72 protein-coding genes, 1 other RNA gene and 1 pseudogene (1 of these 74 cut by a window edge) are annotated in these 91091 nt (G+C 69.8%); 20 read left to right on the top strand and 54 right to left on the bottom strand.

The features are described 5' to 3' along the window. The 5 genes from ACO073_RS30275 to ACO073_RS30255 all read right to left on the bottom strand — a co-directional run. Positions 1-1125: cytochrome ubiquinol oxidase subunit I (locus tag ACO073_RS30275; RefSeq protein ID WP_422003172.1), on the bottom strand; the 1125-nt coding region annotated here is incomplete at its 3' end. A gap of 218 nt (positions 1126-1343) precedes the next feature. Then, positions 1344-3140 carry a sulfatase-like hydrolase/transferase gene (locus ACO073_RS30270; RefSeq protein WP_422003171.1) on the bottom strand — a complete coding sequence of 599 codons (1797 nt, stop codon included), beginning with the start codon at positions 3138-3140 and terminating at the stop codon, positions 1344-1346. A 55-nt stretch (positions 3141-3195) separates the two neighbouring features. Next, positions 3196-4638: a DUF1254 domain-containing protein gene (locus tag ACO073_RS30265; RefSeq protein ID WP_422003169.1), complete on the bottom strand. Its 1443-nt coding sequence runs from the start codon at positions 4636-4638 to the stop codon at positions 3196-3198. Between the two features lie 91 nt (positions 4639-4729). Continuing rightward, positions 4730-5428 (bottom strand): molybdate ABC transporter substrate-binding protein, encoded by a 699-nt coding sequence (locus ACO073_RS30260; protein WP_422003168.1) that lies wholly within the window; start codon positions 5426-5428, stop codon positions 4730-4732. Between the two features lie 23 nt (positions 5429-5451). Beyond that, a complete protein-coding gene (locus ACO073_RS30255) occupies positions 5452-7011 on the bottom strand; it encodes an NAD(P)H-dependent oxidoreductase (protein ID WP_422003166.1) in 1560 nt (519 codons plus the stop codon). A gap of 133 nt (positions 7012-7144) precedes the next feature. Between ACO073_RS30255 and ACO073_RS30250 the strand changes: the two genes are divergently transcribed. Continuing rightward, positions 7145-9010: a dihydroxy-acid dehydratase gene (locus tag ACO073_RS30250; protein ID WP_422003164.1), complete on the top strand. Its 1866-nt coding sequence runs from the start codon at positions 7145-7147 to the stop codon at positions 9008-9010. 351 nt (positions 9011-9361) lie between these two features. Here the strand turns inward: ACO073_RS30250 and ACO073_RS30245 are convergent, their stop codons facing one another. Next, complete coding sequence (locus tag ACO073_RS30245) at positions 9362-10624, bottom strand: NAD(P)/FAD-dependent oxidoreductase (RefSeq protein WP_422003162.1); 1263 nt, start codon at positions 10622-10624, stop codon at positions 9362-9364. Between the two features lie 58 nt (positions 10625-10682). Continuing rightward, positions 10683-12890, bottom strand: a complete 2208-nt coding sequence (locus tag ACO073_RS30240; protein WP_422003160.1) for a molybdopterin-containing oxidoreductase family protein — start codon at positions 12888-12890, stop codon at positions 10683-10685. A 144-nt stretch (positions 12891-13034) separates the two neighbouring features. Here ACO073_RS30240 and glgX point away from each other — a divergent pair, with 144 nt between their 5' ends. After that, positions 13035-15266 carry a glycogen debranching protein GlgX gene (glgX, locus tag ACO073_RS30235; protein ID WP_422003158.1) on the top strand — a complete coding sequence of 744 codons (2232 nt, stop codon included), beginning with the start codon at positions 13035-13037 and terminating at the stop codon, positions 15264-15266. A 7-nt stretch (positions 15267-15273) separates the two neighbouring features. Here the strand turns inward: glgX and ACO073_RS30230 are convergent, their stop codons facing one another. Beyond that, positions 15274-17409, bottom strand: coding sequence for a response regulator (locus tag ACO073_RS30230; protein ID WP_422003156.1), 2136 nt, complete (start codon positions 17407-17409; stop codon positions 15274-15276). Positions 17410-17677: 268 nt separating this feature from the next. Between ACO073_RS30230 and ACO073_RS30225 the strand changes: the two genes are divergently transcribed. Beyond that, a complete protein-coding gene (locus ACO073_RS30225; protein WP_422003155.1) occupies positions 17678-17875 on the top strand; it encodes a hypothetical protein in 198 nt (65 codons plus the stop codon). A gap of 16 nt (positions 17876-17891) precedes the next feature. Here ACO073_RS30225 and ACO073_RS30220 read toward each other — a convergent pair whose 3' ends face one another. Further along, positions 17892-19277 carry an MmgE/PrpD family protein gene (locus ACO073_RS30220; RefSeq protein ID WP_422003153.1) on the bottom strand — a complete coding sequence of 462 codons (1386 nt, stop codon included), beginning with the start codon at positions 19275-19277 and terminating at the stop codon, positions 17892-17894. A gap of 103 nt (positions 19278-19380) precedes the next feature. Between ACO073_RS30220 and ACO073_RS30215 the strand changes: the two genes are divergently transcribed. Next, a complete protein-coding gene (locus ACO073_RS30215; protein WP_422003151.1) occupies positions 19381-20724 on the top strand; it encodes a sensor histidine kinase in 1344 nt (447 codons plus the stop codon). An 87-nt stretch (positions 20725-20811) separates the two neighbouring features. Further along, on the top strand, positions 20812-21963 hold the full coding sequence (locus tag ACO073_RS30210) for a sugar ABC transporter substrate-binding protein (RefSeq protein WP_422003149.1): 1152 nt from the start codon (positions 20812-20814) through the stop codon (positions 21961-21963). 12 nt (positions 21964-21975) lie between these two features. Here the strand turns inward: ACO073_RS30210 and ACO073_RS30205 are convergent, their stop codons facing one another. The 6 genes from ACO073_RS30205 to ACO073_RS30180 all read right to left on the bottom strand — a co-directional run bounded on the left by ACO073_RS30205 (position 21976) and on the right by ACO073_RS30180 (position 30588). Beyond that, positions 21976-22317: a hypothetical protein gene (locus tag ACO073_RS30205; protein WP_422003147.1), complete on the bottom strand. Its 342-nt coding sequence runs from the start codon at positions 22315-22317 to the stop codon at positions 21976-21978. 128 nt (positions 22318-22445) lie between these two features. Beyond that, a complete protein-coding gene (locus ACO073_RS30200; RefSeq protein WP_422003145.1) occupies positions 22446-22931 on the bottom strand; it encodes a hypothetical protein in 486 nt (161 codons plus the stop codon). Between the two features lie 145 nt (positions 22932-23076). Further along, positions 23077-24819, bottom strand: coding sequence for a dihydroxy-acid dehydratase (locus ACO073_RS30195; protein ID WP_422003143.1), 1743 nt, complete (start codon positions 24817-24819; stop codon positions 23077-23079). Between the two features lie 95 nt (positions 24820-24914). Beyond that, positions 24915-28493, bottom strand: a complete 3579-nt coding sequence (locus ACO073_RS30190; protein ID WP_422003141.1) for a 5'-nucleotidase C-terminal domain-containing protein — start codon at positions 28491-28493, stop codon at positions 24915-24917. A gap of 118 nt (positions 28494-28611) precedes the next feature. Further along, entirely contained in the window at positions 28612-29418 is an 807-nt protein-coding gene (locus ACO073_RS30185; RefSeq protein WP_422003139.1) for a M48 family metallopeptidase, read from the bottom strand. Positions 29419-29547: 129 nt separating this feature from the next. Next, positions 29548-30588, bottom strand: coding sequence for a hypothetical protein (locus ACO073_RS30180; protein WP_422003137.1), 1041 nt, complete (start codon positions 30586-30588; stop codon positions 29548-29550). A gap of 109 nt (positions 30589-30697) precedes the next feature. On the opposite strand from ACO073_RS30180, the gene ACO073_RS30175 reads away from it, so the two are divergent. From ACO073_RS30175 to ACO073_RS30165, 3 genes are read left to right on the top strand one after another with little or no spacing between them, the layout of a single operon-like run. Beyond that, positions 30698-33613, top strand: coding sequence for a molybdopterin oxidoreductase family protein (locus ACO073_RS30175; protein WP_422003135.1), 2916 nt, complete (start codon positions 30698-30700; stop codon positions 33611-33613). Next, a complete protein-coding gene (locus ACO073_RS30170; RefSeq protein WP_422003133.1) occupies positions 33613-34350 on the top strand; it encodes a 4Fe-4S dicluster domain-containing protein in 738 nt (245 codons plus the stop codon). Before ACO073_RS30175 ends, ACO073_RS30170 begins: the two co-directional genes overlap by 1 nt. Before the next feature lie 26 nt (positions 34351-34376). Beyond that, entirely contained in the window at positions 34377-35312 is a 936-nt protein-coding gene (locus ACO073_RS30165) for a dimethyl sulfoxide reductase anchor subunit family protein (protein WP_422003131.1), read from the top strand. Between the two features lie 16 nt (positions 35313-35328). Here the strand turns inward: ACO073_RS30165 and ACO073_RS30160 are convergent, their stop codons facing one another. Together ACO073_RS30160 and ACO073_RS30155 are read right to left on the bottom strand one after the other, a co-directional pair. Next, positions 35329-35622, bottom strand: coding sequence for an acyl carrier protein (locus ACO073_RS30160; RefSeq protein WP_422003129.1), 294 nt, complete (start codon positions 35620-35622; stop codon positions 35329-35331). Between the two features lie 203 nt (positions 35623-35825). After that, complete coding sequence (locus ACO073_RS30155) at positions 35826-36944, bottom strand: glycosyltransferase family 4 protein (RefSeq protein WP_422003127.1); 1119 nt, start codon at positions 36942-36944, stop codon at positions 35826-35828. A gap of 84 nt (positions 36945-37028) precedes the next feature. On the opposite strand from ACO073_RS30155, the gene ACO073_RS30150 reads away from it, so the two are divergent. From ACO073_RS30150 to ACO073_RS30135, 4 genes are all read left to right on the top strand, one after another. After that, a complete protein-coding gene (locus ACO073_RS30150; protein ID WP_422003125.1) occupies positions 37029-37745 on the top strand; it encodes an alpha/beta fold hydrolase in 717 nt (238 codons plus the stop codon). Continuing rightward, a complete protein-coding gene (locus ACO073_RS30145) occupies positions 37742-38113 on the top strand; it encodes a DUF4406 domain-containing protein (RefSeq protein ID WP_422003123.1) in 372 nt (123 codons plus the stop codon). Before ACO073_RS30150 ends, ACO073_RS30145 begins: the two co-directional genes overlap by 4 nt. Next, a complete protein-coding gene (locus ACO073_RS30140) occupies positions 38110-39339 on the top strand; it encodes an MFS transporter (RefSeq protein ID WP_422003121.1) in 1230 nt (409 codons plus the stop codon). The genes ACO073_RS30145 and ACO073_RS30140 overlap by 4 nt, the downstream gene beginning before the upstream one ends. An 83-nt stretch (positions 39340-39422) precedes the next feature. Then, positions 39423-40952 (top strand): ComEC/Rec2 family competence protein, encoded by a 1530-nt coding sequence (locus tag ACO073_RS30135; protein ID WP_422003119.1) that lies wholly within the window; start codon positions 39423-39425, stop codon positions 40950-40952. A gap of 22 nt (positions 40953-40974) precedes the next feature. Here ACO073_RS30135 and ACO073_RS30130 read toward each other — a convergent pair whose 3' ends face one another. Beyond that, positions 40975-41718 (bottom strand): SDR family NAD(P)-dependent oxidoreductase, encoded by a 744-nt coding sequence (locus ACO073_RS30130; RefSeq protein ID WP_422003117.1) that lies wholly within the window; start codon positions 41716-41718, stop codon positions 40975-40977. A 92-nt stretch (positions 41719-41810) separates the two neighbouring features. On the opposite strand from ACO073_RS30130, the gene ACO073_RS30125 reads away from it, so the two are divergent. Both ACO073_RS30125 and ACO073_RS30120 read left to right on the top strand, forming a co-directional pair. Further along, positions 41811-42302: a thioesterase family protein gene (locus ACO073_RS30125; RefSeq protein ID WP_422003115.1), complete on the top strand. Its 492-nt coding sequence runs from the start codon at positions 41811-41813 to the stop codon at positions 42300-42302. A 6-nt stretch (positions 42303-42308) separates the two neighbouring features. Continuing rightward, the gene (locus tag ACO073_RS30120) at positions 42309-42824 is read left to right on the top strand and encodes a thioesterase family protein (protein ID WP_422003113.1); all 516 of its coding nucleotides are present in this window, start codon (positions 42309-42311) and stop codon (positions 42822-42824) included. A 66-nt stretch (positions 42825-42890) separates the two neighbouring features. Here ACO073_RS30120 and ACO073_RS30115 read toward each other — a convergent pair whose 3' ends face one another. From ACO073_RS30115 to ACO073_RS30095, 5 genes are all read right to left on the bottom strand, one after another. Beyond that, positions 42891-43382, bottom strand: coding sequence for a GNAT family N-acetyltransferase (locus tag ACO073_RS30115; protein WP_422003111.1), 492 nt, complete (start codon positions 43380-43382; stop codon positions 42891-42893). Beyond that, positions 43379-43597: a DUF2783 domain-containing protein gene (locus ACO073_RS30110; protein WP_422003110.1), complete on the bottom strand. Its 219-nt coding sequence runs from the start codon at positions 43595-43597 to the stop codon at positions 43379-43381. The genes ACO073_RS30115 and ACO073_RS30110 overlap by 4 nt, the downstream gene beginning before the upstream one ends. Continuing rightward, complete coding sequence (locus ACO073_RS30105) at positions 43594-45192, bottom strand: FAD-dependent oxidoreductase (protein WP_422003108.1); 1599 nt, start codon at positions 45190-45192, stop codon at positions 43594-43596. The genes ACO073_RS30110 and ACO073_RS30105 overlap by 4 nt, the downstream gene beginning before the upstream one ends. Before the next feature lie 70 nt (positions 45193-45262). Beyond that, the gene (locus ACO073_RS30100; protein ID WP_422003106.1) at positions 45263-46216 is read right to left on the bottom strand and encodes an MBL fold metallo-hydrolase; all 954 of its coding nucleotides are present in this window, start codon (positions 46214-46216) and stop codon (positions 45263-45265) included. A gap of 70 nt (positions 46217-46286) precedes the next feature. After that, entirely contained in the window at positions 46287-47297 is a 1011-nt protein-coding gene (locus ACO073_RS30095) for a S1C family serine protease (protein WP_422003104.1), read from the bottom strand. 82 nt (positions 47298-47379) lie between these two features. Between ACO073_RS30095 and ACO073_RS30090 the strand changes: the two genes are divergently transcribed. Next, on the top strand, positions 47380-49701 hold the full coding sequence (locus tag ACO073_RS30090) for an ATP-dependent helicase (RefSeq protein WP_422003102.1): 2322 nt from the start codon (positions 47380-47382) through the stop codon (positions 49699-49701). Next, positions 49698-50549, top strand: a complete 852-nt coding sequence (locus ACO073_RS30085) for a 50S ribosomal protein L11 methyltransferase (protein ID WP_422003100.1) — start codon at positions 49698-49700, stop codon at positions 50547-50549. The genes ACO073_RS30090 and ACO073_RS30085 overlap by 4 nt, the downstream gene beginning before the upstream one ends. Before the next feature lie 10 nt (positions 50550-50559). Here the strand turns inward: ACO073_RS30085 and ACO073_RS30080 are convergent, their stop codons facing one another. Together ACO073_RS30080 and ACO073_RS30075 are read right to left on the bottom strand one after the other, a co-directional pair. Further along, positions 50560-51873: an NtaA/DmoA family FMN-dependent monooxygenase gene (locus tag ACO073_RS30080; RefSeq protein WP_422003098.1), complete on the bottom strand. Its 1314-nt coding sequence runs from the start codon at positions 51871-51873 to the stop codon at positions 50560-50562. Between the two features lie 171 nt (positions 51874-52044). Further along, positions 52045-52449 (bottom strand): DUF1127 domain-containing protein, encoded by a 405-nt coding sequence (locus tag ACO073_RS30075; RefSeq protein WP_422003096.1) that lies wholly within the window; start codon positions 52447-52449, stop codon positions 52045-52047. 208 nt (positions 52450-52657) lie between these two features. Between ACO073_RS30075 and ACO073_RS30070 the strand changes: the two genes are divergently transcribed. Then, positions 52658-54664, top strand: coding sequence for an aminopeptidase P family protein (locus tag ACO073_RS30070; protein WP_422003094.1), 2007 nt, complete (start codon positions 52658-52660; stop codon positions 54662-54664). A 129-nt stretch (positions 54665-54793) separates the two neighbouring features. On the opposite strand, the gene ACO073_RS30065 is transcribed toward ACO073_RS30070, so the two are convergent. After that, positions 54794-55828: a D-cysteine desulfhydrase gene (locus ACO073_RS30065; protein ID WP_422003092.1), complete on the bottom strand. Its 1035-nt coding sequence runs from the start codon at positions 55826-55828 to the stop codon at positions 54794-54796. A 416-nt stretch (positions 55829-56244) separates the two neighbouring features. Between ACO073_RS30065 and ACO073_RS30060 the strand changes: the two genes are divergently transcribed. Further along, positions 56245-57186, top strand: a complete 942-nt coding sequence (locus tag ACO073_RS30060; protein ID WP_422003090.1) for an OmpA family protein — start codon at positions 56245-56247, stop codon at positions 57184-57186. A gap of 57 nt (positions 57187-57243) precedes the next feature. Here ACO073_RS30060 and ligA read toward each other — a convergent pair whose 3' ends face one another. From ligA to ACO073_RS29945, 23 genes and pseudogenes are all read right to left on the bottom strand, one after another. Then, the gene (ligA, locus tag ACO073_RS30055) at positions 57244-59400 is read right to left on the bottom strand and encodes an NAD-dependent DNA ligase LigA (protein WP_422003088.1); all 2157 of its coding nucleotides are present in this window, start codon (positions 59398-59400) and stop codon (positions 57244-57246) included. Positions 59401-59411: 11 nt separating this feature from the next. Beyond that, positions 59412-61091 carry a DNA repair protein RecN gene (gene recN, locus ACO073_RS30050; protein ID WP_422003086.1) on the bottom strand — a complete coding sequence of 560 codons (1680 nt, stop codon included), beginning with the start codon at positions 61089-61091 and terminating at the stop codon, positions 59412-59414. Between the two features lie 7 nt (positions 61092-61098). Then, on the bottom strand, positions 61099-61926 hold the full coding sequence (locus tag ACO073_RS30045) for an outer membrane protein assembly factor BamD (RefSeq protein WP_422003085.1): 828 nt from the start codon (positions 61924-61926) through the stop codon (positions 61099-61101). A gap of 107 nt (positions 61927-62033) precedes the next feature. Then, positions 62034-63773, bottom strand: a complete 1740-nt coding sequence (gene ftsZ, locus ACO073_RS30040) for a cell division protein FtsZ (RefSeq protein ID WP_422003083.1) — start codon at positions 63771-63773, stop codon at positions 62034-62036. A gap of 140 nt (positions 63774-63913) precedes the next feature. After that, positions 63914-65149 carry a cell division protein FtsA gene (ftsA, locus tag ACO073_RS30035; RefSeq protein WP_422003082.1) on the bottom strand — a complete coding sequence of 412 codons (1236 nt, stop codon included), beginning with the start codon at positions 65147-65149 and terminating at the stop codon, positions 63914-63916. A gap of 46 nt (positions 65150-65195) precedes the next feature. Then, positions 65196-66059: a cell division protein FtsQ/DivIB gene (locus tag ACO073_RS30030; protein ID WP_422003080.1), complete on the bottom strand. Its 864-nt coding sequence runs from the start codon at positions 66057-66059 to the stop codon at positions 65196-65198. After that, complete coding sequence (locus tag ACO073_RS30025) at positions 66056-66988, bottom strand: D-alanine--D-alanine ligase (RefSeq protein ID WP_422003078.1); 933 nt, start codon at positions 66986-66988, stop codon at positions 66056-66058. Before ACO073_RS30025 ends, ACO073_RS30030 begins: the two co-directional genes overlap by 4 nt. Next, entirely contained in the window at positions 66985-67899 is a 915-nt protein-coding gene (gene murB, locus ACO073_RS30020) for a UDP-N-acetylmuramate dehydrogenase (protein WP_422003076.1), read from the bottom strand. The genes ACO073_RS30025 and murB overlap by 4 nt, the downstream gene beginning before the upstream one ends. Next, positions 67896-69377: a UDP-N-acetylmuramate--L-alanine ligase gene (murC, locus tag ACO073_RS30015; RefSeq protein ID WP_422003074.1), complete on the bottom strand. Its 1482-nt coding sequence runs from the start codon at positions 69375-69377 to the stop codon at positions 67896-67898. Before murC ends, murB begins: the two co-directional genes overlap by 4 nt. Then, the gene (gene murG / locus ACO073_RS30010) at positions 69374-70474 is read right to left on the bottom strand and encodes an undecaprenyldiphospho-muramoylpentapeptide beta-N-acetylglucosaminyltransferase (RefSeq protein WP_422003072.1); all 1101 of its coding nucleotides are present in this window, start codon (positions 70472-70474) and stop codon (positions 69374-69376) included. The genes murC and murG overlap by 4 nt, the downstream gene beginning before the upstream one ends. Next, positions 70474-71601 (bottom strand): FtsW/RodA/SpoVE family cell cycle protein, encoded by a 1128-nt coding sequence (locus ACO073_RS30005; protein ID WP_422003070.1) that lies wholly within the window; start codon positions 71599-71601, stop codon positions 70474-70476. Before ACO073_RS30005 ends, murG begins: the two co-directional genes overlap by 1 nt. Beyond that, positions 71598-72992 (bottom strand): UDP-N-acetylmuramoyl-L-alanine--D-glutamate ligase, encoded by a 1395-nt coding sequence (murD, locus tag ACO073_RS30000; protein ID WP_422003068.1) that lies wholly within the window; start codon positions 72990-72992, stop codon positions 71598-71600. The genes ACO073_RS30005 and murD overlap by 4 nt, the downstream gene beginning before the upstream one ends. A 4-nt stretch (positions 72993-72996) precedes the next feature. Continuing rightward, positions 72997-74085 (bottom strand): phospho-N-acetylmuramoyl-pentapeptide-transferase, encoded by a 1089-nt coding sequence (gene mraY, locus ACO073_RS29995; RefSeq protein WP_422003066.1) that lies wholly within the window; start codon positions 74083-74085, stop codon positions 72997-72999. Beyond that, on the bottom strand, positions 74086-75489 hold the full coding sequence (locus ACO073_RS29990; RefSeq protein ID WP_422003064.1) for a UDP-N-acetylmuramoyl-tripeptide--D-alanyl-D-alanine ligase: 1404 nt from the start codon (positions 75487-75489) through the stop codon (positions 74086-74088). Next, positions 75486-76973, bottom strand: a complete 1488-nt coding sequence (locus ACO073_RS29985) for a UDP-N-acetylmuramoyl-L-alanyl-D-glutamate--2,6-diaminopimelate ligase (protein WP_422003062.1) — start codon at positions 76971-76973, stop codon at positions 75486-75488. Before ACO073_RS29985 ends, ACO073_RS29990 begins: the two co-directional genes overlap by 4 nt. After that, positions 76960-78831 carry a peptidoglycan D,D-transpeptidase FtsI family protein gene (locus tag ACO073_RS29980; RefSeq protein WP_422003060.1) on the bottom strand — a complete coding sequence of 624 codons (1872 nt, stop codon included), beginning with the start codon at positions 78829-78831 and terminating at the stop codon, positions 76960-76962. Before ACO073_RS29980 ends, ACO073_RS29985 begins: the two co-directional genes overlap by 14 nt. Continuing rightward, positions 78828-79379: a cell division protein FtsL gene (gene ftsL / locus ACO073_RS29975; protein WP_422003058.1), complete on the bottom strand. Its 552-nt coding sequence runs from the start codon at positions 79377-79379 to the stop codon at positions 78828-78830. The genes ACO073_RS29980 and ftsL overlap by 4 nt, the downstream gene beginning before the upstream one ends. A 14-nt stretch (positions 79380-79393) precedes the next feature. Then, positions 79394-80335: pseudogene (rsmH, locus tag ACO073_RS29970) on the bottom strand (16S rRNA (cytosine(1402)-N(4))-methyltransferase RsmH); the annotation flags it as partial. Further along, on the bottom strand, positions 80332-80811 hold the full coding sequence (locus tag ACO073_RS29965) for a division/cell wall cluster transcriptional repressor MraZ (RefSeq protein WP_422003056.1): 480 nt from the start codon (positions 80809-80811) through the stop codon (positions 80332-80334). The pseudogene rsmH and the gene ACO073_RS29965, both read right to left, overlap by 4 nt. 284 nt (positions 80812-81095) lie before the next feature. Beyond that, positions 81096-81495, bottom strand: an RNA gene (gene rnpB, locus ACO073_RS29960) — RNase P RNA component class A. Positions 81496-81509: 14 nt separating this feature from the next. Next, the gene (locus ACO073_RS29955; protein ID WP_422003054.1) at positions 81510-82193 is read right to left on the bottom strand and encodes an N-acetylmuramoyl-L-alanine amidase; all 684 of its coding nucleotides are present in this window, start codon (positions 82191-82193) and stop codon (positions 81510-81512) included. Continuing rightward, a complete protein-coding gene (locus ACO073_RS29950) occupies positions 82190-82909 on the bottom strand; it encodes a TerB family tellurite resistance protein (RefSeq protein ID WP_422003052.1) in 720 nt (239 codons plus the stop codon). Before ACO073_RS29950 ends, ACO073_RS29955 begins: the two co-directional genes overlap by 4 nt. Positions 82910-82933: 24 nt before the next feature. Then, positions 82934-83623 (bottom strand): sulfite exporter TauE/SafE family protein, encoded by a 690-nt coding sequence (locus ACO073_RS29945; protein WP_422003051.1) that lies wholly within the window; start codon positions 83621-83623, stop codon positions 82934-82936. A 23-nt stretch (positions 83624-83646) separates the two neighbouring features. Here ACO073_RS29945 and uvrB point away from each other — a divergent pair, with 23 nt between their 5' ends. Continuing rightward, positions 83647-85911: an excinuclease ABC subunit UvrB gene (gene uvrB / locus ACO073_RS29940; RefSeq protein ID WP_422003049.1), complete on the top strand. Its 2265-nt coding sequence runs from the start codon at positions 83647-83649 to the stop codon at positions 85909-85911. Positions 85912-86114: 203 nt separating this feature from the next. On the opposite strand, the gene ACO073_RS29935 is transcribed toward uvrB, so the two are convergent. From ACO073_RS29935 to ACO073_RS29920, 4 genes are read right to left on the bottom strand one after another with little or no spacing between them, the layout of a single operon-like run. Next, the gene (locus tag ACO073_RS29935) at positions 86115-86849 is read right to left on the bottom strand and encodes an ABC transporter permease (RefSeq protein ID WP_422003188.1); all 735 of its coding nucleotides are present in this window, start codon (positions 86847-86849) and stop codon (positions 86115-86117) included. Between the two features lie 49 nt (positions 86850-86898). After that, positions 86899-87645, bottom strand: a complete 747-nt coding sequence (locus ACO073_RS29930) for an ABC transporter ATP-binding protein (protein ID WP_422003047.1) — start codon at positions 87643-87645, stop codon at positions 86899-86901. Positions 87646-87658: 13 nt separating this feature from the next. Continuing rightward, a complete protein-coding gene (locus ACO073_RS29925) occupies positions 87659-88528 on the bottom strand; it encodes a dioxygenase (protein WP_422003045.1) in 870 nt (289 codons plus the stop codon). Positions 88529-88585: 57 nt separating this feature from the next. Further along, entirely contained in the window at positions 88586-89194 is a 609-nt protein-coding gene (locus ACO073_RS29920) for a GNAT family N-acetyltransferase (protein WP_422003044.1), read from the bottom strand. A gap of 154 nt (positions 89195-89348) precedes the next feature. On the opposite strand from ACO073_RS29920, the gene ACO073_RS29915 reads away from it, so the two are divergent. After that, positions 89349-90152, top strand: coding sequence for an aspartyl/asparaginyl beta-hydroxylase domain-containing protein (locus tag ACO073_RS29915; RefSeq protein WP_422003042.1), 804 nt, complete (start codon positions 89349-89351; stop codon positions 90150-90152). 42 nt (positions 90153-90194) lie between these two features. On the opposite strand, the gene ACO073_RS29910 is transcribed toward ACO073_RS29915, so the two are convergent. Then, positions 90195-91091, bottom strand: partial view of a M16 family metallopeptidase gene (locus ACO073_RS29910; protein ID WP_422003040.1) — the 3' portion only. The gene runs 372 nt beyond the window's last position; 897 of the gene's 1269 nt are visible here — the last part of the coding sequence; the start codon falls outside the window, past its right edge — the gene reads right to left on this strand; the stop codon is at positions 90195-90197.

The raw sequence follows: 91091 nt of genomic DNA, 5'->3' as shown, positions 1-91091 counted from the left end.
CTCGGCGTCGCCGACCTTGGTGAGGTCGCCGCCGGGCGCGTAGCGCAGCACCAGGAAGCCGTAGCCGATATCCTTGCCGTGGGCCTTGAACTGGGCGAGAGCGGCCTCGTCGCGCGGGTTGGCGCTCAGCCGCTCCATCGCCTGGACCGCCGGGATGCCGTTGCGGATGCGCTCGCGCGCCTGGGCTTCCAGCTCGTCGATGGCGGGGACGGTGCCGTCGAGCGAATGCGTCACCAGGATCGACAGCAGCGCCGGGATGCGGATGGCGAAGTCGTTCTTCTGCTCGGCCTGGTTGGGGAACGCGATGGCGTTGAAGGCCATCGGCGCCTTCTCCGGCGTCCACAGCGCCTCCATCGCCGCGAGCTTGGTCGGCTGGACGTGGGCGCCGACATAGCCCAGCGCATCGCCGAGCGTGATGACGCCCGCCCCGCCCAGCATGCCGAACACGGCGGCGACGCGGAACGAGCGGCGGGCGATGTCGAGATGGCGGCCCTTCAGCATGTACCAGGCGCTGACGCCGCAGACGAAGATCGCCGCCGTGACGTAGCCTGCCAGCACCGTGTGCACGAACTTGGACTGGGCGTCGGGATTGAAGAACAGGGTCGAGAAGCTCTGCAGCTCCATGCGCATGGTGACGGGGTTGAATTCCGCCCCCTGCGGGTGCTGCATGAAGCTGTTGGCGACCAGGATCCACAGCGCCGAGAAGTTGGAGCCGAGCGCCACGGCATAGGTGACGAGGAGGTGCTGGGCCTTGTTCATGCGGTCCCAGCCGAACACCATCAGGCCGATGAAGGTCGATTCGAGGAAGAAGGCCATCAGGCCCTCGATGGCCAGCGGCGCGCCGAACGTGTCGCCGACGAAGCTGGAATAGAAGGACCAGTTGGTGCCGAACTGGAACTCCATGGTGAGGCCGGTGGCGACGCCCAGCGCGAAGTTGATCAGCAGCAGCTTCGTCCAGAACTGGGCCATGCGCTTGTAGATGTCGCGCGCGGTCGTGACGTAGACCGTCTCCATCACCGCGATCAGGACGGTGAGGCCGAGCGTGAGCGGCACGAACAGGAAGTGGTAGAGCGCCGTCGCGGCAAACTGGACGCGCGACAGGTCGACGACGAGATCGTTAACCATGCACCAACTCCCCCGCGTGGCGGCGCGCCCCGAACCAGGGACGCCGGGCCGAACCGCCATCACAGTAAGAAGATGGGTTATTTCCTTTCGCGGCGTCAACGGGCCAAGTCGTCGCCCCGCCGCAACGTCGCGACGTCACTCGACGCGACGCCGCGGTCCGTTCACCTCATGGCGTCGGCCGCACGGCGCCGATTGAGACGCATTCTCTCGCATGCGCCTCAGAGGTCGATGCGGTCGAGGCCCCAGGTCACGCCGGCGAGGTCCGGCAAGGCGCGGCCGTCGTCCTTGCCGATCTCGCGCTTGATCGCGGCCTCGAGCTTGCGGTTCATGGCCAGGATCAGCGCCGCGTTCGTCTTCCGGTCGACGGCGAGATTCCTCGTCTCGCCCGGATCCGCGTCGAGGTCGTAGAGCTCGACATCGTTCCAGCGGAAGAGGTCGTCCAGCGTCTGCGGGCTGTTGTGGTCGACCGGCGCGAAGTAGCGCGTGAAGCGGTAGCGGCCGTCGAAGGCCGAGCGCACGTGCCCCCGCTTCCTGAGGTCGGGTCGGAAGCCCTGCTTCTTCGCCTCCTCCCGGGGATCCTTGCCGGCGGCGACCGCCCTGGCGGCGAAGTCGAAGACGCTGCTGTCGTTGCTGGCGAGGCCGCTGTAGGTGAACAGCGTGGCGTCGCGCACGGCGTCGATGCCGCGGCTTTCCGGATTGCCGAGCAGCGAGGAGAGGTCCTCGCCCGGCAGCGCCCGTCCCGCCAGCTCACCGGCCTGGTCCAGCCGCTGGCCGGCAAAGGCGAGCAGGGTCGGCACGAAGTCGATGTGGCTGCTGAGCGCGCGGCACTGCCGGCCGCCGGTGACGTCGGGATGAACGATGTGCAGCGGCAGATGCGTGGTCTCGCGGTAGGCGAAGGGCCCCTTGCCGCGCAGCCCGTGCGCGCCGGCCATCTCACCGTGGTCGGACGTGTAGACGATGATCGTGTTCTGGGCGAGATCCAGGGCATCGAGCTCGGCCAGCAGAGTCGCCAGCGATCGGTCGACGTTGCGGATGCAGTTCAGATAGTAGTCGTTGAAGCGCCGCCACCGCGCCTCCTCGGACGGGATATGGCCGAGGACGTAGTCCCAGATGCGGTCGAACTCGCCGTGCGCCGCGGGGCGGCCGGGCTCGTCGAACGGCTGGCGAAGGCTCTCCGGCAGCGGCTGGTCCCAGGTGGCGCCGTAGAGGGCATGCCGGGGCGCCCGTGCCGCGGCGAGGCGCAGCTTCCCGGTGTCCTGCACGCGCTCGCCGGGCGCGTCCGTGTTGAAGTACATGACGTCGTGCGGATTGACGAAGCTCACGAACATGCACCAGGGCCTGCCGTCGTCGGCGAGCGGCCGGCCCTTCGTCCGCAGCCAGTTGACGGCGCTGCCCGCGATGATCTGGTCGAAGCTGTAGCCGCCCAGCGTGTGGCCGATGAGATCGCCCGGCGAGAAGTTGTCGGCAAAGCCGTACTTCTCCATGGCGGGCGTCATGAAGCGGTCGACCGACGTCGTGTCGAACTCGCGACTGAGGTGCCACTTGCCCTTGTAGGCCGTGTAGTAGCCGGCCTTGCGCAGCATCTGGCCGATCGTCGGCCGGTCGGTCGGCAGGTCGCGCATCCAGGGCACGTCGAGGTTCTCGAACATGCCGTTGTCCGGCGTCTGCAGGCCGGTGACGATCACCGACCGCGACGAGGTGCACATCGTCGCCGGGCACTGATGGTTCACGAAGCTGACGCCCGCCCGCTGCAGCCGCTCATGGCCGGGAAGCGAGAAGCCCGCCGGCCAGCGCGCGTGGTAGCGCTCCTGGTCGGTGAACACGAAGAGGATGTTGAGGCCTGACCGCCTGTCGGAGAGGCCGGCCGGCCGGGGGACCGGGGTGGCCGGGCTGGTCTGGGCTCTCGCCTCGCCGATCAGCGTGGTGCCCAGCAGCGGCAGCGACACCGCGCCCGCCGCCGCGCCGAGGAACTGCCGCCGGCCACGGCGAACACCGCCGCTCACACGGTTCGACATCGTCTTGTCTCCATCGAAGTGAAATCGTCCGGTCGGGCGCCGCCGCGCCGGGACCTCAGCCGGCCACGCGCCGGACGCCGGGCGGGCGCCACGTGCCGCCGCCCGGCGGCAGGATCGAGGGCGGCTGTTCCTTCGGCCAGTAGAGCCGCATCACCAGGTAGATCGGGCCATCGGGCGCCGGCAGCCAGTTCGACTCCCTGTCGGCGCCGGGCGATCGGTTCTGGATGTAGAGCGTCAGCGACCCGTCGGCGCCCCGCTTGAGGCCGGGCAGCATCGGCGCGTTGATCAGGTAGCGGCCGATCGGGTTCTCGATCAGAAGCTGCGTCCGGCCGTCGTACATCGTGATCGACCAGAAGGCGTTGACGGGCGGCAGTTCGCCCGGCGGGAAGGTCAGCGTGTAGTCGTGCTTGCTGCCGTCCAGCGCCTGGCCGGTTTCGTCGTCGCGGGTCAGGGGATACATGGCCTCGGCAGGGTCGTTGCCGTAGATCCCCGCCTTGGCCGCGACCGCGCGCAGCAGCCAGTCGCCGTCGTAGTGGGCCGCGTCGCCCGGCAATCCGCTGACCTGCCAGCCGTTGACCGTCGTGCCGGCGCGCGCGACGCCGTCGTCGATCTTCTTCTCCCCGCTTCTCATGCCCAGCGCGATCTCGGCCCTGCGGTCCGCCGGCAGGTCGGCAAAGCGGAACGTCCTGCCCGCCCCCACGCCGATGGTCGCCAGCTGGCGGCGGATCGGCGCCTCGTTCGGCTGCGGCGGCGCGAACTGCAGGGCGAAGTCGAGATACTCGAAGAAGTTCGTCTTCACGAGCTCCTTGTCGATCCGCGGGAAGTCGATCGCCGGCGCCGCCGGGGGCGCCGCACGACCGAGGAAGGCCGACAGCGTCCTCACCCGGTACCCCGCCTGCACGGCCTTCAGCCTGTCGAGATCGGCGGCGTCGAACAGCTGGGTGCGGAACAGGGCGAGGGTGAGCTGCGTGCTCGACCGGAACACCTTCATGATCCCAGGCGGCGTCGGGCCGGTCCAGCCCGGCCCGACGACCAGATAGTCGCCGGCCGCGCTGCCCGTGGCGCGCGTGCCGATGTAGCCGAAATTGTAGGTGTTGCCGTCGCAGAGCTGGACCGAATAGTAGCGCCCGCCCTCCACGGCCGGAACCGACACGACGATGGGCTCCGCCCGCAGGTCCAGCCAGGCCACCGAATAGGGCGTGTCGCTGTTGGGCGTGACGACCGCCGTGTCCTTGTAGGTGAAGACGTTGGCCTCGTTCTTGAGCTGGTTGAACGGCGCCTTGAACTGGCCCGAGTTCCGGTCGACGGCGAACTCGTACATGATCGCGTAGTTCATCACGAGCGGCAGGCCGAAGATGAAGCCGGCCTCGGCGATGTCCTTTGCGGTCTGCGGGCCGGCCCGGTCGCCCCCCGTCTGGGCAAGCGCCGCACCGGATCCGGCGACGCCCGCGGCGGCAGCCAGCAGGGCGGAGCGGAGGACATCGCGCTTGGTGAACATGCTGATCCTTCCCGGCAATTCGGAACGGGACGGCTTATCAACTAACAACACTCAAAATGCAATATTATACGCAGAGCGCGACACCTGGCCGCTAGGCCGGATCGAGCCCCATGGCGCGGAACGTGTCGACCGCGGGCGGCGAGCGCAGGAAATCCACCAGGACCTGTCCCGCCGCGGCATCCTCGCTCGCGGCGTCGACCGCGCCGACGAACACCGTCACCATGTGCAGGTCGCCGGGCAGCGGGCCTACGATCTCGAGGCCGGGGACCTGCAGGAGCTCGGGCTTCTGCTGGACGGCGAGGTCGGCCTCGCCGGTCGCGAGAAAGGCGCCGCACAGTCCGGCCGGCGGCGGGAACTTCGTCTTCGCATTGATCTCGGCGGCGATGCCCCAGCGCTCGAGCAGCTTCGCGAAATAGATGCCGCTCGCGCCGCCGGCGGCAGGATCGCTGTAGGAGATTGCGCGCGCCGCCAGCAGGCTGCGGCGCAGCGCCTCCGGCGTCGAGATGTCGGGATGCGGCGCGCCCGCGCGCACGGCGATGGCGGTGGCGGAGCTGGCCAGCGTGACGTCGGTGCCCGCGCGCACGCGGCCCTCGCGCAGCATCGTGTCCATGCCGGCGCGGTTCAGGATCATCACGTCGGCGCGCTCGCCGGCCTGCAGGCGGTTCACCAGGGCCGGCGCGGTGTTCCAGGCGAGATCGAGCCGGCGGCCGCTCTCCGTCTCGAACGCCGGCAGCAGCGCCTCGAGCGCGCTCTGCACGGCAATGGTGCTGAAGACCGTCAGGTCGCGCATTACGGGCCCCCTCCTCTCATCCGTCAGGCCACCCAGGCGAGCGGCAGGGCGACAAACCACAGGATGTAGGTCAGCGCCACGGCCATCAGCCCGTCGATGCGTCGCGGCGCGAGACCGCGCCGGCGGTAGCGCTCCAGCCGCACGACCTGAAAGAGCGCGTAGGGCACGACGAGGACGAGCGTCGCCGCCAGGATCCCGCGCCCGAGGAGAGCGGGCAGGACGAGGACGGCCGCCAGCGCGGCGGCGAGCGTCGCTGCCTCTGCGATCACCACGGCGGCGCCCGGACCGAACCGCACGGCCAGCGTGCCCTTGCCCACGGCGCGATCGGCGTCGTGGTCGGGAATGCCGGAGAGCACGATGGCCGGCAGGATGGCGAGGAAGAGCGGCAGCGCCACCAGCCACGGCCAGGGATCGTTGAAGCTGCCGCCCTGGAACACCCAGCCGCAGAGCACGACGCCGAGACTGTGGGTCACGCCCACGTCGAGCTCGCCGAGGCCGCGCCAGCAGAGCTGCAGCGGCGGCACCGTGTAGCCCAGCGCGAGCACGGCGAGGATGCCGAGAAGCGGCAGCGCCGGCAGCGGCGGCACCAGCACGGCCAGCGCGAGCGTGCTGGCGGCGAACAGGCCGAGCGCCAGCATCGTCGCCGCCTGGAGACCGTCGAGGCTGATGCTGCCGTCGACCAGCACGCGCGACCCGCCGGTGAAGGGACCGTGGTGGCGGTTCAGCACGTCGCTGTCGTAGTCGAAGCGGTCGTTGGTGAACACCGTCGCGAGCTCGAGGAAGAACAGGCAGGCGAAGCCCAGCACGAAGACCGACGCGTTGAAGGAAACGCCCGACGCGACAGCGCCGAGTGCGCCCAGCGCGTAGGCCGCCCAGGCCATGGGATGGAACTGCAGGCGAAAGCTCGCGACCCAGGCGGCGAGCCGGCGGCGCCGGCGCTCCGCTGCCGTGAGCGCACCGTCGCGCAGCGCGAGGCCGCTGCGGCGGACCTCCTCCAGCCAGCTGGTTCTCTGCGCGGCAGACGAGTCCTTCACCGGACCGAACACGGTGCGCCGCACCGGCGCCACGCCGCAGAAGCCCAGCGTCGCGCGATCGAGCGCGTTGAGGCCGGGCGCGCGGTAGATCCAGCGATGCACCCAGGGCGGCGTGTCCATGGTGGTGACGAGATGCGCCGTGCGGCCGGTCAGCAGCCGATCCCAGCCCTCGCCATCGTCGCGATCGGCGAAGGCGAAGCCCGGCACGAGGACGCGGTCGAGGAACCCCTTCAGCCGCGCCGGCATCGTGCCCCACCAGGTCGGGAAGACGAACACCAGATGCTCGGCCCAGGCGACGAGGCGCGTGGCCTCCGCGAGATCGGGCTCGAGCGCCTGGTCCTGTGGCGCCGGCACGAGGACGTCGGGCTCGAAGACGAGCGCCTGCAGGTCGAGCCGCCGCAGCTCGGCGCCGGCGGCGGCCGCACCCTGCGCATAGGCGTCGGCCAGGGCGGCGCAGAAACTGTCCGGCCGCGGATGCGCCATCACGAGCAGGACGCGGGGCGGGCCGGTGCGGAGTTCGGGCGGCAGCGGGCGCGCGGGCGGCGGCATTGTCCTGGTTTAGGCCAGGTCGGCGGTGATGGCGAGGCGCGGAATCGCCGGGCCGGAAGCGGTTGCAAGATGGGCTGCGTCTGGCCATGTTCGGGCCCCACCGCCTTCTGCCCCAACGATCAGAGCCTTCGCCATGACAACGCGCCCCGTCCTCATCGACCGCCATCCCGGCCGTTCCTCGCAGACGATCGGCGTCGCGCGCGCGCTCGGCACCGATCCCGACCTCATCCACGAGCCGTCGGTCGGAGTCGTCGGCACCAAGGGCGACAGCCAGTGCTATCTCGGCGTCATGGCGAAGGTCGAGGCGATCCATGCCGAGCTCAAGGGCCGGGTCGGCGCCGGCCAGGGCCAGCTCAAGCTGCGCCTCGTGCAGCCCGAATACACGATCGCCACCTCCGACGGCATCCGCAACGGCACGCGCGAGATGCGCTACTCGCTGATCGGCCGCGAGGTCACCAACGACGCGCTGTGCGAGCATCTCAGCGCCACCGGGCTTGCCGGCACCATCGCCGTGGTCGCCTGCGACAAGCCGCCGGTCGGCACGCTGTCCGCCCTGCTCGAGCACAATCTGCCGTCGATCATCATGTCGGACGGCCCGATCCACCCGGGCAAGGACCCCAACACCGGCGAGGCGCTCGACATCGTCAGCGCCTACCAGGTCGCGGGCAATCCCGACGCGGCATTCCGCCAGCACATCGCCTGCCATGCCTGCCCCGGCATCGGCAGCTGCGGCGGCATGTTCACCTACAACACCATGCAGACGTTCATCGGCGTGGTCGGCATGCAGCCGCTGCACATGGTGGCGCCGCCGTCCGACGATCCGCGGCGCGTGCGCGACTTCCCGAAGGAGCTGGTCGACCTGCTCGCCAACCTGATAGCGAAGGACCTCAGGCCGCGCGACATCGTGGTGCGCGATTCGCTGCGCAACGCCGTGATCGTCGCCATGGCGATCGGCGGCTCGACCAACGTGACGCTGCATGCGCCGGAGATCGCGCGCGCCGCCGGCTACGGCGACTTCTGGAAGGACGTCATGACGCCGGAGGAGTTCAACTATCTCTCGCAGCACGTCGTGCCGGTGCTGACCGACGCCCGCCCCTACGGCAAGTACTCGATGGTCGACATCGACGAGGTCGGCGGGGTGCAGGCGATCGTGCGCGAGCTGCTCGATGCCGGCCTGCTGAACGGCGAGGTGCTGACCTGCACCGGCGAGACGCTGGCCGCACAGGTCAAGCGCCTGAAGACCAGGGCGGTGGACGGCACGGTCATCCATCCGGTCGACAAGCCCTACAAGCCGACCGGCGGCCTGCGCGTGCTGGGCGGCAACCTGTCGCCCGACTTCTCGGCCATCCTCAAGCTCGCCGGCGTCGAGGGCGGGCTGGAGAACAACGTGTTCCGCGGCAGGGCCCGCGTCTTCGAGGGCGAGCAGGCGCTGCTCGACGCGCTCGACCGGACGCCCGACACGTTCCAGAACCACGACATGGTGATCGTGCGCTACGAGGGACCGACCGGCGCGCCCGGCATGCCGGAGATGCTCGATCCGACCTCGCGCATCACCACGCTCTGCCGCGAGCGCAACATCGTGGTCGCGCTGATGACCGACGCGCGCTTCTCGGGCGGCTCGGTCGGCCTGGTGATCGGCCATGTCGGGCCCGAGGCCGCGGTCGGCGGGCCGATCGCCCTGATCGAGGAAGGCGACGAGATCGTGGTCGACCTCAACACCAACGAGCTCACCTGCACCGCGCTCACCGACAAGGCGACCGCGGCGAAGCGCAAGGCGGCGTGGGACAAGGTCGTGGCCGGCAACGGCGGCATCCATCCCAACTGCGGCGCGGCCGACACGAGGCTGCTGCACCGGGCGCGCACCAGCGCCGTGCCGGCGACGCGCGGCGGCGGCCTGCATCCCAACCGCGAGGTCTGGGTGCGCGAGCCGCGCCAGGCCGAGCGCTCGGCCTTCGTGCTGCGCAACCGTCATCGCCCGCAGGCGAACAAGACGTTCTGAGGGGTCGCCCGCTGTCGTCCTGAGCGGAGCGCCTGCCCTGAGCGGAGCCGAAGGGAAGGACCTCATCGCCGCTTGCCGACGGCATGAGATCCTTCGCTGCGCTCAGGATGACAAGAGAGGAAGACTCGAGGCGCCGTCTCAGGCCGCCAAGTCGACGCGATCGCCCGACGGCGGCGATCAGCAAGACGTTCTGAGGGGGCGATAGAGCCACACCACTGTCGTCCTGAGCGTAGCGAAGGACCTCATCGCCGCTTGCCATCGGCATGAGATCCTTCCCTTCGGCTCCGCTCAGGGCAGGCGCTGCGCTCAGGATGACAAGAAAGGAAGGCTCGCACCCTCGTTCGAGGCGCGCTACGCCGCGAGCGAAACTTCCCCGACGGACGGCGGCACGGGGCGATCGATGGCGACGTCGTCGGCCCAGGCCAGGCGGCGGCCGGCGATCGTGGCGGCGATCAGCCGCGAGGCCATATAGGCGAAGGTGATGCCGTTGCCGCCATAGCCGTAGGCGGCAAGAAAGCGCGGATGGCCGGGCACGGCGCCGATCAGCGGCAGCCCGTCCTCAGTGATGCCGAAGGCGCCCGCCCAGCTCAGCTCCGCCACGGCACGGGCCTGCGGAAAGAGCGACTCCAGCTTTCGCAGAAGCGCCGACGTCTTCTCCGGCGTGACCGCCGCCCGCTTCTCGGGCGTCACGGCTTCCTCGTCGTCCTCGCCCCCGACGATGAGGCGGTCGTCGACGGTAGTCCTCGCGTACAGATAGGTTTCCGAGGCCTCCCACAGCAAGAGCCCGTCGCGCCAGCGCTCGCCCTCGCTCTGCGGCGGCGTGGCGATGGCCCAGGTCGAGGCGATGCGGTGAAGGTCGCTCCGGACGATGTCCGGCATGACGTAGCCCGTCGCCAGGACGACCCGGTCGGCCTCGATGACGCGGCCATCCTCGAGGCCGACGAAGGCCGTGCGGCCGCCACCGTCGAAGGCCACCGCATCGGCGTCGTACACGCTGACGCCGCGGGCGATCACCACGTCCAGCAGTCCGTGCGCGAGGCAGAGCGGATCGGCATCGAACGAGCCGGGCGACAGCAGCGCCGCCTCGCGATCGAAGCCGAAGTCGCGGCGCAGGTCGCGATAGTCGACGAAGGCGCCGGGCAGGCCGGCGCGGCGGCGCAGCGCGTGCTCGGCCTGCAGGGCCGCCTCCCCGGTCTCGCCCGCCGCGAGATAGAGCGACCGGCGCGGCCTCAGCGCACAGGACACGTCGAGCGCGCGCACCAGGCGGGCCAGACCCGAAACCGCGCGCAGGCTCCGGCGATAGAGCGCGGCCGCCCGCTCGAACCCGTACAGCGCGGTGAGCTCGCCCAGCGGCTTGTCGATCTCCCAGAGCAGCATGGCCGTGCTCGCCGCCGTGCTGCCGAGGCCCGGCCGCTCGCGATCGACGACGGCGACATCCAGGCCGCGGGCGGACAGCGTCTCCGCGACCAGCGCCCCCGTGATCCCGGCGCCGACCACCAGCACGTCGCAGCGGCGATCCTGCTCGAGGGAGAGGCGCCGCGGTCGGCCGCCGGCGCGCCAGGGCGCCCGGCCGTCGCGAAGGTCGTCGTGATGCTCCAGGCCGGGATTTTCCATCGCGTTGTAACGGCCGCGACGGGGGAAGGATGCGACGGGGCGGGAGGCGCAGGCCCGGTCAGGCCGCCTCCACCTGCACCAGGTTGGTGTTGTAGGTCGTCGCCCCGCACGGCGCCGAACGGTCGGCCGCCAGCACGTTGGCGCAGCCTGCGGTGTCGGTCCCGGCGGCATCCGGCGTGAACCAGGCGCCTTCCTTGATCGACACGACGCCGGGCGCGATGCGGTCGGTCACCCGGACCGGCAGGACGGTGGCGCCGCGGTCGTTGAAGATGCGCACCTGCGCGCCGGTCTCGATGCCGCGCGCCGCCGCATCGGACGGATTCATCCAGACATCGTCGGGATCGACGCGGGCGAGCAGCGGCTGGTTGCCGTGGATCGAATGGGTGCGCGCCCGCGACTTGGGGCTGCACAGCATCAGCGGGTAGCGGGCGTCCGGCTCGACGGGATCGAACCAGGTCGGGATCGGCGGGATGGCGCCGAGCCCATAGGGATCGGGCTTGGCGGCCAGCGTCATCGAGTAGATCTCGATCCTGCCCGACGGCGTCGTGAACCGGTGGGTCCCGGGATCGCGGATCTGGGCGGCGAAGGCCACGGCGTCGGCGGGTGGCGCGAAGCGCGCCACGCCGCTCTCGGCGAAGGATTCGAAATCGTCGACCGCGCCGCGGGTGAGGTCGCGCAGCCACGCCTCCTCGCTCTTCTCGTGATAGTCGTTGATGCCGAGCCGCGCCGCCAGGTCGGCGAAGATGTCCATGTCGTTGCGGCATTCGTACATCGGCAGGATCGCCTGCTTCATGTAGATGGCATAGTGGCCGGCGCCGGCCCACGGCGTGTGGACGTCGTTGCGTTCCCAGAAGGTCGTGGCCGGCAGCACGATGTCGGCATGGCGGGCGGTCGGCGTCAGGAAATGGTCCTGCACGACGATCAGCTCGACGCTTTCCAGCGAGGCCACCATCTTGTTGGCGTTGGGGCACTGGTTGAAGAGGTCGCCGCCCGCCGAGTAGATCATCCGGATGTCGGCGGGATAGCCGCCGGCCTTGCCCCTGGCGAGCAGGTCGGCCAGCAGCGGCGTCGAGACCTTCGAGTCGATGGGATTCTTCCCGGCCGGCAGGCTGCCGATGCCGCTGCGGCCGGTGGCGCCGTTGCTGACCCCGGAATTGCCGCCGACGATGCCGACATTGCCGGTGATCGACGCCAGGGCGTAGGCCGCGCGATGGAACTGCTCGCCGTAGGCGGTGCGGCCGGGCGCATAGCCGCACTGCAACGCCGCTGGCCTGGCGGTCGCAAACTCGATGGCGAGGCGCCGGATCGTCGCGGCGGGAATGCCGCACCTGCCCTCGGCCCATTCCGGCGTCTTGGGGACGCCGTCGCTCTCGCCCAGGAGATAGGCCTTGTAGGAGGCACCCGCCGGCGCGCCGTCGGGCAGGTGGGCATCGTCGAAGCCCAGCACGTGGCGATCGCAATAGGCCTGGTCGTGCAGGCCTTCGCTCACGATGACCTGGGCCATCGCGATCAGCGCGGCGGCATCGGTCGAGGGCCTGATGAAGATGTGCTCGTCGGCCAGCGCGGCGCTGGTGCGGGTGCGCCGCGGGTCGACGCAGACGATGCGCACGCCCCGCTTCTTCGCCTCCTTGAGGTACTGGACCGTGCCGGTGCCGAAGGTGCCGTCGGCCGGGCTCCAGCCCCACATCAGGATCAGCTTCGAGTTCACGTAGTCGGTCGGCTCGCGGCCGGAGGTCTTGTAGTCGGCCTTGGCGCCGAAGGTCATGCGGACGGCAAAGACCTCGGCCTCGGCGGACATGTTGGACCACAGTTCGGTGCAGCCGCCGAACCGATAGAAGAACCGCTTGGAGACGCCGAAGCCGTGCAGCGCCGAAGTGTTGCCCGAGCGCGAGCAGTCGAGGAAGGTGGCGTTGCCGTGCTCGGCGCGGATGCGGCGCATGCCGTCGGCGACCTGGTCGAGCGCCTCGTCCCAGGAGATCCGCTCGAACTGGCCGGACCCGCGCGGACCGGTGCGGCGCATCGGAAACTTCAGCCTGTCCGGATGGTAGAGCCGCTCGATCTGGCCGACGCCGCGCGCACAGGCATGCAGCGGCGGCAGTTCGGGCTGCCAGCGCGCCGGGTCGGTCGAGATCCGGACGATCCGGTCGTCCACGACGTGGGCATTGACGACGCAGCGACCGCCGCAATTGTGGCCGCAGGTGCTGGTGATCACGGTCTCGCCCGGCCGGGCGGCGGGCCGCGGACTCTGATAGAGTGTGTCGGGCATGATCCTCGAACCGTTGGAGGCTGGAGACTCTAGCAAGGCCGGGGCCAGACTCGAAGCTGTTCGCGCGACCCTGCCGAACACGAGAACGCGGGAGCCAATGGCCGGCCTCTGCGTTTGAGTCGGCCCTCCCATGAAGGATTTTCCGTGACCCCACCCGATTCGCGTTCGTCGCGCCTTTCCGAAGGCCTGCCTTATCCCCTCGGCGCGACATGGGACGGCCTGGGCGTCAACTTCGCCCTGTTCTCGGCCAATGCCACCAAGGTCGAGCTCTGCCTGTTCGACGCCGGCGGTGAACGCGAGATCGAGCGCATCACCCTGCCCGAGTACACCGACGAGGTCTGGCACGGCTACCTGCCCGATGCCCGCCCCGGCACCGTCTACGGCTATCGCGTGCACGGCCCCTACGAACCCGCGGCGGGCCACCGCTTCAATCCCAACAAGCTGCTGCTCGATCCCTATACCAAGCAGATGATCGGCAAGCTGGAATGGAATCCGGCGCTGTTCGGCTACAAGATGGAGACCGGGGACGATCTCACCTTCGACGAGCGCGACAGTGCCCCGTTCATGCTGAAGAGCTGCGTGATCGACACCGCCTTCACCTGGGGGCGGGCGCCGCAGCGGCACACGCGGTGGGACAGTACGATCATCTACGAGGCCCATGTGCGCGGCCTCACCCAGCGCCACCCCGGCATTCCCGAGGCGATCCGCGGCACCTATGCCGGCCTGGCCAGCCGCGAGATGACGTCGTACCTCGCCTCCCTCGGCATGACGGCGGTCGAGCTGCTGCCGGTCCATACCTTCGTCGACGACAGCTACCTGCTCGAAAAGGGTCTCAGGAACTACTGGGGCTACAACACGATCGGCTTCTTCGCCCCGGCCCGGCGCTATGCCGCCAACGCCGACTTCGCCTTCGCGGAGTTCAAGGAGATGGTGGCGCATCTCCACGATGCCGGCCTCGAGCTCATCCTGGACGTGGTCTACAACCACACCGCCGAGGGCAACCAGCTCGGGCCGACGCTGTCGTTCAAGGGGATCGACAACGCCTCGTACTACCGGCTGGCGCCGGACCCGCGCTACTACGTCAACGACACCGGCACCGGCAACACGGTCAACCTCAGCAACTCGCGCGTCCTCCAGCTCGTGATGGACAGCCTGCGCTACTGGGCCACCGACATGCGCGTCGACGGCTTCCGCTTCGATCTCGCCACGATCCTGGGCCGCGAACCGCACGGTTTCGAGGAGGACGGGCGGTTCCTCGACGCCTGCCGACAGGACCCCGTCCTGTCGCGGGTCAAGCTGATCGCCGAGCCCTGGGACGTCGGTCCGGGCGGCTATCAGGTCGGACGCTTCTCGCCCGGCTGGGCCGAGTGGAACGACGCCTATCGCGACACGGTGCGCGCCTACTGGCGGGGCGACGATGGCCAGGTGCCGAAGCTCGCCGCCCGCCTCACCGCCTCCGCCGACCTGTTCGCCAAGCGCGGCCGCCGCCCCTGGGCATCGATAAACTTCATCACCGCCCATGACGGCTTCACCCTGGCCGACCTCGTCTCCTACAACGACAAGCACAACGAGGCGAACGGCGAGAACAACCAGGACGGCCACGACCACAACCTCTCCGCCAACTACGGCGCGGAAGGGCCGACCGACGACAAGGCGATCCGCGCCACGCGGCTGGTCCAGATGCGCAACCTGCTGGCCACACTGTTCCTGTCGCGCGGCACGCCCATGCTGCTGGGCGGCGACGAGGTCGGCCGCAGCCAACAGGGCAACAACAACAGCTACTGCCAGGACAACGAGATCTCCTGGATCGACTGGCAGGGAATCGGCCCGGACGGCCGCGCCCAGGCCGAGTTCGTGCGCAAGCTGGTGATGATCCGCAACGCCCTGCCCATGCTGCGGCGCGGACGCTTCCTGACCGGCGCCTACGACGAGGAACTCGGGGTCAAGGACGTGAGCTGGCTCACGCCGTCCGGGGAAGAGATGACCGAGGAGAACTGGGACGATCCGCATGCCCGCAGCCTCGGCATCCTGCTCGACGGTCGCGCCCAGGAGACCGGCATCCGCAGGGTCGGCGACGATTCGACCCTGCTCCTGATCGTCAATGCCCACACCGAGGTGGTGCCCTTCACCCTTCCTTCGGCCGCCAGCGGCAGCCGCTGGATCCGCCTCGTCGATACCAGCGACCCCGAGGGAGACGGGCTGGCCAGGCACGAGTTCGGCCAGCGTTGCGACGTGCCCGGGCGGGCGCTCCTGCTGTTCATCCTGCAACCCGAGCGCACGCCGCAGCGGGCGACGGCGGCCGAACGGTCGTTCCAGCGCGTCGTGCAGGCGGTCGAGGAGGCGGAGCTGAAGGCGGTGCGGTTCGGCTTCGACTGAAGCCGCGTCACGCCGCCGCGTTTCTGGAGGCCAGGGCTTCGCTGAGCGCCGCATGCAGGATGGCCGCATCGTAGGGCTTCCGCAGCAGCGGGAAGCCTTCATCGGCGACGGACTGCGCCCGTTCGCTGTATCCTGTCGCAAGAACGACGGGCAGGCCGGGCCGCTCGCGCCGCACGCGCCGGGCAAGGTCGAGCCCGTTGATCTCGCCCGGCATGACGATGTCGCTCAGCACGATGTCGAAGGACTGGCGGGCGAGAAGGGACCAGGCGGTGGCGCCATCCGGCGCATGGACCACCGCATAACCCACCTCTTCGAGGAGCGCACGAGTCACCTCGGCGACATCGGCATTGTCCTCGACCAGCAGGACGCGAACGCGCTCGTCGAGCCGGGGCGGCGGCGCGGCGGGCGTGCCGGGGGCCGAGGCGGCGCTGCGGGTCGTGCGCGGCAGGTAGAGGGTCACGGTCGTGCCCCGGCCGACCACGCTGTCGACCGTCGCGCTGCCGCCCGACTGACGCGCGAAGCCGTAGACCTGCGACAGGCCGAGCCCGGTGCCCTTGCCCACGTCCTTGGTGGTGAAGAACGGCTCGAAGACCCGCCCCAGCAGGTCGTGGGGAATGCCCGAGCCGGTATCGCTCACGGAGACGGATACGAACTCCCCGGCCATGCCGAGCGGGTCGCCGGCGGGCAGCACGACGTTCCGCGCGGCGATGACCAGCCGACCGCCGGCACTCATGGCGTCGCGCGCGTTCACCGCCAGATTGAGAAGCGCAAGCTCGAGCTCGCTGTCGTCCACCAGGACCGGCCACACGTCGGACGCCACGACGATCTGGACCTCGATGTCGCCGCGCAGGCTCGACTGCAGCATGCCGTGGACCGCCGGCAGGCGCTCGCGCAGGTCGATCACGGTGGCGTCGTGGGCCTGGCGCCGCGCGAACGACAGGAGCTGGCGGGTAAGATCGGTGCCGCGCTTGACCGCGGTGTCGATGGCGTCGAGCGAACGCCCGATCGGCCGGGCAGCCAGACGGCCGTCGGCCGCCAGCAGGCGGCGCAGCCGCTCGGCGCTGCCGCTCACGATCATCAGCAGGTTGTTGAAGTCGTGGGCGACGCCGCCGGTGAGCTGGCCGATCGCCTCGAGGCGCTGGGACTGCTTCAGGGCCACCTCGGCGGCCTCGCGGCGCGCCTGCTCCTCGGCCGAGCCCTCGGCGCGGCGGAGCGCGTAGAGACCCAGCCCGACCATCACCAGCGCCGCCGGCAGGGCGATGGCGGCATGGTTCATCACGACCCGCCAGAACTCGGCATCGAGCGCCGGGACGGCGATGCCCACGGCGACGTAGATGGGAAAGCCGGGCACGCGGCGATAGCCGCTGCGGCGCTCGATGCCGTCGATGCGCGACACGGCAGTGAAGAGGCCGCCGTCCGGCTGGCGCGCGAAGGCCGCGGTGAGCACTCCGGGCGCGGCATCGGTGCCGCCGGTCACCTCCGGCCAGCGCGCCAGGACGGCGCCGTCGCTGCGTACCAGGGCGAAGGCCTCGTGGTCACGCGCCAGCTTGGCGTAGAACTCGCTGAAATGGGCGGGCAGCACGGTAACGCCCACCACTCCGTCGAACAGCATGGGTTCGGGGCTGAGGCGCCGGGCGCTGACGACGAAGAAGCGCAGCGGCCGGACGCGTCCCTGAATCACCTCGCTCACATAGGTCCCGACATCGGCCTCCCGCTGGCCGCGAAAGTAGCTGCGGTCGGAAATGTCGACCTCCTTGGGCACCGGCAGGAGAGTGCTCGACACGAGCGGGCGTGCGGTCCGGTCGAACACGAGGATCGATTCGATCTGCGGCAAGGCCAGCTGCGTCCGCTTGAATCGGACGAACAGATCGGCCTCGCGCGCGAGGATCTGGTCGGCATCGAGATCGCGCACGACCTCGTTGATCTCGGCGATCGACCGCTCGACCGTCTGCAGCGCCTTCAGCGCGTGCTCCTGGAGGACGTCCAGCGTTCGTTCGATGCGCTCGTCGGCCTGAAGGTCGATCGTGCGGCGCGTCTCCCAGGTCGCCCAGCCGAACAGGACTGCCGGCACCAGCAGGCTGAGGACGACGATCATGCGCAGATGCAGGAAGCGGCCGGACAGCACGCGGCGACGATAGAGCATCGCTGCATCATTGTCGCGCGGCGCACGCTGAAAGGCGGCGAATCCGTCGGTATTGCCGCAACCCTTTCCCTGCCCGGTCATTGATCGATCGAGCGAGCCCCGGCCGGTGTGCAGGGACCTCGCAGAGGAGGGGATCATGACGGCACGCGAACATCGCTTGGCGACAGCGGCAATCGCTGCCCTGACCCTGTGCGGCCTGTCCTTGTCGTCCAACGCAGGGGCGCAATCGGCACCACAGCCGAGCCGAGCCTGCGCGATCGACAGCTGCATGGCCGTTCCCGCCGAGCTGGCCCCCCGCTTCCGGGCCGACCACGGGATCACGGCCGGCGCTCCCTACGACATCGACGGCAACCTCGTGGATCGCCACGGCAACATCGTCGCCGTTCCGGCGGCGGCCGGCCGGCCGCAGGAGGTCTTCGTCCTCGAGCCGCCGGCGCGGGTTATCGGTTCGTCCGTGCGCATGTAGCGCGGACGGGGCCCTCCTACGCGCGCGCCCGCTCGGCGCCCCCGGAGGCGAGCGCGGCAAGAAGCCGGGCGTCGCCCAGTCCTTCCAATCCCTCGACGGTCTCGATCAGCCGTCCGGCCGTTCCCGCCGCCAGCGGCGACGCGCTGAAGGCCAGACAGCGGTGGAACTTCGCCAGGTGCCGGTCGCGATCGAGCGGCCGCGCAGGATTGGCCAGCATGGCCTCGCAATTCCAGACATGCTCGCTGCCGTCCCTGAGACGGACGGTCACGCGCTGCGGCGCCAGCGCGTTGGGATCGGCGTTGCCATCCGGCCGCACGACCACCCGGCGGGCCAGGTCGTGCGTCGCGGGATCGGTCAGAACGGCGCCGCGGAAATCCGAAAGGTCGAGACGGCCGTTCAGCAGCACCCGGGCCACGCCATATGCGAGGCAGAGCCGCAGATAGCTGGCGCCAGCGGCCGGCTCCGGCGGCCGGCCCACCAGCCGCGCGATCAGCGGCGGCGCGGCGACCTCGACGGAGGCGACGTCGGCGGCCGCGAAGCCATGCCGGCGCTGCAGCACCATCGCCCCCTCGATGCCGCCATGGGTGGCCCGACCGGCGGGATAGGGCTTGTGGCTGAAGGCGGCGATGCGCCAGTCGCGGCCCAGGCCTTCAAGGACGGGCCCCAGGTCGGCCTCGCCCTCGAACAGCGGCAGGTAGCCGTAGGCGCCCTCGAAGACCTGCCGCGCGCCGGCGAACGGCAGACGGGCGAGCTCGCAGGACTGCAGCGCCGCCCGGGCGTTGAAGGCGACCTGGACCGGCAGGATGGGGCTGCCCTCGACATGCGCCTGCATGGTGCCGCTGGTCTGCGCGAGCTGCCAGGCGAAGGCCCGCTCCAGCGCCTCCCGGTCGAGCCCGAGCACGCGGCCGGCGGCAGCGGTCGCGCCGAACCCGCCCGCGGTGGCCGGGCGGAAGAAGCGGAAGCCCGCGCGCGAGGCGAGGCCGAGCGCGGCCGCGACGTCGGCGCCCACGGCCACGGCGGCGATCAGCTCGGCGCCGCTCGCGCCGCCGGCCAGTTCGGCGGCCGCCAGCGCGGCCGGCAGGACGCTGGCCAGCGCATGCACCACGGCACCCTCGTGAAGGCAGTCGAATTCCTGATTGTGCATCTGCCAGGCATTGAGGAAGACGGCGGCCGGGGCGGCCATCCGCCGGCCGCGTCCCCAGACCGGGACGGACATCGAGACCGGCGCCCCCCATCCGGCCGCCACGCCGGCCAAACCCTCGCCGCCCTCCACCGAGGACCCGGCGATGCCCACCCCGAGACTGTCGAGGATGAAGACCTTGGCGCGCTCGATGGCGGCCGTGTCGAGGTCGGCGAAGCGCGTGCCGAGGGCGTGCGTGGCGAAGCGTTGGGCGGCGGTCATGCGGCCACTCTATACCAGCCGCCGGAATACCAGGGGCAGGCTGCCGGCGGTTCCACATGCCGCTTGTGCGGGCGCCCGAACCGGGCAACCCTCGCGCGCCCGCATGCCCATCTCCAGCCGCTTCGTCGTCCAGTCCACGATCGTCCTGCTCGGCGTCGGCCTGCTCGCCCTGCTGGCCATCGTCGGCATGACGATCTGGCTGAACGAACGCTCGCAGGTCTATTTCCGGGACGTCATCGCGGCGCGCGACATCCGCGGGGCGGCGGTCGACTTGCGCTCGGCGCTGCAGACCGCCGAATCCAGCCAGCGCGGCTACCTGCTCACCGACAACGAGATCTACCTCGCCCCCTACGACAGCGCCCGCGCGCTGGCCCGGCAACAGCTCGACGTGCTGAAGCGGGCGCTGGCCGCCGACGCCCCCACGAAGCCACTGCTGGAGCGACTGGACACGGTGATCGGGGAGAAGGTCGGCGAGATGGACCGCACGATCTCGCTCAAGCGGCAGGGCAACGACACCGACGCGATGGCCATCCTGCGGACCAACCGCGGCAAGGCGCTGATGGACGAGGCGAACGTCTTCCTCTCCGGTATCGTCCGCGCCGCCGACGAGCGGCTGACCGAGGGCGTCGCCGAGCAGAGCGCCAACGCGGCCCTGCTGCGCTGGGCCTCGATCTCGGGCGGCATCGTCATCGTGCTGGTCGTGGGCGGCGCCACCCTTACCGTGGCGCGCTATGCCCGCGAGGTCGTCCAGGCGCGCGACGAGGTCCGCCTGCTCAACACCAGCCTGGAGGAGCGCGTCGCCCGACGCACCGCCGACCTCGCCCAGGCGCGCGACCGGGCCGAGGTCCTGCTCGCCGAGGTCAACCATCGCGTCGCCAACAGCCTGACGCTGGTCGGCGCCCTGGTGCAGCTCCAGGCCCGGTCGGTCGACGACGCCCGCGCCCGCACGGCCCTGGAGGAAACGCAGAGCCGTATCCTCGCGGTCTCGCTGGTCCACAAGCGGCTCTACAGTTCGGGCGACGTGCGCTTCGTGGCGCTCGACGAGTACCTGCCCACCCTGCTCGAGCATCTCGAGACGTCGATGCGGGCGGAGGGTCACACCGGGGTCAGGGTGCATCACGCGCTCGAGCCGCTCCGGCTGCGGACCGACGCCAGCGTCAATCTGGGGGTGGTGGTGACCGAATGGATCACCAACGCCTTCAAGTACGCCTACCCGGACCGCAACGGCGACATCCGCGTCCGCCTGCGCCGCCAGGGCGAGGGCCACGCCGAGCTGGTGGTCGAGGACGACGGGGTGGGACGGCAGGACGGCGCGCCCGCCCGGGGCTCCGGTCTCGGCACCCGCGTGGTCAAGGGGATCGCGGCGGCGATGCGGGCCGAAGTCGCCTACGAGCGCCGCCAGCCGGGCACCACCGCCCGACTGATCTTTCCCCTGCCGGCCGATTGAGGCGTCGACTTCGGCGCGGCCAACGGGTGTAATGAGGCGTCATCGGTCCAGCCCGCCGATGTCGTCTTGGGGGGCACACGAGGGCATATGAGGCTGGGAAAGTTCGAGTGCGGCCTGGCCGTGATGGCCGGCTTGCTGATGACTGCCCCGGCGCTGGGCCAGGGGACCGCTCCCGCCGTCCTGCAGGGGCCCGCCGGCATCACCGTGCCGCGCGTGCTGCCACCCTTCCAGCCCGGATCGCCGCCGTGCCGGCGGCCGCCGCTTCAACGCATGCTGGGCTTCGCGCAGGACAACGAGCGCGAGTTCATGAACGGCGTCGCCCGCGGCCTCGGCCTCGCGGCGCGCGACCGCGGCCTCGCGTTCCAGGTCGCGGCGGCGGGCAACGATGCCAACCGGCAGACCGAGCAGATCCGACAGTTCCGCGCCGCCGCGGTGGGCGCCGTCGTCTCCGCCCCGGTCGATGCGATCGGTCTCGCCCCGGCCCTGCAGCAGCTGATCTGGTCGGGGGCTTTCGTCGGCTCGGTCGTGCCGCCGCCGGCGACGGAAATCCTCAATGCCCCGCAGTACCTGACCGGGAAGGTCTTGGCCGAGGCGGCCGCGGCCTATATCCGCGAGCAGCTCGGCGGACGGGCGCGCGTGGTCCTGCTGACCCACGACAGCCTGCAGTTCCTCGCGCCGCGCTTCGTCGCCATGCGCGATACGCTCGGCGCCCTTCCGGGGGTCACGATCGTGGCCGACCTGTCGCCGCCGACGGTGAACAAGGCCGGCGGCGAGTCCGCCATGCGCACCATCCTGCTCGCCCATCCGAGCGTCGACGTCGTACTGGGTGCCGACACCGTGGTGCTGGGAGCGCTGGCGGCACTGCGCGCGGCCGGCAAGGCGCGACCGGACCAGTTTCTCGGCGGCATCGACGGCGAGCCGGAAGCGGTGAGCGAGATCCGACGCGGCGGCCCCTACAAGGCCAGCATCAGCCTGAACTCGCCGGTGTTCGGCTATGCGCTGGGTCAGCACGCGGCCGACTGGCTCGACGGCAAGCATGTTCCCCAGGCCATGGACATCCTGCCGTTCGCGCTGTCGCTGGCCAACCTCGCGCGGTACGAGACCGACGTCGCCGATCCCGCCGCGGTGTGGCGGGATCCGGCGCGGCGCGACGCCTATCTCCGGATGTACGGCAGCATCTGCTACGACACGCGCGACCAGTACCTCAACTTTCCCTGGTCGTCCGAGCGCAGCGGGTGAACCCGGCGGCGTTCAGTCCCGGGTCTTCCCTTCCTTCGCCTTCACCGTGGTCAGGTCCTTGTCGCCTTCCTTGACCGGCGCCGCCTCGATGAAGGAGACGGGATCGCTGCCGGGGAAGGAATCCTTCAGCGCCGAGTCGAGCTTCTTCTCCATCGACTCCTTGCCGCCCGCAGGCCTGTCGGGTTCCTTCTGATGGAGCGCCTTCTGGCGCTCTGCCATGAGCTCCTGCTCCATGATCTTCAGGTCGGCCTTGTCGCGCTCCGATGCCCCCGGAGCCTCGGCGGCCTTGCGGGCGTTGCGCACCTTGAGCGCCTTGTCCTCGATTTCCTTCTGCCGCTGCTCGCTGACGCTCATGTCTGCCTCCAGCCGTATCGGGTATTTGTCATCGCAGAATCAACGCTTCGGCGGGACGGCGGTTGCTGCGGACGGCCACGGTTTCGCGAGGAGACCGAGCCCGGCCGGATCCTGTTTCCCCAAGGAAATCAGAGGTCGTGGTGCGGGATGTCGCGGCTGCGCACGAGCATCGTGAAGTTGCGCCCGATCAGGAAGCTCGCCAGCACGACCAGGGCGAGTTCCGCGGTCGGCACGAACGCCGAGCTCAGCATGCCGACGGGCGTGGCGAGGATGTCGGCGACGACGACCAGCGCGGCGACGACGGCGAGCCACGCGGCTTCGGGCGCCCGGCGCAACCGGATGCGCGCCTGCCCATGGTCGACGGTGAGGGACACGAAGGCGCCGCGGGCGACGCCCGCCAGTCCCGCCAGGAGACCGAGCATCCAGACCTGGGGATCCCAGAGATCGCAGGAGGGCGGCACCGCCAGCAGCACCAGCGTCGCCGCCGCCAGCAGCGCCGGCAGCGCGGCCAGCCGCCAGCGCGGGGTCGGCGCGGAGGAGCGATCGCCGAGGGCGATCCCGACGGCGCCGGCCGTCAGAAGAACGACGAGAGCTGCGGAGACGTACGCGACCACGGAAATCCTAGCCGCGGCGCCGGTGGCCAGAGCCGGCGCCCGGGCCGTCCGCGGGATGCTGCGCTCTCATCGCCAACGCTCTTTCCATGCCGCCCGATGTATCAGGGGATCGCGGCAGAGGCCAAGAGCATGATTCGGTGCCGTCCTAGACGACGCAGCCGTGATGGGCGGACGACACCAGCCGCACGTACTTGGCCTGGACCGATCCCGGCGCGAGGCGCGCGGGGTCGGGCGCCGCCCAGGTCTCCATGCGGCGCGCAATCTCGCCGTCGGGCACGTCGAGCGTGAGCGTGCGCGCCTGCGGATCGATCACGATGGCGTCGCCGTCGCGGACGGCCGCGATCGGCCCGCCGCGCGCCGCCTCCGGCGAGATGTGGCCGATCAGGATGCCGTGGCTCACGCCGGAGAAGCGGCCGTCGGTGATCAGCGCGACGTCCTCGCCGAGGCCGCGGCCCTGGAGCTGGATGGTGAGCATCACCATCTCGGGCATGCCCGGCCCGCCGACCGGCCCGACGTTGCGCACGACGACGACGTTGCCCTTCACGATCTCGCCGGCCCGGATCGCCGCCATCGCCGCGGCTTCCGAGTCGAACACCTTCGCGGTGCCGCGGAAGGTCCCCTTATCGAGCGTCTTGCCGGACAGCTTCAGCACGCAGCTCTCGGGCGCGAGGTTGCCCCGCAGCACGCTGATGTGGTTGTTCGGCGGGGCGATCGGCGCATCGACGGACCGCACCACGTCCTGGCGGCCGAGCGTGTCGAGGCCCGGCACGTCGGCGAGGTTCTCCGCCAGCGTCCGGCCGGTCACGGTCATGACGTCGCCGTGCAGCAGCCCGGCGCGCAGCAGCTCCTTCATCACGACCGGGACGCCGCCCAGCGCGTGCAGGCTGGTCATGGCGTAGGGTCCGTGCGGCTGCAGGTTGGCGATCAGCGGCATGCGCTCGCCCACGGCCTGGATGCGCTCGACGCTGAGCGGGACCTGGGCCTCGCGCGCGATCGCCAGGAGGTGAAGGTACATGTTCGTCGAGCCGCCCATGGCGTAGACGGTGGAAATGGCGTTTTCGAACGCCCGTTCCGTCATGATGTCGCGCGGGCGGATGCCCTTTTCCATCAGCCGGTAGAGCGCCTCGACCGAGGCGCGGGCCTGGGCGCGCACGTCGGCATGGATGTCGCTGCCGGCCTGGTAGTCGGCGGGATGGGAGGCGCCGCGCGGCAGCATCATGCCGATCGCCTCGGCGATGGTGCTCATCGTGTTGGCGGTGAACATGGCGCCGCAGGTGCCGCTGCCCGGCAGGACATTGCGCTCCAGCGCGTCGAACTCCTCGGCGCTGATCCGGCCGGCCTCGCGCGCCGCGCGGCCCTCGGCCCAGTCCATGATGGTCAGGTTGTTGCCCTTCGCCGCCCACGGGCCGAAGTCGACCTTCCCGGGCGAGCTCGTCCCGGGATAGAGGACGAGGCCGAAGGCGTTGGTGCGCGCGAGCGGCATCAGCGCCGCCGCGCCGGTCTTGTCGCAGCCGGAGATCACGATCATCGCCTCGCCGTGATGGGCGCGATGGCCGATCTCGAAGCAGTCGGCCGCCACGTCGCGCGACAGCAGGCTGAAGCCCGCCGTCGGCGTGCCCTGGGTCAGCGCATCCGAGACCGCCGGCGCACCGACCACCAGCCCCTGGCCGCCGCGCTCGCCGACCAGCTCGACCAGCATGTCGGCCAGCGTCCGCACGCGGTTGTTGCAGCGGTGGGCGTTCGTCCAGGCGCCGGCGATGGTGACCACCGCGTTGGCCCGCTCGGCACGGTCGGGATCGAAGCCCGCGGCGCGCACCTCGACCCGCGCCCGCTTCCAGTAGGTGCTGCTGTCCTGGCCCTGGCTGTTCTTGTGGCCCTGCTGCGTCATGTCGGTCCTGCCCGTGGTTTGCCGCAGGTTAGACGGCCGACCGGCAGGGAACCACCGCAACGCCCGGCGCCGGACCGGTCAGCGGTACGCGTGCCTCAAATGATCAGCAGATGATCGGAGCCGACGCGCAGGGCTACGACGACGTCCTGGAAATCGTTGTCGCCGGTCGTGCTCGGCAGGTCCTCGAAGCCCATCAGCAGCTCGAGCCCCCCCGGCGCCACGCCCGACAGGACCTGGTTGGCATGGTCGGGATTGAGGGCGGCGAAAGAATGGAAGACCGGGACTTCGCCCAGGACGCCACGGCTAGCGCTCACCAGCACCGGCGGCCGGCCGTCCCCGACATGCGCCGAACCGCCGCCCGCCGCCTGGAAGGAGAAATCGTCGGGCAGGCTGCCGTAGTGGTCGAACCCGTCCTGCACCAGGAAGAAGCCCAGCCGGACCCCGTCGGCCGGCGCGCCGAGTGCCACGGTCGCGCTCGCGGCCGGCACGGCGAGCGTGTTGGCGAATACGAGGTGGACGTCGGAGATCGTGCCGTCCGCCGCGACCTTGTAGGTGCCCAGCATGTTGGCGAAAGCCGAAGTCGCCGACTTGAGCTCGAGGGTGAAGGAGACCGCCCCGTCGCCCGTAAGGAAGGGTTCGTTCAGCATGCCGTTGATCTTGGACGGATCGACCCGCGCACCCTCCTGCAGCACGGGCAGATAAGGCTGGAAGGTCACGACCGTGTGGGCGTCGGCGCCGCTGCCGCGCGTCACCGTCATGAAGTCGCCGCCCGAGAAGTCGCCGTCATAGTGGAAGGAGACGCCGCCGACGCTGAATGTCGCGCCTGCCTCGTCCTTGACCACGCCAAGACTGCCGCGGCCGATCAGAGAGCCTTGGATGTCGAGCGTGTCGTCGAAGCCGAAGCCCGACACCCGGTCGCCGTGCAGGTCGGCCAGCCGGTCGCGAAGCGTATCGGCTCCGGTCCCGAGGTCGATCGCGTCGGCGCCCGGGCCGCCGCTCACCATGTCGTTGCCCGGTCCGCCGTCCAGCGTATCGTCGCCCGCCGAGCCGGTGATCGTCTGGTCGCCGTCGCCACCCGCCGCGTGCGTGACGCCCCTGAACACCGCATCGTCGCGCAGGTTCAGGTTCTGGATGCGCATGTCCTGCTCCGCCCCGGTGTCGGCGGTGGCGTAGGCCGCGGCACTGCTGTCGTGCTCCGCCGCGAGATAGGACGATACCGCCTCGCGGGCATCGAGGGCATCGACCGGGATCGTGTCGGCGGCGGTGAAGTCCCTGCTCTCGTCGACGATCGCGCCGACGTGCCAGTCGTCGAGAAGGAAGCGGAAATTCTCGCCATGCGCCTTGATCGGAAAGCCATCGGCGCCGTTGGCCAGCACGTTGTTGATCGCCACCGTGATGATGGCGGGCGCGTGGGCGAGCAGAACGCCATTCTCGACCAGCCGCGCCGTCACCGTTCCCGAATCGTCGACCAGCGCCACGCTCACGATCCGCGAACCCGCCGCATAGTCGGGATCCCAGGAGTAGCGGATGCCACCGATCTGCAGGAAGCGGTCCTGACCGGTGCCTGCAGAGACGGCATACTCGAGGATGGCCTTGAGATCCGCCGCGGTGGTGTCAAACACCATCATCTTCTCGCCACGCACGGCCTGGGCGATGTCCTGCCGGGAGACGGCGCCGCCGGGTTTGCCGATATCGGCATTGCCGGTCGTCGCGATCGGCCGTCCGTCGTCATCGAAGTCCCCGATCTGCGACTGGATGACGGCGGCGTTCAGCAGGCCGACGACCGGATGGCTGGCGGTGGATGCGCCAAGCGCACGCTCCGCGGCATGGATCGCCGAATCGGCGGCGAGGTCGCCGAGGTTGGTCTCCTGCGACCGGGTCGTCGCGCGGCCGCCCTCGAGATAGACCTGCGAGAATCCCTGCACGACGCTGTCATTTCCCACCACCGCGACCTGAAGCGTGCCGCCGAGGCCGCTGTCGACGATCTGGAAGGACACGTTGGCAAGGTCGCCCGACACCGCGACCTCGAACGAGGTCGAGAAGTCGAAGAACTGATGGGTGAGGACGAGGGTGCCGCCCTGCAGCGAAACCTCGTTGGCGGTCCAGCCGCCGACGTTGATCGTGTCGCCCGCCTCGAGGCCCGCGATGCTGCCGCCGAAACTGGTGCTGATGTTGAACACGACGTTGCCGTCCTGACCGGCCACCATCAGCTCGTTGCCGCCGGCGGTGAGCGTGGCGGACCTGCCGGCGCCCGGCGCCGCGGCCAGCACGCGGGCCTCGGCACTGCCGGTCAGGGCGCCCCCGTCTGCCTCGGCGAGGATGCCGATCGCGAAGCCCGGCCCCAGACTGCCCGAGCCGCCGCCATGCAGCACTTCGACGTTGAGCGCCCCGTGCTCGCCGCCCGGCGAGCCCGTGCCGGCAACCGGGTCATAGATCGAGGTCGTCGCGGCAGGAATCGACCCGATGACGGCCTGGATCGCCGCGGCGTCGTTGGCCGAGAAGCCCGACAGGTCGATCGCGACGTCACCCGGGCCGATCGCGGCACCGCTGCCGTGTCGCACCTCGACGGAATGGTCCGGGCTGTTGAAGCCGTCGAGCGCGAAGCCGCCGGGACCGCCGGGGTTGACGACATAGACCGGGTCGCCGGAGTAGAGATCGAAGGTGTTGCTGTAGAGCGGTCCGAAGCCACCGAGATCGTCGACGTTTCCCGACAGCGCGTCGACCGTCAGGCTGGCGCTGCCGACGAAGCCGGTCTGGTTCACCAGGTTGCCGGAGATCACGTAGACCACCGACAGGTCGGCCGAGCCGCCCCAGTTGCGCGGCATCTCGAAGGTGACGGGGGTGCCCAGCGCCACCGTCGCGCGGGCGCCCCATGGAGCCGTGATGTCGACCTCGATGCTCGAGGGCACGAAGGTGAACTGCTGGGCGATCGCGATGCCGGCGGTCAGGTTGGTCGAGATCAGGTCGTACTGGATCAGTCCGTCAAGGAAGCTGCCGGAGAGCGAGGGCAGTTCGGGGCCGAGAATGTCCTCAACCACCGAGATCAGGTCGACCGTCACCGATGCGAAGTCGGGCGTGGCGACGTCGAGCGTCACCGACTGGTCGCTACCGACCTGCTCCGTGGTCTGGTCGTGATCGTAGTCGCGCGGCAGGAAGAGATCGAACCCGTCGGCGAGATGCTTGCTCTCGCCCGAGTGCAGCGAGATGAGGGGGATCGTCTTGTCGTAGGAATAGGCGACGGAATCCGAGCCCAGCAGGTCGGAGCTGAAGTTCAGCGAGAAGTTGAGATCGAACAGCGCGTCGAGGCGGACATCGAATTCCGGAAACGTCGCGGTGAAGTGCGGATTGCCGCCCACCACGCCGTTGCTGGACGTGCCGATGGTGAACTGCTGGCCCGAGGCGACGGCGTCCGGCAGCGTGAACGCGACGTCGATCGGATAGTCGAGCGACACGCCGCCCGTCGTGCCCTGGACCTTCAGGACGAGCCCGGCGCTGGCGTTGACCGAGGCCGAGAGGTCACCGTCTAAGGTCGAGAAGGAATCGGCGAAGCTCTGGCTGAACAGGGTCCAGCTGTCGTTGATGGAGAGCGCGGTGCCGCTGCTCCACATGCTCTGATCGGAAGTCCTGAACTCGACGCGATCGGTGTCCGTCACGATGGACGGCGCTGTCGTCATGCCCCCTGCCCCAGAAGCTCCTGCTCCCCGGAACCATCATGAGGGCGACGAGAACTATTGTCATTAACCCCGCAATATTATTGCAGCGGCGGCCTCGCGAGGGCCCGGCCGCGGCGAGTCAGGCGCGCTGGGGAAGCCGGCCGCGCGAGGCCCGGACCTCGGCAACGGCACGGTCCCACGCCGCGAGGCGTTCGGGTCCCGCGGGATGGGTGTCGAGCATGCCGGTCTCGCGGCGGCCCGACGAGCGCGCGAGCGTCACCAGGAAGCCGCGCGCCTTGTCGAGGTCGATGCCCGACCGATAGAGGATCAGCGCGGCCAGATAGTCGGCCTCGCGCTCCTGTTCCTTGGAGAAGGAGATGCGCCCGACCGCGCCGCCGACGTCGGCGCCGGTCTTCGCCGCCTGCTGCGTGATCGCCGAACTGTTGTAGCCGCCCGACGAGGCCGCCGCGCCCAGCGCCCCGAGCAGGACGGCGCCGATCACCGCGCCGACCACCTGGTTGCGCCGGCCCGTGGCCACGTGATCCGCCATCTGGTGGCCGATCTCGTGGGCGATGACCATCGCGACCTGCTCCTCGTTGTCGGCGTATTCGACGACACCGCGATTGACGACGATGAGCCCGTCGGGACCGGCGCTGGCGTTGAGCGAACGATCGTCGGAGACCCGGAAGCGCCAGGTGCAGACGCCGACGCTCATCTCGCGGCAGAGGGTGCTCGCGGCCGGCCGGATGCGTTGCAGCGCGCTCGCCAGCACCTCGTCAACTTCCGCATCGCTGACATGATGGCGCCGCGGCGGTCCCGCCCGCGCCACTTCAGCCTGGGCCAGGCCGAGGCTCTGGCTGCTCACCGGAGGCAATTGATGGACGGCGCCCGAACAGGCGCCGGCTCCGGCCGCCGCGGCCAAGGTCAGGAAGGAACGACGGTTCACGGCAACGTTTGCGTCAGTGTGTGCGGGCGCCGACACTCTATCGACGAGCGGGAGAGCCGGTCAATTTTCCACAGCCGGACCGCAACCCCATGTCGGCCCGCTGACCGCGCGGCGCCGACGGGGCGGCGATCAGCGAACCGAGTAGACGAAAGCGGCCCCGCCGGTGCTCCTTCCGGTCCCGCTGCCGGGCGCCGGCTGGCTCATGGCCTCGACGACGAAGAGCACGAAGTCGCTGAAGGCCCTGCGCCCATCGAAGGGCTCCTGGTTCGGTGCCAGGCGACAGTTGCCGCCTTGCTTGGCGCAGACGTAGAAGTCCGTCGTCCCGTAGCCGCCGATGCGCTCCATGTCGTCGGTCCGCTGGCTGCCCGCATGGATGAAGGCGTACTTGAGGTTCGGATTCACCTCGAGGCGCGGATGCTTCGACTTCAGGTCGTCGACGCAGAGCACGCAGTTCGGTCCCTGGGTGAAGGTCGGATCTGCGTAGTGGACCCGGGCCCGCCGCGTGCCCGTATTGTCCGGGCAGCCGTCCAGCACGTAGGCGACGTTGTCGCCCGGCGGTGAGGACGGCACCGCCAGCGCCTGGATCGGGTACTCGCAGATGAACAGCTTCTCGGCCTCCTCGAGCGTGAGCGGCGCGGCGCCCGACCGGCGGGTCAGCGTGCCGGTGACGAACTGGTACAGGACACGCAGGCGCCGCAACTGATTCGCCGAGTTGGCCGGCACCATCGTCCAGGTCTGGTTCCAGGCATCGACGAACTGGAGGCCCAAGCCAGGAGACGGGGTCACGAACTGCTGCGTGAACTGGTTGCCGGCATTGCGGCCCGCGTCGGTCACGCGCGTGGCGGTGGTGAGGGTGGGACCGAGCGGCAAGGTCAGGCTCGGCGTCACCGAATTCAGCGTCTGCGCGGTGCCGATCGAGATCGTGACCTGCGAGGGCACGAAGTCGGGATCGTCCATCGCCTGGGAAAGATTGAAGAAGATCTGCCGCTTCGTCAGCGATGCCAGCGACGAGGCGAGGTCGGCCGTGTTGTAGTTCAACTGGGTGCTGGCGCATCCGCCGGCCAGCACAAGGACAACGAGCCACCACCAACGCGCCAACGACACTTTCACCTCGCAGCCGCCCGACAACAACGCCGGCGGCAGAGTGCCCGTGTCGAAGCCGCGAATCAATCGCAGCTCCGCTTCCCGGCGAGAACATGTTGCGGCAATTCCGCTGGCCCCGCCGAAAGATTTGCTTCCAGAAAGCAAATACGGAGAATATTCCAGTGGCGGAGGGTCCATGCCGAAAGATGTCAGCGAGACGGGTGCTACGGGCGTTCAGGAGTGGTCGGAGGGGCGGTCCGCGCCCGATCTCAGCGTTCCCAGCGCCGACCGCGTTTCCTGCACCACCTGCTACATGTGCGCCTGCCGCTGCGGCATCAAGGTGCACATCAAGGACGGCCGCATCCGCTACATCGAGGGCAACCGCGACCACCCGGTGAACAAGGGCGTTCTCTGCGCCAAGGGGTCGGCCGGTCTGATGAACCACTATTCGCCGGCCCGCCTGCGCAAGCCGCTGAAGCGCACCGGCCCGCGCGGCAGCGGTCAGTACGAGGAAATCGAGTGGGAGGAGGCGCTTTCGACCGCCACCGCCTGGCTCGGCGCCATCCGCAACAGCGACCCGCGCAAGCTCGCCTTCTTCACCGGCCGCGACCAGAGTCAGGCGCTCACCGGCTGGTGGGCCAGCCAGTTCGGCACGCCCAACTACGCCGCCCACGGAGGCTTCTGCTCGGTGAACATGGCGGCCGCCGGCCTCTACACGGTCGGCGGCTCGTTCTGGGAGTTCGGCGAGGCCGATTGGGAGCATACGCGCTACTTCCTGATGTTCGGTGTCGCCGAGGACCACGATTCCAATCCGATCAAGATCGGCCTCGGCAAGCTGAAGACGCGCGGCGACGCCAAGTTCGTGTCGGTCAATCCGGTGCGCACGGGCTACTCCGCCATCGCCGACGAATGGATCGGCATCCGGCCGGGCACCGACGGGCTCCTCATTCTGGCGCTGATCCAGGAGCTGCTGCGCGCGGGCAAGATCGACGAGGAGTATCTCGGCCGCTACACCAACGCCGCCTGGCTGGTCGTGCAGGCCCCGGGCGCGGCCGATGACGGGCTGTTCGCGCGCGACGAGGCCGGCCAGCCGATGGTGTTCGACGAGATCCTGAACGCCGTCGCCCCTCCGCATCGGCCGGACGCCAAGCCGAGCCTCGCCGGCAAGGTGACCCTGCCCGACGGGCGCAGCGCCGTCCCCGCCTTCCATCTCGTGGCACAGCGCTGCCTCGATCCACAGTACGCGCCCGACGCGGTGGCGGCGGAGACGGGCATCGAGGCCGGCGTCATCCGGCGCATCGCGGCCGAGCTCGCGCACGCCGCCTTTGAGCAGACCGTCACCATCGAGCAGCCGTGGACCGACTGGACCGGCCGCCAGCACGACCGCATGGTCGGCCGGCCCGTCGCCATGCACGCCATGCGCGGCATCTCGGCCCATTCCAACGGCTTCCACACCTGCCGCGCCATCCACGTGCTGCAGATGATCCTGGGCGCCGTCGATACGCCCGGCGCCTTCCGCTACAAGCCGCCCTTCCCGCGTCCCATCCCGCCCGGCATCAAGCCGGCCGGCCGGGCCGACCAGGTGCAGCCGGGCAAGCCGATGCCCGGCCCGCCGCTCGGCTTCCCGACCTCGCCGCAGGACCTGCTGCTCGATCCCGACGGCACGCCGCGCCGCCTCGACAAGGCCTATTCGTGGGAGGCGCCGATCGCCGCCCACGGGCTTATGCACCAGGTCATCCACAATGCCTGGGCAGGCGACCCGTACCCGATCGACACGCTGTTCATGTTCATGGCCAACATGAGCTGGAACTCGTCGATGAACACGGCCGGCACCATCAAGATGCTGACCGACAAGGATCCGGCGACCGGTGAATACAAGATTCCGCGCATCATCTACAGCGACGCCTATGCCAGCGAGATGGTGGCCTATGCCGACCTGATCCTGCCCGACACGACCTACCTCGAGCGCTGGGACTGCATCTCGCTGCTCGACCGGCCGATCTGCGACGCGGAGGGAGCGGCCGATTCGATCCGCCAGCCGGTGGTGCTGCCGGACCGCGACGTGCGGCCCTTCCAGGACGTGCTGATCGAGATCGGCGCGCGGCTTGGCCTGCCGGCCCTGGTCAAGGAAGACGGCAGCCCGCGCTATCCCGGCGGCTATGCCGACTACCTCGTCCATCACGAGCGCAAACCCGGCGTCGGCATGCTGGCGGGCTTCCGCGGCACCGCCGGCGACAAGCAGGGCATCGGCGAGATCAACGAGCGCCAGCTCGATGCCTATGTCGCGAACGGCTGCTTCTGGCGCACCGAGGTGCCGGCGGGCGCCCGCTACTTCAAGCACGCCAATCGCGAGTATCTCGAATGGGCCACCGGCCTCGGCCTGATCGACAAGGCCGAGCCGATCGTCCTGCAGTTCTACAGCGAGGTGCTGCAGCGCTTCCGGCTGGCCGCCCAGGGCCACGGCGACGTGCGGCCGCCGGAGGAGCATCGCGAGCGCATCGCCACCTACTTCGACCCGCTGCCGCTCTGGTACATGCCGTTCGAGGAAGCGTCGGTCGACCGCGACGCCTTCCCGATGCACGCCGTCACCCAGCGACCGATGGCGATGTACCATTCGTGGGGTTCGCAGAATGCCTGGCTGCGCCAGATCCACGGCGACAATGCGCTCTACATGAACCGCACGACGGCCACGCGGCTCGGCATCGCCGACGGCGACTGGGTTTCCGTCACCAGCCATCACGGCCGCATCAAGGTCCGGGCCCGGCTGATGGAAGGCGTCAATCCGCACACCGTGTGGACGTGGAACGCCATCGGCAAGCGCGCCGGCGCGTGGAACCTCGCACCGGGGGCCGGCGAGTCGCAGCAGGGCTTCCTGCTCAACCACGTCATCTCCGAACTGCTGCCGCCGCGCGAAGGGCAGGCCCGCTACTTCAACGCCGATCCGGTGACCGGCCAGGCGGCGTGGTACGACCTGCGGGTCAGGATCGAGCGGATCGGCGCCGGCGAGGGCGTGAGCGAGCCGCAATTCCCGGCGCTGCCCCTGCCGCCGCACCTGCCGCGGCGACCGCGCCGGTTGCGGCGCGGCGGCGACGTGTCCGCGGGAGGCCGCTGATGACCAGCCTTCCCGAGACGCCCTCCTCCCGCCGCCTGGGCCTGGTCATCGACCTCGACATCTGCGTCGGCTGCCATGCCTGCGCGGTCAACTGCAAGGAGTGGAACGCCGGCGGCGTCGCCGCGCCGCTCACGGACCTCGAACCCTATGGCGCCGGACCCGACGGAGTCTGGTTCAACCGCGTCCATACGTTCGAGGCGGGCGATGGCGGCTGCGGCCGCACCGTCCACTTCCCGCGCTCCTGCCTGCACTGCGCCGAGCCGGCCTGCGTCACGGTCTGCCCGACCGGCGCCTCGTTCAAGCGCGGCGAGGACGGCATCGTGCTGGTCGACGAGGATCTCTGCATCGGCTGCAAGCTGTGCTCGTGGGCCTGCCCCTACGGCGCGCGCGAGTTCGACGAGGACGAGGGCGTGATGAAGAAGTGCACGCTCTGCATCGACCGCATCTACAACGAGACGTTCGCGCCCGAGGACCGCGTGCCGGCCTGTGTCGCCACCTGCCCGGCCACGGCCCGCCACTTCGGCGATCTCGGCGATCCGCAGTCAGACGTGTCGCGCCTGGTCGCCGAGCGCGGCGGCTACGACCTGATGCCGGAGATGGGCTACCGGCCGACCAACAAGTACCTGCCGCCGCGCCCACGCAAGGTCGCCGAGGACGCCCCGACCGCGCTCGCGCCGGCGACCCCGGCCCAGCCCGGCGGCCTGCTGGGCTGGCTGGACCGCCTCCTGTCGCAATGACCCTCCTCCGGACCCGTCGGTAAGTCGTGCATCCTTCCCTTTCGGTCATCTTCTTCACGACGCTTTCGGGCGCGGGCTACGGGCTGCTGGCCCTGCTCGGCCTTCTGGCGCCGCCCGGCCTGCTGCCGCGCGACCCGCTGTTCGCGCTCGTCGGCCTCGTGCTGGCGCTGGGCGCCATCACGGTGGGCCTTCTGTCGTCCGTCCTGCATCTCGGCCACAAGGAGCGCGCCTGGCGTGCCTTCTCGCAATGGCGCAGCTCCTGGCTGTCGCGCGAAGGCGTCATGGCCGTCGCCACCTATGTCCCGGCGATCCTCTTCGGCGCCGCCTGGCTGTTCCTGCGCGACGTGTCGGCGGCGCTCGGCCTGCTGGCCGCTCTCGGCGCCGTCGCCACCGTGGTCTGCACGGCGATGATCTATCGCTCGCTGAAGCCCATCCCGCGCTGGCACAATGTCTGGGTGCTGCCGAACTATCTCGCCCTCTCGCTGATGACCGGCAGCCTCTGGCTCTCCGTCGTCACCCTGCCCTTCACCGAACAGGCCTGGCTGTCGGTCCTCGCGGTGGCGGCGACGGCGCTCGCCGCCCTCCTGAAGCTCGCCTACTGGCGCCACATCGACACGGCGCCGTCGGTCAGCACCGCGGGCACCGCGACCGGGCTCGACCGGCTGGGCACGGTGCGGCTGTTCGAGGCGCCGCACACGTCGGAGAACTATCTGCTGAAGGAGATGGGCTTCGAGGTCGCCCGCAAGCACGCCGCCCGGCTGCGCTCGATCGCGCTGGGCCTGGGCTTCGCCCTGCCCGCACTGTTGTCACTGGTGCCGCTTTTCGCGTCAGGGCCCGTTTCCGTCGCCGCCGCCCTGCTGGCGGCGCTGCTGGCGATGCTGGGTGTGTTCGTCGAGCGCTGGCTGTTCTTCGCCGAGGCGCGCCACGTGGTCACGCTTTACTACGGCGCGGCGACGGCCTGACACCCTCGTCGCGGCGTCAGCGGAGGGAAAGCCAGGTCCTGGCGTGGCCGCGCGCCGGCTGAGCCGCCGCAGCCGCGGCGAGCTGGGCATCGATGAAGCGGACGGCGTCGCCGACCGTGACCAGCCCGGCGGTAGCCCGGGTGGGGATCTCGATGTCGAACCGTTCCTCGCAGGACATGACGATCTCGACCAGGTCGAGACTGTCGGCGCCCAGATCCTTGGCCAGCCGCGCGTCGTCGGTGATCCGCTCGTCTTCGATGCCGAGATGGAAGACGAGGATGTCTCTGACCTCTGCTGCGATGTCGCTCACCACACACTCCTACGCTTCACAAGCTCGTCCCCACGAAGCGCCCCAACGCAACCATTATGCCTTTTGTTGCCGTGGCGCGACGGCGGAGCAGAGAGGCTCTCCACTTCCGCCGGTCCCCGTGACGTTTTTGCCACAAGAACCGATGTGAACGATGGCGTTGGCGGCACGCTAGGCGCGCCGCGTCGGCCGGTCTGTGGCGATTGTCACGCAGCGCCCGCGACCGGAGGCGCGCCGACGTCGCACGCCGCCAGGAAGCGATCGGTCATCGTGCCGATGCCGAAGTGCGCCGCGACATGGGCGCGGCCGGCGCGGCCCAGCCGCTCGCGCAGACCGGGATCGCCCACCAGCCTCTCGAGGGCCCAGGCAAGGTCGGCCGCGTCGCGCGGTGCGAACAGGAGACCGGTGACGCCATCCTCGACGAGCTCGGGAAAGGCGCCCGATCGCGCCGCGACGACCGGCAGGCCGTGGGCCCCGGCCTCCGGCACGGTGAGACCGAACGGCTCGTCGACCGCGGGCGCCACGACCACGTCGAGACTGCCGTAGAGCCGCTCGCGGTCGGCCACCCAGCCGACCCAGCGCACGCAGTCTCCGAGGCCAAGCTCCTCGATGCGGGCCACCAGGCCGGCCGCGGCCGCCCCCTCCTCGGGACCGACGATGTCGAGCCGGAAGGCGCCCGGCAGCCGGCTCCGCAGCAGGGCACAGGCCTCGATCAGGACGGCGTGCTGCTTCTGCTCGACGATGCGGCCGACGATGCCGAGCCGGACCGGCCGGCGGGCGACGAACCGCCGGTCGGCGGGCAGCGCCACGCCATTGGGGACCAGCGCCAGCTTCGCCGGATCGATCGGCGTCGCGCGCGCCGCCTCGGCGATGAAGCGGGAGACGCAAAGCACGCGGTCGAGCCGGCGGTCGAGCAGGCGGCCGGCCCAGCGATTTCTCATCAGGCGTTCGGGTGGCGACTGCAGGAACAGCGCCCGCCGGCCCGGCAACAGGCCGGCCGACAGGAGGAGCGTCTGCACGTCGGGCGAGACGATCCAGTCGGGCCGGACCTCGGCGGCGATCGCCCGGAGCTGGCGGCGGGCCACCGGCATGTGGCGCAGCGAATGCCAGGTGAACAGGGGATTGGTGAGGTAGAGGCGACCGAGCGGCACCTCGTGATGGGGAATGCCGGCGTCGCGCAGCAGGCCCGGGACCTGCCCGTCATTCCAGCCGCTCACGACCGCCGCCGGGCAATGGCCGCGCGCCGCGAGGCCCTTCATCAACGACAGGAAGGCGGCTTCCATGCCGCCCGCGGTCCAGCCGCCGGTGAAGAACAGGAACCTCATCGCCCGTTCATGTTGGCACAGGCCGGTCGCGTTCGCCTCAGCAGCCCCGCGCGCCGGCGTCGGACTGTGCTATGACAGCCGCCAATGAAGCGCACCTATGTCTGCCTGCCGGGCGCCTGGATGGGCGCATGGTCCTGGCAATTCGTGCTGGAGCGTCTGCGCGCCGCCGGCCACGACGCCCGCGCCCTGCCCTTCCGCGGCGTCGGCGAGCGGGCCGGCGAGCTGGCGCCGGACCTCGACAACGACCGGTTCCTGGAAGACACCGTCGCCGCCCTCGAAGAGGACGAGCTGCGCGACGTCACCCTGGTCGGCCACAGCTTCGGCAGCCTGATCGCCACGCTGGTGGTCGACCGCATTCCGGACCGCATCGCCCACCTGGTCATCGTCGACGGCGGCATCGCCCAGGACGGGCAGTCGATCTTCGGCCGCATCCCGCCCGAGATCGTCGCCAAGCGCCGCAAGCTCGTGAAGGTGGTGAACGGCACCGAGGTCCTGCCCTTCGCCCCGGTCGGCAGCCTGATCATCGACGATCCGGCGCTCGCCGCCTGGACGCATCGCCAGCTCACGCCCCATCCGCTCGCCTGCTACACCAAGCCGATCCGGCTCGATCATCCCGCCGGCAACGGCCGGCCGATGACCTACATCGCCTGCACCAGTCCGCGCTATCCCGTCTCCGCCGGCATGCACGAGAAGGTGCAGGCGATGCCGCACGTGCGCTACCGGCCGATCGAGGCGGGCCACAACTGCATCATCTCCGCGCCCGACCTCGTGGCGCGCGAGCTGCTGGCGATCCCCGCGTGACGGCGCAGCTCATGATCCTGGTGGCCGGCCCCTACCGGTCGGGCACCAACGACGATCCGGTGCTGATCCAGAAGAATGTCGATGCCATGGAAGACATGGCGCTGCAGGTGTTCCGCCGCGGCCACCTGCCGGTGCTGGGCGAATGGTTCGCCCTGCCGCTGCTCCGGCACGCCGGCTCGAGGAAGACCGGCGATGCCGTGTTCGACGAGATCTTCCACCCGGTGGCCCGCGAGCTGATCGCCAAGTGCGATGCCGTCCTGCGGATCGGCGGCCCGTCGGCGGGAGCCGACGACATGGTCGAGACCGGCACGCGCCTGGGAAAGCGGATCTTCCGTGACCTGTCGGACATTCCGGAGCGGCGGCGATGAGCCGCTGGCAGCGCTGGCGGTCGGATCCGCTGGTGCGGTCGGTCAACGCGCTCGGCATCACCCAGATCACCGCCTGGGGCACCAGCTACTACTGCCTCGGCGTCCTCGCCAAGCCGATCGCCGCCGACACCGGCTGGGCGATCAGCTCCATCTTCCTCGGCTTCTCGATCGCGCTGGTGGTGATGGGCCTGATCTCGACGACGGTCGGCCGGATGATCGACCGGTTCGGCGCCCGTGCGGTGATGTCGACCGGCACGATCATCGTCTCGGCCGGCCTGCTCAGCCTCTCGCAGGTCCGCGAGGTGATCACCTACTTCCTGGCCTGGGCGGTGATCGGGGTCGGCATGCGGTTCTGCCTCTACGATGCCGCCTTTGCCGCCCTCGTGCAGGCCGTGCCGAGCCGGGGCCGCGCCGCCATCTCCTACCTCACCCTATACGGCGCCTATGCCTCGACCGTGTTCTGGGTCGTCGGCCACTATCTCAACGCCGCCTACGGCTGGCGGGGGACGCTGATGCTGTTCGCGGCCATCAACCTCGTCGTCTGCCTGCCGCTCAACTGGCTCGGCCTGTCGAAGCGCGAGGCGGGAACGGCCGCGCCCGCAGCCGGTCCGACGCCGGCCTCACCGGAGGGCCCGGTGCTGCAGGGCCGGCGGCGGACGGTGGGCATCGCGCTGTTCGCCCTCATCATGTCGCTGAACGGCTTCGTGTTCGGTGTCATTTCCCTGCAGCTTGTGCCGCTGCTCGAGGCGGCCGGCCTTGCCGGCGCGACGGCGGTGTGGGTCGCTTCCCTGAAGGGGCACGGCCAGTTCGGCGGCCGGCTGGTCGAGATCTTCTTCGGCCGCAACCTCAAGGCCATGACGGTGGCGCGCATCGCCATCGGCGTGCTGCCGCCGGCGCTGCTGATCCTCATGCTGGCCCGCGGCGAGCTCTGGCTGCTGGTCGCCTTCACGCTGCTGCTGGGCGCCTCGCAGGGCGTCGTCACCATCGTGCGCGGCGCCGTTCCGCTCGCCCTGTTCGGCGCCCAGGGCTACGGCGCGGTGCTGGGCCTGATTGCCACGCCCATCCTGCTGGTCAACGCCTTCTCGCCCGCGCTGTTCGCCCTGATCGTCGACATGGTCGGCTGGCAGTCCGCCGTCTACAGCCTGCTCGCCGGATCGCTGCTCACCTGGGTCGCCATGGAATGGATGGCGCGCTGGTACGGAAGCGCGCGAGCGGGCCAGGCCTGACAAGGCCCCGAGCGATTGCATTTTATATGGTTTAATGCAATTATAGGTTGTAGTGACGCTCAGGGCGCCTATCGGGGGATAGCATGCCAGCGAAACACGTCATCAATGTCGACCTCGCCGATGTGTGGGCGGACAAGGACCGAAAGAAGCTGCTTCGAACACTGGCCTGGGGTGACGAAGTCACGATCGGCAAGACGTCGAAGAATCTGCTCGAGGTCAAACTGACGGTGTTCGAGGAGGCGGACGACGGAAGCATCGTCCCGAGCACCACCACCGGCTACATCAAACCGACCGCCAGTTCCGGCATCAAGATCTCGGATGTCGTGATCCCGAGAAAGGACAATCGCGTCCTCAAGGTGAATTTCGTCGATGTTCAGCAGGGCGATGGTTCGGTCATCGAATCGCCAGCGGGCAAGATCATCCTCGTCGACGGCGGCGACAACCAGCTGTTCGCCCGCTACCTCGCCGGGCGCTTCCGAGGTACGTCGATCACGCGCCCCCAGCCCGTCGAGTGCATCCTCGTGACTCATGGCGATGCCGATCATTTCGTCGGCCTCCCGAAGATCTTCGAGTCAGAATCGCATTCGGAGAGCCGCAAGCGGCTGTTCATCCAGCCCAAGCGCGTCTATCACAACGGCATCGTCAAGGGCCCCAGCACGCGCAACAAGAAGAAGGTCCCGGACAAGGAACTCCTGGGACCGACGAGGACCATCGGCAAGGACGTCTACCTGGTCGGGCTCGTCGACAATCTGCTCACGGTTCCCGACGACAAGATGAACGAGCCGTTCAAGACCTGGACGCAGGCCCTCAAGGCATACAACAAGCGCGACAAGATCAAGTTCAAGCGGCTCGCATTCGGCGACGACGATGCGTTCGACTTCCTCAAGGACGAGAACATCCGGGTCGAGATTCTGGGGCCGATTACCGAAACGATCGGCGGGAAACCCGCGCTGAAATTCCTCGGCAGCCCGCCAAAGGGACCGCGCGTCGGCCATGAATCGCTCGAGACCACCGACCTGAAATCGAGCGGATTCTCGGCCTCCCATACGATAAACGGGCACTCCGTCGTCTTTCGCATGACATATGGCGGCTTCAGCTACCTGTTCTCGGGAGACCTCAACGACGAGGCCGGCCGCTTCCTGACGCGCGAGCACAACAAGGGAACCCTCAATCTCAAGGGCGACGTATTCAAAGTACCACACCACGGCTCGGCCGACTTCTCCGGCGCCTTCATTCAGGCGGTCTCTCCGATCGTGAGCATCGTCTCCAGCGGCGACGAAAGCGCTCGCAAGGAATACATACACCCACGGTCGACCCTCATGGGAGCGCTCGGAAAGTGGTCGCGTATCCCAGAGCCGCTGGTGTTCGTCACCGAACTCATCGCGTTCTTCGCCATGGAGGGAAACGCGCGCCTGACCGACCCCAGGAAAGACAAGAAACGCGGAACGTTCTTCTCTTTCAGCCGAGCCGCTTTCGGCCTCGTCAAGACGCGGACGGACGGACAGCGCCTGCTCGTCTACACCGACAGCGCAAACGTCAAGATGAAGGAAGCCTATGCGTACGCGCTGGACGGGATAGGGTCGCCGACTCCCCAGCGAGTGCTTCGAGCCTAACCCTCCGCGGTCGTCGCATCGGTCAGAACGGCTCCTTGTAGGGCCTGAGGTCGATCTCGTGGGTCCAGGCGCTGCGGTGCTGGGTGTGCAGGTGCCAGTAGCTGTCGGCGATCGCGTCGATGTCGAGCAGACCGTCGGGACCCGCCTTCTCCTTGCGGTCGGGCATGCGCGACATCAGCCGCTCGCCCTCGATGCCGCCGTCGATGATGGCATGGGCGATGTGCAGGCCCTGCGGCCCGAACTCGCGGGCCAGCGACTGGACCAGCAGGCGCAGCCCGCCCTTGGTGGCGTTGAAGGCGGCAAAGCGCGGCCGGCCGCGCAGCGAGCCGGAGGCGCCGGTGAAGATCACCGTGCCGCGCCCGAGCGGGGCCAGCCGCCGCACCGCCTCGCGCCCGAACAGGAAGCCGGCGAAGCAGCCGACGCGCCACGACTCCTCGAAATGCCGGGCCGTCATCTCGCGGATGTCGACGGCGGCGTTGTTGCCCATGTTGAACACCGCGAGGTCGACCGGCGCACCGTCGGCATCCTCGGCCATCGCCCGGTCCCACAGTGCGATCACCTCGTCTTCCTTCGTGCCGTCGACGACGACCGGCGTCGCAGCGCCGCCCGCCCCGCGGATCGTGTCGGCGACCTGCGCGATCTTGGCCTCGGTCCGGCCGGCGACCAGCACGTGATAGCCCTCCCGGGCGAAGCGGCGGCTGGCGGCGGCACCCAGCCCCTTCTCGGCCCCGACTCCCAGCACGACGGCCTTCTTCTTCTGCGCCATGGCAATCCTCGCAACGACAACGGTGCGCGGAACTTGCGATGCGGGCACCGGCTTCGCTACGGTCCGCCCGCATGAAATTACCTCCCTACCCCATGACCGAACTCGATCTGGCCGCTCCGCTCGATCGCCATCGCGGCACCGTCCTCCCTGAGTGGATCGACTGGAACGGCCACATGAACGTCGGCTACTACGTCGTGGCGTTCGACAAGGCGACCGACACGTTCTGCACCCAGTTCGGCTGCGGCTACGAGTACACGCGCGACGGGATCGGCATGACCTTCGTGCTCGAGGCGCACGTCACCTACGACCGCGAGGTCAAGGAGGGAGATCCGCTGCGCATCACCACCCAGATCCTCGACCACGACGCCAAGCGCGTGCACTACATCCATTGCATGTACCACGCGGCCGAGGGCTACCTCGCCGCGACCAACGAGCTGATGCTGATGAACATCGACCATGCCAGCCGCCGGTCGGCGCCCTGGCCGGACTGGGCGATGGAGCGTCTCGACCGGCTCGCCGCCGCCCACAGGGGCCTGCCCGTGCCGCCGCAGGCCGGACGCCTGATCGGAATCAAGAGGAAGTAATCGCGTATGCTCGAGTCACTGCCGTATGAACTGCCCGACCTCGTCACCCGGGCGCCTCTCGACACCCATACATCCGAAGTGCTCCCCCAGTGGGTCGACTGGAACGGCCACATGAACGTCGCCTTCTACGTCACCGCCTTCGACCAGGCGTCGGGGGCCTTCATGCGCAACATGGGGCTCGGCCGGCGCTACGTCGACGGCAAGCTCGGCATGACCTTCGTGCTCGAGACCCACGTCACCTACGACCGCGAGCTGCGCGAGGGCGCACCGCTGCGCTTCACGACGCAGCTGCTGGCGCGCGACGCCAAGAAGGTCCACCTCTTCCACGAAATGTATCACGCCGAACAGGGCTACCTCGCGGCCACCAACGAGACGATCGTGATGAACATCGACTATGCCAGCCGGCGGTCGGCGCCGTGGCCGGTGCCGGTGGCCTCGCGCCTGGAAGAGCTCTGGACGACGCACAAGGACCTGCCTAAGCCCGCCAAGGCCGGAAGGGTGATGGGGTTGACCAAAAGGTGATGTCGTCCTGAGCGCAGCGAAGGACCTCATCGCCGCTTGCAACCGGCATGAGATCCTTCGCTGCGCTCAGGATGACGAGGCCAGCGTCTCCAGCGCCTCGCCGCTCAGGCGGTAGGGCAGCCAGGTGCGGATCCAGCGGAAGCCCAGGCGCTCGTAGAAGCCGCGGGCGGGATTCCAGTCGAGCACGTTGAGGTCGATGCGCTTGTAGCCCTTGGCCACGCATTCGCGCGCCAGCGCCTGCATCAGCGCCCGCGCCGCGCCGCCGCGGCGTTCCGCCGGCACGACCCAGATATCCTCGACAAAGACGCCGCGGGCCGCCGTCCAGACCGAATAGTTGAAGGTGTAGAGCAGGAAGCCCACGGGATTGCCGTCGCGTTCGGCGATCAGCGCCGCGAACTGCGGGTCCTTGTCGAAGCCGTCGCGCGCCAGGGTCTGCGGCGTCGAGGTCACCGCATCGGGCTCGTCCTCGTAGGTCGCGAGGTCGACGGAGAAGCGGTGCAGCAGATCGACGTCGTCGACGGTCGCCGGCCGCACCCTGACGGGCGACGGCCGGCTCATTCCGCCGCCGCCTTCAGTGCCTCGCGAATCGCCGCCTCCTCGCCGATATGGTTGACCAGCAACAGGATCAGCCGGGCGTCGAAGGCGCGGCTCGCCTCGTCGCTCAGCCCCTTATGGGCATCGACGATGGCGTTGTAGATCTCGTCGGGCCGGGCGAGGTTGAGAGAGCGCCGCAGCGCGCCCTTCGTCCCGCCGCTGTCGCCGGAATCGCTCATTCAGCCTCCTTGCCCATGGCGCGACGCACGGCGGCGGCGACGGAGGCCGCGTCGAACGCGCGCCACCGCGCCGCCACGTAGCGGTCCGGGCGGATGAGATAGGTCGTGCCGGGCCGCGCATCGTAGCGCTGGCGCGCAAGCCCGGTTCCGGTCACGGCAACATGCGTCACGCGCTCCGGCAGCGGCGCAACGGGCTGCATCACCCGCCCGAACGTCAGGAGGGTGAAGTCGCGGCCGAGCCGGTCTATCAGCCAGCCGCCGCGTCCGCCCTCGCGCCCGACCGGTGCGTCCGGCATGGCCCGGCCCGGCCCCGGGCCGCCGTGCCAGTCGCCGTCGCGGTCCGGCGTGTCGAGCGGCGAGCCCGCCTGCACGGTGGGCTTCGACAGGCGGCCACTGTTGATCAGGGCGCGGGCGAAGGGAAAGTCGCGGGCCAGCGACAGGGCACCGTCGCGGAAGGCGCGCGCCGCCGCAAACTTCGGCGTGATGAAGTCGGTGGCGCGCGTGGAGTTCAGGATGTTCTCGCGCGCCGCCGCGACGCGCTCGCTGGAATAGCTGTCGATCAGCGAGGCCGGCGACTCTCCCGACAGGACCAGCGCCAGCTTCCAGGCGAGGTTGTCGGCGTCGGCGACGGCGGCATTGCCGCCCCGCGCCCCGAAGGGCGAGACGACGTGGGCGGCATCCCCGGCGAAGACCACGCGCCCGGCGACGAAGCGCTCCATCATCCGGCAGGCGAAGGTGTAGACGGAGCTCCATTCGTGCTCCCAGCGCGCGTCCGGACCGAACATCTGCCGCAGCCGGCGGTCGATGTTCCCGGTCTTCCGCTCCTCCTCCGGATCGGCGTCGCGGCCGAGCTGGAAGTCGACCCGCAGCACGTTGTCGGCCTGACGGTGCAGCAGCACCGAGTTGGTCGGATGGAACGGCGGGTAGAACCAGAAGCGCCGCTCCTTCGGCAGCTCGTCCATCAGCCGGATGTCGGCGATCAAGAACTGGTCGTGGAACACCTCGCCCTCGAAGGGCAGGCCCAGCATGTGGCGGACCGGACTGCGCACGCCGTCGCAGGCGACCAGCCAGTCGGTCTCCAGCGTGTAGCGCCCGTCCGGCGTCTCGACCTCCACCGTCACGACGTCGCCGTGCTGGGCGACGCCCACGACCTTGTTCCGGAAGCGCATGTCGACGCGCGGATCGGCGAGGCAGCGCTCGTAGAGATACTCCTCGACGTAGTACTGCTGCAGGTTCACGAAGGCCGGGAACTTGTGTCCCGGCTCGGGCTGCAGGTTGAAGCGATAGACGGGCCGGTCGCCGAGATAGACCTCGCCCTCTTCCCAGGTGATCCCCTTCTCGACCATTTGCCGGGCGGCGCCGAAACGGTCCCAGGTCTCGAGGCTGTGCTGAGCCTGGCAGATCGAGCGGCTGCCGACGCTCACCGTGTCGTCCTCGTCGAGGACGATCGTGGGCACGTCGCGCAGGGCGAGGGCGAGCGCCAATGTCGGCCCGGCCAGCCCGGCGCCGACGATGACGACCGGCCGTCGCGATCCCGTTCCGTCAAGCTCGGGCGGCCGGCGGTACGGGTAGTGGCGATAGGTGTAGGAGCTCATCGTCTTCCGGACCGCGAGCCTCCGGCTCGCTCATGGGCTCGAGCGAGCCAGAGGCCCCAGAAGAGCATGGTCACGCCTTCTCCAGGGCCGCCCACATCTCGATGTCGCGCTCGGCGGTCCAGATGCGCGGATGGTCGAGACCCTTGGCCTCGTCGTAGGCGCGCGACACGTCGAACGGCATGCAGTGCTCGAAGATCACCCAGTTGCCGTAGCGCGGCTGCAGGGCCGACATCGCCTTGTCGTAGGCCTGCTTCAGCGAATCGCCGGCCTCGGCGCTCAGCGCGACGGCCTTGTAGAGCTCGCTCAGGAAGGCCTGCGTGCCGGCGATGCCTTCCTCGACGTTGCCCTCGCCCATCAGCGCGTCGCCGCGGCCGGGAACGAGGGCGAGCGGCTTGAGGTCGCGCAGCTTCTGCAGCGTCTCGGGCCAGTCCTTGTAGTGGGCGTCGCCGGCGTAGGGCGTCGCGCCGTACTCGACCAGGTCGCCGCTGAACAGCGTGCGCTCCTCCGGCAGCCAGACGATCGTGTCGCCCTTGGTGTGGCCGCGGCCGGCATGGACGATGTCAACCTGCAGCTTGCCCAGCCACAGCGTCATGCGGTCGGCGAAGGTGATGGTGGGCCAGGTCAGGCCGGGGATGGTCTCGGCGGCGTCGAACAGGCGAGGGAAGCGCTGCAACTCGGACTTGTAGTCCTGGGCGCCGCGCTCGACGATCATATCGCGCGTGGCCTCGCTGCAAATGACGTGCTGCGGATCGAAGCCGGAGGCGCCCAGCACGCGGACGGCATGGTAGTGCGACAGCACGACGTATCGGATGGGCTTGTCGGTGACGGTGCGGATGTACTCGATGACCTTCTGGGCCATCTTCGGGGTCGCCTGGGCATCGACCACCAGCACGGAGTCGTCGCCGACGACGATGCCGGTGTTGGGATCGCCTTCGGCCGTGAAGGCATAGGCGTGCTCCGACAGGCGGCTGAAGGTGATCTTCTTCTCCGCCAGATCGGCTTGCGAGGCGAAGGCCCTGGCCATCGTCGTTCCCCCCTTGGTGCTCGGTGATGCCGCGCATACCTAGGCTGGGGCGAGCGCCGGAGTCAAAGCGTCAGTCGGAACCGAACCGGTGGTACTGCGCCCGGTCGCCGGTCCGCACCGTGACGTCGAACGTGTCGTTGTCGCGCTCCAGCTTCAGCGTCACGGCGGCGCCGGCCGGGCCGGCCGACCATAGCTTTCGATAGAAGTCTGCAATGTCGTCCAGCACCTCGCCGTCCAAGGCATGCAGGATGTCGCCGCGCTGCAGGCCGGCCCGGTCGGCCGGACCGCCATCGGAGATGCCGCCGACGACGAGCTGGCCCATGTGCTCGACCGTCAAGACCCCGAGCCAGGGCCGGGGCGGCGTCGACAGCCGCCCCTTGCTCACCAGCTCGTCGAAGATCGGCTTCAGGCGGTTGATCGGCACGTACATGTTGCCGGGAAAGGCCGGCGAACCCGGGCCCAGCGCCTCCTGCACCAGCAGCGAGCCTATGCCCAGGAGGGATCCGTCCTGGCCGATCAGGGCCGAGCCACCCCACAGCGGATAGGCCGGGACCGTGAAAATGGCGTTGTCGAGCAGGTACTCCCAGTAGCCGGCGAATTCGCGGCGCCCGGCCACCTTGACCTTGAGCGCCGCCTTCTCGCCGCCCAGCCCCGCGACGAAGGCCTCGCTACGCAGCTCCAGCACATCGGAATCGCCGAAGCGCATCGGCGCGAGCCGGATCGGCTGCTCGGTCCGCACCAGCCCGAAGCCGCTCTCGTAGTCGTAGCCCACGATGTACGCCGGCCGGTCGTGGCCGTCGATGTCGGTGATCGTCACCGTGTCGGCTTCCATGATCAGGTAGCCGATGGTGACGATCAGCCCGTCCTCGCCGATCAGCACGCCGTGCCCCTCGCGCTCGCTGCCGAGCGTCTGGGCCGAGCGCCTGTCCTGGGGAACGGTGGTGCGCACGCCGACCACCGCCGGTAGCACGCTCGCCACCGTGGACGGCAGGTTGGACGTGCCGCGCAGATCCATTTCGGCCGACTCGCGGCCGGTCGAGAAGTGACCGGCGCCGTTGGCGCCGTTCGCCGAACCGTTCAAGCCTCGGGCCATCCGGCAACCCTCCCAATTCCCCGCTGGTGAAAGATAGGCGTCCGGGCCCCCGATTGCTATATGACCTTGCATGGCGCCCCCCGCCGATCCGTTCGAAATCACCGACGATCCCCTGCCGGCCACGGCCAACCCGCCGCCGGCCCGCGTCGTCGCGTCCCTGGCCCATCTGGAGGGGCTGAACGAGGAGCAGCGCCGGGCCGTCGTCCACGAGGGCGGGCCGCTGCTGGTCCTGGCCGGCGCCGGCACCGGCAAGACGCGGGTCCTGACCACCCGGATTGCCCACCTCCTCATCACCGGCCGGGCCCGCACCTCGCAGGTTCTTGCAGTCACCTTCACCAACAAGGCCGCGCGCGAGATGCTGGACCGCGTCGCCAGCGTGATCGGCGGCGCCGCCGACGGGATGTGGTTGGGGACCTTCCATTCGATCGGCGTGCGCGTCCTGCGCCGTCATGCGGAGCTGATCGGCCTCAAGAGCAACTTCACGATCCTCGACACCGACGACCAGACGCGGCTGATCAAGCAGTTGCTGCAGGCAGAGGGCATCGACGACAAGAAATGGCCGGCGCGCATCCTGTCCGGCATCATCCAGCGCTGGAAGGACCGCGCCCTCTCGCCCGACAAGGTCTCGGGCGACGACGCCGGCGAATTCGCCAACGGCAAGGCCGTGGAAATCTACCGCCAGTACCAGGCCCGCCTGGCCGAGGTGAACGCCGCCGATTTCGGCGACCTCGTGATGCATTGCGTGACGCTGTGGCAGAACCATCCCGACATCCTGGCGCAGTATCACCGCCGTTTCCGCCACATCCTGGTCGACGAGTACCAGGACACCAACGTCGCCCAGTACCTGTGGCTGCGGCTGCTGGCGCAGGGCACGCCGGACGTCTGCTGCGTCGGCGACGACGACCAGTCGATCTACGGCTGGCGCGGCGCGGAGGTCGGCAACATCCTGCGCTTCGAGAAGGACTTCCCCGGCGCCACGATCGTCCGCCTGGAGCGCAACTACCGCTCGACGCCGCAGATCCTGGCCGCCGCCTCGCACCTGATCGCGCACAACGAGGGGCGGCTCGGCAAGACCCTGTGGACCGATCTCAAGGAAGGCGAGCGCATCTCGGTGCGCGGCGTGTGGGACGGCGACGAGGAAGCGCGCTCGGTGGGCGAGGAGATCGAGGCGCTGCAGCGCGACCGCCATGCGCTCAGCCAGATCGCCATTCTGGTCCGGGCGGGCTTCCAGACGCGCGAGTTCGAGGAACGCTTCATCACCCTCGGCCTGCCCTACCGCGTGATCGGCGGCCCCCGCTTCTACGAGCGCCAGGAGATCCGCGACGCGCTGGCCTACTGCCGGGTCACCGTGCAGCCCGACGACGACCTCGCCTTCGAGCGCATCTACAACACCCCCCGCCGCGGGCTGGGCGAATCGGCGCTGCGGGCGCTGCGCATCATCCAGCGCAGCCAGAAGATCTCCCTGTTCGAGGCGACGCGGCGGGCGCTCGAGACCGACGAGCTGAAGGCCCGGCCACGCAAGGCGCTGGGCGACCTAGTGCGCAGCTTCGACCGCTGGCGGTCGATGCTGGAGGGGATGAGCCATGTCGAGGTGGTGGAGACCCTCCTCGACGAATCGGGCTACACGGACATGCTGCGCATGGACCGCTCGCCCGAGGCGGAGGGCCGCCTGGAGAACCTCAAGGAGCTGGTCAACGCCCTGCAGGAGTTCGACACCCTGCCCGCCTTCCTCGAGCACGTGGCGCTGCTCACCGACAATGCCGAGCGCTCGGGCGGCGACATGGTGAGCGTCATGACCCTGCACGCCGCCAAGGGGCTGGAGTTCGACACGGTCTTCCTGCCGGGATGGGAGGAAGGCCTGTTCCCCAACCAGCGCGCCCTCGACGACAAGGGGCTGGCCGGCCTCGAGGAGGAGCGGCGGCTGGCCTATGTCGGCCTGACCCGGGCCCGCAAGCGGGCCTATGTCTCGTTCGCCGCCAACCGCCGGGTGTTCAACCAGTGGCAGGCGGCCATCCCCTCGCGCTTCCTGCGCGAGCTGCCGACCGAGCAGCTCGCCGAGAGCAGCGATGCCGGCCTCTACGCCACCTACTCCGCCGGCCACCATGGCGGCCTGCGCGACCAGGCGAGCGGCTTCGACTACGAGAGCCTGGGCGTGGGCAGCTTCGGCCGGAGCAGCCGCTCCGGCGCGGGCCGGACCCGCTGGCGCGACGAGACCTTCGACGACCGCCGCGCGGTCGAAGGCGACAAGCCCGACCTCACCGTCGGCCAGCGCGTCTTCCACCAGAAGTTCGGCTATGGCCGCATCCTGGCCGTCGACGGCAACAAGCTCGACATCGAGTTCGAGAAGGCCGGCGCCAAGAAGGTCCTGGACAGTTTCATCGAGGCCGCATGAGCCTGTGGACGGCCTGGAAGGAGGTCCCGGCCGCGGAGCGGGCGGAGCGCGAGCGCGCGCTGGAGTTCCTGGCCGAGGACGGATTCGTCGTCACCAGCCGCGAGGTTTCGCGCGACGGTCCCTGGCGTCTGGAAATCTTCGGCGAGGGCAACCGGTCGACGGTCGCCGCGGCCCTCGACGATGGCTGGCAGTGGGAAGAGCTGCCGGACAAGGACTGGGTGGCGGAGAACCAGCGCTCGTTCCAGCCCTTCGCCGTCGGCCTCTTCTGGGTCCATCCCTCGCACGATCCCGGGCGGCCGTCGCCGGAGCTGCTGCCCCTGCGCATCGACGCCGGGATGGCCTTCGGCACCGGCACCCATGCGACGACCCGGGGCTGCCTGGAGATGCTGGCCAGGCTCGACCCGGCGGAGACGGAAAGGGCCGTCGACGTCGGCTGCGGCAGCGGCATCCTCGCCATCGCCATGGCCAAGCTCTGGGGCCGACCGGTCGTCGGCGGCGACAACGACCCGCAGGCCGTCGAGGTGGCGCGCGAGAATGCCGAGCTGAATGGCGTCGGGTCCCTCTGCCGCTTCGAGCACGCGATCGGCCTGCAGCACGACGCCCTGCAGGCTCTCGCACCCTACGATCTTGTCGTTGCCAATATTCTTGCCGGGCCGTTGATGGAACTCTCCCAGGCCTTCGCGAGGGCGATTCGGCCCGGCGGACGGGCGCTGCTGAGCGGGCTCCTGCTCGAGCAGGCCGACGACATCGTCGCCCTCTACCGCCGGCGCGGCTTCGTCCCCGAGCGCCACGTCGACCTCGAGACCGGCGGCGCGGTGTGGCGCACGCTGCTGCTGCGGCGGTCGTGAGCGGCCCCGGTCAGCCGGGGTTGGCCAGGTTCTCGCGCAGGGTGCGGCCGGCATAGTCGCGGCGCAGCAGGCCGCGGCGCTGCAGCTCGGGAGTCACCATGCGGGCGAAGTCCTCGTAGGTCCCCGGGAAGACAGTGGGCGGCAGGACGAAGCCGTCGCAGGCGCCGCCGGTGAACCAGTCTTCCATGACGTCGGCGATCATGGCCGGCGTGCCGGCCAGCAGGCCGCGCGGCCGGCGCACGGCCTCGTCGGCGAAGGTGATGCCCTGTGCCCTGGCGACCTGGCTCATGCGGTCGCGCGAGCCGGCGATGCCCTGGTTGCCGGCCGCCCGTTCCGCCTCCTCCGCGGTCTCGATGCGGCTGAGGTCGACGCCCAGCAGGCTCGACGAGGAGGCCATCACCAGTTCGGGGTCGATCAGGCTGTCGAGGTAGGCCGCCTTCTCTCGGGCGATGGATTCGGTCTCGCCGACGACGACCGACAGGGTCGGCAGGATGGCGCAGCCGGCAGGCGACCGTCCGCGCGCCGCGAGCCTCCGGTGCATGTCCTCTCGGAAGGTGATGCCGTCGGCCTTGGTCGCGGTGGTGCAGAAGATCACGTCGGCCCAGCGGGCCGCGCAGTCGCGGCCGCGCGGCGAGGAGCCCGCCTGGAGGATCAACGGCCGGCCCTGAGGGCTGCGCGGGATCGACATCGGCCCGCGCGTGCGCACGTAGGGCCCGACATGGTCGGCGTAGCGGATCTTGGCGGGATCGGCGAAGACGCCGCTCTCGCGGTCCATCACCAGCGCGTCCGGTTCCCAGCAGTCCCACAGGGCGCAGCAGGCTTCGAGCACGTCGTCGGCGCGGTCGTAGCGCTCGTCCTTCGGGGGGACGCCGTCCATGCCGAAGTTGCGCGCCTCGAAGTCGGTCGCCGAGGTGACCACGTTCCAGGCGGCCCGGCCGCCGCTCAGGAGATCGAGCGATCCGAGGCTGCGGGCGATCTGGTAGGGCTGGTGGAAGGTGGTCGAAACGGTGTTGCCGAGGCCGAGATGGCGGGTGACCCGGGCCATCAGCGGCAGCACGGTCATGGGGTCGAGAAGGCTGAGCTGGCCGCCGCGGCCGACATAGTCGGCGTAGGTGTCGCGGTAGATGTCCGGCAGGCCCATCCCGTCGGCGAAGAACCCGGCATCGAACCGCGCCTCTTCCAGCAGGCGCGCCAGGTTCTCGTAGCGCTCGGCATCCCAGATGTCGTGCAGCGGCGCGGACGGGTGGCGCCAGGCGCTGGCATAGCTCGCGGTCGGACCCGTCTTCAGGTACGCCACCAGATGCATCTTGCGCTTCGGCCGCATGCGCGCCGGGCAGCAATTCCCATGCCCGAGCCGATGACGCCGCATGCCCACGGCACATCGCCGGCGACCGGACAGAAAAAGGGCCGGCTTTCGCCGGCCCCGGTACGCTTACGCTTACGCTACTACGCTTGAACCCCGATGAAAGACGCTCTGTGAACTACGCAACTTGAACTACGCGACGCGACGCAGGTTCTCGTTGGCGGCCGACGAGAACGCGTCGGCGGCAACGGCCGGCGTCGCGCCTTCGACGTGCTCGCGCACCGCGAACGCGATCTCGGAACGGGTGAGGCCGATATCGGCCAGTTCCCGGTCGCTCATGCGGTAGAGCTGGCTCTCGGCGGCGCGCAGCCGGAAGTCGCTGCCGATCGCAGCGGTCAGCCGGCCGTACAGGCCGCGCAGCCACACGATCGCGGCCCCGAGGCCGTTGGCGATCATCTCGGCGCGGGCATAGCGCGCGCGAAGCTCGAGCATCCGACGCTCATCGTAGGAAACGATGGCGCTCTTGAACGTGTTTCCCCCCGCCGGCGCGCTTTCGCTTGTCAGACTATCGAACATCTGGATCGGCTGGGTCATCATTGGTGTTACTCCTTCTTGTGCAGCGCAATAGCGATGCTGCGCTGCACGGAACAAATATAGAGCCTTGAGTTACAACAATAAGAGTGAAGTCGGAACGAGTGCTATGCTCTGTAAGCATAGATCGGGTCGGGTGCGCATTTCGCAAGCGCGAGAAGCACCATCCTGCCCAGATTGCGCGCACTTGGCGGCGCGCGTAGGGTTCGCGGGCATGAGTTCCGCTTCCGACGTCCTCGATCTTCTGCGCCGGCGGGGCCAGAACCCCGACCCGGCCGCCCTCGCCTCGCTGATGGAGGGCGTTGCCGCCGCCCCGGAGGCTCTTGCCGGCCCTGAATGGGTCGAACTGGTCGCTCCGGGAGCAGATTCCGAACTGACCGATGCCCTGACGGCCTGGCGCCGAGAGATCGACCGTGCGGGGGATGGGCTCGAGGCCTCGCCTGCCCCGCCCGGCCGCCTGGCCGACCTGCGGGCCGAGCTGGCGCGGCGCGGGCTGGATGGCTTCGTGGTGCCGCGCGCCGACGAGCATCAGGGCGAGTATGTGCCGCGGGGGGCCCAGCGACTGGCCTGGCTGACCGGCTTCCGCGGCTCGGCCGGCCTCGCCATCGTCCTCGCCGACCGGGCTGCCATCTTCGTCGACGGCCGCTACACGCTCGCGGTGCGCAGCCAGGTCGACACCGACGCCTTCGTTCCCCACCAGATCCCCGAGGATCCGCCCGACGCCTGGATCGCCTCGAACCTGCCCAAGGGCGCCAGGCTCGGCTTCGATCCGTGGCTGGTCACGGTCGACGGGCACGACCGCTTCGCCCGCGCCTGCCAGCGCGCCGGGGGCCAGTTCGTGCCGGTCGACGCCAACCCGGTCGACGCGGTATGGACCGGCCGTCCCCCGCCGCCGCTGGCGCCGGTCCAGCCACAGGCCGACGCCCTCGCCGGGGAATCGAGCGAGTCCAAGCGGGCGCGCATCGCCGCGATCGTCAGCGACAAGGGCGCCGACACCGCTTTGCTCACCGCTCCCGATTCGATCGCCTGGCTGCTCAACGTGCGCGGCGGCGACGTGCCGCGCACGCCCTTTCCCCTGGGCTTCGCGCTGCTGCACGGCGATGGCCATGTCGACCTGTTCATGGACCGTCGCAAGATGCCGGCCCGGACGCTGGCCTGGCTGGGCAATGCCGTCACCCTGGCGCCTCCCGACGAGCTGGGCCCGGCCCTCGACCTGCTGGGCAAGGTCGGCAAGCGCGTGCTGATCGAATCGGCGACCGCTCCGGTCTGGGCCACGTCGCGGCTGCAGGCGGCCGGCGTCACGATCGTGCGCGACGCCGATCCCGTCGCGCTGCCCAAGGCCTGCAAGAACGGCGTCGAGCTCGAGGGTATCCGCAATGCGCACCGGCGCGACGGCGCCGCCGTCAGCCGCTTCCTGGCCTGGCTGGCGCGCGAGTCATCGGGGCGCGTGCTGCGCGAGATCGAAGTGTCGGACCGGCTGCAGGCGATGCGCGAGCAGACCGGCAAGCTGCGCGACCTCAGCTTCGACACCATCTCCGGCGCGGGCCCCAACGGTGCCATCGTCCACTATCACGCCACGCCGGAGACCGAGCGGCGGCTGGAGCCCGGCAGCCTCTACCTCGTGGATTCGGGCGGCCAGTACCGCGACGGCACGACCGACATCACCCGCACCGTGGCGATCGGCACGCCGACGGCGGAGATGCGCGACCGCTTCACGCGCGTGCTCAAGGGCCATATCGCGCTCGCGATGGCGCGCTTCCCCGTGGGCACCACGGGCTCGCAGCTCGACGTGCTGGCGCGTTACGCGCTCTGGCAGGTCGGGCTCGACTACGACCACGGCACGGGTCACGGCGTCGGCGCCTATCTGTCGGTGCACGAAGGGCCGCACCGCATCTCCAAGATGCCCAACAACGTCGCGCTGCAGCCCGGCATGATCGTCAGCAACGAGCCCGGCTACTACAAGGCCGACGCCTACGGCATCCGAATCGAGAACCTGGTGGCGGTGTGCGCGGTGGAGATCGCGGGCGCCGACCGCCGCTACCTGGCGTTCGAGACGCTGACCCTGGCGCCGATCGACCTCGCCTGCGTGGAGCCCGCCCTGCTCACCGAGGCCGAGCGCGGGTGGCTGAACGACTACCATCGCCGCGTGCGCGAGATCGTGGAGCCCCAGGTCGACGCGGCGACGCAGGCATGGCTCACCGAGGCGACCCGCCCGATCTGACATTCTCTTCCTCCCCACGCTTGCGTGGGGAGGTGGCCCGAAGGGCCGGAGGGGTCACGGGCAGCACGACCGATGCTCATGCCCCCTCCGCCCGCTGTGCGGGCACCTCCACAGCTTCGCTGGGGAGGGTTAATCGTTCAGAATCGTCCGGCCCAGCACGACGTCCTCGTAGACGTGCAGCGACGGCAGGCCGCCGGTGTGCATGAACAGCACCTTGGCCCTGGGCTTGAAGTAGCCCTGTCGCGCCAGGCCGATCAGGCCGGCCATGATCTTCCCGGTGTAGACCGGATCGAGAAGAATGCCTTCGGTGCGGGCCAGCATCTGCACGGCCTCCACCATCCTCGCGTTGGGCACCGAGTATTTGGGCTGCCAGTACCCGCCGATGCTCTTCACCGCCTCGCGCGGCACCTTGCCGATGCCGAGCAGGTCGGCCACCGCCTGCGCCTCCTTGTGGACCAGCGGCTCCTGGTCGGCGGGATCGCGGCTGACGCCGATGCCGATCAGCGGGATCCGGATGTTGTTGCCGTGGAAGCCGGCGACCATGCCGCCGTGGGTGCCCGAGCTGCCCGACCCGACCACGATGGCGTCGAGCGCCAGCCCCATCTCGAACCACTGCTGCTGCATCTCCTGGACGCAGGCGACGTAGCCCAGCCCGCCGATGGCATTGGAGCCGCCGCCCGGGATGACGTAGCCCTTGCGGCCGAGCGACGCGACCTCCTGGGCGACCTTGGACATGGCCGCGCCCATGTCCGAGCCGCCGGGCACCACCGTGATGGCCTCGACCCCCATCAGCTCGAACATGAAGTTGTTGCCGCCGGCCTCCTTGCTGTAGCTGCCGGGGACCCGCTCCTCGATCACGAAGCGGCACTTCAGCCCCTCCTTGACCGCCGCCGCCAGGGTGATGCGGCAGTGGTTGGATTGAGGCGCGCCGCAGGTGATCAGCGTGTCGGCGCCCTGGGCCAGCGCGTCCGCCGCCAGGAACTCGAGCTTCCGGGTCTTGTTGCCGCCGGGGAAGAGACCCAGCATGTCGTCCCGCTTGATCCAGATGTCCGGTCCGGCGCCGCCCGGGCAGGAGGCTGCGAGGGCCTCGGTGAAGTGGGGAAGGAATTCGATCGGCGTGGGCGATTGGGTATAGCGGCGACGCGGGAAACGAGCCAAGTCCATTCGTGCAACTCCAGCGAGACGGCTGCTGCCTCTAGCATCCCCCACGGCCGCGTGGAAGCGAGCCCCATGGCAGCCGCCTGTGGCCTTCCCACGAACTGCATCAACCTGTGACCGAGTTGTGATCGGAGTCACAACCGACCTTGCGAAAGGTTCCCGTTCCCGGGTTCACGTCTTCGCGAGGTCGTGCTTCATCACCGATGCTGCAAAGAGCGTGGATTTCCCACGCTAATATCACTGGCCGTGCGGCTTCGCCTGACTGTTACTCGCACAGCACACCGCGTCAGGAATGCGTCGGCGACGGCGCCATTCGGTGGCAGCCCGACAGGCGCACAAGTAGAATTAATGCGCTCGCATTTCCCTCAGCCCGAACGCGTAGCACCTCTCTCGTTCAAAGAATCTTCCAACAGGAGATACACATGAAGAAGGTCATACTTGCGGTGGCTGCCGCCGCGGCACTGCCAGTCTCGGCCATGGCTCAGGACGTTCAGACCCCCGGCGTGTACTTCGGCGTCGAAGGCGGCCTGAACTGGATGTTCAACACGACGATCCTCGGGCAGAACGTCGCGCCGCAGACCGGCTGGGCGCTGGGCGGCAAGTTCGGCTACGACTTCATCGGACCGCGCGTCGAGGTCGAAGGCCTCTATCGCCAGAACAACAACGGCAACTTCTTCGGCAACCGCGCGATCACCGGCCAGATCAGCCAGGTCACCGCGATGGCCAACTTCCTCTACGACTTCAATGCCACCGGGACCATCGTCCCCTACATCGGCGCTGGCGCCGGCGTGGGCTTCGTCGATTCCGACTACAATCTCGGCAGCACGACCTTCGCCTACCAGGGCATCCTCGGCCTCGGCTACAACGCCACGCCTAACCTGCGCTTCAACCTGGAAGGCCGCTACCTCGGCACGACCAACCCGTCGGTCGCCGGCACCACCTGGAACAACAACAACGTCACACTGCTCGCCGGCGTGCAGTTGAAGTTCGGCGCCGCCGCCCCGCCGCCGCCGCCGGCTCCGCCGCCGGTGCAGGCGACGACGTTCATGGTGTTCTTCGACTGGGATCGGTCGAACCTGTCGCAGCAGGCGCTGGCGACGATCGCGCAGGCGGCCGACGCCTACAAGACCAAGGGCAGCGCGCGCATCACGGCGACCGGCCACACCGACACGTCGGGCCCGGAGGCGTACAACATGGCGCTGTCGCTGCGTCGCGCCAACGCGGTCAAGGACGCCCTGGTGCGCAACGGCGTGCCGGCGCAGGCGATCTCGGTCATCGGCATGGGCGAGAAGGGCCTGCTGGTCCAGACCGCCGACGGCGTCCGCGAGCCGCAGAACCGCCGCGTCGAGATCGTCATCAACTGAGAATCCGGAGACTGGATGGGAACGGCCGGGCAATGCCCGGCCGTTTTCGTCTGGCGCTCACTCGGCGAGCTTCAGCCACTCTTGCTCGGTCATCGTCTCGATGCCGAGCTCGGCGGCCTTGCGCGCCTTCGAGCCGGCCTTCTCGCCGACCACGACCAGGCTGGTCTTCTTCGACACCGAATCGGTCACCTTGGCGCCCAGTTCCTCGGCGCGCGCCTTCGCGGCCTCGCGTGTCATGGCGGTGAGCTCGCCGGTGAAGACCACGACCTTGTCCTTGAGCTTGGCGTCCGCCGCCACGACCCGGCGCGAGACGGGTTCAACCGTGAGCTGGCGGCGCAGGTCGCGGATCACCTCGACATTGTGGCCCTCGTCGAAGAAGCCGCACATCGCGTCGGCGGTGGTGACGCCGATCTGCTCGACGTTGCACAGCCGGCCGTAGCTCTCGCCGACCTCGGCCGCAGCCTTCTCCTTCTTCACGTCGTCCGGATGCGCCCGGCGCTCCTTCGCGGCCTTCAGCATCTCCTCGAGCCAGAGGTCGGCGTCGCCATACTCCTGGGCCAGGATCTTCGCGGTCGCCTCGCCGATCAGCGGGATGCCGAGCGCGTTGATGAAGCGGTCGAGCGCGATCGTGCGCCGCGCCTCGATCGCGGCCATCAGGTTGCGCACCGACAGCTCGCCCCAGCCCTCGCGCTTGCGGATCTCGGCCTCCTTCCCGGGCAGCCGGAAGATGTCGCCCGGCACCTTGAGCAGGCCGTCCCGGTGGAAGTTCTCGATGTGCGTGCCGCCCAGCCCCTCGATGTCGAAGCAGTTGCGCGACACGAAATAGCGCAGGCGCTCGACCTGCTGGTACGGGCATTCCAGGCCGCCCGAGCAGCGCCGCACGACGCCGCCCTCCTCGCTCGCGACCCTGGTCTTGAGAGGGCACGGGCAGCGGGTCGGGAAGTGGAACTTCTCCGTCTTCTTCGGCCGCTCCTCGGGCACGTGGCCCAGGATCTGCGGGATGACGTCGCCGGCGCGCTGCACCACGACCATGTCGCCCACGCGCACGTCCAGCCGCTCGATCTCGTCGGCATTGTGCAGCGAGGCCCGCGCCACCATCACGCCGCCGACGTTGACCGGCTCGAGATCGGCGACCGGCGTCAGCGCGCCGGTGCGGCCCACCTGGATCAGGATGCCGTTCAGCCGCGTGCGCGCCTGCTCGGCCGGGAACTTGTGGGCGATCGCCCAGCGCGGTGCCCGGCTCACGAAGCCCAGCCGTTCCTGCCAGTCGATGCGGTCGAGCTTGTAGACGACGCCGTCGATGTCGTAGGGCAGCGACGGTCGCTCGACGCCCATCCTCTCGTAGAAGGCCCGCACCTCGGCCGGCGTGCGGCAGAGCTCGGACAGCGGATTGACGCGGAAGCCCCACGCCTTCAGCAGCTTCAGGTACTCGCTGTGCGTCTTCCAGGTCCGCGGCTCGGCCTCGCCCCAGGCATAGGCGAAGAAGCGGAGCGGCCGGGTCGCCGTGATGCCGGCGTCGAGCTGGCGCAGCGAGCCGGCGGCGGCGTTGCGCGGGTTGGCGAAGGTCTTGTCGCCCGCCGCCTCCTGACGCCGGTTCATCTCCTGGAACGCGCCGCGCTCCATGTAGACCTCGCCGCGAACGTCGAGGATGCCGGGGGCCTTGCCCTTCAGCGTGTGCGGGATGTCCTTCACCGTCTGCAGGTTGGCCGTCACGTCCTCGCCGGTCGTGCCATCGCCGCGCGTCGCGCCGACGGTGAAGACGCCGTCCTCGTAGCGCAGGCTGATCGACAGGCCGTCGATCTTGGGCTCGCAGGCGAAGGCGATCTCGGCCTCGGGTGCGAGATCGGTCTCGCGCTCCAGCCCGCGCCGCACCCGGTCGAAGAAGGCCTGCAGTTCCTCGTCCGTGAAGGCATTGTCCAGCGACAGCATCGGCCGGGCGTGCCGCACCTTGGCGAAGGCCGTGGTCGGCGTCGGCGCGACGCGCTGCGTCGGGCTGAACATGTCGGTGAGCTTGGGGAAGCGGTCCTCGATCGCCTTCAGCCGCCGCCGCAGCAGGTCGTAGTCGGCGTCGGAGATCTCCGGCGCGTCCTGCTCGTGGTAGAGCTTGTCGTGGTGCGCGATCTCCCCGGCCAGGCGCTTGTGCTCGCCGCGCGCCTGGCGTTCGGTCAGCTCGTCGACCGCGACGGACGCGACGACTTTGGCGGCCCGCGACATCCTTCCCCCCCTCAGCCGGCGGCCGCGAGCAGCCGATCCGCGGCGGCGCGGGCCTCGGCGGTCACCTCGGCGCCCGACAGCATGCGCGCGATCTCCTCGCGCCGGCCGGCGGCGTCCAGCGCCAGCACGTCGGTGCTGGCGGCGCTGCGCCTGGTGGTCTTGCGGATCAGCCAGTGGCGGTCGGCCACGGCGGCGACCTGCGGCGAATGGGTGACGACCAGCACCTGCACGTCGTTCGCCAGACGCCTCAGGCGCTCGCCCACCGCCGCGGCGGTGGCGCCGCCGATGCCCGAATCGACCTCGTCGAAGACGATGGTCGGGACCTCGCCGACCTTGGCCAGGCACACTTTGAGCGCCAGCAGGAAACGCGACAGCTCGCCGCCCGAGGCGATGCGGGCGATCGGCGCCGGCGGCGCTCCGGGATTGGTGGCGACGGTGAACTGCACGCGGTCGGCGCCGGCCTCCGTCCAGTCGGCCTCGGGCAGGGCGGCGACCTCGGTCACGAACCGCGCGCGGTCGAGCTTGAGCGGGCCGAGCTCGGCCGCCACCGCCTTGTCGAGCCGGGCGGCGCCCTTGCGGCGCGCCGCCGACTGGGCCTCCGCCGCCGCAACATAGGCCGACCGCGCCGCCTTCGCCGCGGCGGCCAGGCGCCCGAGGCCGGCCTCGCCATCGTCCAGCGCCGCGAGCTGCGCGGCGAACCGCTCGGCCAGCGCCGGCAGATCCGCCACCGCGACATGGTGCTTGCGTGCCATCGCGCGCAGCGCGAACAGCCGCTCCTCGATCTTCTCCAGGCGCGACGGATCGAACTCCAGCGCATCGCGTGCCGCCTCGAGCTGGGCCTGCGCCTCCGTCGCTTCGCTGAGCGCGCGGTCGAGCGCGGCGATCGCCGGATCGAGACGTCCCATCGCCTTGTCGGCCTGGCGCTCGACCAGGCGGTGGGCGGCGCGCAGGGCGGCCACCGCCCCCCGCCCGTGCTCCAGCTCGCCCAGCGCCTGGGCGACGGCCTCGCCAAGCGCGCTGCCGGCACGCAGGAGCTGGCGCTCCCCGGCCAGCCTGTCCTCGTCGTCCGGGCGCGGCGCAAGCCCTTCCAGCTCCTTGACCGCATGGCGCACGAAATCCTCGTCGCGCCGGGCGGCGGCGGCCGCCGCCGCGGCGTCGGCATGCGCCCGGTCGGCCTCCCGCCAGGCCCGCCAGGCGGCGCGCACGATCTCGGCCTGCCGGTCGAGGCCGGCGAAGGCATCGAGCGAGGCGCGATGGGTCGCCATGTCGAGAAGACCATGCTGTTCCATCTGGCCCTGGATCTCGACCAGCGTCTCGCCCAGCCGGCGCAGCAGTGCCACCGACGCCGGCTGGTCGTTGACGAAGGCACGGCCGCGGCCGTCGGTCCCGACGACGCGGCGCAGGGTCAGCACGTCGTCGTCCTCCAGTCCCTGCTCGGCCAGCACGGCGTGGGCGGGATGGTCCCTGGCAAGATCGAAGGAGGCCGCCACGGAGGCCTGGGCAGCGCCGCGCCTCACCGTGCCGGATTCGGCGCGGTTGCCCAGCGCCAGACCGAGCGCATCGATCAGGATCGACTTGCCGGCGCCCGTCTCGCCGGTCAGGGCACCCAGACCGCCGGCACCCGAGCGTGGGAAATCGAGGTCGAGCTTCTCGATCAGCACGAAGTCGCGGATCGAAAGCGTGGCGAGCATGCCGGCGTCAGAAAAGTCCGAAGAACCAGCCGCTCTTCTGCTCGTCGCGCGGCACCGGTCCTTCCCCGGTCATCAGGTAATAACTGTCCTGATACCATTCGCTGCCCGGGAAGTTGTAGCCGAGCACCGCCGCTGATTCCTGCGCCTCGCTCTTGACCCCGAGGGACAGGTAGCATTCGACCAGGCGGTGGAGCGCCTCGGGCACATGGGTGGTCGTCTGGTAGCGCTCGATCACCACGCGGTACCGGTTGATCGCGCCGACATACTGCTCGTTGGACTGGTAGTAGCGACCGACCGACATTTCCTTGCCGGCAAGATGGTCGATGGCGAGTTCGACCTTGAGGCGCGCGTCGCGGGCATAGGGCGATTCGGGAAAGCGCTTCACGACCTCCGCCAGGGCGTCGAGCGCCTGCTGGGTCATGCGCTGGTCGCGGCCGACGTCGGAGATCTGCTCGTAGTAGCACAGCGCCTTGAGATAGTAGGCGTAGGGGATGTCCCTGTGGCCGGGATGGAGCTGGATGAAGCGATCGAGCGCGATGATGGCCTCGTCGTACTTGTTCGATTGGTAGTACGCGAAGGCCGCCATGATCTGCGCCTTGGTGGCCCAGACCGAATAGGGATGCTGGCGGTCGACTTCCTCGAAGCCCTTGGCGGCCGCCTTGTAGTCCTGCGCGCCAAGGTCGTCGAGCGCCCGGTTGTAGAGCTGGTCGACCGGCTGCTCGACGTAGTTGCTGTTGTCGTCGGAGGACCCGCAGCCGGCGAGCGCCAGCATCAGCACCGCGAGCACGAGCCCACCCAATGCCTTGCGAGGATCTGCGGAGAACGTCTTCGACATGCCCATCCGTCTACTGTTTCGGCCGCGGTTTTATATCACGGCGGCTCCAAAAAAAGAGGGGCCGAAGGGCCCCTCAGAAAGATGCGTGGAGAGCGCTCGAATGTCGCTCAGTTCGCTTGGCGACGCAGGAACGCCGGGATCTGCAGGTCGTCGTCCTCGCGCGCCGGCTTGGCGCGCTCGGTGACGTCGAGATTGATCGACGCCTGGGCCGGCGCCGGCCGCGGGACGGGCTTGGGCGCCACCGGAACGACGTTCTCGGGCGCCGGGCGGGCGACCGGCGGCTCGCTGGCCGTCGCCGGCTTGGGCGCGGCGAAGGCGCCGGTGATGCGCTGGAACAGGTTCGGCGCGCGGCTCTCGCCGGCCGAGCGCGCGGCAACGGGTCGCGCAACGGGGTCGGTGGCGCGGACCGCCGGCTTGGCGGCCGGACGGCTCACCCGCCAGTCGTGCTCGTCGACCAGCGGACGCTGCGGCGCCGGAGCCGGTGCCGCCGCCACGGGAGCCGGCGGCGCGACCGCCACGGGAGCCGGTGCCGGCGCGGCCATCGGCGGCACATCGAAGGCCTCGACGGGGGCCGGGGCGACGATGGGCGCGACCGGAGCCGCTTCCATGACGACGGGCGCCGGCGGCGCGACGGTGGCCGGCGGCGGCGCGACGGCCACCGGTGCGACCGGCACGGGCGCCGGGGCCGCCATCGGAGGGGCCACGGGAGCCGGCGGCACGCTGGCGGCAACCGGCGCGGGCTCCGCCGCACCGACGCCGACCGGCACGGAGACGCGGCCGACCGGCGGCGCGACCGGGCGGCTGAGCGCCGGCTGGCCGGTCTGGACCGGCCGGTTCATGTCGAGCGACAGGTAGTTCGGCGCGGGCTGCTGCGAGGCCGCGGCGGCGATGCCCGTGGCGACCACGGAAACCCGCATCCGGCCCTGCATCGTGGCGTCGAAGGTCGAGCCGAAGATGATGTTGGCCTCGGTGTCGACCTCCTCGCGGATGCGGTTGGCCGCCTCGTCGACCTCGTGCAGGGTCATGTCGAGGCCGCCGGTGATGTTGATGAGGACGCCCTTGGCCCCCTTCATCGAATGGTCTTCCAGCAGCGGATTGGAGATCGCGCTCTCGGCGGCGACGCGGGCGCGGTCCTGGCCCTCGGCCTCGCCGGTGCCCATCATCGCCTTGCCCATCTCGCCCATCACCGTGCGGATGTCGGCGAAGTCAAGGTTGATGAGGCCGGGCATCACCATCAGGTCGGTGACGCCGCGCACACCCATGTGCAGCACGTCGTCGGCGAGCTTGAAGGCGTCGGCGAAGGTCGTCTTCTCGTTGGCGATCTTGAACAGGTTCTGGTTGGGGATGACGATCAGCGTGTCGACGACCTTCTCGAGCTCCGTGATCCCCTGGTCGGCCGACTGCATGCGGCGCCGGCCCTCGAAGTGGAACGGCTTGGTCACGACGCCGATGGTGAGGATCCCCTGCTCGCGCGCCGCCGCAGCGATGACCGGCGCCGCACCGGTGCCGGTGCCGCCGCCCATGCCGGCGGTGACGAACACCATGTTGGCGCCGTCGAGCAGCTGAAGGATCTCGGGCAGCGCCTCTTCGGCCGCCTGGCGACCGACCTCGGGGCGCGCGCCGGCGCCGAGGCCCTGCGTGATCGTAATGCCGAGCTGGACGCGCCGGTCGGCGAGCGACTGGCCGAGCGCCTGCGCGTCGGTGTTGGCGACGATGAACTCGACCCCTTCGAGGGCCGCGCTGATCATGTTGTTCACGGCGTTTCCGCCCGCGCCGCCGACACCGATGACGGTGATACGCGGCTTAATCTCTGACTCCTTCTGAGGGAGACTGAGGTTGATGGTCATTCGGGATCTCCACGCAAACGAGGGGTTATCTGCTCGGAGGGCGGTGTGGATTGTTTTGTATCAACCCTTCACTACCACCGGCTTTTCTTGCTTCTTATCAATAGCCTGTGGGGATTGCCGTTCCCCGCACAACATATTGCCTAAAAGTTCTCCCTAATCCAACTGCCAATCCGACCGATTCGACTCGACGGAAGCTCGACCGTGGGCTGCTGCGGCTGACCGGCCGCGTGGTTCTGGAGCGCGAAGGACAGCAGGCCCGCCGCTGCCGAAAAGGCCGGTCCGCCCGTCGAATCCGCCAGTCCGGCGAGGCGCAGCGGCGCGCCGGTGCGGACTTTCTTGTTCAGGATGGCGGCCGCGACCTCGGGCACGCCGTCGAGCTGGCAGCCGCCGCCGACCAGGACGGCGCGGCCGCCGGCCAACTTATCCACACCACTGGCCTCGAGGCGGCTGCGCACCAGCTCGAAGGTCTCCTCGACGCGCGGCCGGATGATGCCGACCAGGATCGAGCGCGGAATGTGGTTGGGCCGGGTGCGGTCCTCCTCGCCGATCAGCGGCACGTCGATGATGTCGTACTCGTCGTTGGGCTTGGCGACGGCGCGGCCGATCTGCGTCTTCATCCGCTCGGCATGGGCGAGCGGCGTCGACAGGCCGCGCGCGATGTCGCGCGTCACGTGCTCGCCGCCGACCGGGATCGAATCGACGTGCACGAGATGGCCTTCGTAGAAGACCGCGATCGACGTCGTGCCGCCGCCCATGTCGATCAGCGTGACGCCGAGGTCGCGCTCGTCGGCGACCAGGGAGCTGAGGCCGGCGGCGTGCGCCGCCACCACGCGGTCGGCGATCTCGAGATGCGCGCGGCGCACGCAGACCTGGAGGTTGCGCATGGCGCCGCTCGCCGCCGTCACGAGGTGCACCTCGACGCCCAGCCGCTCGCCGAACATGCCGCGGGCGTCGCGCACCGGGGTGCCGTCGACGGTGTAGCCGATCGCCTCCGAATGGATGATGTCGCGGTCGGCCGTCTCGGCCGGCAGGTGAATGTGCTGCTGCACCCGGCGGACGTCGCGCTCGCCGATCTCGTGATGGCCGATCGCGACCTCGAGGCTCTGGTTGTGCGAGGAGGCCGAGCCGCCGCTCACGCCCACGATGACCTCCCGCACATGCTCGCCGCACATCTCCTCGGCCGTCGACACGGCCGAGGAGATCGCCCGGGTGGCGGCCTCCATGTCGATGATGTTGCCAGACCGCATGCCCAGCGCCGGCTGGTGGCCGATGCCGACCACCCGCAAGCCCTGGCCGTCGACCCGCGCCACGAAGCAGACGACCTTGCTGGTCCCGATATCGAGCGCCGCTACCACGCCGTTTCTCGTCTTCGCCACGATCTCTCCCCCGTCGCTACGCTTTACACCCTTGGCACGCTGGAAATCACGCCGGTCCGGGCGAAGGTTCGCCCGGACCGCGCTTCCTGAGATAGAGCTTGTCCGGCAGGCGGAGGTCCACCACGCCGAACTCGCGCGACAACAGGCGGTACTGGCCGTCGAGCTTGGCCAGGTGCTGAAGCGCCGCGACCGCGTCCTCTTCGGGCAGCCAGACCTCGATGCCGTTGTTCAGGATCAGGTTCCATCGCCGCTGGCCGACCCAGACCGCGGAACGAAGCTGGGGCACCACGGTCGGCTCGTAAGCCAGCAGCAGCAGGAGCTCGCCGACATGCTCGGGCGCGCCGGTCCCACCCAGCAGCAGCAGTCTCTCGGCGCCGGGCGGCATGCGGCTCGCGCGCACGGTCCGGCCCTCGCGGTCGATCAGCGTGTACTCGCTGCCGTTCTGCCAGATCGCCACCGCCCGGCGCTCGACCAGGGTGACGTAGAGCGTGTCGGGCAGGCGGCGCTCGACCGCGGCGGAGGCCACCCAGTCGATGGCTTCGAGCTTGTGTCGCGAGGCCTGAAGGTCGATGCCGAGCAGCGAATCGCCCGGCTTGACGTCGAGTGCCGCCAGGATGGCGTCGCGCTCGACATACTCGCGGCCCTCGACCGTGACGTCGGCCAGCTTGAAGGGCGTAATGGCGCCGAGGACGGCATGCGTCATGGCGTCGAGGCGGCTGCGCGCCGTCGTCAGCCAGCCTTCGTGCCAGGCCCACCAGCCGCCGCCGCTGCCGCTTCCCAGCAGCAGCACGACGAGGCCGAGCATCAGGGGCTGACGCCACAGCGGCCGGCCGCTCTTGCGCAGGTTCGTGCGTTTCTTGCGCCGGTCGTAGTCGCGGCGCGGCGCGGCGGGCTTGCGGGCGGCGCTCATGCCGGCTGCCTCGCATGCTCGACCATCCAGGTCATGAGCTCGGGCCAGGAGATGCCGGCCCACTTCGCCTGCTCGGGCGCAAGCGACAGGGGAGTCATGCCGGGCTGGGTGTTGAGCTCGAGGACCGTCAGGCCGGTCGTGCCCGGCATCGATTCGTCCCAGCGGAAGTCGGTCCGCGTGAGGCCGCTGCAGCCCAGCGCCTCGTGCGCCATCAGCGCCCAGTCCTTGGCGAGCTCGTAGACTTCCTCGGGGATCGGCGCCGGCACGAGATGCTCGGTGACGCCGTCGGTGTACTTGGCCTCGTAGTCGTAGAAGCGGGTGCGCGGCCTGAGCTCGGTCACGGCGACCGGCCGGTCGGCCATCACGGCAACGGTGAGCTCGCGTCCGGGCACGAACTTCTCGACCAGCACCCGCTCGCCGAACTTCGCCTCCGCGAGCTCGACGGCGGCGAGGTTGTCGCCCTCCCGCACGATGAAGACGCCGACGCTCGACCCCTGGTCGATCGGCTTTACGACATAGGGCCGCGGCATGGGATCGCCCCAGGCCAGCGACCGGCGCTCGATGACCTGGCCTTGGGCGACGCGCAGGCCGAGCGAGGTGAAGACGTGGCGGGCCATCGGCTTGTCCATCGCGATCGCGGAGGCGAGCACGCCGGAATGTGTGTAGGGCACGGCCAGGACCTCGAGCACCCCCTGGATGCAGCCGTCCTCGCCGTACTTGCCGTGCAGGGCGTTGAAGACCACGTCCGGTCCGCCGCCCGACGACGGCCGCAGGAAGTCGACCAGCGCCCGGAGGTCGCGCTGCACGTCGTATTCGACGACGTCGTGGCCGCCCTCGCGCAGCCCCTCGGCGCAGGCCTTGCCGCTGACCAGCGAGACCTCGCGCTCGGGTGACCAGCCACCCATCAGCACTGCCACCTTGCGCTTCACGGGGCTTCTCCCAGGCGCCGTATCTCCCAGTCGAGGGTGACGCCGCTGGTGTCGAACACGCGCCGGCGGACCTCCTCGCCCAGCGCCTCGAGGTCGGACGCGGTGGCGGTGCCGGTGTTGATCAGGAAGTTGGTGTGCTTCTCGGAGACCTGGGCGCCGCCCACCGCGAGACCGCGGCAGCCGGCCCGATCGATCAGCTCCCAGGCCTTGAGGCCGGGCGGATTGGCGAAGGTCGAGCCGCCGGTGCGGCTGCGCGGCTGCGAGCCGGCGCGCGCCTGGTCGATCTCGGCGATGCGCCGCGCGATCGCGAGCTGGTCGCCCGGCGCCGCGCGCAGTCGGGCCGAGGTGACGATCCAATCGGCCGGAAGATCGCTGTGGCGATAGGAAAGGCCGAGCTCGTCCGGCTGGACGGCGAAGATGCGGCCGGAGCGGTCGACGGCCTCGGCCGAGACCAGCACGTCCGCCAGCTCGCCGCCGTAGGCGCCGGCGTTGGTCGGGAAGGCCCCGCCGATCGTGCCCGGAACGCCGCTCAGGAACTCCAGCCCGGCCAGCGCGTGCTCGCGCGCCGTGAGCGCCACGTTGAGGTCGGGCGCGCCGGCTCCCGCCACCACCTCGTGGCCTTCCACGGCGATCCCGGTGAAGCCGCGCATCAGGCGGATGACGACGCCGCGGATGCCGCCGTCGCGGACGATGACGTTGGAGCCCAGGCCCAGCACCGTGACCGGCACGTCCGGCGGCAGCGCCCGCAGGAAGGACGCCAGGTCCTCGACGTCGGCCGGCCGGAACAGGACCTCGGCCGGGCCGCCGGTCGCGAACCAGGTCTGCGCGCCCAGCGGCGCGTCGGCGGTCAGCCGGCCGCGCGGCCGCGGCAGGCGGTCGATCAGGTGGGGCTTGGGGCTGAGCGCCATCATGCCGCCGATCCGCTTCCCTGGGCGTCGGGGTCGTCGTTGGCGATCGCGCGCGGCCCGGCACGCTCGGCGGCGAGCTGCTGCAACTGGCCCGGCAGGGCGTGCGCCCAGGCGGTGATGTTGCCCGCGCCGAGGCAGACGACCACGTCGCCCGGCCGCGCCGTCTGCCAGATCAGTCCGGGCAGGTCGCCCGGGCCCTCGAGCCCCGACACGTCGCGATGGCCGGCGCGCCGCACCAGGTTCACCAGCATGTCGCGGTTGACGCCCTCGATCGGGCTTTCGCCGGCGGCATAGACGTCGGCGATCAGCACGGCGTCGGCGTCGGCGAAGCAGGTCGCGAACTCGCTCTTGAGCGCCGCCAGGCGCGAGTAGCGATGGGGCTGCATGACGGCGATGACCCGGCCCGACCGGCCGTAGGCCTGACGCGCCGCGCGCAGCACGGCGGCGATCTCCACGGGATGGTGGCCGTAGTCGTCGATGACGGTGATGCCGTGCGCCTCGCCGGTCTTGGTGAAGCGGCGCTTCACGCCGGCGAAGGTGGCGAGCGCGCGGCGGATCGTGTCGTCCGACAGGCCCATCTCCTGGGCCACGGCGACGGCGGCCAGCGCGTTCTGGACGTTGTGCTGGCCGAACATCGGCAGGCGCAGGTCGACGATGGTGCGCGCCTCGTTGGTGGCGCGGTTCTCGATCATGACGTCGAAGTCGGCGCCGCCGCGGTCGAGCCGCAGGTTGATGGCGCGCACGTCGGCGGCGGCGCCCAGCCCGTAGGTGATGATGCGCCGGTCGGCGATGCGCGGGATCAGCGCCTGCACCTCGGGATGGTCGCTGCACAGGACGGCGAAGCCGTAGAACGGGATGTTCTCGACGAAGCGCACGAAGGCGTCGCGCAGCGCGTCGAACGTGCCGTAATGGTCGAGATGCTCGGGATCGACGTTGGTGACGACGGCGATGACCGCCGGCAGGCGCAGGAACGAGCCGTCCGATTCGTCGGACTCGACCACCATCCAGTCGCCGTTGCCCAGCCGGGCGTTGGTGCCGTAGGCGTTGATGATGCCGCCGTTGATGACGGTGGGATCGAGACCGCCGGCGTCGAGCATGGCGGCGACCAGCGAGGTCGTCGTGGTCTTGCCGTGCGTGCCGCCGACCGCGACCGACCATTTGAGGCGCATCAGCTCGCCCAGCATCTCGGCGCGTCGAACGACCGGCAGCAGGCGCGAGCGCGCCGCCAGCACTTCCGGATTGTCCTTCTTCACGGCGCTCGACACGACGACGACCTGGGCGCTGGCGATGTTGTCGGCGCGATGGCCGATCGCGACCTTGATGCCGAGCTCGGCCAGCCGGCGCGTGTTGGCGCTCTCGGCGATGTCGCTGCCCTGCACCTTGTAGCCGAGATGGTGCAGCACCTCGGCGATGCCCGACATGCCGATGCCGCCGATGCCGACGAAATGGATCAGTCCGAGATCAAGCGGCATCGCCCTCATGCAGCAACTCCTGTCAGTTCGCCGACCATGTCGGCAAGGCGGGCCGCGGCGTCGGGGCGGCCGGCGGCGTGGGCGGCGGCGGCCATGTCGGCGAGACGCGGCGGCTGGTCGAAAAGGGCCGCGAGATGGCCGGCCAGCGCGGCGGCCGTGAACTCGGCGTGCGGGATCACGATGCAGGCGCCCGAGGCCTCGAAGGCCCGTGCGTTGGCGGTCTGATGATCGTCGGCGGCATAGGGATAGGGAACGAGGACCGACGGCCGGCCGATCGCGGCGAGCTCGGCCACGGTCGAGGCGCCGGCCCGGGCGATCACCAGATGGGCGGCGGCCAGCCGTTGCGGCAGGTCGGCGAAGAACGGCGCCAGCTCGGCCAGGATGCCGCCCTCCGCATAGCGACGGCGCACGGCTTCGAGATCCTCAGGCCGGCACTGCTGGACGAGGCGCAGGCGGCCGCGCAGCGACGCCGGCAGCGACAGCAGCGCCTCGGGCACGACCTTGCCGAACGATGCCGCGCCCTGGCTGCCCCCGAACACGACCAGGTCGATCGTCCGTCCCTCGGTCGGCGGCCGGTAGGGCTGCTGGCGCAGGCTGCGCGCCGCTTCCCGCACCGGATTGCCGACCAGCCGGGCCCGCGGATCGCCCTCCGCCAGGAAGCGGGTGCGATCGAACGAGGTCCCGACCCGCGCGACGCCGGCCAGCACCAGGCGGTTGGCCCGGCCCAGCACCGCATTCTGCTCGTGCAGCATCGACGGCAACCGGCGCAGGCGGGCGGCGACCATGGTCGGCACCGAAGCGTAGCCGCCGAAGCCGACCACCGCCGAGGGGCCGATGCGGCCCAGCGCCCGCCAGGCATCGAGCAGGCCGCGGCCGAGCGACAGGATCGCCAGCAGGCGCCGCGGCAGCGAGCCGCTCGGGCTGGCGGAATGGATGTAGTGGATCGGCCGGCGGGCCAGCGCACCCTGCCACTGGCGTCCGCGCGAATCGGTGATCAGCGCGAACGGAACGCCGCGCGCCTCGAGCTCGCCGGCCAGCGCCTCGGCCGGGAAGACGTGTCCTCCGGTGCCGCCGGTCGCCAGGACCACGGGGCGCGCTCCCTCCATCACACGGCCTCCCGCAGGCCGGCATGCTCGCGCGTCAGCGACAGCATCATGCCGACGCAGATCGCCATCGCGAGCGCCGACGAGCCGCCGTAGGAGATGAACGGCAGGGTCATGCCCTTGGCCGGGATGAGCTGGATGGTCGAAGCCATGTTGATGGCGGCCTGCAGGCCGAACTGCACGGCAAGACCGGTGGCCGCCAGGGTGATGAACAGGCTGGTCTCGCGCGAGGCGCGCGACATCGAACGCAGCGTGACGAAGGCGAACAGGGCGAGGATCATCAGGCAGACGATGAGGCCAAATTCCTCGCCGGCGACGGCCATCACGAAGTCCGTGTGCGCGTCCGGAAGCTGCGCCTTGACCGTGCCCTCACCCGGTCCGCGGCCGAACGAGCCGCCGTTCATGAAGGCCTCGAGCGAGGTGTTGACCTGGTAGTTGTCGCCGGAGGTCGGATCGAGAAAGCGGTCGAAGCGGCTGCGCACGTGGCTGAAGGTGAAATAGGCCCCGACCAGCGCGGTCGCGCCGCCAATGGCGCCGACGCCCGCGATCCACACCGGCAGGCCGACGACGAAGAGCTGCGCGGCCCAGACCAGGGCGACGACGACGCTCATGCCGAGATCGGGCTGCAGGACCAGCAGCGCCAGCACGCCGCCGACCAGCAGCGTCGAAAGGATATAGCCGGGCGCGCGGCGTTCGGCGCGGCTCTGCGCCAGCAGCCAGGCCGAGATCACGGCGAGGCTGGGCTTCACGAATTCCGACGGCTGCAGGCCCGAGAGGCCGGGCACGGCGATCCAGCGCCGGGCGCCCTTGATCTCGATGCCGATGACGAAGGTCGCCGCCAGCAGCAGCACGCTGCCGCAGAAGACCAGCAGCGACAGGCGCCGCACGTAGCGCGGCGAGGCCAGCGAGATCGCCAGCATGACCATGAGGGCGATCGGGAGAAAGACGAACTGGCGCTTGGCGAAGACGAAGGAGTCGGCGCCGATGCGCTCCGCCGCCGGTGGCGAGGCGGCGAGCGTCAGCATCACGCCGAACGCCATGATCGCCAGGATGGCGCCCAGCGACCAACGGTCGACCGTCCACCACCATTGGCCGATGACGCTGCGGTCGTCGCGCGGAACCTGAATCACGCCGCCCTCCCCAAGATCTGCGCGCCGGGCAAAGCGCGCGCCATGCTGCGAAATGCATCGCCGCGGTGTTCGTAGCTCTTCCACTGGTCCCAAGAGGCGCAGGCCGGCGACAGCAGCACCACGGCGGACCCGCCGCCCGCCGCCTCGCTCTGGGCGAGCGCATGGGCGGCGTCGAGCGCCGACTGCAGGTCGCCGCAGCGGCTGAAGGAGATCCGGCCGGCGAGCTGGCCGGCGAAGAGCTCGGTAGCCTCGCCGATCAGGAAGGCGTGGCGGATGCGGTCGAACCACGGTGCGAGCGGCGCCACGCCGCCCTCCTTCGCCTGGCCGCCCAGGATCCAGTAGATGTCGCGATACGACGACAGCGCCCGCGCCGTGGCGTCGGCATTGGTCGCCTTGCTGTCGTTGACGTAGACCACCGTGCCGACGGCGGCGACCTGCTCCTGTCGATGCGGCAGGCCGGGATAGGAGCGCAGGCCCGACACGATCAGCTCGCGCGGCACGTCCAGCCAGCGGCAGGCCGCCCAGGCGCAGGCCGCATTCTGGGCATTGTGGTCGCCCGGCAGGGTCGGCACGTCGGAGAAGTCGACCGAATAGCCGTCGGCGTCGACCAGCAGCCCGGCGCGATACGACACGCCGCCCGCCACGGGCGTCTCGAGCTTCACCGGGATGGCGGCGATGCCGGCCCGCCGCTCCACCTGCTCGAACGTGTCGCGCGAGGGCTCGTCGTCGACGCCGACGATGGCGCAGTCGCCCGGCACCTGGCGGGCGAAGATGTTCCGCTTGGCCGCGACATAGCCCGTGAGATCGCCGTGACGGTCGATATGGTCGGGCGTGATGTTGAGCCAGATCGCGACATGGGCGCGGAAGGTCTCCAGCAGCTCGAGCTGGTAGGACGACAGTTCGAGGACGTAGAGGCCGCCTCCGCTCAGCGGCGCGAGGTCGAGGGCGCCCCGGCCGATGTTGCCGCCGACCTCGCAGCGCAGGCCGGCCGCGGCGAGGATGTGGCCGATCAGCGCCGTCGTGGTCGACTTGCCGTTGGTGCCGGTGATGGCGACGAAGCGCGCCCCGGCCTGGGCACGGGCCAGCAGCTCGACATCGCAGATGATGGGCCGCCCGGCAGCCCGCGCGGCGGCGGCTACCGGGTGCGGTTCGGGGAAGGTGCTCGGGATGCCGGGGCTGATGACCAGCGCGGTGATGCGCGACCAGTCGACGGCCGACGGATCGGCGACCGGCAGGCCGGAAGCGGCCGCGGCGGCGCGCGAGGCCTCGCTGTCGTCCCAGGCGATGCAGTCGATGCCGGCCGCCTGCAGGGCGCGCATCGTCGCCAGGCCGGAGCGCGCGAGCCCCAGCACGACGAACGACGAACCCTTCAGGATGCCGAGATCGATCATCCCCTCACCTCAGCTTCAGCGTGGCGAGGCCGGCCATCGCCAGGATGGCGGCGATGATCCAGAAGCGGAACACGATGGTCGGCTCGGCCCAGCCCTTCTGCTCGAAATGGTGGTGCAGCGGCGCCATGCGGAAGACGCGGCGGCCGGTCCACTTGAAGGACAGGACCTGGACTATGACCGACACGGTCTCGAGGACGAACAGTCCGCCGACGATCGCCAGGACGATCTCGTGCTTGGTGACCACGGCCACCGCGCCCAGCGCGCCGCCGATCGCCAGCGAGCCGGTATCGCCCATGAAGACCATGGCGGGCGGTGCGTTGAACCAGAGGAAGCCCAGCCCGGCGCCGACCAGCGCCGACAGGAGGACCGCCAGCTCGCCCGAGCGTGGGATGTGATGGAGGTAGAGGTAGTTGGTGAGGATGCTGTTGCCGACCACGTAGGCAATCAGGCCGAACACGGCCGAAGCCATGATCACCGGACCGATGGCGAGACCGTCGAGACCGTCGGTGAGGTTGACGGCGTTGGAGGCGCCGACGATGACCAGCACGCCGAAGGCGACGAAACCCACGATTCCGAGCGGCACCAGCACGTCCTTGAGGAACGGCAGGGCGAGCATGTAGCGCAGCTGGGGTGGCGAGATGTCGGCGATCAGCCAGGCGGCGACCGCCGAGACGGCGATCGAGAAGGCGAGCTTGGTCTTGCCCGACACGCCCTTGGGATTGCGCTTGGTGACCTTGAGGAAGTCGTCCCACAGGCCGACCGCGCCGAACGCCAGGGTGACGCCGAGAACCACCCAGACGTAGCGGTTGGTGAGGTCGGCCCACAGCAGGGTCGCCACCGTGAGCGTGATCAGGATGAGCAGGCCGCCCATGGTCGGCGTGCCCTTCTTGGTCAGATGGGTCGCCGGACCGTCGTCGCGGATCGGCTGGCCCTGCCGCTGCTTGCTGCGCAGCCAGCGGATCAGGGGACCGCCGATCAGGAAGCTGAGGACGAGCGCCGTGAGGAAGGCCGCGATCGACCGGAACGTCAGGTAGCGGAACAGGTTCAACGGCGTGAACAGGTCGGCCAGCGGATAGAGGAAGTTGTAGAACATCTAGCGTCCCGCCCCGCCGTCGCTCGCTGCCAGGATGGCATCGACGACGATCTTCATTCTTGAACCCAGCGAACCCTTCACCGCGATCACGTCTCCCGCCTTCAGCGCTCCCGCGACGTCGCCGGCCAGCGCCGCCGAATCCGGCCGGTGCACGCCGCGCTGCTCCGGCGCCAGCCGCCGCCACAGCGCCTCCATGTGCGGCCCGCACAGGAAGACCTGCGCGGCGCCGCTCCGCGCCACCGCCTCCGCGAGCCCGGCGTGATAGGCATCGGCGCCCTCGCCCAGCTCGCGCATGTCGCCGAGCGCCAGCATCCGGCGGCCGCCGGCGCCGGGCTCGGTGCGCGCCAGCACGGCGAGCATGGCGCCGACCGACACCGGGTTGGCATTGTAGCTCTCGTCGAGCAGCTCGACCGTGCCGCCGCCGAAGGCCAGGATCCGCCGCGCGCCGCGACCCGGCGAGGCCGAGACGCCGGCCAGCGTCTCCGCCGCCCGCGCCACGTCCGCCCCCAGCGCCTCGACGACCGCCAGCGCCGCGATGCTGTTCAGCACCCAGTGCTCGCCCGCCGCGCCCAGCCGATACTCGATCCGCCGACCATGGATCAACGCGACAACATCGCTGCCCGAATTCTGCAGGTCACACGCGACAAGCCGGGCGTCGGCGGCCGCGTCGCGGCCGAAGGCGACGACCCGGGAAACGCCGAAGCGCCGGGCATGACCGGCCATCCGCTCGAAATGGCGACTGTCGCGATTGAGCACGGCCACTGCGCCTTTGGCCATGCCGGCGAACAGGCAGGCCTTTTCGTCGGCGATCGCTTCCTCCGATCCCATGTGGCCGATATGGACCGGCCCCACATTGGTCACGACGCCGACATGCGCCGAGACCTGCCGGGCGAGCGGCTCGATCTCGCCGGGATGGTTCATCCCGATCTCGAACACGCCGAAGCGCGCCGTGCGCGGCAGCCGGGCGAGGCTGATCGGCACGCCGACATGATTGTTGTAGGACGCCGCGCTGGCCGAGGTCTCCGCCTGGTGGGAGAGCATGGCCCGCAGAGCATCCTTGGTGCTGGTCTTGCCGACCGAACCGGTGACGCTGGCGATCCGGGCCGGGCTGCGCCGGCGGGCGGCACGGCCGAGATCGACCAGGGCCTTCATCGTGTCGGGGACGCGGATCAGCGTGCCGCCGGCAGCTTCGACGTCGCGCGAGACGATCGCCGCCGCGGCGCCGCGCCGGAGCGCATCCGCCACGAAGGCGTGGCCGTCCGTCGTCTCGCCCGCGAGCGCGAAGAAGAGATCGCCCTTGCCGACCGCGCGGCTGTCGAAGGTGACGCCGGTGGCATCGAAGGACGCGGTCACCGTGGCACCGAGCGCCCGGGACACCTCATCGGAGGTCCAGAGCGCGCTCACGCCACCGGCTCCGCGAACTCGCGCGCCACCGCCGCGTCGTCGAACGGATGGGTCACGCCCTTGATCGTCTGCCCCGTCTCGTGGCCCTTGCCGGCGATCAGCAGGAGGTCCTCGGCGCCGCGCAGCGCTGCCATGCCCTGCTCGATGGCGGCATGGCGGCCGTCGCTTACCTCGGCCCAGTTGCGGCGGTCGCCCGGGATGCCGCGCACGATCTCCGCGCGGATCGCCGCCGGCTCCTCGCTGCGCGGGTTGTCGTCGGTCACCAGGACCAGGTCGGCGAGGCGCGTGGCGATCTCGCCCATCACCGGCCGCTTGCCGCGGTCGCGGTCGCCGCCGCAGCCGAACACCACGACCAGGCGCCCGCGGGCGAAGGGCCGCAGCGTCGCGAGCACCGTCTCGAGCGCCTCGGGCTTGTGGGCATAGTCGACATAGACCGCCGCGCCGGTGCGATGGCGGGCGACGAGCTGCAGCCGTCCCGCCGCGCCGGTCAGGCTCTCGAGCGCCGCGACGGAGCCGGCCGGCGCGCCGCCCGTGGCCAGGACCACGCCGAGCGCGGCCAGCGCATTGGCGGCCTGGAAGTCGCCGACCAGCGGCAGCAGAACCTCGTGGCGCGTGCCCAGCACTTCGATCGCGAGATGCTGGCCGCCCGGCGCGGGACGGCTGTCGAGCAGCCGCAGCTCGCGGCCGGCGCGACCGTAGGTCCAGAAGTGCTGGCCGCGGCGGGCGGCGATCGCGGCCAGCGCCGCGGCACGGTCGCTGTCGGCATTGACCACCGCCGTCCCGCCCTCCGGCAGGAGCCCCGCGAACAGCCGCGCCTTGGCGGCGAAGTACGCGTCCATGGACGGGTGATAGTCGAGATGCTCGTGCGTCAGGTTCGTGAAGGCCGCCGCCGACAGACGCAGCCCGTCCAGCCGGTGCTGGTCGAGACCGTGGCTCGACGCCTCGATGGCGAGATGCGTGACGCCCTCGCGTGCCAGCGTCGCGAGATCGGCGTGGAGCCGCACCGGATCGGGCGTGGTGAGGCCGGCCTCGCGCGAAAGGCCGGGAGAGAAGATGCCGAGCGTGCCGACGCTTGCCGCCCGGAAGCCCAGCGCCGTCCAGAGGTGGCGCACGAAATGCACCGTCGAGGACTTGCCGTTGGTGCCGGTCACGGCGGCGATGGTGGCGGGCTGCAGGCCGGCGAACGCCGCCGCCATCAGCGCAACGCGGCGACGCGGATTGGCGTCGCGCACGACGACGATGCCGGGATCGAGCGGCGGCAGCGCGGCGTCGGGCGCGGCGAGGATGGCCACGGCGCCGCGGGAAACCGCGTCGGCGACGAAGGCAGCCCCGTCCTGGCGATGGCCCGGCATGGCAGCGAACAGGTAGCCGGGCTTCGCCTGGCGGGAGTCGAGGGTCAGGCCGGACAGGGAGGGATTGCGCGGCAACACGGGGACACTGGCGGCCGTGTCGGCGCTCTCCCGCATGAGGTCACTCAGACGCAACGCGACGCACTCCGCCTGGAGGTGCGGCCGCGGCCTGGTTGGGGCTGGGACGCACCGGCAACGCCCGGCGCTGCTCGTGCCCGCCGCGATGGCGGGCGCTGGCCGGCACGTAGTGCGGCGACTGCACGGGCGCGGGCACCGGCGTGGAAGCGATCTCGATGGGCGGCAGGCCTTCCTTCAGGTCTCCGGGCAGGATGCCGTAGAGCGTCGCGATGCCCTCGGAGATGACCTTGACCGAGGGAGCGGCCACCCAGCCGGCCGTGGCGTAGCCGTAGGTCTCGGGAATGCCCTTGGGCTCGTCGATGGACACCAGGATCACGAACTTCGGGTCCCTCATCGGGAAGGCGCCAACGAAGGAGCTGATCAGGGCTTTTTGACGGTAGCCGCCGCGAGTCGGCTTCTCGGCCGTGCCGGTCTTGCCGCCCAGCTCGTAGCCCGGCAGCTCGGCGTTCTTGCCCGTTCCCTCGACCACGTTCAGCCGCAGCAGCTGGCGCATCATGATCGAGGTCTTGGCCTGGATGACGCGGCGTCCGACATCGCCGCCGGCGCCGCGCTTGACCAGGCTCGGCGAGTGGAGGATGCCGCCGTTGACCACGGCCGCCGCGCCGGTCGCGAGATGCAGCGGCGTCACCGAGATGCCATGACCGAAGGCGATGGTCATGGTGTTGATCTTCATCCAGTGCCGCGGATAGAGCGGCGCGGCCAGCTCGTTGAGCTGCGTGCTGAGTGGCTTCAGGAACCCGATCTTCTCGAAGAAGGCGCGCTGGGTCTCGGTGCCCATCTCGACCGCCATCTTGGCCGAGGCGATGTTGGACGAGAACTTGAACAGCTCCGGCACGGTGAGCGGCCGGCGCTGCGGATGGTCGTCGTTGATCGTGAACCGGTCGATCCTGATCGGCGAGGTCGCGTCGAAGACGCTGTTCAGCGTCACCCGGCCGGTGTCGAGCGCCATCGCGGTGTTGAAGATCTTGAAGGTCGATCCCTGCTCGTAGACGCCGAGCGTGGCGCGGTTGAACAGCGCGTCGTTGGTGATGGTCTTGGCGCTGTTGGGGTCGTAGGTCGGCAGCGATGCCATTGCGAGGACCTCGGCGTTGGTCGCGTCCATGACGATCGCCGTCGCGCCGATGGCCGAGAATTTCTGGACGACACGCGCGATCTCGCGCTCGACCAGGCGCTGCAGGCGAAGATCGATGGCGAGCTGCACCGTCTCGCCGCTGTGCAGCTGCTGGTCGAAGAAGCGCTCGACGCCGGCGAGGCCGGAATTGTCGACGCTGGCGTAGCCCAGGATATGCGCCGCCGCCGTACCCTGCGGGTAGATGCGCCGCTCCTCGGACTGGAACTCCAGCCCCGGGATCCCCAGGCGGTTGACGCGGTCGTGCTCGCGCGGGCTCAGGCCGCGCTTGATCCAGACGAAGGTCTTGTCCTCCTCCAGCTTGCTCAGCACGTCCTCGAGCTTGAGGTCGGGCAGCGCCGTCACGATCTTGCGCGCGGCATCGGGCGGATCGATGAGCAGCCGCGGATTGACGAAGGCCGACATCACCGGAACCGAGGTCGCCAGCACGATGCCGTTGCGATCGACGATGTCGGCACGCTCCGACTGGACCGTGCCGCCGCGGGCGGCCATCCGCTGCGTCGGCTCGTCGCCGTCCCGCAGCAGCGACACGTAGCTCATGCGCAGGCCGATCGCGACGAAGGCGACGACGAAGAGGCCGGAGGCCACGACCAGCCGCTGGCGCGCCGTCTCCTGGGCATCGCCCTTGAGCCGCTCGCGCTCCTGCGCCGATCCGTAACGCGCGCCGGCCGCCGCGTTCTTCGCGGCGGCCGGGTCGGGCGAGGCAGACTTTCGCCACAGCCTCATCGAGTCTCCCCTTCATGTCGCGAGAGGATTTCGTCGATGGAGGCTGCGGCGGTCTGGCCGTCGCCTACCGGACCCGTTGCTGCCGGCTCTTGTATCTTGGCCGGTCGAGGGGGCGTCGAGGGTCCGGTGGAACGCCCGGGATGGGGTGCGGAGGCCGGCGAGGGGCTGCCGGCCTCCGCTGCGACGCGTCCACCACCGGGCAAAGTCGACGAGGGGACGTCGTTGCCCGTTCGTGGGGGGGAAGGGAGTGGTGGATCGCGACGCGGGGGCTGTGAATCTGTCTTGAGGGAATCGAGGCGGACGACCTGCTTGATCGTTGCCGGCTCGAGCTTGAGGTGCTTGATCGCCAGCTTCTCGATGCGCTCGGCCTCGTTGAGGTGAGCCCATTCGATGCGCAGCATGTGGGTCGCCTGCTGGCTCTCGATGATCTTCTGGTTGGTGCGGTCGATCTTCTCCTCGAGATCCTGCACCCGGTACTTGACGGTGAACAGGCCGATAGCGGTGGCGACCGCGACGACCGACCAGAACAGGAGGCCACGATGGATCATGCGCGGCCCCCGTCGGCGGGACGCTTCTCGGCGACGCGCAGGCGGGCCGAGCGCGACCGCGGGTTGGCGGCGATCTCGGCGGCCGAGGGCAGCACCGGCTTGCGCGTGAGGTCGCGCAGCGAGGCGACCGGCCGTTCGGCGGGCGGGGCGTGGCGCGACGGCGAGGGCGTGCGACCGGAGCGGGCGCGGACGAATTCCTTGACCGCGCGATCCTCCAGCGAATGGAAGGACACGACCGCCAGGCGACCGCCCGGGGCCAGGACCTGCTCGGCGGCGACGAGGCCGCGCTCGAGCTCGCCCAGCTCGTCGTTCACGGCGATGCGCAGCGCCTGGAAGGTGCGCGTCGCCGGATCGCTCTCGTCCCTGCCCTGCGGCCCGACTGCGCGGCGCACGATCTCCGCCAGCTCGCCCGTGGTCTCGATGGGCTTGGCCCGGCGGGCCTCGACGATGGCGCGCGCGACGCGGCGGCTGCGCCGTTCCTCGCCGTAGCGCCAGATGATGTCGGCCAGCTCGGCCTCGTCGGCATCGTTCACGAGATCGGCGGCCGAACGGCCGCGCCGCTCCATGCGCATGTCGAGCGGGCCGGAAGCGCGGAAGGAGAAGCCGCGGCTTCCCTGGTCGAACTGCATCGACGACACGCCGAGGTCGAGCGCGACGCCGTCGACGTCCTCGACGCCCTCGGCCGACAGCAGGTCGGTCATGTCGCCGAACCGCCCCTCGATCAGGCGCAGGCGCGGCGCATAGCGCTCGGCGAGCCCGCGGCCGGCTTCGATGGCATCGGGATCGCGATCGATGGCGATCACCCGGCAGTCGGCGCGATCGAGCAGCGCCGCGGTGTAGCCGCCGGCGCCGAAGGTGCCGTCGACATAGCGCCCGCCGTCGCGCGGCTGCAGGGCGTCGACGACCTCGTTCAGCAGGACCGGAACGTGCCGCGGGGAGACGGGGCGCTCGCTCATGCGTCGCCTCCGCCCAGCGCGCGCACGAAGTCGGCCATCTTGTTGCGATCGGCCTCGCGCCGCGCCTGCCAGCGCGCCGGATTCCACATCTGGAACTTGTCGCCCTTGCCGACCAGCATCACGCCGTCACCGACCTCGAGCGTCTGGGCGAACTCTGCCGGCAGCGAGAAGCGGCCATCGGGTTCCATCGCGATGGTCCGCGCCGAGGCCGAGAGATAGCCCGCCGGATCGAAGGCTTCGTCGTCGAGCGCGACCTTGAGGGCACCCTTGGGGCCGAGCGCCTCGGCCCGCAGGCGGTCCAGCATGGCGTCGAAACCCGCCCGGGAGTTCCCGTTCACGACACCGGCCAGGTTGGGCGAGTGATACAGCACGAAGGCACCCCGATCGTCGGCAGGCAGTTCGTCGCGAAAGGCGGCGGGCAACAGGACCCGTCCCTTCTTGTCGAGCTTGATCAGGATTTCGGACCGAAAAGCCACCGGCCCAGTCCCCCTGCACCCCCGCGGCTCGCGCCCCACGCCGAGCCTGTTCTACGGGATGTTGTGGGATAGCATGGGAATTTCCGGGAAGCAATGTTTATGAGCAAGATTCCACAAGGAATCGTAAGCGCTTAGGCACCATATCTATGGTCCTTTGTCCATTTGGAGCCGCAAGAAATTGATTGGATGCCGTTCCCAGTACCGATTGGAAGCGGGCAATCCCTCCGGATCGCAAGACGACCGGTACCGTCGGCTCCCGTGAGGGCGACAGAACGAGATGAAGACAGGTCAGACGGCCTGTAAGCCGGGTTCTGTCCCCGCCCCCGGCAGACCGGAGGCGATGGATGGCCATTCCTCTGGGACGCCCGTTGCCGAGCGCCTCGCGCGACCGACCCGGGCGGCGACGCGGAGACCCCGCTGCCGGTCGCCCGGCGTGCCGCCCCTATTTGGTCTTGCTCCCGGTGGGGTTTGCCGTGCCGCTTCCGTTGCCGGTCGCGCGGTGGGCTCTTACCCCACCGTTTCACCCTTGCCGCCCGATCCCGCCCAAGGGCGGGCCGGGAAGGCGGTCTGTTTTCTGTGGCACTTTCCCTGGGGTCGCCCCCGCCGGCCGTTAGCCGGCACCGTGTCTCCGTGGAGCCCGGACTTTCCTCACCCCTCGCGGAGTGCAGCCATCCAGCCGTCTGACCTGAGGCGCCTAGCTAGGGGCGGTTGCCCACCTGGTCAAGGAGGTCCGCGAGCAGCGATCGGGTCTCGGCGTCGGCGACGCCGTCGTCCCGCGACGGCCGGAAGCGGCGCTGGAAGGCGGCAACGATGTCGGCCGGCGACACCTCGACCGGCGGCGCATAGCCGAAACACTGCAGCGCGGCCTGGATGTCTCCTTCGAGCGGCGCCGCGCCCGGCCTCGGCCACAGGCCGATTCCCGCGGCTGCCAGCCGCGCCCAGGGAAAGCGCAGGCCCGGATCGATCTTGCGCCTGGGCGCGATGTCGGAATGGCCGACGACGTTGCGCGCCACGATGGCGGGATGGCGGGCGACGATGTCGCGGCTGAGCTCGACGAGGGCTTCGACCTGGACAACGGGATAGTCGTGCCGATCGCCGTGCAGGTTCACGATCTCGATGCCGATCGAGCTGCCGTTCAGCCCCTCGCGGCCCCGCCAGCGCGAGCGTCCGGCATGCCAGGCGACGCGATCCTCGGGAACAAGACGATAGATCGTGCCGTCCTCGGCCAGAACGTAGTGCGCGCTGACCCGATGCTCCCTGCCGCCGTCGCACAGGATCGCGAGCGACGGCTCGAGAAGCAGCTCGGTGTAGTGCAGCACAAGGATGTCGACGGGCGACGTCCGCGCCGCATGGTTGGGCGACGGGCGCTCCAGCTGTCTCACGCAGGAACGACGCCGCGCGCCCGTCGCAGCCGGTCGTAGGCATCGTTGATGAGAGCGAGCTTGCGGTTGGCGACGGCGATCGCCTCCTCGGGCAGGCCCTGGGCGATCAGCCGGTCGGGATGGTGGGCGCGCGCCTGGCGCAGCCAGGCCTCGCGGATCTGCTCGTCGGTAGCGAGCGGGTCGACGCCAAGGATGACGCAGGGCTCGCATTCCACGACGCCGGTCGCCGCGGCCCGGGCGCGCTCGAAGCGCGCGCTGCTCAGCCCGAAGATGCGGGCGACCTCGGCCAGGTACTCGGCCTCGGGCGCGTCGATCTGGCCGTCGGCCGTGGCGATCTCGAACAGCCCCTCCAGCACGTGCTCCAGGATCTCGGGCGCGTCCGGGAAGAGGGCCGCGAGCCGGCGGGCATAGGACTCGAAGCCCGCGACGTCGCGCTTGGCGAGGTTGAAGAAGCGCTCCACGTTCCTTTCCTCGCCCGGCGGCACGCGGAAGAAGGCGCGGAAGGCCTCGGCTTCGATCTCGGAGACCTCGCCGTCGGCACCGGCCATCTTGGCGCCGAGCGCGATCACGCCGACGGTGAAGGCGACCTGGCGCAGCCCGGGATGGCCGCCGTCGCCCTCGCCGTCTCCTTGCGCGGCAAAGCCCAGCAGCGAGGCCAGCGACTCGCCGCCCGCGAGCCGCGCCGCGCGGTCAACGATGCGTTCCCACAGGGTCATGCCGGATTCGCTAACGGGTGCCGCTCAAAGGATCAAGGCGCCGATCGCCACGCCCACCAGCAGCACGAGGGCGAGCCGGCGGTAGAAGGTATCGGTTGCCAGGGGGAACAGCTTGCCGCCGAGAACCCCGCCCGCCATCACCGCCGGTGCGAGGAACAGCGCGAGCACGAGCGTGTCGGTCTGGACCAGGCCGCGCGAGAAGAAGGCGGCGACCGCCACCAGGTCGACGAACACGAAGTAGGTCGTGAGGTTGGCGCGCACCCGCGTCACCGTCTCGTCGCCGGCCAGGTAGTAGAAGGCGATGGGCGGACCGGCCATGCCCGCCAGTCCGTTCAGGAAGCCGCTGCTGACACCCGCCGTCAGGGTGGTCGTGGTACGGGGCGTGCCCGTAAACCGCCAGCCGCTGGCCAGCAGGGCGACGGCCGACAGGACGACGGCCGAGATCGCCCAGCGCATCACCTCCGGCTCGGTGAGCGTCAGCACGATGTTGCCGACCGGCACGCCGACCGCGGCGGCCACCAGGAGGAGACCGATGCGCCGCCAGTCGACCAGGCGAACGACCCCGGGAAGCAGCGGCAGGGCGACGGCGATCTCCAGCAGCAGGCAGAGGACCACGCCGACCGCGGGCCCGTGGATCGCCGAAAAGACGGGGGTCATCATCATCGCCGCGCCGAACCCCGAAAATCCCCGCACCATGCCGGCGAAGACGGCCACGACAGCACACAGGACAAAGGAATATGCAAGGAAATCGGGCATTCGCGGCGGACGGTAACATTGCCGGAGCGCCGCCCCAGCATCATATAATGCAGGCCATGCCCTCAAAGAATCTTGCGGTCTCCAGCGTCCCTCTCCTCATGCCGTACGTGCAGCGTCGGCCCGAGAGGGTCGGCGGCAAGCCGTTCAAGCTCGTGTCGGACTACACGCCGGCCGGCGACCAGCCGGAGGCGATTCGCCAGCTCACGGCCGGCGTGGTCGAGGGCGAGCGCGACCAGGTGCTGCTGGGCGTCACGGGGTCGGGCAAGACCTTTACCATGGCCAACGTCATCGCCACGCAGGGCCGCCCCGCGCTGGTGCTGGCGCCCAACAAGACGCTGGCGGCCCAGCTCTACGGCGAGATGAAGGGCTTCTTCCCCGAGAACGCGGTCGAGTACTTCGTGTCGTACTACGACTACTACCAGCCCGAGGCCTACGTGCCGCGGTCCGACACCTACATCGAGAAGGATTCGTCGATCAACGAGCAGATCGACCGCATGCGCCACTCGGCGACGCGCGCGCTTATGGAGCGCGACGACGTGATCATCGTGGCGTCGGTGTCCTGCATCTATGGCATCGGCCCGCTGGAGAACTACCAGATCATGACCTTCCGGCTGCACAAGGGCCAGAAGATCGATCGCACCAGCCTGCTGCGTCGCTTCGTCGAGCAGCAGTACAAGCGTAACGACAATGCCTTCCAGCGCGGCACCTTCCGGGTGCGCGGCGACACGGTCGACCTGTTCCCCGCCCACTACGAGGACAAGGCCTGGCGCATCGAGATGTTCGGCGACGAGATCGAATCGATCGTCGAGTTCGATCCGCTGACCGGCGAGAAGACGGCGACGCTGGGCGATATCGTGGTCTACGCCAACAGCCATTACGTGACGCCGCGGCCGACCATGCAGAAGGCGATCGACCAGATAAAGACCGACCTCAAGCAGCGGCTCGACGAGTTCAACCGCGCCGGCCGCCTGCTCGAGGCGCAGCGGCTCGAGCAGCGCACCCTGTTCGACATCGAGATGCTGGAGACGACCGGGTCCTGCGCCGGCATCGAGAACTACTCGCGCTACCTCACGGGCCGCAAGCCAGGCGAGCCTCCACCGACGCTGTTCGAGTACTTTCCGGAGAACTCGCTGCTGATCGTCGACGAAAGCCACGTTACGGTGCCGCAGATCGGCGGCATGTTCCGCGGCGACTTCAACCGCAAGAGCGTGCTGGCCGAGTTCGGCTTCCGCCTGCCCTCGGCGATCGACAACCGGCCGCTCAAGTTCGAGGAATGGGACACGCTGCGGCCACAGACGACTTTCGTCAGCGCCACGCCCGGTCCGTGGGAGATGGAGCGCACCCAGGGCATCTTCGTCGAGCAGGTGATCCGGCCGACCGGCCTGATCGACCCGACGGTCCTCATCCGTCCCGTCGAGAAGCAGGTCGACGACCTGATCGCCGAATGCCGCGACTGCGCCAAGAAAGGCCAGCGCGTGCTGGTCACCGTGCTGACCAAGCGCATGGCCGAGGATCTGGTCGAGTACATGCACGAGGCCGGCATACGCTGCCGCTACCTGCATTCGGACATCGACACGCTGGAGCGGATCGAGATCATCCGCGACCTCCGGCTCGGCTCGTTCGACGTGCTGGTCGGCATCAACCTGCTGCGCGAGGGACTCGATATCCCGGAATGCGCCCTGGTCGCCATCCTCGACGCCGACAAGGAAGGCTTCCTGCGCTCGCCCACCTCGCTCGTGCAGACGATCGGCCGCGCCGCCCGCAACGTCGACGGGCGGGTCATCCTCTACGCCGACCAGATGACCGATTCGATCAAGTACGCCATGGCCGAGACCGACCGTCGGCGCGCCAAGCAGATGGCCTACAACAAGGAGCACGGCATCACGCCGGCCTCGGTGCGCAAGAACATCGCCGAGATCCTGCAGTCGACGGCCGAGCGCGACCACTACACGGTCGACACCGGCGTGTCGGGCGACGTGCACCTGGTCGGCCACAACCTGCGCAGCCACATCGCCGAACTGGAGAAGCGCATGCGCGACGCCGCCGCCAATCTCGAGTTCGAGGAAGCCGCCCGCATCCGCGACGAGATCCGCCGTCTCGAGGCCAACGAGCTCGAGCTGCCAGGCCAGGCGGCCGGCGCCAATGTCGGCGTGCATCTCGGCAAGATGCAGCACAGCCGGGTCTTCCGCGGCGTGCGCACCGGCTCCGGCGGCCGCGGCAAGCCGGCCCGCCGCAGCGGCCGGTAGGCAAGCGCCCTACAGCGGGATGAGGTGAGGTGGAATCGCTTGCGATTCCACCTCACCTCATCCCCGCGCGCGATTGTCGTAGGTTGCGGGAGGGCATGATGAGATTGGCTGTTTCCAGCCAATCTCATCATGCTTTAGCTAGCCAGCCGCGCGGCCACTCGAGATCAGCCCCCAGCAATGAGTCGGCAGGATTCCAGCGCGCTCTATCGCTCGGCCGGAAGCGCGCTCTCGTGCCAGCGCCGCAGCAGCAGGTGACTGAGCAGCGTCAGGACCAGGAAGATCGCGATGCCGGTCGCCGAGATCAGCACGAGGGCGGCGAACATGCGCGGGATCTTGAGCTGGTAGCCCGATTCGAGGATGCGCCAGGCGAGGCCCGACGCGCTGCCGCCGGTACCGGCGACGAATTCGGCCACCACGGCGCCGATCAGGGCGAGGCCGCCCGAGATGCGCAGGCCTCCCAGGAAGTAGGGCAGCGCCGCCGGCAGGCGAAGGTTCACCAGCGTGCGCAGGCGCCCGGCGCCGTAGAGCCGGAAGAGTTCCAGCAGGTTCGGATCGACCGAGCGCAGGCCCAGCACAGTGTTGGACAGGATCGGGAAGAACGCGACCAGCCAGGCGCAGATCAGCAGCGATAGGTCGACATCGTTGGCCCAGATGATGATCAGCGGCGCGATCGCCACGATCGGCGTCACCTGCAGGATGATGGCGTAGGGAAAGAACGAGAGCTCGACCCAGCGCGACAGCGAGAACAGGACCGCCAGAAGCCCGCCCACGACGACGGCCGCGGCCAGCGCCTGGAGGGTGATGCGGAGCGTGACCAGGAGCGACGGCGCGAGAGTCCCCCAGTCGTCGACCAGGGTCCGGGCGATCAGCAGCGGCCCCGGCAGGATGTAGGGCGGGATGGCCAGCCAGCGCACGGTGCCCTCCCAGAGCACGAGCATGGCGATGCCGACCAGCAGCGGCGCCAGCAGGCGGGCGGTCACGCCGCCCTCATGCCGCCAGCACCTCGCCGAGCCGCGTCGAGGCCGTCCGGCAGAAGGCACCGTACTCGGGCGAGGTCCGGAAAAGCTCGTCGCGCGGGTAGGGCGCCTCGACGGCCAGCTCGGCGGCGATGCGGCCGGGGCGGCTCGACATGACCAGGATGCGCTGGGACAGGAAGACGGATTCGAAGACCGAATGGGTCACGAAGACGATAGTGACGCCGGTGCGCTGCCAGAGCTCCAGCAGGTCGCTGTTCAGGCGATGGCGGGTGATCTCGTCGAGGGCCGCGAAGGGCTCGTCCATCAGCATGAGCCGAGGCCCGACGGCCAGCGCGCGGGCCAGCGACACCCGCATCTTCATGCCGCCCGAGAGCTCGCGCGGGTAGCTGCGCTCGAAGCCCCCCAGGCCGACCTTGGCCAGGGCTTCGGCCGCCCGCCCCTCGCGCTCGGAGCGCGCCACGCCCTTGAGCTTGAGGGGCAGGGCGACATTGGCCAGCGCCGACGCCCACGGCATCAGCGTCGGTTCCTGGAACACGAAGCCGAGATCGCCGGGCTGGCCGCCGCCGTCGCGCTCTATGATGCCCGTCGTCGGCTCGATCAGGCCGGCGATCAGGCGCAGCAGCGTGGACTTGCCGCAACCCGACGGCCCCAGCACGCTCACGAACTCGCCGGCGAGGATGTCGAGCGAGACGTCGCCCACCGCCAGCACGCCGTTGGCGAAGGCCTTCGAGACGCCATGGACCCCGAGCAGGCGCATCAGGGCGACAGCCTCAGGCCGGCGGCAGGGTGAGGTCGATGGTGGCCGCCCAGACCGGCATCGGCAGGCTGTCGCGGGCCGCCAGCGCAGCCGGCAGGGCGCCGCGATCCGTGACCTTGCGGAACGGCAGAACGAGGCCGGCCCGCACGCCGAACACCGCGTCGGCGTCGAGATACTTGTCGTCCTCGGGGAAGAACTCCGTGATCAGCGGCCGGTGGCCCGGCGCGTGGACGATCATGTGGAGATGGGCCGGCCGCCACGCATGACGGCCGAGGGCGCGCAGCATGTCTCCGGCAGGGCCGTCGTCGGGAACCGTGTAGGAGACCGGGCGCACCGTCGAGAAGGCGAAGCTGCCGTCGTCGGCGACCGTCAGGCGGGCATGATAGTTCGTCGGCGAATGGGCCGGGTCCTGCTGGGCGTAGAGCCCATTCCCGCCGTTCTGCCACAGCGCCAGCACGGTACCGGCGGCGGGAGCCCCCTTCCCGTCCGTCACCCGGCCGCTCACCACCAGGGGCTCGCCGACCTGCCCCTTCCAGAGGTCGCCGCCGTTGGGCAGCTCGGGCGCTCCCTCGATGTGGAACGGGCCCAGCACCGACGACGGCGTGCCCGAGCCGGCCGTGTTGATCATGTCGACCAGCGAGGAGACGCCCAGCAGGTCGGAGAACAGGATGTACTCGTTGCGCTTGTCGTCGGTGAATTCGGTGGCGCGCGTCAGGGCGCCGATCGCGGCGTCCCATTCGGCCTGCGTGACCTTGTTCTCCCGGACGAAGCTGTGGAGGTGACCCGCCAGCCCGACCAGCAGCGTGCGCGTGCGCTCGGAGGGCGCGTCGCGGGCATAGTCGGCAAAGGCCTGGGTGATGCTGGTCGGCGTCAGGTTGCGCATGGCGTGCCCTCTCCCTCGCGGGTCCGTTCTGCCGGGCCTTTCCGCCGGATGGTCCGGTCAGCGGCCCGATCTCAGGAGGGCATCGTAGTCGGCGCGCAGCAGGGCGAACAGCAGATGGTCGGCCCACTGTCCGTTGATCCGCAGGTACTGTCGCGCCAGCCCTTCCTCGTGGAAGCCGACCTTCGACAGGACCCCCTTGGACGGCTCGTTGTGCGGCAGGCACGCCGCCTCGAGCCGGTGCAGCCGAAGGTCGTCGAAAACGAACGGCAGGGTAGCGCGCAGCGCATCGGTCATCAGGCCCCGGCCGGCGTAGGGTTGCCCCATCCAGTAGCCGACCGACGCCGTCTGGGCGACGCCGCGGCGGACGTTGCTGAGGTTGATCCCGCCGGCCAGCCGGCGGCCTTCGTTGGTGAAGATGAAGAGGCCGTAGGCCTCGCCCGACCGCCATTCCCTGATCTGCTGGCGCAGACGGCGGCGATAGTGGTCGCGGCCGAGGGAATCCTCGGGCCAGGTGGGCTCCCAGGGCGTGAGAAAGGCCCGGCTGCGCGCCCGCAACTCGGCCCATTCGGTCCAGTCGTCCATCGTCGGGGCCCGCAGGAACACCCGGCGGCCGGCGATCCGGGTCATCCCCGAAAGTGACAAGGGAACGTCGGCGAAACGGAACATTCTGGTCTATGTTACTTTACCTTTGGAATTCTTGCATGTTCTCCGAGGCTTGCCGTAGGAAATTGAGACCGTCGGGCGCACGCTTGCGACCTTGAAATCACCCCCCGGCGGCACGACAGTCACCCAACCGCAGTCACCCCCTGCCAGGACCATCATGGAAGTCGATCAGAATTCGAACGTCGGCCAGAAGGGCCGCTTCTATCTCACCAAGCACATTTGGGTGCCGCAGGAGCCGATCGAGAAGCTCAATCTCAAGATGTCGGACATGATCCTGCGCCGGATGCCCAAGCTGCCGCTGGGCGGGGCCGACGCGGAAAAGGCCTTCCCCGTGCTGACCGAGCTCCGGAAGAGCCACGCCAAGATCAAGGCCGATCTCGACTACCTGCTCAGCCACCACGAGACCATCCCGGCGCTGCACGAGGTCCATCCGCGCGACCTCTACGTGCCGGGCCGCGCGTGGCGGACGTTCCTGCTCAAGCTGTGGGGGCACGAGATCAAGGAGAACACCGCGGCGGTTCCCGACACCTACGAGGCGATCTGCCGAATCCCGGGCGTCCATACCGCCCTGTTCAGCATCCTGCACGGCTTCGCGGAGATCGAGCCCCATCGCGGCTCGGCCGCCGGCGTCATCCGCTTCCACTATCCGCTGATCGTGCCCAGCGAGCCCGAGAAGTGCTGGATCGAGATCGGCGGCCATCACTTCCACTGGGAAGAGGGCCAGCCGCTGGTATTCGACGACACGCGCGAGCACTGGGTGAAGAACCAGACCGACGAGACCCGCGTTGTCCTGATCATCGACTTCAACGCGGAGATGCCGTTCCCGGTCAATCTCTACACCACGCTGCGCTACAACCTCATCCGGCACAGCACCGAGGTGAAGACGGTGATCGAGCGCGCCGCCATCGGCGTGCCGCCGCGCGACAGGAACGCCGCGCCGGAGCTGGCCAAGGCGGCCTGACCGCCGCCGGCTTCTACGGCTCGCCGGATCAGGCCGTCGCGGTCACGCGGCCAGCCGGGCGGCGATCCGGTCGATCGATTCCAGGGACTCGATGGGGCCGAGCGCCGCCAGGGTCAGGTTGCCCTGCAGCAGGCGCCGCGCGACGCGACGGACGGCGTCCTGGTCGATCGCCTCGATGCGCGCCACGATCTCCGCATAGGGGATCGGCCGGCCGTGGATGATCAGGTGCCGTGCCGCCTGCTCCGCCCGCGATCCGCTCGATTCCAGGGCCATCAGCGTGCCGGCCTTGATCTGGTTGCGGGCGCGCACCAGCTCCGCCTCGGTCAGCGTGTCGGCCACGCCGGCGAATTCCTCGCAGACGGCCGGCACCAGCTCGGCGATGTCGTCCTCGCCCGTGCCGGCGTAGATCCCGAACAGGCCGCCGTCGGCATAGGCGGTGTTGAAGCAGTGGATGCCGTAGACCAGCCCGCGTTCCTCCCGGATTCGCTGGAACAGGCGCGAGGACATGCCGCCGCCGAACAGGGTCGAGTAGACGGCCAGGGCGAAATAGTCCGGATCGCGATAGCCGATGCCCTGCGAGCCCAGCACCAGGTGCGCCTGCTCGAGCACGCGCGCCTCGCGGCCGTCGCCGCCGACATAGGAGAGCGGCACGGGCGCAGGCGCGTTGGCCGGCGTCCGCGGCACCGAGCCGAAGTGCTTCTCGGCCAGCTCGAGGATCTGGTCGTGCTCGACCCGGCCGGCCGCGGCCAGCACCATGTTGGAGGCCGTGTAGTGGCGGGCGAGGAACGCGAAGAGGTCGTCGCGACCGATCGACTCGACCGAGTCCGCCGTGCCCAGGACCGGACGGCCCAGCGGCTGGCCGGGCAGCGCCGTCTCCTGGAACTGGTCGAACACGAGATCGTCGGGCGTGTCGAGCGCCTGGCCGATCTCCTGCAGGAT

The sequence above is a fragment of the Reyranella sp. genome (assembly GCF_965229815.1).
Lineage (GTDB): Bacteria > Pseudomonadota > Alphaproteobacteria > Reyranellales > Reyranellaceae > Reyranella.
This window is presented reverse-complemented; position numbering and strand designations above follow the sequence as displayed.

Coding starts and splice junctions, on each gene's coding strand:
- ACO073_RS30270 (WP_422003171.1), bottom strand. CDS start 3,140: ATGTCGAACCGTGTGAGCGGCGGTGTTCGCCGTGGCCGGCGGCAGTTC.
- ACO073_RS30265 (WP_422003169.1), bottom strand. CDS start 4,638: ATGTTCACCAAGCGCGATGTCCTCCGCTCCGCCCTGCTGGCTGCCGCC.
- ACO073_RS30260 (WP_422003168.1), bottom strand. CDS start 5,428: ATGCGCGACCTGACGGTCTTCAGCACCATTGCCGTGCAGAGCGCGCTC.
- ACO073_RS30255 (WP_422003166.1), bottom strand. CDS start 7,011: ATGCCGCCGCCCGCGCGCCCGCTGCCGCCCGAACTCCGCACCGGCCCG.
- ACO073_RS30250 (WP_422003164.1), top strand. CDS start 7,145: ATGACAACGCGCCCCGTCCTCATCGACCGCCATCCCGGCCGTTCCTCG.
- ACO073_RS30245 (WP_422003162.1), bottom strand. CDS start 10,624: ATGGAAAATCCCGGCCTGGAGCATCACGACGACCTTCGCGACGGCCGG.
- ACO073_RS30240 (WP_422003160.1), bottom strand. CDS start 12,890: ATGCCCGACACACTCTATCAGAGTCCGCGGCCCGCCGCCCGGCCGGGC.
- ACO073_RS30230 (WP_422003156.1), bottom strand. CDS start 17,409: ATGCTCTATCGTCGCCGCGTGCTGTCCGGCCGCTTCCTGCATCTGCGC.
- ACO073_RS30225 (WP_422003155.1), top strand. CDS start 17,678: ATGGCCGTTCCCGCCGAGCTGGCCCCCCGCTTCCGGGCCGACCACGGG.
- ACO073_RS30220 (WP_422003153.1), bottom strand. CDS start 19,277: ATGACCGCCGCCCAACGCTTCGCCACGCACGCCCTCGGCACGCGCTTC.
- ACO073_RS30215 (WP_422003151.1), top strand. CDS start 19,381: ATGCCCATCTCCAGCCGCTTCGTCGTCCAGTCCACGATCGTCCTGCTC.
- ACO073_RS30210 (WP_422003149.1), top strand. CDS start 20,812: ATGAGGCTGGGAAAGTTCGAGTGCGGCCTGGCCGTGATGGCCGGCTTG.
- ACO073_RS30205 (WP_422003147.1), bottom strand. CDS start 22,317: ATGAGCGTCAGCGAGCAGCGGCAGAAGGAAATCGAGGACAAGGCGCTC.
- ACO073_RS30195 (WP_422003143.1), bottom strand. CDS start 24,819: ATGACGCAGCAGGGCCACAAGAACAGCCAGGGCCAGGACAGCAGCACC.
- ACO073_RS30190 (WP_422003141.1), bottom strand. CDS start 28,493: ATGACGACAGCGCCGTCCATCGTGACGGACACCGATCGCGTCGAGTTC.
- ACO073_RS30175 (WP_422003135.1), top strand. CDS start 30,698: ATGCCGAAAGATGTCAGCGAGACGGGTGCTACGGGCGTTCAGGAGTGG.
- ACO073_RS30170 (WP_422003133.1), top strand. CDS start 33,613: ATGACCAGCCTTCCCGAGACGCCCTCCTCCCGCCGCCTGGGCCTGGTC.
- ACO073_RS30155 (WP_422003127.1), bottom strand. CDS start 36,944: ATGAGGTTCCTGTTCTTCACCGGCGGCTGGACCGCGGGCGGCATGGAA.
- ACO073_RS30150 (WP_422003125.1), top strand. CDS start 37,029: ATGAAGCGCACCTATGTCTGCCTGCCGGGCGCCTGGATGGGCGCATGG.
- ACO073_RS30140 (WP_422003121.1), top strand. CDS start 38,110: ATGAGCCGCTGGCAGCGCTGGCGGTCGGATCCGCTGGTGCGGTCGGTC.
- ACO073_RS30135 (WP_422003119.1), top strand. CDS start 39,423: ATGCCAGCGAAACACGTCATCAATGTCGACCTCGCCGATGTGTGGGCG.
- ACO073_RS30130 (WP_422003117.1), bottom strand. CDS start 41,718: ATGGCGCAGAAGAAGAAGGCCGTCGTGCTGGGAGTCGGGGCCGAGAAG.
- ACO073_RS30125 (WP_422003115.1), top strand. CDS start 41,811: ATGACCGAACTCGATCTGGCCGCTCCGCTCGATCGCCATCGCGGCACC.
- ACO073_RS30120 (WP_422003113.1), top strand. CDS start 42,309: ATGCTCGAGTCACTGCCGTATGAACTGCCCGACCTCGTCACCCGGGCG.
- ACO073_RS30115 (WP_422003111.1), bottom strand. CDS start 43,382: ATGAGCCGGCCGTCGCCCGTCAGGGTGCGGCCGGCGACCGTCGACGAC.
- ACO073_RS30110 (WP_422003110.1), bottom strand. CDS start 43,597: ATGAGCGATTCCGGCGACAGCGGCGGGACGAAGGGCGCGCTGCGGCGC.
- ACO073_RS30105 (WP_422003108.1), bottom strand. CDS start 45,192: ATGAGCTCCTACACCTATCGCCACTACCCGTACCGCCGGCCGCCCGAG.
- ACO073_RS30100 (WP_422003106.1), bottom strand. CDS start 46,216: ATGGCCAGGGCCTTCGCCTCGCAAGCCGATCTGGCGGAGAAGAAGATC.
- ACO073_RS30090 (WP_422003102.1), top strand. CDS start 47,380: ATGGCGCCCCCCGCCGATCCGTTCGAAATCACCGACGATCCCCTGCCG.
- ACO073_RS30085 (WP_422003100.1), top strand. CDS start 49,698: ATGAGCCTGTGGACGGCCTGGAAGGAGGTCCCGGCCGCGGAGCGGGCG.
- ACO073_RS30080 (WP_422003098.1), bottom strand. CDS start 51,873: ATGCGGCCGAAGCGCAAGATGCATCTGGTGGCGTACCTGAAGACGGGT.
- ACO073_RS30075 (WP_422003096.1), bottom strand. CDS start 52,449: ATGATGACCCAGCCGATCCAGATGTTCGATAGTCTGACAAGCGAAAGC.
- ACO073_RS30070 (WP_422003094.1), top strand. CDS start 52,658: ATGAGTTCCGCTTCCGACGTCCTCGATCTTCTGCGCCGGCGGGGCCAG.
- ACO073_RS30065 (WP_422003092.1), bottom strand. CDS start 55,828: ATGGACTTGGCTCGTTTCCCGCGTCGCCGCTATACCCAATCGCCCACG.
- ACO073_RS30060 (WP_422003090.1), top strand. CDS start 56,245: ATGAAGAAGGTCATACTTGCGGTGGCTGCCGCCGCGGCACTGCCAGTC.
- ligA (WP_422003088.1), bottom strand. CDS start 59,400: ATGTCGCGGGCCGCCAAAGTCGTCGCGTCCGTCGCGGTCGACGAGCTG.
- recN (WP_422003086.1), bottom strand. CDS start 61,091: ATGCTCGCCACGCTTTCGATCCGCGACTTCGTGCTGATCGAGAAGCTC.
- ACO073_RS30045 (WP_422003085.1), bottom strand. CDS start 61,926: ATGTCGAAGACGTTCTCCGCAGATCCTCGCAAGGCATTGGGTGGGCTC.
- ftsZ (WP_422003083.1), bottom strand. CDS start 63,773: ATGACCATCAACCTCAGTCTCCCTCAGAAGGAGTCAGAGATTAAGCCG.
- ACO073_RS30030 (WP_422003080.1), bottom strand. CDS start 66,059: ATGAGCGCCGCCCGCAAGCCCGCCGCGCCGCGCCGCGACTACGACCGG.
- murB (WP_422003076.1), bottom strand. CDS start 67,899: ATGATGGCGCTCAGCCCCAAGCCCCACCTGATCGACCGCCTGCCGCGG.
- murC (WP_422003074.1), bottom strand. CDS start 69,377: ATGAGGGCGATGCCGCTTGATCTCGGACTGATCCATTTCGTCGGCATC.
- murG (WP_422003072.1), bottom strand. CDS start 70,474: ATGGAGGGAGCGCGCCCCGTGGTCCTGGCGACCGGCGGCACCGGAGGA.
- murD (WP_422003068.1), bottom strand. CDS start 72,992: ATGATCGATCTCGGCATCCTGAAGGGTTCGTCGTTCGTCGTGCTGGGG.
- mraY (WP_422003066.1), bottom strand. CDS start 74,085: ATGTTCTACAACTTCCTCTATCCGCTGGCCGACCTGTTCACGCCGTTG.
- ACO073_RS29980 (WP_422003060.1), bottom strand. CDS start 78,831: ATGAGGCTGTGGCGAAAGTCTGCCTCGCCCGACCCGGCCGCCGCGAAG.
- ftsL (WP_422003058.1), bottom strand. CDS start 79,379: ATGATCCATCGTGGCCTCCTGTTCTGGTCGGTCGTCGCGGTCGCCACC.
- ACO073_RS29950 (WP_422003052.1), bottom strand. CDS start 82,909: ATGACCCTGTGGGAACGCATCGTTGACCGCGCGGCGCGGCTCGCGGGC.
- uvrB (WP_422003049.1), top strand. CDS start 83,647: ATGCAAGGAAATCGGGCATTCGCGGCGGACGGTAACATTGCCGGAGCG.
- ACO073_RS29935 (WP_422003188.1), bottom strand. CDS start 86,849: ATGCTCGTGCTCTGGGAGGGCACCGTGCGCTGGCTGGCCATCCCGCCC.
- ACO073_RS29930 (WP_422003047.1), bottom strand. CDS start 87,645: ATGCGCCTGCTCGGGGTCCATGGCGTCTCGAAGGCCTTCGCCAACGGC.
- ACO073_RS29925 (WP_422003045.1), bottom strand. CDS start 88,528: ATGCGCAACCTGACGCCGACCAGCATCACCCAGGCCTTTGCCGACTAT.
- ACO073_RS29920 (WP_422003044.1), bottom strand. CDS start 89,194: ATGTTCCGTTTCGCCGACGTTCCCTTGTCACTTTCGGGGATGACCCGG.
- ACO073_RS29915 (WP_422003042.1), top strand. CDS start 89,349: ATGGAAGTCGATCAGAATTCGAACGTCGGCCAGAAGGGCCGCTTCTAT.